Raw genomic sequence first — 112,519 nt, forward strand, 5'->3', positions numbered from 1 at the left:
CACCGAGCGGGTCTCGTCGGGGGTGAGGCCTGCTGCGGCCGCCGGACCGTCGACGATCTCGTCGGCGACCCGCACGAGGGCGTAGATCGACTGCACGTGCGGCCGCACACGCGGTCCGAGCAGACGCGAGGCGAGCCCGAAGGAGGTGGAGTAGCCGGCGATGACGACGGATGCCGCCTCCCGCGCCGTGCGGTCGTACAGGGCGATGCCGGTGAGGGTCACGGGCTCCGCTCCGCGATGCTGACCGCGAGGCTGCGGACGAGCTCCCGAGCGGGCTCGGGGAGCGGGCCCGCGCTGGCGGTCGCGTCATCCAGTGCGTCTTCGATGAGGGAGAGCAGGCGCGAGCGCGCCCCGCTCTCCTCGAGCGCCTGCTGTGCTTCGCGCACGGCGACGGGGCCCGTCCAGGCGAGGGAGAGTGCCTCCGTGACGCGCGGCCAGGAGGCCGTCTCGCGCGCGAGACCGACGAGGGGGGTGAGCTTGGCCTCCCGCAGGTCGCCGCCCTCGGTGCGGCCGGCCTGCGCGGCCGTTCCGAAGGCGCCGATGAGGTCGTCGACGAGCTGGAACGCGAGTCCGAGGAATCCGCCCGCGCGTCGGAGCGACTCGAGCTGGGCGGGCGTCGCCCCCGCCAGCAGGGCGCCCGCGCACAGGGGCGCGGTGAAGGAGTAGACGGCGGTCTTGTCGTGAGCGGCCGCGAGGAGCGAGTCCGTGTCGGCGTCGTGGGCTCCGACGGCGTTCTCCACGTCGGCCAGCTCACCGGCGGCCGACACGAGCACGGCGTCGTCGAGCAGTCCGTAGAGCCCTTCACGCACGTGCGACGACAGGTCGGCGAGGGCGATGAGCCGAGCGGCCTCGTGGAGCAGCAGGTCGCCCGCGAGGATCGCCGCGGCTTCGCCGAGCAGCGCGGCACCGGCCTCGTCGGCGCCGCGGGCGAGTCCGCGGGCGCGGAACTCGCCGGCCACGTTCGGGATGCCGCGACGCTCGATGTCGTGGTCGATCACGTCATCGTGCACGACGAACGCCGTGTGCAGCAGCTCGAACGCGGCGGCGACCGAATACAGGGCCGGTGCGTCTTCGAGATCTCCGCCGAACGCCTCGAACGCCGAGGCCACGAGCGCCGGGCGGAATCTCTTGCCGCCCTGCGCGGCCCGCGCCGTCGCGTCCGCGAGGGCGGTGAAGGCTCCGCCGAGTGACCCCGCGCGGCCGCGGATGCGCGAGAGCGCCGCTTCGATCGCGTCGTCGATCGCCACGCGGGCGACGGGGGGCGGGGCCAACGTGCTCACGACGCCCGTCTCTCCTGGGTCGCGGGGGTTCCGAAGAGGCCGAGCTGCTGGGCCTGGAGCACGAGCCACGGGCTGAACGCCCACGGTGTGGCGACGAGGGAGGTGGCGAGGGCCTCGGGGTCGACCCACTCGGCGTCGACGACCTCGAGCGGGTTGAGGACGGGAACGTCGTTCGTGCGAGCGGTGTACACCGGGCACACCTCGTACTCCACGATGCCGCTCGTGTCGATGGCGCGATAGCGGAACAGCGGCAGCGCCAGCTCGATGTCGAAGAGCTCGATCCCGAGCTCGTATTCGGCGCGGCGGCGCACGGCCGACAGGACCGGCTCGGCGGGACGGGGGTGACCGCAGAAGGAGTTGCTCCACACGCCGGGCCACGTGGTCTTGCCGAGCGCCCGACGGGTGACCAGGACGCGTCCTTCGTCATCGACGACGTGGCAGGAGAACGCGAGATGCAGAGCGGTGTCGGTGCCGTGGACGCTGCTCTTGGGGGCGGTGCCGATCTCGTTCCCGAGATCGTCGAGCAGGACCACCAGCTCTACCTCTGTCATCTGTCCTCCTCATTCGCTAGTTTATCTAGCAATCGATTCTGCACGATGATACATAGCCGGAGGAGGGGGTGTCCACGTGGTCGACCTCGCACGGGCGGCAGCGCCCGCCCGCCGGACGCCGCGGTCGTCGCACGATCACGCGGTGATCGAGGTGCTGCAGTCGATCCGCGCCCTGAGCGACGCGATGGAGCGCATGCACAGCGGCATGAAGGGCGACATGGACATGAACGCCACGGATGTCGCGGCGCTGCGGATGCTGATCGTCCGCGAGCAGCGCGGCGTCTCCGTGAGCCCCCATGACCTCGCCCGTCATCTGCGCATCTCCTCCGCGTCGACGACGAAGCTCCTCGACCGCCTCACCGAATCCGGACACGTGGAGCGCCGGCCCCATCCCAAGGATCGACGTGCTCGCGTCGTGGCGCTCACCGACGCCTCCCGCGCGCTGTTCTTCCAGCACTTCGGCGAGCGGCTGCGCACGATGCGCGAGGTGGCGAGCGGATATCAGGAGGACGAGCTCCGCGTGATCGCACGCTTCCTCGACGAGCTGAGCGGCGCCGTCGACCCGGAGTGAGCGCTCCCGCGCAGGCGGATCCATTGCGGCATCCGAGGATCGGCGGGAGGATGCCGCCATGATCTCCGGCGAACTGTGGGGAGCGCTCGGCGTGGAAGCCGCGCGTGGCGTACGCGCGGTGCTGCGCGAAGCGCTGGATGACGGCGGTCTCGCCTCGGTCGGGACGGTAACGACGACCCTTCCGTCCGCCGCGCTGCGGGGCGATGCCGATCTCGCGGTGGACGCGGCTCTCATCGACGTGCGGCCCGTCACCTGGCGCAGCGGCTCGTCTCCCGCGGACGAGCGGGTGATCGGCGTCACGTACACGTTCCTGGTGTCGATGGAACAGGCGAGCAGCGCGCCGTCCGACGATCTCGTCATCCGCGCGTTCGGTGCGATCGCGGGAAGGCTCGCCGAGCGGCCGGTCCGCCTGTACGTCTCGCCGACGCTGGGTGCCCTGGGGGCGCTCGTCTTCACGCGTGGCGATCTCGGTCTCGCAGACCAGGCCGCGGTGTTCACGGCATCCGGTCAGTCGTTCGCCCGAGCCGCCGTCTTCCATGTGCGGGTGTCGCGCGGGATCGGCGAGCCGGACATCCCCGCTCCCCGCGCGCTCCCCGGCGTCGTGGCGTGGCAGGGGGAGCGCCGGTTCGTCGTCGTCCACGGAGGCACCCCGCACCTGCGCCGCGCCGTCGCGGAGGCGATCGCGGGCAGCGCGACGATCGCGCACGTGGATCTCGGGCAGGTCGAGAGCGCGTGGATCGGGGAGACCGAGAAGGGCATCGCCGCAGCGCTGGACGCCGTATCCGCGACCGGCGCCGTCCTTCTCTTCGACGAAGCCGATGCGCTCTTCGCGCGGCGCACGGAGGTGCGCGACGCGCACGACAGGTACGCGGCGATCGTCGTCACGACGGCCGACGGGGGCCTGGCGAAGGAGCTCGCCCGCCGGGGCGCCGAGGTGGTGGATGCCGGCGATGGCGACCCAGCCCGCTGACCCGTGATAGAGTTTTCTCTTGTGACGCGGGGTGGAGCAGCTCGGTAGCTCGCTGGGCTCATAACCCAGAGGTCGCAGGTTCAAATCCTGTCCCCGCAACGAAAAGAAGAAGGCGTCCCTCACGGGGCGCCTTCTTCTCTTGCCCTGCGGACCCCGCGCGGCTTGCCCGGGAGCCCTCGGTGGGGCAAGGATGAACGCATGCCCGACCGTGCACGCGACGACCTCGACGACGGGCGTCGCGAGACCGAGGACGAGCGCGCCGACCGCAACTGGCTCGAAGTGCTTCAGGAGCTGCGCGTCCTCCAGACCGGCACCCAGATCCTCACCGGCTTCCTCCTCGCCCTCGCATTCCAGCCGGCGTTCGCCGACCTGAGCGAGGGGCAGCGGGCCTTCTACCTCGTGCTCGTGGTGCTGTCCGCGTTGAGCGCCATCATCGCGCTCGCGCCCGTCGCGCTGCACCGGGCGCTCTTCCGCGGCCGCGCGAAGCCGATCGTGGTGTCCTACGGGCATGCGGCGCTGGTGACGGCCCTCGTGGCGGTCGCAGCCTTGCTGACAGGGGTCGTCGGCTTCGTGTTCGACGTCGTGGTGGGCGCCGGGACGACGTGGGTCGCGGTCGCCGCACTCGGCGGAGTGCTCGTGGTGCTGTGGGTCGTCGTGCCTGCGTTCGTGCGCGCACGGCACTACTCGGCGGAGACCCGGCGATGACCGCCGTGGCCGTCGCGCAGTTCGCGCCATCCGCCGACGAGGAGGACAACCTCGCCGTGATCCGCCGGCTGACGGCGACGGCCGCGGAGCGCGGAGCGCGCGTGGTGGTGTTCCCCGAGTACGCGAGCTATTTCGTCGACCCCTTCGACGCATCGCTCGCCGAGCACGCGCAGGACCTGGACGGGCCCTTCGCGGCCGCCCTCACGGCGTTGGCGGCACAGCACGACGTTCACATCGTCGCGGGTCTGGTGGAGCATGCCGATGACCAGCGGCGCGTGCGGAACACGGTCATCGCCGTGAGCGCCGCGAGCATCGTCGCGCGCTACCGCAAGCTGCACCTCTACGACGCCTTCGGACAGCGGGAATCGGACTGGGTCGAGGCGGGCCGGTCGGGAGAGCCCGAGACGTTCGAGGTCGACGGTCTGCGCTTCGGCCTGATGACCTGCTACGACATTCGGTTCCCCGAGGTGGGACGCCTGCTCGCCGACGCGGGTGCCGAGGTGTTCCTCATCCCGGCGGAGTGGGTGCGCGGTCCGCTCAAGGAGCACCACTGGCGCACGCTGGTGCAGGCGCGCGCCATCGAGAACACGGTGTTCGTCGCGGCGGCCGACCATCCGCCGCCGCTCGGCATCGGGTGCTCGATGATCGTCGATCCCCAGGGCGTCGAGATCGCCGCGATCGGAACAACGACGGATGTCGCCGTGGGCCACCTCGATCCCTCGGCCGTCGAGCGGGTTCGGCGGGTCAACCCCGCGCTGGCTCTGCGCCGGTTCCGCGTCGAGGCGAAGGACTGATCCGGAGGGTCAGGTGAGGGCTGCGAGCCGGGAGGCCGCATCCTCGAGCACCTCGACGCGCTTGCACGCGGCGAACCGCACGAGGCCGGCGTAGTCGCCGCGGTGCTCGGGCGTCACGAAGGCCGTGAGCGGAATCGCCACGACCCCGGCACGCTCGGGGAGTTCGCGGCAGAAGTCATCGGCATCCGTCGCACCCAGGGCAGTGGCATCCGCGACCGTGAAGTACGAGCCGGAGGGCGTCGACACCTCGAAGCCGGCGGCCCGGAGCCCGACGCCGAGCAGATCGCGCTTGGCCTGAAGGGTGGCGGCCGCCCCCGCGAAGTACTCGTCGGGGAGGCGCAGGCCGGTGGCGATCGCCGGCTGGAACGGCGCGCCGTTGACGTACGTCAGCCACTGCTTGACCGCGACCACGGCGTCGATCAGATCGGCCGGACCGGAGACCCACCCGATCTTCCATCCCGTCGTGGAGAAGGTCTTGCCGCCCGAGGAGAGCGAGAGCGTGCGCTCGCGGGCCCCCGGAAGCGTCGCGATCGGCACGTGAGGCCGGTCGAACACCAGGTGCTCGTACACCTCGTCCGTGACGATCACGACGTCGTGCGCGTGTGCCAGGCGCACGATCTCGTTCCGTGTCTCGGCGGAGAACACCGCACCCGTCGGGTTGTGGGGATCGTTCACGACGATCAGGCGCGTGCGGTCGGTCACGGCATCCCGCAGGCGATCGAGGTCGGGCTGGAAGTCCGGCCAGCGCAGAGGCACGGTGACCAGTCGCGCGCCCGCCAGCCCGGCGACGGCGGCGTAGGCGTCGTAGAACGGCTCGAACACGACGACCTCGTCTTCCGGGCCGTCCACGAGCGCCAGGAGGGTCGCGGCCAGGGCCTCCGTCGCTCCCGCCGTCACGAGGATCTCGCGTCCGGGGTCCACCTGCAGTCCGTAGAAGCGCTCCTGGTGCTCCGATATCGCCGACAGCAGATCCGGGATGCCGCGTCCCGGCGGGTACTGGTTGACGCCGCTCGAGATGGCCTGGCGCGCCGCCTCGATCACTTCGGGCGGTCCGTCCTCGTCCGGAAAGCCCTGACCGAGGTTGATCGCGCCGGTTCGGACCGCGAGGCCCGTCATCTCCGCGAAGATGGTGGGACGCGTCGATCCGTCCGGACCGATGAGTCCTGCGCCTGCGGCGGCACGGCGCCACGCGCCGGGAATGTCTCGCATCCCGCACACGCTACTCGCATAGGGCCATCCCATCCGGAGCATAAGGAACGCACAGCAACGCGGGGCATCGTGGGTGATGCCTGGTCAGAAGGAGCACATGATGAGCGACACTCAGGGCGACCGCCCCGCCGACAACACCCCCGACGCAGCCACGACGCCGGATGCGGAGACGCAGCCGGTCGCGCCGCCTCAGCCCGCGGCGCCGACGCCGCCGGTGCCGCCCCTCGCGGCGCCCGCTCCTGCGCAGCCGGCCTCGGCGCACGCGAACGCCCCGCAGGCATCCGCCCCGCCGCAGTCGGCGCCCGGCGGATGGCAGCCGCCCCAGGGTGCCGCACCCCAGAATGCGCGCCCGGCATATCCGGCGAGCCAGCCCGCCCACCCCGGGCACGCGCCCCAGGGGTACGGTGCTCCGCGCCCTCAGGGGTACGCCGGACAGCCGTCGCAGCCGGGAGCGCAGCAGTACGCGTCGTCGTTCGGCGCTGCCGCACACAATCAGACGCAGCCCACGCTCCCCATCGGACCGGCCACGGGCGCCGCTCCGACGGTCGCCCCGGCGGAGAAGAAGAAGTCCGGCGCCGGGAAGGTCGCGGGGCTCCTCATCGCCGCCGCTCTCGTGGGCGGGGCGGCGGGCCTCGGCGGCTCCGCGGCCGGTGTGGCTCTCTTCACCCCCGCCGCATCGTCGCCGGCCGCCGGGCCCTCGACGGTCACGGTGAACAACGACGACTCGGTCAACCAGACGACGGCGATCTCGGCGAAGGTCGTGCCGAGCGTCGTGACGATCTCCGCCTCCGACGGCTCCAGCGGCGGCACCGGCTCGGGCGTCGTCCTCACCGAGGACGGCTACGTGGTGACCAACACGCACGTCGTGACGCTCGATGGGGCCACCGCCGATGCGGCGATCCGCGTCACCACCTCCGACGGCAAGGTCTACGACGCCACGATCGTCGGCACCGACCCGACCTACGATCTCGCGGTCATCAAGCTCGAGGACGCCGAAGGTCTCACCCCGATCGAGTTCGCCGATTCGTCGGAGCTCAACGTGGGCGACCAGACGGTCGCGATCGGCGCCCCGCTCGGACTGTCGAACACCGTCACGACCGGCATCGTGAGCGCCCTCAACCGCTCGATCGAGATCGCGTCCTCCGCGGTGCCCGACACCGAGTCGCAGCAGGACGGCGACACCGGTCAGCCCGAAGAGGGTGACGGCGGCGGATTCCGCTTCGACTTCGGCCAGGGTCAGAGCCAGCAGCAGCCCACGAGCTCGATCTCGATCGCGGTGATCCAGACGGACGCCGCCATCAACCCCGGGAACTCGGGCGGAGCGCTCGTCGACGCGGAGGGCAAGCTCATCGGCATCAACGTCGCGATCGCCTCGGCGGGATCCTCGTCGGGGCAGGCAGGATCGATCGGCGTCGGGTTCTCGATCCCGTCGAACGTGGTCCAGCGCATCTCGGACGAGATCATCGAGAACGGCGCAGCGACCCACGGCCTGCTCGGCGCCACGGTGCAGGCCGCGGCATCCGTCGAAGGCTCGACCATCACGGGCGCCTACATCAAGGAGATCACCCGCGGCGGGGCGGCGGATGCTGCGGGCCTCCGCGCCGGCGACATCGTGACCTCGTTCAACGGGTTCCCCATCACCGACGCCACCGACCTCACCGCTCAGGTGCGTGCCGCCGCGGCCGGCAGCGAGGCGAAGCTGACGTATGTCCGCGATGGAGAGTCGACGACGGTCGACGTCACGCTCGGCGAGCTTCCCCAGTAGTCGAAGGTCCAGGACGCCACCCCGCGATAGGCTCGCGGGGTGGCGTCCTTCTCGTTCGGCGCGGGGAATCTGAGCAAGCTCGTCCGCATCCCGCTCTATCTCGCAGGGCGTCTCGCGACCCTCGTCATTCCGAGATCGCGCGACGAATGGGTCTTCGGGTGCGCCGTGGGCGTCGCCGACGGAGCGCTCGCCCTGTGGGAGGTCGCCGCAGCCGACGGGCGCCCCGCGGTGTGGCTGGTCTCCGACGACGCGCAGGCGCGGGATGCGGCGGCACGCGGCATCCCGCACGTGCCGACCTCCTCGCTGCGCGGGTTCTGGCGCACGGCCCGTGCGCGCGTCGTCGTCGTGACGCACGGCTTCGGCGATGCCAACCGGTATGCGCAGGCGGGGGCGTTCATCGTGCAGCTCTGGCACGGCATCCCCCTCAAGCGCATCGGACTCGATTCGCCGGAGACCACCCGCGCGCCCGCGGTGCTGCGCCGGATGCCGGGGGTCTCACGCCTCCTCGGCATCCTGTACCGCCGCGCCACGAGCCGCATCTCGGTGCTGCCGGCGGCGTCCCACCTCGTGCGGGGGCGGCTCGAGTCCGCCTTCGCTCTCGGCGACGCGCGCGTCCCGGTGACCGGCGAGCCCCGCGTCGACGTGCTGTCGCGGGGGTCGGCAGCGCAGCGCCGCTCCGCGGCCCGCGCCGCGATCGCCGCGGCCGTGGGCGAGATCGGCGTGGACACCCGCCTGGTGCTCTATGCGCCGACGTGGCGCGACGGGGAGCCCGATCCCGCTGTTCCGTCGGCGACGGAGTGGGAGACGATCATCGATGTGCTCGATCAGCGCGACGCCGTTCTCCTCGTCCGCTCGCACCACCTCGGTGCGGGCGACTACGTGCCGCCGCGACGCACCGCACGGGTCCGTGCGCTCGGCAGCGCGGTCGTCGCCGACGTCACACCGCTGCTGCCCGGGCTGGACGCCCTCGTGACCGACTACTCCTCGCTCGCCTTCGATGCATCCCTCGTGCCGCTGCCCGTCGTCTTCCTCGCGCCGGATGTCGCCGAGTACGGCGCGCGTCGCGGTTTCTACGGCCGGTTCGAGGATGTCGCCGGCGACGATGCGGCGCTCTCCTGGACGGATGCCGCGGCGCAGCTGGACGCCCTCCTCGGCGACGAGACCGTCCTCCTCGAACGAGTGAACCGCGCGCGACGTCTGGATGAACGCGTGCATGCCTTCCGCGACGGGGGCAACACCGTCCGGGTGTACCGTGCGATCCTGGCAGGGCTCGGCGATCCGTCTGACGGAATCGATGCCCGTGCGAGGATGGACGCCCCGAAGTGATGAAGGAAGACGCATGATCGACGCCCGGTTCGCCGCCGAGGACGGTGCCCGCCTTCTCCTCTCCGGGGAAGGTCCGCGACCCTCTTCCGTCGAGCTCGTGGGTCCACGCGCGCGTGTCACGGCGTCGCTCACCGGCCGAGGCAAGACCTGGAAGGCCGTCCTGCCGCTGCGTGCCGCGCGCTGGGGAGGCCCGGAGCTTCCGCTTCCCACCGGAACGTACGACGTGCGCATCGTCCCGGCCGAAGGCGCCGATCCCCTCGGGAGACCCGTCGACGTGCCTCTCGCGCAGCTCGGCACCCTTCGCGCGTCGCTCGAGGACGGCACGCTGAGGATCGGACCGCCGATCGATCCGGCCTACGACTCCGGTGAGGGACAGGACGCCCTCGAGCGCCGATACGCGACCCGTCCGGGCGGACTCGAGAACGCCGTGTTCTTCGAGAGCTTCTACGGACGCAACGCGAGCTGCAACCCCCTCGCGATCGACCGGGAGCTCGCACGGCGTGCGCCCGGGATCACGCGCTACTGGAGCGTCGTCGATCTCTCGGTGCAGGTGCCCGAAGGTGCGATCCCGGTCGTCGAAGGCAGCCCCGACTGGTGGCGGGCCCGCGGATCGTCGCGCCTGCTCGTCGTCAACGACTGGCTGCGACGCCGCTTCGTGCGTCGCCGAGGCCAGGTCGTGCTGCAGACCTGGCACGGCACGCCGCTGAAGCGTCTCGCGCTGCACCGTCCCGGCTTCGATCTCCGCCGGACGGCGGCGGTCGTGAAGGAGTCGCTGCGCTGGAACATCCTCCTCGCTCAGAACCCGTACGCGGAGCGCATTCTGGGCAAGGCATACGCGTTCCTCCGCCGCCCCATCTGGGTCGAGGGGTATCCGCGCAACGACGTCCTGACGACGGGCGATGGCTCCCCGACGCGGGCCGCCCTCGGCATCCGTCCCGACGAGCGCGTGCTGCTCTACGCCCCGACGTGGCGTGACGACCGCTCCGAGATGGTCGACTTCGTCGATCCGGCCGCCCTCGCGGCCGCCACCGACTCCGTGGTCCTCGTGCGCGGGCACTCGCGCACGCTGCAGCCGGGACGGGATGCCTCCGGCCCTCGGGTCGTGGACGTCACGGGATTCCCCGACACGTCGAGGCTCCTGCTGGTGGCCGACGCGCTCATCACCGACTACTCGTCCGTCATGTTCGACTTCAGCGTCACCGGCAAGCCGATGTACTTCCTCGTGCCCGACCTCGAGCACTACCGGGGCGAGCTGCGCGGCTTCTACTTCGATCTGCCCGCGCACGCCCCGGGCCCCGTCGTGCACTCGCAGGACGAGCTCGTGCACGCCGTCACGGCGGCCGACGCGGCGGCGTACGCGGAGAAGTACGCGCAGTGGCGGGCGAAGTTCAACGCGCGCGACGACGGCAACGCCGCCGACCGCGTCGTGTCGCGCATCATCGACCAGAGGCTCATCGAGCCCTGATCACGTCGGCCTACGGCAGCGGTGTGTTGCGGTCGCCGAGCCGCGACGTGTCGACGGTGTCGTGCGCTCCGGCCGCGACCCCGGCGAGGAACCCCGCGCCCCACGACAGATGCATCGTGGGCAGCACCGCGGCCGTCCACAGCTTGTCGCGCCAGCCCGAGCCGCCGCGCAGCAGCGCCCACGCGACGATCAGCACGACGTACGCGGCGACCGGGAGGTAGACGACGGATGCCGCGACGGCCCACCCGCCGGCGAGCAGGCCGGTCGCCTGCAGCACCGCGACCACGACGCTGAGCGCGATCGTCAGCAGGAGCAGCGGGGGAGCGAAGAAGCGCACCGAGTTCCCCCGACCGAATCGACGCACGAGCTCGCCGCGCCACCGTCCGGTCGCGCGGAACTGCCGGGCCAGCCGCTGCCAGCTCTCGCGTGGCCAGTACGTGACCGACAGGGCCGGATCGAACCAGACCCGATAGCCGGCCCGACGGATGCGGTAGTTGAGCTCCCAGTCCTCACCGCGTCGGATGGACTCGTCGAACATGCCGACCTCGTCGAGCACGGCGCGGCGGAACACGCCGAGGTACGCCGACTCCGCCTCGCCCTCCTGCGTGCCGCCGTGGTAGGCGCCGCCGCCGAGGCCGACGGGGGAGTTGTAGGCGCGGGCCACGGCGCGCTGGAAGGGCGCGCGGCCGTCGGCGCGCATGACGCCCCCCACGTTCGCGGCCCGCGTGCGGGCGAGCGTCGCGATCGCATCGGCCGTGTACCCCGGCTCGAGCTCGGAGTGCGCGTCGACGCGGACGATGGTCGGATAGCGGCCGGCGCGTATCGCGAGATTGAGTCCGACGGGGATGTCGGCCGCGGGATTGTCGACCAGCACGACGCGGGGATCGCGGGCGGCGAGCTCGTGGGCGAGCTCCGTGGTGCCGTCGGTGGAGGGGCCGAGGGCGAGGATCAGCTCGCCGGGTCCGTCGAACTCCTGGGCCAGGACGGTCTCGACGGCGCGCTCCAGATAGGCCCGCTCGTTGAGCACGGGCATGACGAACGTGACGCCGGCGCCCGGGGCGACCTCGGGCGCATCTCTGCGACCGAGGGCGACGACATGCACTGCACGATCATGTCATGCGCACCCCTCGCTACGCTGAGTGGGTGGGAATCGTCTCGGATGGGCGCAAGGCCGTCGCCCTGCTGCGCAAGGCCGTCGTCAGCCGCTCGGCGGTGCGGTCTGTGAGGCGCTCGCTGGCGGCGCTGCCGGAGCCGAAGGAGCATCACTTCCGCGTCGCCGTCTACTTCGCCGACGGTGCGGTCAACATGTACCAGATGCGGCAGTGGTACAAGCCGTTGGCGGAGCTGGAGAAGCACTGGCCGGTGGTCATCCTCAGCCGTGCTGCCACGGGAGCGCAGGCACTCGTCGCCGAGTCTCCCGTGCCCGTCGCCTTCGTCCCCACGGTGCGCGACCTGGAACGCTACATCGCCCGTCAGGACATCCGCGTCGTCCTGTACGTCAATCAGAACACACGCAACTTCCAGATGTTCCGCTACGGCCGGCGATGGCATGTGTTCATCAACCACGGCGAGTCGGACAAGATGTACATGACGACGAACCAGTTCAAGGCCTACGACTACGCGTTCGTCGCCGGCGATGCCGCGCGGGAGCGTCTGTCGCGCGTGCTGTGGGACTACGACCTCGAGGCCCGCACGATCGAGATCGGCCGACCGCAGGCAGACCACTACTCCGGGGTGCTGCCCTACACGCCGGATGAGCGCACGGTCGTGCTGTATGCGCCGACGTGGGAGGGCGATCGTCCTTCCGCCCACTACGGGTCGATCGCGACCCACGGGGAGGCCCTCGTCGCCGCGCTCCTGGCGACCGGCCGGCACCGAGTGGTCTACCGGCCGCATCCGCGCTCCGGAGTCGTCGACGCCGAGTACGGCGCGGCGAACCGGCGCATCATCGCGTCGCTGGCGGCCGCGAACGCCGCCGATCCCACGGCGCAGCACGTCTTCGACGACGGCCCCGATCTCGGCTGGCAGCTCGCAGCGGCCGACGTCGCGATCGTCGACATCTCGGCCATGGTCTACGACCGCCTCGCGGCCGACAAGCCGCTGATGATCACGCGACCCGTCGACCCGGAGGCCGTCATCGACCTCCACGGCTATCTGTCGGCCTGCGAGTGGCTGGATGCCGCCGCCGCACCGTCCGTCGTCGCCGAGACCGATCGCGTGCTCGGCGACCCCGAGTCGGTCGCCCGGCTCGAGGAATGGGTGCGCCGCTACTTCGGCGACACGCGCCCGGGCGCCGCGACCGAGCGGTTCCACGGCGCGATCCGACGTCTCATGGACCAGTGGGACGAGTGGCACACCCGCACGACCGACGAGCCCGACGATGACGAGCACGACCCCGAAGAGGCCGAGCTCGACGACTGAGCGCCGAAGTCAGGCCGTCGTGCGCAGGCTGGTCGTCGAGGGCTGGCCGACGAGTCGGCCGATGGCCCGGAGCGGGATGGCGACCCACGTCGGGCGGTTGCGCGCCTCGTAGATCGCCTCGTAGACCGCCTTGTCGAGCTCGAGGGCGGCCAGCAGCGTGCGCTCCAGTGCGAGATCGACGTCGGCCACCTGCGCGTAGCCGTCGAGGAAGGCCTGCCGCGCGGCGCGCGCCCACGCCAGCATGCCCTCGGGCGACCGATCGGGCTGGTCGAGTCGGATCGACCCGGCGACGTAGTCGAAGGAGCGGAGCATGCCGGCGACATCGCGCAGCGCCAGGTCGGGGCTCCGTCGCTCCGCCATGGGCCGCAGCGGTTCCCCCTCGAAATCGAGGAGCATCCAGCCGTGTTCGGGGGAGCCCAGCACCTGCCCGAGGTGGTAGTCGCCGTGGATGCGCTGGAGGGGCGGCCACGCCGCATCCAGCGCCCGCTCGTAGACCGCTTCGATCGCTTCTCGCCGCTCGGCGATCGCGGGGACTTCGGCCTCGGCGATCGCCAGGCGTCGCAGCCATGTCGCCGACATCGCGTCGCGCACATCGGGGCCGCTGGGGACGGTGGGGAACAGCTCGGCCAGGTCGAGGTGCACGTCCGCCGTGGCTGCACCGAGGTCGCGGGCTCGCACGGTGAAGTCCTCGCCGGCTGCCGCTGCACGCAGCGCGACGCGCCAGGCGTCGTCGACGTCGGGCAGGAACTCCTGCGCGAAGGCGAGCGAGCCGGTCACCGTACCGCGCGTCGCGGTGTCGGGCCAGGTGCCCTCCACCGAGCCGATCGCGCGCGGAACGTGCGGCGATCCGTGGTTCGCGAGCGCCGTCTGCAGCTCGATGTCGGGGTTCAGTCCCGCGTGGAGCTGCCGGAACACCTTGCAGATGACCGGCACCGCGCCGTCGGCGGACTCGTAGATGATCGAGGTGTTCGACTGCTCGCCGGCGAGCACACGCGACCGGCGTCCGGCGCCGGACAGCCCGGGCGCGGTCGTCGTTCCCGTGATCACCGTGCCGGGACCGCGCCCGTCGCCGCCCTCGGTCACCAGCTGCAGCAGGGCACCGGCGTAGGCGGGGTCGTGGGGTCCGTCGATGAAGGTGGTGCCCGGCTCCGGGCTGCCGATGACATGGTCGGGCGAGGCCTCGACGGCAGCGGTCGCCCGCGCGACCACGGGAAGCTGGTAGAGCACCGGAGGAAGGGAGCCCTCGTCCGACACCAGGAAGGTGCGCACGGTGGCGCCGGGGTCGGTGGGGAGGTCCCACCAGGCGATGAGGCGAAGGCTCGGCGGCCTGCCCTTCGCGGCGTACCACCGTTGCCGCGGCATCCAGGCCGCCAGGCACGCCAGCGTGCTATCCATACATGCGAGGTTATGCCCCCCGGCACGGAGTGTCGAGGATTGTTGCAAGCGCTTGCACCGCCGTGTCGGTTCCGCGCAGGTCTACGGGCCTCGCGCGGAGCGACGCGGTCTGCCACCATTCGGTCATGGACGAGCTCGCGTCGTGGACACGGACCACCTCGACCTTCGACGGCGAGACCCGCGAGGTCTATCGCAAGGGATCGGGGACCGGGGTCATCGTCCTGCACGAGATGCCGGGTCTGAGCGCCGATGTGGTCGCCTTCGCCGAGCAGATCGTGGCACGCGGCCACACCGTCCTGCTTCCCCGACTGTTCGGCCAGCTCGACGGCTTCCCCCTCGCGACGGCGGGCGAGGATCTCCGACGCTTCTGCATCCGACGCGAGTTCGCGGTGTTCGCACGGGGGCGCACGAGCCCGATCGTGGTGTGGCTGCGCGCTCTCGCGCGCGCACTCCATGACGAACAGCCCCGCAGTCCGGGTGTCGGAGTGGTGGGCATGTGCTTCACGGGCGGGTTCGCCCTCGCGATGCTCGCCGATCACACGGTCATCGCGCCCGTGCTCGCCGAACCGTCGCTGCCGTTCCCGGTGGGCGTCCTGCCCGGCCGCGCGGCCGCACGGGGCGCGGATCTCGGGCTGAGCCCGGACGACCTGGCGGCGGCGCGGGATTCGTCGTGCGAGGTCCTCGGGCTCCGATTCCGGAAGGACTGGATGTCGGGAACCCGCTTCGCCGCCCTCGAACGCGAACTCGGCGATCGCTTCGTCGGCGTCGAGTTCGAGGGCCCCGGCCACTCCGTTCTGACCCGGGACCGGCGCGGTTCCGGTGTGCGCGACGTCCTGGACTTCCTCGATGCGAAGCTCGACGGGCGGGATCCGGCGCCGATCGAGCGGGACGCCGCGCGAGAGGCGGCCGCCGTGGCCGAGCTCTCGGCGTTCCCCGTCGTGGAGGCCGTCGTGACGCGGCAGGGGGACGAGCTCGAGGTGATCGTGGATCGTCCGCTGACCGACGACGAGTTCACGCGACTCGGCATCGTCGCGCACGACAGGCTCGGCGTCAGGCCGGACGTGCGGCTGCGGCGCTGAGGAGCCGCGCTAGAGGTCCTCGCCCGTTTCGTGCGCTTCGACGATCTCGATCGCCGGGGGGACCGGGATGACGATCGACTCGATCGCTGCTCCGGAACCGCCGAGGAGGTCCACCGAGCCGGAGTCCACCGGCGCGGCATCCACCAGCTTCTCCGCGGCGCTCTCCGGACGGTCGGGCTCGGAGGGGAGCCCTGCCCACTCGGACGGCTCCTCCGGTCGCTGCATGAACAGACCCATGCCTCGATCCTCGCACGGATGGCCGGAGCTCTCGGCGAGGATCGGATGCCTCAGTCGTCGCCGAGATCGTCGCCCGACGCGACGACGTCGGTCGTGGCCGTGCTCTTCTTCGGTCCGCGTGTGATCGCCTTGCGGCCGACGGAGCCCACGGCGGTCGCGCCCTTCGTGACGCCGCCGGCGATGGCGTCGCCCGCACGTCGGATGCCCCGGACGGCCGAGTGCTCCAGGCGTCGGGCTCCGGGTCGCGGCTCGATGTCGGCGGGGACCGTCGCGGGAGGCAGACCGAACGCGCGGCGCGAGTTGACGAGCACCCGGCGTCCGAGGATGTGGTTGCCGGCCCCGCCGACCGCGGCGCCGATGCCGAACGGCAGCGCCTTGCCGATCACCGAGGCGCTGCCCTTGGCCGCGAACTGCCGCACGAATGAACTCTTCAGCCGGTCGACGAGCGGACCCATCGCCGCGCGGGGGAGCGTCTTGGTGATGAGCTCGCCCCAGTACTTGTCGCGGCCCGGCCCTCGACCGGCGACCTGCCGTGCGAGCTGCGACACGAGGTCGACGCCCTCCTTGCCGAGCATGAGGGTCAGGACGAGAGCGCGGGCACGGTCGGGGTCGGAGACCGCGATTCCGTGCACTTCCGCGACGGACTGCGCGAAGAGCGTGGTCGCCTCGAGGAATCCGACGGTCTCCACTCCGCTGAGCGCGAGCGTCACCCCGGTGCCGATGCCGGGAACGACCGCCGTGGCGCCGACGGCCGCGCCACCGGTGGTGACGGCGGCCAGATAGCGCCGCTCCAGGTAGCCGATGATCTGCGTGGTGGACGCATTCGGATGCCGGAGGCGGATGCTGCGCAGATGCGCGAGGACGGCCGGCCGCTGGATCGCGAGGACGCGGTCGAGCGCCCGGATGGCGCGCGGATGCTCCTCCGATCCGACAGGCGGGATGCCGCTCGCCCACGGGGCGTCGTCGGGAAGGGAGTGGATGCGGTGCACCTTCTCTGCCATCAGGCCGATCCTAGGAGCGTGCGCTGGCAGAGTGCTGGAAGCCGTCCCGACGAATCGGACCGGGTGCGCAGGCGGTGCCTGAGCGGTCAGACGAAGAGGTTGGCGCGCTCGAGGTCTTCGGCGAAGTCGACCTCGACGGCGTACAGGTCGCTGATGTCGAGCGGCGCGAGAAGAACGCCGTCCTCGGCGATCGCGAGCTCGAGACCGCGCTCGAAGTAGTCCTGGTCCTCGACGCGCTGGAGCTGGCGGATGAACGCCTTCTTGTCGCTGCTCGAGATGTAGTTGATGCCGACGGCCTCGCCGATGCCGCCCTTGACGGTCTTGGAGAGCTCCTTGATGAAGCCTTCGGCGTCGACGGTGTACTTGACCTCTTCGTCGCTGACCTTGGACGTGTTGACCGTCACGAACGACTGGTCGGCCTCGATCAGGGCGATGGCGCGGCCGAGGACGCGCGGGTCGAAGACCACGTCGCCGTTCATCCACAGCACGCCGCCCTTGCCGGTGGCGTTGAGCGCGCGCAGGAGGCTCTTGGAGGTGTTCGTCTGGTCGTACACGTCGTTGTAGACGTAGGAGACCGAGGGGAAGGCCTCGACGATGGTCTCGGCCTTGTAGCCGACGACGGTCGTGATGCGAGCCGACGAGCCGAAGGCGGCACGGATGTTGTCGTGCTGCTGCTGCATGATGCTGCGGCCGTCGTTGAGCTCGGTCAGCGGCTTCGGCAGGCTGCGGCCGAGTCGCGAGCCCATGCCGGCCGCGAGGATGACAGTCTGAATGGTCAAAGTTCGCTCCTGGAGTGTGAGGTTCATGGTCGGTTCACCGACACGACACTCCTTTGTGCCTTCTCGATGGTAGCGATGGCACCTGGGAACGTGCAGAATGCCGGGGCCCCGTTGTCGTTTCGTGACAATTTCCTCATCCGCTCCTCATGCGTGACGCGGCGTCATCGATGAGGTCCATGTCAGGTTCGGTTGATACCTTGGGTCGGTGACAGCCTCTCTCCCGGTGCCACACGACGACTATTCGGAAGATCCGGACGCCGCCGTGTCCGAAGCTCTGGACGAGGACTCTCCCATCACTGACGCCCAGCCCGTTCCGCGCCCGCCGCGCACGCCCGCCGTCGCCGCCCGCAAGGCGGGTTCCGACGGCGTCACGGCCGCGAAGCCGAAGCCTCGCCGCCCCGCCGCGAAGCCCCGCGCCAAGGCTCCCGTCACCCCCGCGCCCGTGGTGGATCCGGGACCCCCGCCGCCGCTTCCGGCTGATCTCGTCGACGCGCTCGTGATTCCTCCGAAGCCGCCGCTTCCCGTTCCCCTCACCGCGGACGATGACGCGGCGGACGAGCCTGTGGTCGACGCCGCCCCCGTCGCCGACGCGGAGCCGGTGGTCGACGCGGAGCCGGTGGTCGACGCGGAGCCCGTCGTCGACGCGGAGCCTGTGGTTGACGCGGAGCCCGTCGTCGACGCGGAGCCTGTGGTTGACGCCGACCCCGTCGTCGACGCAGAGCCGGTGGTCGACGAGACGCCTGCTGAGGCGCTCATCGACGCGCCGGAGACGGACGACCCCCGGGAGGCGACGCCCGTCGACGACGCGCCGTCGCCGGATGCTGATCCCGTCGACGCGCTGCTCGAGATCATCGAGCCCGTCGCCGGCGATCTCCCTGACTCCTTCGCGACCCCGGGCGTGGAGGCCGGCGTCGCGGCGCTGTCGCTGCGCGGCATCCGCAAGTCGTTCGGGGCGACCCGTGCCGTGGACGACATCGACCTCACGGTTCCGGCCGGCACGTTCTACGGCCTGGTCGGCCCGAACGGCGCGGGCAAGACCACGACGCTCTCGATGATCGCGGGCCTGCTGCGCCCCGATCGCGGCTCGCTCGTCGTCGGCGGCGTGGACGCCACGGCTCACCCGGTCGAGGCCAAGAAGCTCATGGGTGTGCTGCCCGACCGCCTGCGCACGTTCGATCGGCTCACCGGCCGGCAGCTCCTCTACTACTACGGCGTCCTGCGAGGTCTCAAGCCCGCCGTGGTCGAGAGTCGCACAGCGGATCTGGCACGGGCCTTCGACCTGACCGACGCGCTCGGCCGTGTCGTCTCCGACTACTCCGCCGGCATGGCGAAGAAGGTCATGCTCGCCGGGGCGATGATCCATTCGCCGCGACTCCTCGTGCTCGATGAGCCGTTCGAGTCCGTCGACCCCGTCTCCAGCGCGATCATCCTCGACATCCTGTCCGCGTACGTGGCCCACGGGGGCACGGTGATCCTGTCGAGCCACGGAATGGAGCTGGTGGAGCGCGTCTGCTCGCGGGTCGCTGTGCTCGTCGCCGGCCAGGTGCTCGCCGAGGGCACGGTGGCCGAGGTGCGCGGCGAGCTGACCCTCGAGCAGCGCTTCATCGAACTCGCCGGCGGTCTCAGCGACGTGGAGGGCCTGGAGTGGCTGCACACGTTCTCCGACTGAGGATCGCCCTCCTCCTCGGAGCGTTCCGCGGCACCCCCGCGCAGATCACGCGATCCGCGGTCTCGCTCGCGGTCGTCATCGTCGCCGTCGCGGTCGCATCGTGGGCACTGCTCACGCTCCGGGATGCTCCGATCGACGTCGTCCTGACGGTGACCGTGCTCGGCGGCTCGGCCGTGACGCTCGGCTTCCTCCTCGCGCCGCTCATCGGCGGCGCCACCGATCAGCTCGATCCGCGCCGCTTCGCCGTGCTGGGTCTTCCTCCGGTACGACTCGCGGTGATCCTCGCGGTCGCCGGCCTGATCAGCGTCCCCGTTCTGGCGCTCCTCGCGATCTCGATCGTCGCCGCCGTCGTGTGGGTCGCGCACGGGGTGGCAGCCCCGGTCGCCATCCTGGGCGTCGTCCTCGGTGTGCTCACGTGCGCGCTCGTCGCGCGGGTCTGCATGGCACTGACGGCGCTGTTCCTGCGCGAGCGGCGCTCTCGGGAGCTCTCCGGACTCTTCGTGCTCGCGCTCCTGGTAGTAGTCGTGCCAGTCGGCGTCTTCCTCGCCTCACTCGAATGGCGAGGCAGCGTGCCGACGCAGCTGGAAGAGGCCGTCGACATCGTCGGGGTCACCCCGCTCGGTGCGGCATGGGGCTATCCCGGGTTCGCCGCGGCCGACGACTCCGCGACGTGGGTCGCCCTCGCGGTCGCCGTCGTGACGCTCGGAGTGCTCGCCGCCGGATGGCTGTGGCTCGTGCGCCATGCGCTGTCGACCACCGAGCGGCCGGTGACGGTGCGCGAGCGCGGCGGGCTCGGATGGTTCGCGGTCGCCCCGGGAACCGCGACCGGCGGCATCGCCGCCCGCAGCCTCGTCTACTGGCTCCGCGACGCGCGCTACCTCGTGAACATGGCGGTGATCCCCGTCGCCGCGCTGCTGACGATGGTGCCGCTGCTCATCGCGGGCGTGCCGCTGGCCTACGCGGCCCTCCTTCCCGCGCCGTTCATCGCGCTCTTCCTCGGCTGGCTGCCGCACAACGACATCGCATACGACTCGACCGCGATCTGGATGCACATCGCGAGCGGCGTGCGCGGCATCGCCGATCGCCTCGGTCGCCTCGTCCCGGTGCTTCTCATCGGCATCCCGCTGCTGGCCCTCGCGATCCCGATCTCGCTGTCGGTGCACGGGCGGTGGGCGGTGCTCCCGGCGATGATCGGCGTGTGCGCGTCCCTGTTCCTCTGCGGTCTGGGGCTCTCGAGCATCGCGTCCGCCGTCGCCCCCTACGCCGTGTCGCGTCCGGGGGAGAGCCCTTTCCAGCAGCCTCAGCGCACCGGCTCGGCGGGCGGCATCTCGCAGGGCCTCGTCATCGTCGGGTCCGTCGTGCTGAGCGGCCCCGCCCTGTGGTGGGCCTGGCTGTCACTCAGTGACGGGGTGGCGTACGCCGACATCGCGCTGTGGGCCGGCCTCGCCACGGGTCTCGTCGTCCTCGCGGTCGGCGTGGTGCTGGGCGCGGTGGCCTTCGAGCGGCGCAGCGGCCGGATCATGGAGTTCGCGGAGTCCACGTGAGGGATGCCGCGGCGACCGTCGCCCGGCCTCCGTGCCCACCAGCCGGGATACACTGACTGACCATGAGTACCCCTCTCGACAGCCCCGACCAGGGCGGCCTCGCCACCCTCGACCGCGAGCTCGAAGAACTGCTCAAGGAAGAGCACTTCGAACCCGGTGACCACGAGCGCTTCTCGCACTACGTGAAGAAGGACAAGATCCTCGAGTCGGCCATCTCGGGCAAGCCCGTCCGCGCCCTGTGCGGCAAGAAATGGACGCCGGGCCGCGACCCTGAGAAGTTCCCGGTGTGCCCGACGTGCAAGGAGATCTACGAGTCGCTCATCAAGTAGCGGCCGTGATCACGTCGCCCTGATCAGCCGATCGCGTCGATGTAGACCGTGGGGATCGCCGGATCCGATCGGCTGAGAGCGAGTCCCTGCACGGGAAGCTCCTCGCGCACCCGAGCGTGGTGGGCCCGCGCCGCGGACACCCCGGCCGGTCCTTCGTACGCGGAGTCGATCTCGCCGTTCACCACGAGCGCCGCCTGGAGCGGGCGCGCGTCCGCGTGCTCGGCGGGGGAGTCGACCGCCTCGAAGCCGTCCGACACCGCGATGACCTCGCGCGTGGCCGTTCCTCGATCCAGTGTGCGGAATGCCGCTTTGCGCCCGCCCGTCGACCCCTTGTCGGTGGACGCCTTCGCCACCGCGACCCAGGCGCCTGCGGCATCCTGCCGGGCGACGAGCTTGTAGACCATTCCCGCCGTCGGGGTGCCCGAGCCCGTGACCACCGACGTACCCACTCCGTAGGCGTCGACGGGCGACGCCGCCAGAGCCGCGATCGCGTATTCATCGAGGTCGCTCGTCACGGTGATCCGCGTGCCCGTGGCGCCGAGCTCGTCGAGCTGCGCCCGCACTTCCGCCGCGACCGTCGGCAGGTCGCCGGAATCGATGCGCACACCGCCGAGCGCGGTGCCGGCGACGCGGATCGCCGTCTCGACACCCGTGCGGATGTCGTAGGTGTCGACCAGCAGTGTCGTCTCGGTGCCCAGTGCGCGCACCTGCGCGCGGAACGCGTCCTCCTCCGTCTCGTGGAGCAGAGTCCACGAGTGCGCCGCGGTGCCCATCGTGGGGATCCCCCACGTGCGACCGGCCTCGAGGTTCGACGTCGCCCCGAACCCGACGATGTGAGCGGCGCGGGCGGCGGCGACCGCAGACCGCTCCCCGGCGCGTCGCGAGCCCATCTCGGCGAGCGGCCGGTCTCCGGCCGCGATCGCCATGCGGGCGGCGGCCGTGGCGACGGCGGAGTCGTGGTTCAGGATGCTGAGGGCGATCGTCTCCAGGATGACCCCCTCGGCGAAGGTGCTCTCGACGGTGAGGACGGGGGAGCCGGGGAAGTACAGCTCGCCTTCGCGGTAGCCGGTGATGGACCCCGTGAACCGATAGCCCGCGAGCCAGTCGAGGGTCTCGGCATCCACCACCCGCTCGTCGCGCAGGTACCGCAGCTCGTCGTCATCGAAGCGGAAGTCGCGGATCGCCTGCAGGAGCCGTCCCGTGCCCGCGACGACGCCGAAGCGACGCCCCGCCGAGAGGCGTCGGCCGAACAGCTCGAACACGCACGGACGGTCGGCCGTGCCGTCGCGCAGAGCCGCGTCGATCATCGTGAGCTCGTACCGGTCGGTCAGCAGGGCGGTGGAGGCGCTCATGCGGCAAGCGTACTGAAGCGCTGGCGTAGGCTGGATCATCGTGAATGACGCGCCGATCGGCATCTTCGACTCCGGGGTCGGCGGACTCACGGTGGCCCGTGCGATCTCGGCCCAGCTGCCGAGTGAATCGCTGATCTACATCGGCGACACCGCGCACTCGCCGTACGGCCCCAAGCCCATCGCCGACGTGCGCCGATACTCGCTCGAGGTTCTCGACACGCTCGTCGACGAGGGCGTGAAGATGCTCGTGATCGCCTGCAACACGGCCTCCGCCGCGATGCTCCGCGATGCGCGCGAGCGCTACGACGTGCCGGTGGTCGAGGTGATCGGACCCGCGGTCCGCACCGCGGTCTCGACGACCCGCAACGGGCGCGTGGGGGTCATCGGCACGGTGGGCACGATCGGATCGGGTGTCTATCAGGACATGCTCGGCGTCGACGAGCGGCTGACGGTGCTCGCGCAGGCGTGCCCGCGGTTCGTCGAGTTCGTCGAGGCAGGGGTGACCGGCTCGCGCGAGGTGCTCGAGGTCGCCGAGGAGTACCTCGCACCGCTGCGAGAGGCGGGCGTCGACACGCTCGTGCTGGGGTGCACGCACTACCCGTTCCTCGAAGGCGCCATCAGCTACGTCATGGGTCCGGATGTCTCGCTCGTCTCGAGCGACACCGAGACCGCGAAGGACGTCTACCGTCAGCTCGTCTCCCGCGATCTGCTCGCGGGTCCGGATGCCGAGCCCCGTCACGTCTACGAAGCCACCGGCGACTCCGCCGACGAGTTCCTCCGCCTCGCACATCGTCTGATGGGACGCGAGGTGAGCTCCGTGCGCCTCGTGCAGACCGGAGCCATCGACCTCCTGAAGGGAAACGCATGACCGACATCATCCGCGCAGACGGACGCACCCCGGCCCAGCTCCGTGAGATCACGATCGAGAGGGGTTGGAGCGCGCACGCCGAGGGCTCGGCGCTCGTGTCGTTCGGCGGGACGAAGGTGCTGTGCACGGCGTCGTTCACGAACGGCGTGCCCCGGTGGCTGACCGGCAAGGGCAAGGGCTGGGTGACGGCCGAGTACGCGATGCTGCCGCGAGCGACGAACTCCCGCAACGACCGCGAGTCGGTCAAGGGCCGGATCGGCGGTCGCACGCACGAGATCTCGCGTCTGATCGGTCGCGCGCTCCGCGCCGTGGTCGACACGAAGGCGCTCGGCGAGAACACGATCGTGATCGACTGCGACGTCCTGCAGGCCGACGGCGGGACGCGCACGGCCGCGATCACCGGCGCGTACGTCGCGCTGGCCGACGCGATCGAGTGGGGCCGGGCGAAGAAGTTCATCTCGCAGAAGGCGACGCCCCTCATCGACTCGGTCGCCGCGGTCTCCGTGGGGATCATCGACGGCGAGCCGATGCTCGACCTCGCGTACGTCGAGGACGTGCGCGCCGAGACCGACATGAACATCGTCGTCACCGGGCGGGGACTGTTCGTCGAGGTGCAGGGCACCGCCGAGGGCGCCCCGTTCGACAAGCGCGAACTCGACGCGCTGCTGGAGCTCGGCGTCGACGGCTGCGCCGACCTGCGCGACCTCCAGCTGGCCGCCCTCGCGGCGGAGTGACGTGGCCCTTCCACAGACTGAGGGACCGAAGCGGATCGTCCTCGCGACGCACAACGCGCACAAGGTCGAGGAGTTCGCCGCGATCGTCGCCGCCACGCGTCCCGACCTCGAGGTGATCGGATACGACGGTCCCGAGCCCGTCGAGGACGGAGTGACCTTCGCCGAGAACGCGCTCATCAAGGCGCGGGCCGCTGCGGCGCATACGGGTCTTCCCGCGTTGGCCGACGACTCCGGCATCTGCGTCGACGCGCTCGGCGGTGCGCCGGGAGCGTTCTCCGCGTACTGGGCGGGCCATGCGAAGGATGCCGGCGCCAACCTGCGACTGCTGCTGGACCAGCTCTCCGACATCCGCGATCCCCGCCGCACGGCGCAGTTCGTCTCCACGATCGCACTCGTCGTGCCCGGTCCTTCGACGAGCTCAGCGACCGAGGACGGCTCAGGCGCCGTCGAGCACGTCGTGGAGGGTGTGTGGCCCGGACGGCTCGCCCGCGAGGCATCCGGATCCGGGGGATTCGGGTACGACCCCGTCTTCATCCCCGACGGGTCGCAGCGCAGCGTCGGGGAGTGGTCCGCCGAGGAGAAGAACGCCGTGTCGCACCGTGCCCGCGCCTTCCGCGCGCTGGTACCGCTGCTCGAAGAGCTCTGAGAACGGTCCTCATTCCCGACTGCGCCGAATCACCCGGTCGCGGCGGGCGACCGGCCTAGCCTGAGGACATGCACGATCACGCCCCGACCGGCATCCGAGGAGCCAGCAATCGCCGCCTCCTCGCGGTGTCGCTCGCGATCACGACGACGGTCATGCTCGTGCAGGTCGTCGGGGCGATCCTCTCCGGGTCGCTCGCGCTCCTGGCCGATGCGGCGCACATGTTCACGGATGCCGCGGCGCTCGTCATCGCCCTCATCGCGAGCATCGTCGCCGCGCGTCCCGCGAACGACCGGCGCACGTTCGGCTATCGCCGCGCGGAGGTGTTCGGCGCGCTGCTGAACAGCGTCATCCTCATCGGACTGTCGGTGTGGATCGCCGTCGAAGCCGTGCGCCGACTGCTGTCGGATGCCGACACCGAGATCGCCGGCGGCCTCATGCTCGTCGTGGCGATCGTCGGCCTCCTCGCCAATGCCGTCGCGCTGTGGCTGCTGAGCGCCGCGCAGCGCACGAGCATCAATGTGCGCGGTGCGTACCTCGAGGTCCTCGGCGACCTGCTCGGATCCGCCGCCGTCATCGTGGCGGCCGTCATCATCCTCACCACCGGGTGGGCGCCGGCCGATGCGATCGCGTCGCTCGTGATCGCCGCGATGATCGTCCCGCGTGCGATCGGTCTGCTGCGCGAAGTGATGTCGGTGCTGAGCGAAGCCACGCCCGACGGCGTCGAGGTGCGCACGATCCGCGAGCACATCCTCGGCGCTCCCGGCGTCGCCGACGTGCACGACATCCACGTCTGGCAGCTGACGCGCGGAGCGCCGGTGTTCACGGCGCACGTCGTCGTCGACGCGGAGGTGTTCGCTGCGGGGCGGGCGGGCGAGGTCCTGCAGAGCCTGCAGGGATGCCTGGCCGACCACTTCGACGTCGAGCATTCGACCTTCCAGCTGGAGCCGGCGGGCCACGTCGAGCACGACGCGCACACCTGATCAGGATTCGCGCACGACCTCGTCGGGGGACTTGTCGGGCCGGAGACCACGCCAGCGGGAGTGTCGGAGGATGCCGCCCGGCGTGAACTCGCCGAACTCGACCTCACCGACGAGTTCGGGGCGCACCCACAGCGCATCCCGGGCATCGGCGGCGGGGACGCCGATCAGGGGGGTCTCATCGGTGCGGAGCGGCTCGAGCATCCGGAGCAGCTTCGCGAGCGTCGCGTCGCTGAACCCGGTGCCGACCCGGCCGGCGTACTGCAGACCGTCCGCCCCGGGGATGCCGAGCAGCAGAGAGCCGAACGTCGTGCTCCGGTCGCCCTTGCCCGGCCGGATGCCGGCGATCACGACCTCCTGCGTGCGCGTGATCTTCACCTTCAGCCACGCCTCGGAGCGCGCGCCGCCGCGATAGGGCGATCGGGGGTCCTTCACGACGACGCCCTCGAGCCGCAGCTCGTCGCTGGCGGCGAGGGCCGCATCGATGTCGTCGAAGACGGGCGGCACCGTGACGGCCGACGCCGTCGACGGCGACAGCTCGTCGAGGACCGACCGCCGCTCCCGCAGCGGCAGCGTCATGAGATCGCGTCCGTGCGCAGACAGCACGTCGAACAGGTAGTACCGCACGGGGATGCGGCGAGCCTCCCGGGCGATGTCGCCGGCACGCTCGAGGTTCATCCGGTTCTGCAGGAGCGGGAAGCTCGGCCGCCCGTCGGCCTCGAGCGCGACGATCTCGCCGTCGACGATCATCGGATCCTCGCCGAGGCCGATGTCGAGCCCCGTCAGCTCGGGGTAGCGGTGGGTCATCTCGTTGCCGCTGCGGGCGTAGAGGCGCAGGCGCCGCCCGTCCCACACGCCGATCGCACGGATGCCGTCCCACTTGATCTCCACCCACGGCTCCCCATCGGGATCCCAGCGGGATGCGGCGTCGCGCGCGAGCCCGGGTGTGGACGACGTCGCGAGCATCGGCTCCGGGCGCGGGAGGGCTTCGGACGGCGATGTCCCGTCATCGCTGATGAACTTCTCGCTCACACGCCGTGCGGGTGAATCGTCGAGGGCGTGTGAACGCGAACTCACATGGCGAAAACCGGTTGTCACTTCTTCCGCGCGCGCGGACTCCGTCCTGGCCGGGGGCTCCGCATCGTGCGCGCGCTGCCGTTCGCCCGGCATCGCCGGCGGCTCGACCTCTTCGCCCTGCCGGCTCGGGCGCACCGGCGTCCCCGACGGCTGCGGCTCGCCGCCGGCATCCGTCTTCATGCGGTGCAGCAGCCAGCTCGACTTCTCGCCGGCGCCCTCCGTGCGGATGAGGGCGAGCCGCACGCGTCCGAGCGGCCCGCCCGGCCGGCCCTCGAGCGTCGCGATGATCTCGTCGTCGCGCCACTTCTCGAGGTCGTAGCGGCCGTCGTCCCAGATCGTGACGGACCCGGCGCCGTACTGCCCCTCCGGGATCGTGCCCTCGAACGTGCCGTAGTCGAGCGGGTGGTCCTCCGTCATGATCGCGAGGCTGTTGCGTGTGTGCGTGTCGGGGACGCCCCGCGGAACCGCCCAGCTCACGAGCACGCCGTCGCGCTCGAGGCGGAAGTCCCAGTGGAGGCGCGAGGCGTGGTGCTCCTGGATCACGAAGCGCGGCCGTTCGCCATGCGGCGTCGCCCCGAGCGGGTTGCGGGGAACGGGCTCGGGAGTGAGGCCCGCGGTGCGCTTCGCGATGTACGTCGACAGGGGTCCGGTCTCGGCCTCGCGTCCCCCCGCGTGGTAGCCCAGGGCCGCCATCGGATCGCCCAGGCTCGACATCCGATCGAGCACCTCTTCGAACGACAGGTGCCGGATGCCCGGATCGTCGAGCTCCTCCCAGAGCCGGGGCGCAGCGACCGTGGGCTGCGCGCGACCGCGCAGCGAATACGGCGCGATCGTCGTCTTGGCACCGTTGTTCTGGCTCCAGTCGATGAGCACCTTGCCCGGACGGTCCGACTTCTTCATGCTGCTGACGACGAGATCGGGATGATCCGCCTCGATCGCCCGCGCGAGCTCGTGCGCGAGAGCAGACGCCGCCTCGGTCGTCTGCCCGGGCGGAAGCGCCGCGTACAGATGGATGCCCTTGCTTCCGCTGGTCACCGGATACGGCTGGAGCCCCATCCCGGTGAGGATCGATCGGGCCCAGCCGGCGACGACCGCGCACTCGGCCAGACCGCTTCCGGGACCCGGGTCGAGGTCGAGCACGAGGCGATCAGCGGGTCCGCGCGACCCGTCGGGGGCGAACCGCCACTGCGGCACGTGGAGCTCGAGACTGGCGACCTGGGCGAGGTAGACGAGCGTGGGGACATCGCCGACCAGCGGATAGTCCTTCGCACCGCCGGAGTGCTCGATCGGCATCCGCCTCACCCACGACGGCGCGCCGCGCTCGAGATCCTTCGCGAAGAACACGGGCTCGGGTTGCGCTTCGGTGCCGACGCCCTCGACCCAGCGCTTGCGGGTCACCGGGCGTCCGACGACATGCGGGATGAGGAGAGGGGCGATGCGGGTGTAGTAGTCGATCACCTCGCCCTTGGTCGTTCCCGTCTCGGGGTAGAGCACCTTCTCGAGGTTGGTGACGCGCAGCCGTCGACCGTCGATGCGCACGTGCTGCTCGGCAGCTCCTGGCGACGTCCCCCTCGGCATGTGCCTATCCTGCCGCGTGACACGCCGCGGGAGGTGAGGCTAGCCGTGACCGGTGTGACAGGTGTTCACTGGTGGGATGAGAGCGATCTGGAAGGGCGCGTTGACGTTCGGACTCGTCAACGTGCCGGTCAAGGTGTACTCCGCGACGGAGGATCACGACGTGTCGCTCCACCAGGTGCACAACGCCGACGGCGGACGTATCCGGTACCAGCGAAAGTGCGAAGTGTGCGGCGAGGTCGTCGCGTACGCCGACATCGACAAGGCCTACGACGACGGCGAGCAGACCGTCGTGCTGACGGCCGACGACCTCGGCTCGCTGCCCTCGGAGAAGAGCCGCGAGATCGATGTGGTGGAGTTCGTGCCGAGCGAGCAGATCGACCTCCTGACCCTCGACAAGGCCTACTACCTCGAGCCGGATTCGGCATCGCCCAAGGCGTACGTGCTGCTGCGCAAGACCCTCGAGCAGACCGAGCGCACGGCCATCGTGCGCTTCTCGCTGCGGCAGAAGACACGCCTCGCCGCGCTGCGGGTGCGCGGCGACGTCCTGGTGCTGCAGACCCTCCTGTGGGCCGACGAAGTGCGCGAGGCGGCGTTCCCCGCGCTGGATGAGAGCGTGCGGATCTCGGCGAAGGAGCTCGAGCTGTCGGCATCTCTCGTCGAGAGCTTCTCCAGCGACTTCGACGCGTCGGAGTTCACCGACGAATACCAGGTCGAGCTGCGCACGCTCATCGAGGCGAAGCTCGAGAAGGGCGACGCGCTCGACACGTCGGAGACGTTCGGCGAGCAGGACGAGGCGGAATCCGGCGGCGAGGTCATCGATCTGATGGAGGCCCTGCGGGCCAGCGTCGAGCGATCCCGTGCGGCCCGGGGTCAGGCTGCGAATGCCGACGCGCCCGCCACGAAGGCTCCGGCGAAGAAGAGCGCTGCGAAGGAAGCGTCCGCCGCCGCGCCCGCCAAGAAGAAGGCGGCGCCGAAGAAGGCCGCCAAGAAGGCGTCCTGATCTTCGGAGCCGCCTGACCTCAGGAGGCCGCCGTCGCGGTCGCCGCCGCCGCCGTCGTCGCGGGCGCGAGCGCGTCCGCGCCCTGGGTCGCGGCTTCGGCATCCGTCAGCGTGGGCTTGCGCGGCCACCAGAAGGCATCGCGGGTGATGAACGCGAGCGCGGGCACGATGACCGTGCGCACGAGGAGGGTGTCGATGAGGACGCCGACGCACACGATGATCCCGATCTGGGTGAGCGTGATGAGCGGGAGGACGCCCAGGACGGCGAACACCGCTGCCAGGAGAATGCCGGCGCTCGTGATCACCGCGCCGGTCGCCGCGAGAGCGCGGATCATGCCCTGCGTGATGCCGAGGTGCTCCGCCTCCTCCTTCGCGCGGGTCACGAGGAAGATGCTGTAGTCCACGCCGAGGGCCACGAGGAACAGGAAGCTGAACAGCAGGACGTTCGTGTCGATCGCCGGGAAGCCGAACAGCGGCGACTGGAAGATCCACCAGCTGAGACCGACGGCGGAGAAGAAGCTCGCCACCACCGCGAGGAGCAGCAGGAGCGGCGCCACGAGCGCCCGCAGCAGGATCACGAGGACGAGGAAGACGAGCACGAGGATCAGCGGGATCAGCAGCGACTGGTCGCGGGCCTGGGCGTTCTTCACGTCGAGGGCCGTGGCATCGAGTCCGCCGACGAGTCCCTCGCCCGAGCCCACGTCATCGAGGGCGGCACGCATGCGCTCGACTGTGGCGAAGGCCTCCTGCGACTCGGCGTTCGCGTTGAGGGTGACCGAGATCTGTGCGAAGTCGTCGGTCGTGTCGCCGACGACGGCCGAGTCGACGCCCTCGAGGTCAGCCAGGGCGAGGGCGGCATCCTCCGCGTCGTCGAGGGGGACGACGACGACGGCGGGGGAGGTGGTGCCGGCGGAGAAGGCCTCGGCGAGAACCTCCTGACCCTGCACGGCCTCGGGCTTCTGGATGAAGCGATCGTTCTGCGACAGGCCGGTCTGGAGGAAGAGAAGACCGCTGGCCATCGCACCCAGGACGACGAATCCGACCGTCGCCACCACGATGGGCCGCTTCGCGACTCCGCGGCCGAGCTTGCCCCAGACGCTGCGCGAGATCGCGTCGGCGGAGCCGAACCGGGGGATGTACGGCCAGAACAGGCCCCTGCCGAAGAGCACGAGGGCGGCCGGCAGGACGAACAGGGCGAAGATCATCGCCACCACGATCCCGACGGCGCAGGCGAGGCCGAGCGCGCGGTTGCCGCCGAGCTCGGCGAGGAGGAGGGTCAGGAGGGCCAGCGCGACGGTCGATCCGCTCGCGATGATGGCGGGGCCCGCGCCGCGGAGGGCGCGCTGCATCGCGGTGCGACGGCTCTCGTGCAGTCGCAGCTCGTCGCGGTAGCGGGCGATGAGCAGCAGGGCGTAGTTGGTTCCGGCGCCGAAGACGAGCACCGACAGGATGCCGGTGACGGATGCGTCGAGCTGCACGCCCACCGCCGCGGCGACCTGACGCGCCACGATGCCGGCGAGCGCGTCGGCGAGGCCGATCACGACGAGCGGGACGAGCCACAGCCACGGGCTCCGGTAGGTGATGAGCAGCAGTACGGCGACCACGATGACGGTGGTGAGCAGAAGGGTGAAGTCGGCTCCCGCGAAGACGGCGGCGATGTCGACTTCGAAGCCCTCGGCGCCGGTGAGGTACACGCGGACGCCGTCGAGGTCGGCCGAGGCGACGTCGCGGATCTCCTGCGCCCGCTCGGCCTGCGCCTCGACGTCGGACTCGGTCTCCAGCGGCACGACGACGAGGGCGACCGTGCCGTCTTCGGATACCTGTGCCGGCGGAACGAAGTCCTCGCGGGCGAAGGAGGTCAGGTCGCCGAACACCTTCGCGTCGATGGCGGCGAGGGTCTCGGCGTTGAGCTCGCCGTCCTCGGCGGCGAAGACGAGGAGGGCTGACGTGCCTTCCTCGCCCGGGAACTCCTCGAGCAGCTCATCGACCTGCACCGACTCGGCGCTGTCGGGAAGCCCGACCGAGGGGGCGGTCTCGGACTCCTCGCCCCCCGCGATGCTGAACAGGGCGACGGCGGCCAGCGCCGCCAGAACGAGCATGATCCACGACGTCTTGGCCGACGTGATGAACCGGGTAAGGCCGCCCATGTGATGATCCCACCTGTCGAGGAATGTAGTTCGATCGTCGAACTATACGATCTTCGAGAGACATTAGCGGTATCGTGGGTGTCATGCAAACCACCGGGGTAGGCTCGTCGGGTGCCGAAGCGGACTCCTTCGCCCCCACGCGTGCGCCCACCGCACTGCTGCGCGAGTTCATCGACCTCAGCGAGCAGTTCGAACGCTCGATCGGGGCCGAGCTCGACGTCAATCCGACCGACCTCCAGGCGATGGAGCACCTGCTCATGGGCGGTCCTCTCGGGCCCACCGAACTCGCCCGGAGGGTCGGCATCTCGACCGGAGCGACCACGACGGTGATCGATCGGCTCGTCGCCCTCGGGCATGTCACCCGGGAACCGCACCCGACCGATCGACGGGGAGTTCTCGTCGTTCCTCAGGCCGCCTCACGCGCGCGTGCGCTGAGCCGGCTCATGCCGATGATCATGGGTATCGATGCCGAGCTCGATACGTTCTCGCCCGAAGAGCAGGAGACGATCGCCCGCTACCTCGATCAGGTCGTCGCGCGGCTGCGGCAGCACATCGAGCAGGCCGAGGGTCCGGACGGTCCCTGACGATCCGGATGCGGCGCGGAATCCGCGCCTAGGGCGTGGCGTTCCCGCGCGGTGCGTCGTCGTGGCCGAGCTCGGGTCCGCGCTCGAAGACCTCGGGATCGAGGACGAGCTCCTGGGCCTCCTCGGCATCCGTGACGATGTCTTCGCCTGCCGCGGCCGCCTTCTTCACCTTGCGGCGTTCGCTGAGGTAGTGCCACAGCGTGACGAGGGCGGTGCCGCCCACGGCGATGAGGAGGATGACGTCGATGTACTCCGTCACGAGGTCGCGCACCCACGGGATGTAGGCGATAAGGTAGCCCACCATCGTGAGGCCGAAGCCCCAGAGCATCGCGCCGATGAAGTTGTACAGCGTGTATCGCCGCCACGGCATATGTCCGACGCCGGCGGCGACGGGCGCGAACGTGCGCACGATCGGCACGAAGCGCGCGAGGATGATCGTCAGCCCGCCGAAGCGCTCGAAGAAGGCGTTCGTGCGCTCGACGTTGTGCCGGCTGAAGATGCCGGAGTCCTTCTTCTCGAACACCGCGGGCCCCCCCTTGTGGCCGATGAAGTAGCCGACCTCACCGCCGACGAACGCCGCCAGCGCGATGAGCGAGCACACCACCCAGATGTTGACGCCGAAGATGTCGTTGGTGTGCGTCAGCAGACCCGCGATGATCAGCAGGGTGTCGCCGGGCAGCAGGAAGCCGACCAGCAGACCGGTCTCGGCGAAGACGATGAAGCACACCACGAGGAGCGCCCAGGGGCCTGCCCACTCGATGATCGCGGTCGGGTCCAGCCAGGGGATGAGAGCTGCGTGGTGCACGGATGTCCCGTCGGTCGTGTCGGTCGGCGGTCGGATGGCGCGCGGTGTCGATGATCGGCTCGTGCGCGTGCGGAAGGTGGGACTTGAACCCACACGCCCGAAGGCACAGGAACCTAAATCCTGCGTGTCTGCCGATTTCACCACTCCCGCGGGCTCGATAATTCTACTGACCCGCCTGGACGTCGGCTGAGGGGGCTGGCCCCCAGAATGCCGTGTGTCAGGCTGGGGCGCATGAGCACCCCTGACGAGACCGCCCCCGCCGACCGCCCGGACGCGCCGCCCGCCGATGTCGCTCATCCCGCACCGGAGGCCGCACCAGCGCCGCTTTCCCCCACGCCCGTGGCGGGCGACCTTGCCCCGCCGGCAGCCGGCTACGGGCCTCCGCCGGGGTATGCCGGGCCTCCGCCCGGGTACGCCGGCCCGCCGGCAGGGTACGCCGGGCCTCCGCCGGGTTACGCCGGGCCTCCGCCCGGATACGCCGGTCCGCCGGCATCCGGGTACGCCGCGGGTGCGCAGCCGCAGTACCCCGTGCCGCCGGCCTACGCAGCCCCGCCGCAGTACGGTGCTCCGCAGTACGGTGCTCCAGCTCAGTACGGTGCTCCGTACGGCTATCCCGTGAAGCCGCCCGCGGATGCGCTGGCCTGGGGGCTGGGCTTCCTCGCCTACATCCCGATCCCGTACATCGGGATCATCATCGCCGGCATCGTGATGGCGTGCGTCTACGGCTCGCAGAGCCGCAAAGGCCCGATCGCCGAGGGCAATGCGCGCAACGCCGCCAACTGGGGACTGACGGTGGCTCTCCTGACCGTCGTCTGCTTCCTCATCGGGCTCATCGCGGGGGCGGGTCTCGGAAACGACGGCGCGTGGATCGCGGGACTCATGGCGATCATCTGGATCGCCGCCTGCATCACGCACCTCGTGCTGATCATCCGGGGCCTCGTGCGCGCCGGCCGCGGCGCGATCCTGAACGTCCCGTTCGCGATCCCCTTCATCCGCGCCTGAGCCCGCCTCCGCCGAGCGGCGGGCGGCGGGGGTGTGGATAACTTCGCGGTGCGCCTCGGCGCGCTTGCGAGGATCATGCGGTGATCGCCGCAGCCACTCCCGCCGCCGTCGTCGCGGAGCGCGTACGCGAGCGTCTCCGCGCCGAGCGCACCGACCCGTCGCGCGATCCCGAGCTCGCCGCGCGGATCGTCCGGGCGGAGGTGCGCCGCCACAACGACTTCGCCCTGGCGCGCGGGCTCCACCCCGTCGACGACGAGTCATCGTGCGTGCGCGAGGTGCTCGCCGCCGTCGGCGGCTACGGCCCGCTCCAGGCCCACCTCGACGATCCGACGGTCGAGGAGCTGTGGATCAACGCGCCCGACCGTGTCTTCATCGCCCGCGCCGGGGTCTCCGAGCGGGTGCCGCTGGCTCTCACCGACACGCAGGTCCGCGACCTGGTCGAGCGGATGCTGCACGCCACCGGGCGCCGCGTGGACTTGAGCCAGCCGTTCGTCGATGCGTCGCTGCCCGATTTATGTGTATGTGGCTGATGGGTGTAACTGACGGTGTTCAGCGACAGCTAGTTCGTGGGTGGCGGTCGTTGGGCACACCGTTATCGGTAGGTGTGCTTATGGAGGAGGGGCTGCGGTTGCTGATGCGGATGGGCTGAGGTACGCACGGCTCGGGCAGCGTTCCGCGACACCTGTTGCTGTTCACTTCTCGCTCACAGCCGAAACTGCTAGTGTGAGCGCATGCCTACCACTTTGGCCCCGGTGACGCTGCGCATGTCTGCTGCCGGGACGACGTCCCGCGTCTGCGCCGCCGTTGTTGAGGTCAAGGAAATGTCGGTGGAGGAACTGCGCGGTGAGTTGAGGGCGCGCCGCAACGCGTCGTCGGCCGACCGTGAGCGTGCCCAGCGTGAGGCGATTTCGCATCGCGCCGCTGAACGAGCTACGCGTCTTCGCGCCCTCGCCAGCTAGACGTCCTCCACTCATTGACTAGATTGCGCGTCACTGAACGCTGTGTTCGTGACGACCTCAATCTCGATGCTGATGATGCGGCTCGAGACGCGCAACACCTCGCCGTCAAGCACGAGGCTATCCGCGTGTTCGTGGGGAAGCGGTCTGGTGCACCCGGCGAGGGTGAGAACGTTCTTGGGGTCAACCCGTACGGTCATGTGAAGTCCCTCCACGCAGGTCAAGGGCGCGGCGCGACGATCTACGACGAGGACGTCGACGTCTGCTGGCTTCTCGCCTACAGCGACACGCACGCCGTGGGCGAGCGCCGGGATGCGTACAAGCACTTCGAGTGGCTCGACAGTCGTGACGAGTTTCTGCCCAGCGAAGCTGACTATGCGGCGCTGGAGACCGTCACTGCCGCGTCGCTGATGGACGCACTGCGCACCAGGGGAAGCGAGATGGTTGAGGCCGCGCGCAGCCAACCCGGGCGCGAACTCACCGATTCCTTCGTGATGGACGATGGACAAGACGCGAGCATCACCATCTCCATCGAGATTGTGATCGAGTCGACCGGGTCCGCGGAGCAGGGGTGGATCGCTTTCGTGCTGCCCCACGACGCCCCACTAGACCGCGGCCAGCTTCTCGACCTCATCGCTGACCTCCTGCCGCAGCATGTCGACGTTGACACTGTCCAGGTGGCCGCCGATGTCAACGGACGCCCCGTGACCTACAGCGAGATCGCCTACACCTGGGAGCACTACGCAGGCGCCTGATCGTCGACGGCCATCGAAGCGTATCCTCGCACCATGCCCACTACAGGCGGAGCCCAATCGTCTTCCGAAGATCCCGCCGCCCTCAGCGGTGACGTGCCGCTGACGGAGAGCGAGTGCGCATTCTTGCTCGCTCACGCTGACATGCAACCGGCTGACTTGAGCAACGAGGTGTGGAACAAGGCAGCTCGCGAAGTCGCCACCGCTCTGAACGCCGCGCGACGAGAAGCGGAGGAGTTGGCCAAACGTGGTGCCTTGTCTCTCGACGAGGTTGGCCGCCGTCTCGGCGTAGGTCCGGCGCAGGTCCACGCGCTGGTCCGAGATGGCGAACTGTTGTGCGGCGTCGACCGTCACGGCGCGGCCTACTTCCCGCCGTGGCAGTTCACCGCCTCAGGGTGCACCCTGCCTGGGCTGAGCGAAGTGCTCCGCGCACTCCCAGACGACTACGACGTCCACGCGACCACGACCTTCATGAACGCACCGAATGAATCGTTCGACGGATGGACCCCACTGCAGTGGCTCACCGCAGGCCGCGACATCTCCACTGTCGTCGGCTACGTCTCCGACCTGGGATGGGTGTGATCCGGTTCGTATGGTCCGCTACCGGTGATCCCCGACGTGTTGCTCGTACCCCAGCGGTCCAGGTCGAATGGTCACACCACGTCAACCCGCCCGTCGAGGTCCGTGTCTCCTTCGAGCCGCACCTTGCGGCCCAAGTCCGGGTAGACACAACCCCGAGGCGGAGCGGGTGGCTGGCGGGTCCGAGACGAACGTCCTCGACGCGCCAGATCACGCTCCCATCCGACCGCGGCGCCTCCGGGGCCACTGGTGACGTGACAGTCTCGTCTCTCGGGTCGGATTGCGGAGACGACGCTAACCCTGGTTATGGTCACGGTTCCCGTGCCCATAACCAGGGTTAGCGGGGGCGGAGGATCAATCGGAGGTACCAAGTACGGCGCCGCGCCCGATGTGCGGGGCGTGATGACCCCCGAGATGAAGCAGGCCTCGGTGGCAGTGGCGAGCGGACTACTGATCGTTGGTATCGGGATCTGTGTGGTGGCAACGGCCGGCATCTGCGCAGGTGTCGGGTTGGCAACGGGAGCTGTCGCAGCCGCCTTCGTCGGTGCGACCGCGAACGTCGTCGCCGTACATCTGCAGCCTGGATCGAAGACCGCTGAAGACTTGTACCTGGCCCCAGTGGCCGGAGCGGCGGGTGGTGCATCGGCAATATTGGCCGGTCCCGCCCTCGCTATCGCAGCGCGTGGCGTCAGTCAAACACTTTCGAAACTTGGCTCGACCAGCATGACGGGAGGTACGGTTACCGGTTCCTCCGTCGTGCAGGTCGGAGCGGGGTCCTCAAAACTTGCGACCCCAGCCGTGCAAAGCGCGAAGCTTCAGAACATCGTCAACAATCTGTACAAAGGCACCACCAACACGACAAGAGCCGGGAACGGTACAACGATGGACGCCGTTCGAAGCGAGCTTGCGACAGGATTGCCGACAGGAGGAAAGATGCACACCATGAAGGCGGAGGAGTCCCTGAGGGGACTCGAGAATTGGCTCCTGAAGAATCCGGATGCCCTGGCCCCCGACCGACTAGTCGCCCGAAGTCTGGCCGACGAGCTCATGGGAGTTCTGGGGAAATGACAGCAAGCACTGTTTCGCTAGTCGGGGCTTTGTGCCACTCCCAGCGAGTCTTCCTGCCCCTCCTGGACGAACATATGGCCGACAACTTCGGGGAGATACTCCCGCACCTCGTTATGTCCGACATCGTTCGAGCCATGGCGGATCAAGCCGAGCTACAGGAGGCTTGGTGCCGTGAAGTGTGGGATTGGTTGGACGCCGCCTATCTGGATGGGGATGAGGCTGAGCGGGAGCTGCTGGTCGTGAGTGGCGTGGAAATGATCCCAGATCCAGGAGAGCGTGGTGCAGAAATGCGCGCGATGCTGGGCCCAAACCTTCGGCCGTTTGTTTCATGGACAGACCCGCGAGGCAAGTAGCGGATCCTCACCTACGACGACGCAGGCAGGATCGCGACCGTCGCGAACGGCACGACTACTGAGAAGTCGCTCTTTACCGCTGACGGCACCCCGCTCATGCTGTGGGGTGGTAGCGACGGGACATCCCTGTTCCTTGGGGGAGACGAGCCCCGCAGCGCGACCGGCCTCACACAGCTCGGTGCCCGCGCCTATGACGCGGGCCTTGGCAGGTTCATCAGCGTTGACCCGCTCCTTGATACCTCAGCGCCCCGGCGCGCCAACGCGTACGCCTACTCGTACAACTCGCCCGTCAGCCACTACGACCCCACCGGCCTGATCCCCGCCATACAGCACGACGGCGGCAAGCTCGGAACGTGGAAGCCGTCGGCGAAGACAACCACAGCACCCCCAGCGGCGGGCCAGCCAACCTCCAATCAACCGTCCTCGTATGGACCGGCATACGCCGCGAGCGGATACGGATCGAGTGACAACCCGTGCGGCACACTAGATCGTTCCTCGGCCGAGCAGCAGGCGATGAGCAAGGCTGCCCCTCATGGAACCTTGACCCTGGCAAGGTCGGAACGAACTTCGCTGAGGCAGCCGCCGATGCCGCCTTGGCTGCGGGCCGAACCAAAGGTGCTGCGGCGGAGTTGCGCGTAGGGGACCACATCTTCGCTGACGTGTCACCAGGCGGCGTTCCCCGCGACTTGAACCCAGCGGTGGTTGATGCTCTTGATTCAGTGCTACTCATGCAGCAAGCGCCTTGGCACGGCGCGTGCGCCGAGATGGGCTGAATCAGTCAAGCCCTGGACGCAGGCGTGGACCCCCGCGGCGGGACGATCCGTGCTGTGGCGATCGGAGCTTCTAACCCCGACCATGGTCTCCCTAAGCTCATCTGCAGCAGCTGTTCTGCTGTACTTGACAGACAGATTTGGAGTTGCGCATTGAACGACCTTGAACTCCTCAGAGCCGCGAGTGAGACCGCACGATCAACGGCTACCGACCCTTGGCGGGCGTTGATGATGACCTTGCTCCCGTATTTGCAGCGAGCTCGACTCCCCTCGCAGATCACAACTCCTTTTCGCGTCGCGAATGCTTATTGGACCTCAGGCCAGGGAAGCGAGGAGGATCTCCTTCACGCGAAATCGGCAACATGGGACTTCATTGGATCGCTCGCCCATGATCAGGCGCTGGTACGGGGAGATGGTCGTCTTGCGAGAGCGCTTCTCTGCGTTCTCGAACCAACCGGCGACGAGGAGTACATGTCCATGACCGCCGAGTGGTTCGCGGCGATGATGGACGGGTCCGAATGAAGGCGTCGGCATGACAACGAAGGACTTCGCCATCGCGGAAGTGAGATAGTCCCAACAAGGCTGAGCGGCCCTTTGCTAGATGCCGTGCTTAGAGGAGAAGTGAATTTGCGAGTAATCCCATGACGCAGGAACGGCGTCGCTCTGGCCCGATCAGTGCAACTGAGCTTCTGGCGCAGTTGGCGGCGGACGGTGACTATCAGCGAGCCCGACAGAAAGATGAAGCCGCGCGCGCCAGTGTGGCCTCGGAGCTGTCGCGGGCGGAACAGCCGATCCTGGTGGACTTGAGACAGGCCGGCATCCGCGTGGAGTCAGTCTGGGATCTCGTGAACACAGCTGAACCATATCCATCGGCTCTGCCTGTGCTCATCGATCACCTGGAACGAGGAGCGTATCCAAGCCGTGTTCTGAATAGTTTGGGGCGGGCGCTGGCAGTGCGCGACTCAGAACGCTACTGGGAACGTCTGAAGGCCGTGTATCTCTCCACCCGCGACGCCGGAGCGATGGACGGAGCTGCCGTCGCGTTGGCGGCGGCAGCGAGCGAGAATGTCCTTGATGACTTGATCAGTTTCATCGATGTCGAGGATAGGGGTGAGACCCGAATCTACTTCGTCCGTCCTATCCTCCGCGTCGGCGGTGAAGTTGGCCTCGGGTTGGTGCGAGCGCTGCAGCACGATCCGTTCTTTGCGAAGGAAGCCAGGTTAGCGCTGCGAGGCCGGCGGCTTCTGGACCGGTGAAGGTTCAAACATCAGAGGAAACCGCTGATTGCGGCAGCGTGTTCACCTCGAACGCGAAACGAACATCGACCCGCAGCGCTGCCGGGATCATCACCCGCGCCTCCGGAACCGCGGATCTCGAGTCCCTCCTGTTTGCTGTTCTCGCTCGCGACTATGACCTACAGGTGATTCGAGCGCGCGACGTCGTCCGAGACCACCAGTTGTAACGGCTCCTTGACCTGAGAGTTCTTGAACTGACTTACAGAGCGAAGGCGGAGTGACGCTGACTCGCAGGGGCCGCGAGTGCCAGTCGATGCGACTGCGTCGAATCTGGGCATCGGTGCGCCGCGAACTGGCAGAACTGATCGCGCGCCAGCCTGAGGACTTCTCTACCGCGGAAGTGGGGTGATCTCGCTCTAGGCGTGGCGCATCCCGAGGATCACCACGCGGCACCGCATGAAGCCGGGCGCGGAGCGCTTCGTGCAGATGATGAAAGAATGCGTGGCGAGAGGCTCCGACAGTAACGTTGGTTATGGTCACGGGAACTGTGACCATAACCAGAGTTAGGCCGTCGTCGCGAGAGCCCTAGCGATCTGCAGTTGCCACATTCTCGCTCAGCAACATCGTCCCAGTAGGGGTTGGAGCACCGTCCGAGAAAACCACGTACCACCCGAACTGCAATGGTCCCGAATCTGAGCCGCACGCGACCGCGGCTTCGTCTGAAGCATCCAGAACTGCCAAGCAGACGTGGTCGGGCGCGGTGCCACGAGCGATCCAAATAGTGTCGCCGCCGTGCTCTCCGATGAGTCGCGACGAACCGTCTTGGATTTCGGAGGCGGTCTCCTCGAAAACGTCGGGGAGGGCGTCGCCGCTCGCGGGCTCACGGTCAAGGTCTGCGTAGTTGGCGGCACTCGGACTGCACCCCGCGATCGTCATCATGACAACCGCTACACCAAATCCCAAAGCGACCACCCTCGCCAACATGTTGTCATTCTGGTGCACGGGCGTTCATGCAATCAAGACAAGTTGTCCTGCGCGTGCCAGGGCGGCCTTGCTTAGCGACCTCATTGCCTAGATCGTCCCAGGGAACGAAGAGCCTTGCGTCCTAGTCGGGCCAACACTACTGTGCGGGAAAGAAGGGAGTGCAGTGATGCAATCCAACTCAAAAGGTCAAAAGGCCAGCGGGTTGCGCGGCCGTGCCAAAGTGATCGCCGTCGTTCTTGCATCGGCTTTGCTTGTGATTTCGGCACCGCTGACCGCGTTAGCCGCTGAATACAACTACAAGACGGGCGCCGCAAACGTATCGCAGTGGTACTACAGCGGCCACCGCGACATGAACGGTGCACGTGTGCTCGCCGTCAACAGTTTTCAGCAGTTGGTGCTAAAGAACGGACCGACGTCAACGCTCTATGGGTGGGACAACGTGACTGTCTCACACAGTTTGACCTACACCGTCAGCCAGTGCGCGTGGAACAGCCCATTTGTTCCGAGCCCGCCCCCGACGGCGATCACCTGCAAGTACTGGCGATGAATTGTTCTTAGGAGACTCGAATGGATAGAGGCAAGTACTCCATGGCCGCGGGGGCATTGGGAATGGTGGCGCTGGTCGCAGTCGGTGTAGCCGCCGGAGTGAGTGCGTCTGCCGAGCCTCGGGTCGTCAGCTCGGAGGTCCACTCGAAGATCATCGATCCGCGCTCTCCCGATGACACACTCCCCAGCGTGGTAGACCGAGAGGTGTTCGAACACATCGACTTCGACACGTCCCATCTGCTGGCCGATAGCGCGAAAGCCACCTACTGGTCGGCAGAGTCGACGGACGGTCAGGTGTGCCTACTGGTAGTTCCTCACGTCAAGCACGCATACGCAGCGGGAACGTGTGCATCTCCAGATGAGTTGCGAGAATCTGGGCTCGTGCTCGCGGTTGAGAATCCCGATCCCGAATTGTCCTTCGCTACCATCCTCCTTCCGGACGGCGCCAGCTTTCAGGCCGTCAAGGGATATCGCGCACTCTCCTCAGTTCTCGTAGAGGCCGACTTCGCTGAGTTCATGGCGTCAGGCGATGGGATGCGGATTCAAGCCGACGATGGGCCGGAACTCGTAATCCGCGGCTTCCAGCCGGGCCTGTGACATTACGCGCATGAAGAAGAGAGAGTCCCGCGCCCGAACGCCCAGGATCGTGGGTTCCGCCGCACTTGCAGTGCTCCTGGTGCTCCTGGGCACAACTCCAGCATCGGCTGCCACGTGGTACACGTTCTACAACGGCAGCCTGGCCAACAACACCTGGACCTGGAGCGGCCACTACTCAAGTCAAGGCGGCTCAGCGCAGGAGAATAGCCCTTACGACTACTTTCCCGTGAAGCTCATGGTGAGTGGATCATCAACGATCTACTCAAGCAAAACGATCGTTACCGTGTCCTGGTCGACCCAGGTGGTTTCGATCGCGTGTGGGCACAACGTCGGCTACTCACTTCCGATGACCTGCAAGAGATACTCCTAGGGGCGAGAGTAGTCGCCTCATTCAGCAGATCGAAGGTCACGGAATCTGTGACCTTGGCGTCTTTGATGCCTCCAAGCCGGAGATGCATGACGAAGACGTTGACGGCGTAACGCCACTCGGCGTAGCTGACCTTCCCGACGTTGCGGAACTCGCGCGCACGCCGCTCCACGTATTCGAATCAGCGATACCGTTCGTGGCAAGCTTTCCTCGCGGCGCGCGAGCACGCACCGGGAACGCGGAAGACTTATGCGTCGAACCTGGGTTTGGCCGCTAGGACGCGCTCAAGGGCGTCCAAGCTGGCCTGCTTTGCGGCTTCGAGTTTCTCGTGCTCCTCGGCAAGTTTCCGCTGCCGTCCGAGGGACGGACGCCCTTTGTTGTCTATTGGAACGCGCACCGTGACCACGCGTCCAATGTTTCCCATACTTGCCCGGAAGACTCGGTCGAACCCGTACCGGCTGCGCGTCGAACGCAGCGCCTGGAGGAGATATGTCGGATCGAGCTTCGAATCAAGGATGCGAACGCGCCCGCAATGGTCGGTGGCCTCGAACTCATAGCCGGCAGCCATGAGGTTCCAGTCGAAAGTGCCGTCGATTCCCCAGATCAGCGACTGCTCATCGAGATGGGCGAGCGCCGTGCTTTCGGCAAGACCGAACGGTCGACGCACGTTGGCGCTGTACACGGGCACGCCATGGTCGAGGTTGTCCTTCATCAACCGTCGCTCGCCGATGGTGAGCTCGAAGTAGTTTGCATCCCCGAGGCTGATGTCGATGAACGGCTCTGCACACTCGATACGAAGCTCGGCTGCCATCAGGTTGGACTGTGACGAAGCAACATGCACTTTGGCCGCCTCAATGCGTCGCAGTCTCATGCCAACTCTGGCCATGGCCGTGTAGTCCAGATCGCCCGAGTCGGTCTCAGGCAACTCCATTGACACCTGAGCAGCAGCGTCTGGGTAGACCTTCGTGTACTCGCTATTGCTACCGTCGACACGTCGCCCGACTGCCGCGGCACGAAGTTGTGGCTCAACGGCGTACCGGAGATAGGTCAGGTCAGGGACCGATATCCCCTCCAGGGGCACGAGGACGCCGCGGTCGCGATTTGCCGAGAATGGGCCGTGGATCTCTTGAACGCACCCCCCGTATCCATTCATGATCCAGGTGAGGTGGTGTCCGTCGTAGTCGTACGTATCGATCGATCCGAAGACTTGACGAAGAGATGCGCTGTAGACCGGATACGTGCCCGGATTGCTTTCCACGTAGGACCGAATGAACTTGGTCTTGCCGTTCTTCAGCTCGAACAGGTCTCCCAGGAAAACGGTGCGAAATGAGGCCATCACAGTTCCTTTAGCAGAAGAGCGAGGGACTGTTGCGCTTCGTCTACTAGCGATCTGAAGCTTTCCGGATCCACCTCGATCGATTCCTCGATCACGCCGAGATCAACCTTCTCAGCTTCGGACCATCTCCGTTCGACGAGCCAGTTGCTCAGCGCGTCGAACTCGCTCCAGGCGATCATCTTGTTGCGCGGGTTGGTAGCGATGAACTTCGCCCTGTTGGTGCTGAAGTAGCTGAACTGTTCCTGCATTTCGACAAGATCGTTGTGCTCGATGGGGACTCGACGAGTGTCGCGCGATTCGCCGATCTCGGACACCATGAACGTGTAGACAGGTTCAGTCTGGTCGACCTTGACGCTGCCCTTCTTTTCGATCGCGAGGATGTAGGTCTTCTTCGGCGTCGAGTAGAACGTTCGACTGGGAAGTGCCACGACTGCCCTCACGAGGCATTCAGCCTTGATGTACGACAACATCGAATGCTGGTTCAGCAGGCCGTCCGGCACGACGACATACGCTTCACCACCCGGCTTGAGGTGATTGATGATCCACTGCAACGCCAGGGATTCCGTGCCGCGTCCGCCTGCCGCGTAGTGCTTTTCAAGCCCAAGCGCGTCGATGTTGTTCCGCAAGCTCAGCGATCCGCTGGTCACATAGGGCGGGTTTGTCAGGATGAGGTCGTACTGTTCGGTGGGGTCGATTCGCTCGAACGTGCCAAGGTTCGAGCGAATGAGCCGGAACACGTCATTGAATGCGTTGTCAGCAAACTCTTTCAGGAGTTCCTCCGAGTGAAACTCCGACAGCAGATTCGACAGGTAAACGAGCATATTGGCCTTGGCCAGAATGATGGTCCGCTCGTCGTCCTTCTCGTCAGATCCTTTGTCGTAGCCCCGGATGACGATCTTTGGGCTGACCTTTCCATCGACGGGCTGGAACTGGTCCCAGAGGTTGGCGTTGTCGTTGATGGCTTCGAGTAGGAATCCGCCGACACCGCAGAAGGGGTCGCAGATGCTCGCCCCGTCTTTGAGTGAACCCGCTTTCGACATGCGGACGATTGATTGGACGACGTTGCGAGGTGTGAAGTATTGGCCGAGCGAGCGGATGCCTGCTTGCTGTCGCAAGAAGGTCTCGTAGAGGCGGGTCTTGAAGTTCCGGTCGATGTTGCGCAGAGACCCGTTTTCATCGTCGAACGATTGAAAAGCGCGGATGACCTCGCCGAAGAGTGCTGCTTGCGCGAGGTTGGCGTCGCCCTTCTCATTGACGAAGATCGTGCCGTTGATGATGGTCGTGCCATCCTCGCGGCTGGCAGGGAACAGTTTTCGGATCTGCTTCCGACTGATTGACGCATAGTGAGTTAGTGCGTCGTCAGCGCCCTCTCTTGCCAGCAGTTCCACGATGCGCCGAAAGGAGTAATTCGGAGTGAGGACACCCGCGTCGCTCAAGAACTTGAAGACGAGGATTTCAACGACGTTGTACAGGCATTTCCCGGGGTCCTTGCCAGTGTTGACCCAGATCTTCTGCCATACGCTCTTGGCCAGAGGGCTGGGGTCAATTTCTCTTCGGGGAGCGAGTTGGTTGGATGTCTTGGTGAGGCTTTGGTCGCATGCCTCGATCACGTCGATGAGCCTTAGCTGGGCCTCCGGCGAGAGCCGCTCTGAATCGACCAGGGCGGGGTCGAAGAGGAGCCGAAGTTCCGAGCCCGCTTCATCAACGACCGGCTTCTCCGAGATCGCGTTGTACCAGTAGCTCGTCTTGCCGTCTGTGATGATCAGCAGCTTGCAGACTGCTCGGGCGATGGGGGCGTACTTCTTTACGATGGCTGGAAGGGTTCGCGCAGTGAGATCCTTGGGTTGCTTGATCTCGACGACGGCCTTGATGCCGCCCAGCGGCAGGAAGACGATCGCGTCGGGTTTACGCTGCTCTTCATCAGGTGCCAGGGTGGATCGAATGAAGCGGCTGCGCTTAAGCTGGGCCAGCGTCGTTGAGCCCAGCGACAGATACGCGAGACGTCCGAACGGCCGTGACTGTCGGGCTACGAGGTCTTCACTCACGTAAACGGGCTCACTTCTATAGGCGGCCGAACTGGCCCTTGCGAGTTTTTCACGCCCTGCCACATTCCACAAGTCGCTCGCCGTCCTAACGGTTCGGGACCGATGATGTCGTGCGCCTGGGAGCGCGAGAATCCAACTGAGCTGTGGGCGTTGGTCGGCTGCGCCTCAGCGCCCGCGGAGTTGACCCCTTAGCCGGGCGTTCTCGTCTTCGAGCTTTCGGATCGTGGCGCGGAGTTCGCGGATCGTCGCGGATCGTCCCGCGATCTCTTCGTCGTGGCGTGCGTTCGTTTCTCGGATGACGTTACGCAGTGCGACGATGATGCTTGGTTCACCGTCCTGGGATTGGGTGGCGCGCGGGTTGATGTGTTGTCTCGTGGTGGCGTGTTTGGCGATCTCGGCGCGCAGGGTGGGGTTGCGGCTGACGTAGCCGCGGGAGAGGCCCGCATGTCGGGCGACGCTGGAGTGGTTGATGGGTTGGCGGGTGCGGGCCAGTTCCTTGATCGCTTCGAGTCCTCTGCTGGCCGCGTGAGCGGACTTGCGGGCGGCGGCGTCGGAGAGGGCGCGGATGCTCGGGTCGGTGCGTCCAGCGGTCACTGAGCGTCTCCGGCGCGGCTCGTGCGGGCGCGGCCCAGCATGTCCTGGTGGGCGCCGTCCGTGATGGGACGGATGGGGAGGCGAGTGCGGCCTCCGACCCCTGCTCCACCGATGGCGGATGTCTCGGCTTCCTGTTCGAGGCGTTCGATGATGGCGTCGAGTTTGGACAGTTCCGCGAGGCGCCCTTCGACCCACACATTGCTATCGGATAGCTCGTTCCCGGTGCGGGCGAGGTAGTCACGTTTGCGTTGCTCTATGAGGTGGAGGGTGGTGGTGCGCTGCGCGCGGTGGTCTTCAAGGTTGCTGCGGTCGGTGGCGAAGTGCGAGCACCCGAGGCACGCGTTGCCCTTGTCGCAGGTTTGGGATGGTGGGAGCATGCAGACCCCGTTTGGGAGGACCCTGTCGGTGTGGTTGCCGAGCATTGTCATGTCATATATTTCGTGCGGCGCGAGGTCGATTTCGCGGGCGTCGGCGCCGTACTTCTTGTACTTCAGGAACTCCGCTTCGGCGGTCTCTGCGAGGGTCTTGGCGTACCGCATCGTCATCTCGGGCGACTGGTGTCCGAGGTAGCGCTGCACGACGTGGATGGGTACACCGCCCGCGAGCAGTTCGGTGGCACGGGTGTGGCGGAGGCGGTGGGTGGTGGCGAACTTCAGCGGGTGCCCGCCCTGGTCGGTGAGCTGCACAAGTTCATCGAGACGTCGGAGCGCGTCGTGCTGGGATGAGCGCGGCCGAGGTTCGGTGCCGCGATGGTTGAATCGGAGGGCGGGGAACAGGTAGCGCGGGTTGGCGGCGTCGGGGTAGCGGTCTCTCACCCATTGCTGTTGTGCGCGGATCAGGTGGACGACTTCGGCTTCGACGAGGATCGACGGGTCAACACCGTCGACTTTGGTCTGTTGATAGCGGAGTCGGGCGACGAACGCGTCGTCGGCCGCCGCATCGACTTCATCGGGGCCGAACAGCATGGTTAGGGGTTCGAAGTCGAGCATCAGAATCTCGGAGACGCGGCGGCCGGTGAGTGACTGGATGAACCATGCGCGCATGGCGCTTTCGTCTCCGAGGCCGGTGAACTCCTTTTCGCCGGTCCCAGGGACCGTGACGGTGACGCTCTCCGTCGTCGGGGTGCCGAGGATGGGGATGTGGCAGGCCATCAGGGACAGGTCGGCGGCGGAGATGAACTTGTCGCGGTCGATGGTGTCGGGTTGGCGGCGTCGGCCGCGCAGCGCTCTTGGGAAGAGGGTGGTGTGCGCGGCTCCGACTGTCAGCCAGCGGTCGTCGCCCGTGACCTTCGCGACGCGGACTCGCTCGTCGACCATGTGGTCGTAGAAGCTCTGCACCTTGCTCTGGATGGAACTGACCTGGTTCTGTCCGAGGGAGGTGCCGCGTCCGGTGGCGGCGGGCGACCGCAGCCAGGACAGGAAACCGGTGGCAAACTCTCGAACGTCGTCGGGGTCGCTGATCAGCGCAGGGTGGGCGATGCCTCGCTGATGGCAGTACCGACCGAAATAGCCGGCGACCTCGCGCGATGCGGTGACGACGGTCGTCCATCGGTAGGTGTCGCTGATGAGCATGTCGCGCAGCCAGATGCGGACTCCGTCGCGCAGCCAGAGCGGCTGGATGTCACCGATGTTCACGATGGCGTTGGCGCTGGGTTCGTGTTCTCGACGCGGGATGCGGTCATCCACGCGGAGGTGCCAGCGTGGTGCGTCCCACCACGGCACGTCCAGGCAGCGTCCGGAGAGGAGCATGTGGACGCTCTCGTGGATGCTGTTCAGGTTGCTGAGGTTCCCGTCGCTCGGGGCGCGCCCCTTGCGGTGTGTGAACAGGTCGAGAGCGAGACGGCTGACCATGTCCGGGTCGAAGTCGGTGAGGGACGTGACAGGGGTGCTGCTGAACTGTGCGCGCCGGGCGACGATCTCGTCGATCGAGCGCTTCCACCAGGCAAGCATCGCCGGGTCGATCTTCCGCCAACCTTCGCTCCAGCAGACCCACACCCACCAGGCCAGCTCGTCCGTGAGACGCTGTGGTCCGTGGATCGTGAAGGGGTATTCCTTGTCGGAGCGGAGGTAGTTCGTGTTGCGGACGAACACTTCAGTGAAAGGTGTCCGATCGAACCGGTATGTTGCGGCCCGCCATTCGGGGGGAACGTCGGCCCACCGCGCATCCCATCGCGTGGTCGGCAACGGGGCGGGCTGACCGCCTGCGACGGCGTGCAGGTGCGGCCCGTGGTCTGTGGTCATCGGTGGGTCTCCCAGCCTGCGGTGAAGTCCTTCCAGCCGCTGAGGGCGCGCAGTTCCGCGTCGGCAGTCACCCACCCGTACGTGTTCAGGGTGGTCTGCACGTCGGCGTGCCCGAGCCGCTGCTGGACGACGTGTGGGGGCACCCCGGACAGGAGCAGTGCGGATGCGTGTGTGTGACGGAACCAGTGTGCGGACCATTTGTCCGGTAGCGAGGGGTGGGCTTTCGAGATGCCGCGAATCTTCTGCTGCACCGACTCGGATCGCATCGGTGCGAAGTAGGGCGGTTTGGCAAGGTTGACGAACGCGAAGTGGTGGGGGAAGTCGGGGACGTATGCATCGATCCCCATGTCGGTGAGGTGCCATGCGTACGCGCTGTACAGCCGTTCCAGGCTGTCGCTGATGTAGATGAGGTTCTCGCTGCTCTTGCTGCGGACGCCGTGTGGATGGTCTTGGCGGGCAGCGAGCCGGATCGCGGGTTGGCTTCCGCGTCCCAGAATCCAATCGTGGTGGCGCAGACTGAGCGCCTGCCCGATTCGCATGCCTGTCTCGCTGAGCGTTGCGAACAGGAGCCGGTCCCGCAGGCCCGCAGGAGGGTTGGACCACTCGCCATCGGTGCCCTGCTGTGAGCAGGCGTCCAGGATTGTGTTCACCTGGTTGGGGGTGAGGACGGGGGTTCGTCGTCGTGGGCCGGAGCGGACCTTGTAGATCGTGGCACGCGTGTCCGAGCGAGGTGCGACGCCTTCCAACATCGGCTTGTAGGGACTGCGGCCTGCCCGGCGTTTGGCGGAGAAGAGCCGTTCGTACGGCGTTGTCACCCCGTTGACGTCCGCCTGCCACGTGTAGAACGCGAGCACGGCTGCCGACCGCGCCTGCACAGTTGCGGGTGCTGCCACTTTGGGTGGCGGCCCGATCCGTGGGGTGCCGGGCGTATCGCCGTAGCGAATGTAGTTGAGGAAGTCCCCGAACGCTTCACTGTGGAAGTCGTCCCACGCTTCGCCGCGCAGAGCGAGCACCTCCGCCCAGTCGGCCAAGGACCTCGCGTAGCTCTGTACCGTGTTGGGACTGAACTGATCTGTCGCGAAGACGAGGTAGTCCTCGATCCAGCCCAGCGCATCACCGAGCTCATCGACGACGGAGAAGCTGATTCTCCCGTCGCTGGTGACGACCCGGCGAAGCTGCGTCACCCTCGGGCTCGGGCAGTTCGGGGTCGAAGCGGCGTCACGTTCGTCGCGTCTGCGGGAATGGCTGCATGGAGGCGTTCAGTGATGGGTGCCTGCCCCTCGACAATGGGGCGCAGGTACCGCTCGGGGTAGAAGTGGATCATTCGGCTGAGGGTGGTCATGTCGATGTTGTCGCGGAATGCGAGTTCGAGCATTCGGGCGAGGAGGATCGGCTTCTCGACGGGACGGTCTGCCGCGCCGGGCTCACGGGTCCTCCAACTGACGTTGGTGCCGTAGGAGCGGCGGGAGGAGAGCTGCTTGAACAGGCTGCGACGGTGGAGGTCGCTGATGAGTCCGAGCTTGTGGCCGCGCATGATGAGCGCCGCAAGTGACACCCCCCACTTGAACTTCAGGGGCAGCAGAGTCTCGAGTGTTGTTCGCGCGGGCCATTCCAGACGCATCGCGTCCTGGGGCATGAGAAGCTCCGACGCGAAGTCGAACGCTTGATCCTCACGATCCGCGGGCTGCTGTTGACGGTGCAGGACAAGGTGTCCCGCCTCGTGCGCGAGCGACATGCGTGTTCGCTCCCACGAGTCGATGGGCCGCAGCATCACCAGTGCGTACTTGTGGTCGTGGCGGCGGCCAACCCAGGTGGAGACGGCGTCGTGTTTGGGGTCATCGTCGTTCGCAAACTCGGCAGAGACGATGTAGATGCCGGACTTTTCAAGTTCGCGAGCCATCTCACCGATCGGCTCGTGGGGCTTCAGGCCTCTTAGCTCCCGAAACCGGCGTGCTGCTAGCTCAGGACTGGGGTTGTCCGTCACATCGGGAAGTGACAGCGGAATCACTGTCGTGGTGCGCTCAACCAGGTCAACGATCAGCTCTCCGCTCATTCGAGCCCATCCCGCGACCTGCTCGACCTGGGCCTTCGTCATGCTCTTCTTCGCCCGGAAACAGAGCGCCGCACGATCCACTTCGACACCCGCACGTGTCTCGAAGTGCGCCTCATCGAAGCGCAGCGTCTCGCTCAGTAGTCGGAGAGTGTCGCGGTCGACGCTGACACCTTCCTCTGAGTCCTCGATCCGTGAGTACCAGGACGCGCTGCGCCCGATCGCTTCCGCGACCGACCCGCTGGTTCGGTTCTCCATCGTCCGCGCACCTTTCACGCGTTCGCCAAAGATCCGCACACGCTCGTTCGCCTTCTGCTCTGCTGTCGACACTGACGTGATCGTCATTTCAATCGTCTCCTCGCGACCGGAGACGGTCGCGGCTAGCTGTCGGTTGTTCCTTCGCGGGGGAGTTCGTCATCCTCGACACTCGATTCCGACTCGGTGTCGATCTCGTCGGGACGTTCGGTGTCGACGTCGCTGGTGAGCTGGCCCGTCGTCTGACGGAAGAACTCGCTGAGTTCGTCGGTGGTCGTCGAGCTGCCCGGTGCGACCATCGCGCCGAGGGGCACCTCGTGCTGATCGGTGGCTTCGCACCCCTTCAGGAAGAAGTCGTTGCGGTCCGTGTACGACTCGACGAGAGTCAGCGATCCGAGGCATCCGCTGCGCTCCGTGTAGAAGAGATACAGCGGGCCATGATCCTGCTCGAACAGGCCCTCCGGGCCGAGCATCTCGACTTCGACGACCGTGCGCGGTCGTTGCATGATCCGAATTTCGCCGGGGGCGCCAACAACCCTCGCGATGATGCTGAGGGACGGTCCGCCTTCGAGGCGAATGCCAAGCTCTTCGAGGGGCGTGGGCTTCCCTGCCGCCGACGAGGCGCGTCGGTTTCGGTGGGTCTCGGCCTGAAGGATGGTGCCCCGGATGCGGGTGTGGGCTTCGTATGGATCAATGAAGTCCTCCCGTTCCTTGCCCAGCCAGTACACGGCGTCCTGAATCGAATTGTCGATAAGCCCCGCGAGTGCACTGAAGCCCTCAGGAGCAAGCCTCAGCACCTTCTCGGTGCTCGTCAAATTCTGGTCCATGACACAAGTTTCATGGCGAATGTCACACGGGATGCTCCGACACGCCGCATGACATCGAAGCACGAATTTGCGTCCCGATCACTCTAGCGCCAACGATGAGAACATGTAATCAACGACACGCCGCTGTACTTTGTTCACTTGATGACCAGGCATATACATATATAGCGACGGGAGCCGACTCCACGTCGTGATCCCGGACATCACGCGGCGGCACTGGGCCGTCAACGTCCGGAAGTTCCTCCCGGCGTTCCGCGATCTCGATCGACTGGTCGACTCCGGTTCGCTCGCCGGCTCGGCGGCAGACCTCCTGCGGCGCAGTATGGGCGAGGGGCGGAGCATCCTCGTCTCCGGTGCCACCCACGCCGGAAAGACGACGCTGCTGAGCGCCCTCATCGCCGCCTGCCCGCCCGGGCACCGCATCGTGACCGTGGAGGAGACATTCGAGCTCGCCGTCGACGCGCCCGACATCGTGAGCCTGCAGGGCCGTCAGCCGTCGCTCGAGGGGACGGGGGAGGTGTCGCTGCGCCGCCTCGTCAAGGAGGCGCTGCGCATGCGGCCCGACCGGCTCGTGATCGGCGAGGTGCGCGACGCCGAGGCCCTCGACCTCCTCCTCGCTCTGAACACCGGCGTGCCCGGAGCCGCGACGATCCACGCGAACTCGGCGCGCGAAGCGCTCGGCAAGCTCGCGGCGCTCCCGCTTCTCGCCGGTCGCAACATCGACGCGGGCTTCGTGCTGCCGGCAGTCGCGGCATCCGTCGACCTCGTCGTGCACTGCGAACGCGACGCCCGCGGTCGTCGCCGCGTCGCGGAGATCGTGCGCCCCACCGGCGTGGACGATGCCGTCATCACGGCCGAGACGCTCTACCGGGCGGAGGCGGCGTGACCTTCGTATGGGGTGCCGTGCTCGCGGGAGGGCTGCTCCTGACGCTCTCGCCGTGGGTCTGGCCGCGCACGCGATCATCGCCGTCGCCGGCGGAGCAGCGTGCGGCGACGATCCTCGAGGAAGCGGGTCTCGGTCGGCTGACGGTCGCCGCGTTCGTCGCGATGTCGGCTGTCTGCGCGGCGGTCGCGGCCGCCGCCGTGTGGCTCGCGACGCAGGTCGCGGCACTCGTGCTCGTCGCGGCGTTGGCCGGAGCAGCCGCGCCGCTCTTGTGGGTGCGCGCGCGGCGCACGCGCCTCCGCCGGTCCCGTCGCGCCCTCTGGCCGGATGTCTGCGATCTGCTCATCGCCTCGGTGCGTGCCGGGATGTCGCTCCCCGACGCGGTGGCCTCGCTCGCGGACTCGGCACCCGCACCGCTGCGGGCCGCGTTCGCGGGCTTCCGCCGGGATCTGGCGGCATCCGGGCATTTCGACTCCACCGCAGAGCGGCTCAGGGCGTCGCTCGCCGATCCGGTCGCCGATCGCATCGTCGAGACGCTGCGGATGGCCCGTCAGGTCGGCGGGACGGAGCTGACTCCCGTGCTGCGGGCGCTGTCGGCATCCGTGCGCGCCGAGGCGGCGCTGCGCTCGGAGGTCGAAGCGCGACAGTCGTGGATCCGCGGAGCCGCTGTGCTCGGTGTGACCGCCCCGTGGGCGATCCTCGCCCTGCTCGCCCTTCGGCCGGAGGGAGCGCGCGCGTATGGGAGCCCCGAGGGGCTCGTCCTCATCCTCGGCGGCGCGGCTGTGTCTTTCGTGGCGTACCGGCTGATGCTGCGGCTCGGTCGTCTTCCCGAGCCGCGGCGGTGGGTCGGATGACCGATCTCTCCCTCGCGGTCGTCCTGGGTGGCGCCTTCGGCCTGGGAGTCTGCCTCCTGCTCTCCCTCGCGCCGCGGTGGGGTGCGCCGAGCCTCGCCCGCCGGATCGCGCCGTACCTCCGCGACGTCGTCGATCCGCGCGGCAGCCTCCCGGGCGTATCCGTCGACGGGTTCGACGCGGCGTCGCTCCTCAGAAGCGCGCAGGAGCGGATCTCCCGACTCCTCGGCGGCTCGGACGCGGTCGAGCGCCGCCTCCGTCAGGCGGGATGGGAGGGGGATGCCTCCGCGTTCCGCGGTCGGCAGCTCGCGTGGGCGGTGATCGGCATCGCGGTCGGCGGGGCGGTCGTCGTCGTCCTCGTGCTCACCGGCCGTGCGAGCGGAGCCGTCGCGCTGCTTCCTCCCCTGTGCGGTGTGGCCGGGGCGGTCCTGTGCGACGCGCGACTCACGCGCGCGGCGCGCGCCCGTGTCGCCCGCATCGAGGAGGAGCTGCCGACGGTGCTCGAGTTCCTCGCGCTCTGCCTGTCGGCGGGCGAGGGCATCTTCGACTCGCTGCGCCGTGTCGGCGACGTCGGCGCGGGAGAGCTGACCGGTGAGCTGCGCGGCGCTGTCCTCGCCGTCGGGATCGGCTCCCCGCTGTCCGAGTCGCTCGCGCGCGTCGCGCGCCGCCTCGACGTGCCCGCGCTCACGCGGTCGCTCGACCAGCTCGTGGCTGCCATCGATCGCGGCGCGCCGCTCGCCCACGTGCTGCACGCTCAGGCGCTCGACGCCCGCGAAGACGCGAAGCGCTCGCTCATCGAACGCGCCGGCCGCGCCGAGATCCTGATGCTTCTGCCTCTCGTCTTCCTCATTCTTCCGCTGAGCGTCCTGTTCGCGGTCTTCCCCGGCATCCTCATGCTCCGTCTCGGAATCGGCTGACCCTCGGGTCGCAAAGGAGAATCATGTTCCGTCCACTCATCGCCCGTCTGCGCGCTGCCGCGCTCGACACCCTCGACGACGAAAGAGGCGACGTCCCCGGCTGGGTGCTGGTGACACTCATGACCGCAGGCCTGGTCGTGTTGATCTGGGCGCTCGCCGGTCCGGCGCTGCAGGGACTCTTCGAGCAGGCGATCTCGCGCGTCTCGGGCTTCTGAGCAAGATCCGCCCCGTGCATCGACTGCGTCGTGCGATCGACGGGCTCGCCGCCGACGAGAGTGGTGCGAGCCCGGTCGAGTTCGTGCTCGTCGGAACTCTGCTGACTCTCCTGACGCTCGGCGTCCTGCAGTTCGGCCTCGCTGTGTACGTGCGGAACGTCGTACACGACGCCGCGGTCGAAGGCGCCTTCCACGCGGCTCTTGCCGACACCGGTGCCGCCGAGGGTGCGGAGCGCACCCGGCAGATCCTCACGCGGACCGTGGGGGCCGCCTACGCCGGAGATGTCTCCGCGCGCGAGACCCTCGCGCTCGGGCAACCGTCGGTCGAGGTCATCGTGCACGCACCGCTCCCGCTGTTCGGGCTGCTCGGAGCGTCGCGGATGCTGGAGGTGACCGCGCGTGCGCCGGTCGAATCGCTGGACTGACGCGGCGTCCTCCGATGACCGCGGTTCGGCGCCTCTCGAGTTCATCCTCGTCGGAATGCTCCTGCTCGTCCCTCTCGTGTACCTCATCGTGGCCCTCGGACTCATCCAGGAGCAGGCGCTCGGCACCGAGGCCGGGGCGCGTCACATCGCCCGCGCCGTCTCCACGGCGACGGACACCGCGGATGCTCGGCGGAGCGCCGATGTCGTGCTGGCATCGGTGGTGGAGGAGTACGGGATGGATGCCTCCACCGTCGCGATCTCACTCGACTGCCGCCCCGCAGGCTCTCCCTGCCCCGAAGCCGGAGCCACGGTGATCGTGACGGTGCGCACCACGGTCGCTCTGCCGCTCGTGCCGCCGATCCTGGGGCTCGACCGGCTCGCCACGATCCCGGTGGAGGCCACCTCGGCGCAGAAGGTGTCGCGCTTCTGGGGTGCGCCGTGAGTCGACTGCGCGCCGCGAACCGACTGCGCGCCGCGACCGGCGGCGACGAGGGCAGCGTCCTGCCCCTGACTCTCGGCTACGCGGCCCTGGCCCTGATCGCGGTCCTCGTCTGCGTGGATGGGACGAGCCTGTACTTGGGGCAGAAGCGCCTGGACGGGTTGGCGGATTCCGCGGCGCTCGCGGGTGCCGACGGCTTCACACTGAGTCTCGTCGACGGAGAGCCGGCCGCCGTGCTCACCGACGCTGCCGTCCGTGCCCAGGCGGAGGCGCTGATCGTCGAGGTCGGGGGAGACGCCGTACTCGTCGACGCGGGAACGCCCGACGGTGTGTCGTCACGAGTCACGGTGGCCCAGGAGTGGCGCCCGCCGGTCCTCACCCTGTTCGTGCCCGACGGCGTCGCGCTCGAGGCCACGGCGACGAGCCGCACGGCGCTCCGCTGACGACGCCGGCCTACGACCGGGTGTGCGGGGAGTAGCGCGGAACGAACCGGAGGAACGCGAGCGCGCCGGCGAGGCCGATCGCGCCGATGATCCCCGTCGCCAGCGACAACGAGGCCGCAGCGGTGACGGCCGAGACGAGCAGCGGCGCGACAGCGCCCCCGGCATCCGTCAGCGTGCGCCACGACCCGAGGAACGGAGCGGGATCGTCCTGCGGGGCGACGTCGGCGCCGAGAGTGAGCAGGATGCCGCTGGAGAGACCGTTGCCCACGCCGAGCACCGCGGCGAAGAGCGCGAACCACATCGTGGCCTGGTCGCCGTCGTGCGTGAACGACAGCGCGACGAAGCCTGCGCCCATCAGCAGCATCGCGGGAAGTGCGGCCCACAGTCGGCCGAAGCGGTCCATCACCTGACCGCTCGCATAGAACAGAGCGAAGTCGATCGCGCCCGAGACGCCCACCACGAGCGCGATCGAGGAGGCGTCCAGGCCGATCGACACTCCCCACAGGGGCAGCACGACCTGACGTGCCGAGCGCACGGCGGAGAGGGATGCCGCGGCCAGTCCGAGGCGGGCGAGCACGCCGCGGAACCGCCACATCGTGCGGAAGACGCCGACGCGCTCGCTCGTCGGGATCGCCCCCGTCACGGCTTCGCCGGTGTCTTCGGCGACCCGCGAGTCGCCGGCGGACTCGGCCGCCAGCTGCGTCTCGGGATCGGGTCCGAGCAGCACGAGCAGCACGGTGGCGACGAGGCACACGCCGAAGAACCAGATCGTGGCGTGCTCGTCGCCGAACAGCGCGAGGAGCGCCGCCGCCACGAACGGCCCGACGAACATGCCGAGCCGGAACGTGCCGCCCAGCAGGGAGAGCGAGCGCGCCCGGAACGCGATCGGCACTCGCGTGGTCATGAACGAGTGCCGGGCCAAGCCGAAGGCCGCCGCGCACAGTCCGATGAGGAAGACGGATGCCGCGAACACGCCCAGCAGCGGGGCGACGATCATGCCGACGATCCCGGCGAGGGCGAGGATGCCGGCGATCGCCATCGTGAGGCGCTCGCCGATGCGGGCGACTGCCCAGCCGGCGGGGATGTTGCCGCACAGCTGGCCGACGACCAGCGCGGCCGCGACGAGGGCGGAGGTGGCGACGTCCGCTCCGAGCTCGATCGCGATGATCGGGATGAGCGGGATGACGGCGCCCTCGCCGAGCGCGAAGAGCAGCGTCGGCCCGTAGATCATGGGCGCGAAGCGCCGCAGGATGCCGGAGGCGTTGTCGCTCACTCCTCCACGCTAGACCCGCATCGGAGAGCGACCCGCGACAGCACGGCCGGGCGCGGCATCCGCGATACCCTGGAGACAACATGCTCGAACTCGATCTCGCCGCCGACATCCAGGCCCTGCGCTCCACCTTCGCCGACATCAAGGCGGTGGTCGACGTCGACGCACTCACCGCCGAGATCGCACGCCTCAGCGAAGAGGCCGGCGCCCCCGACCTCTGGGATGACGTGGAGAAGGCGCAGAAGGTCACCAGCGCCCTGAGCCACCGTCAGTCCGAGCTCAAGCGCATCGCCGATCTCGAGGCGCGCCTCGACGACCTCGACGTGCTCATCGAGCTCGCCGTCGAGATGGAGGACGAGGAGTCGGCCGACGAGGCCCGCAAGGAGCTCGCCGAGCTGGAGGACGTCGTCGGACAGCTCGAGGTGCAGACGCTCCTCGACGGCGAGTACGACTCGCGCTCCGCGGTCGTCACGATCCGCTCCGGCGCGGGCGGCGACGACGCCACCGACTTCGCCGAGATGCTGCTGCGCATGTACCTGCGCTGGGCCGAGCGTCACAAGTACCCCGTCAAGGTCATGGACACCTCCTACGCGGAGGGCGCGGGCATCAAGTCGGCGACGTTCGAGATCGACGCGCCGTATGCCTACGGCACGCTGTCGGTCGAGGCCGGTACGCACCGCCTCGCCCGCATCAGCCCGTTCGGCTCAGCCGACAAGCGCCAGACGTCGTTCGCCGCGGTCGAGGTCATCCCCGTGATGGAGGAGGCCCAGGAGGTGGAGGTGCCCGAGGGCGACATCCGCGTCGACGTCTTCCGCTCGTCCGGCCCCGGAGGGCAGTCGGTCAACACGACCGACTCCGCCGTGCGCATCACGCACCTCCCGACCGGCCTCGTCGTGTCGATGCAGAACGAGAAGTCGCAGATCCAGAACCGCGCCGCCGCCATGCGCGTGCTGCAGACGCGCCTCATGCTGCTCCAGCGCGAAGAAGAGGCCGCGAAGAAGAAGGAGCTCGCCGGTGTGATCACGGCGAGCTGGGGCGACCAGATGCGCTCGTACTTCCTCTACGGGCAGCAGCTCGTGAAAGACCTGCGCACGGGCTACGAGGTCGGAAACCCCGCCTCGGTGTTCGACGGCGACCTCGACGGGCTCATCGCCGCGGGCATCCGCTGGCGCAAGCGCAAAGACGACGACTGAGCGACCGCTCGGCCCACAGGCAGGGGCCGGATGTCGAGGTGGGGCGATGTCGTACGTCGGGTCTAGCGTCGTCGCATGGCACTCGCACTCGCTGAACTCTCCTCCGACAACCTCCCGGGTGTGATCCGACTTCCGCCTGCGCCGGGGGAGAAGTCCACCGTCGCCCCCGTCGCCTGGTCGATCGCCGAGGCATACGTCACGCCGACGGCGTGGCCGCGCGCGATCCTCGACGACGACGAGGTGGTGGGGTTCGTGATGGCCAATTGGGATCCCGACAGCGAGATCGAGGCGTTCCGCGGCGGCATCTGGCGATTGAACGTCGCCGACGAGGCGCAGGGCCGCGGCATAGGGCGCTTCGCCGTCGAGCAGATCGCCGCCGAAGCGCGCCGGCGCGGGTACGACAAGATCACCGTGCTGTGGGAGCCGGGGGCCGACGGACCCGAGCAGTTCTACCTGAAGGTCGGATTCCGCATCACGGGGGAGCTGTTCGGCGAGACCGTGGGCGAGCTCGCCGTCTGAGCTCCGCACCCCGAGTCGCGCGGATGCCGCGGCGCGCGGGTGTCGCTCGGGGCAACCGCGCCGACCCTGCCTAGGCTGGCACAGCCATGATCCGGTTCGAGAACGTCACGAAGCGCTATCGCGGCACCGCGAGGCCGGCTCTCCTGGACGTCGACTTCGAGGTGCTCCGCGGCGAGTTCGTCTTCCTCGTCGGCGCGTCGGGCTCCGGCAAATCGTCGTGCCTCCGACTCGTCCTGCGAGAAGACGTCCCCAGCGATGGGCGGGTCGTCGTGCTCGGCCGCGACCTGCGCACGCTGTCCAACCGCAAAGTGCCGTACTTCCGACGTCACGTCGGTGCGGTGTTCCAGGACTTCCGGCTCCTGCCGACCAAGACGGTGTTCCAGAACGTGGCCTTCACTCTCCAGGTCACCGGATCGTCGCGCGCCTTCATCCAGCAGTCCGTTCCCGAGGTTCTCGCCCTCGTCGGACTGGCGGGCAAGGAGAAGCGCTTCCCGCACGAGCTCTCCGGCGGTGAGCAGCAGCGTGTCGCCATCGCCCGTGCACTCGTCAACCGTCCGCAGGTGCTCCTCGCCGACGAGCCGACCGGAAACCTCGACCCCGCGACATCCGTCGAGATCATGCAGCTGCTGTCGCGGATCAACGCCGGCGGCACGACCGTCGTGATGGCCACCCACGAGGCCGGCTTCGTCGACCAGATGCAGCGCCGTGTCATCGAGCTGCGCGACGGCGAGATCATCCGCGACGAGCGTCACGGCGGCTACGGCGACACGTCGGCACTGCCGAGCCTCGCGCCGGAGCCCGAACGCGGCGCCGCCGCGGTCGCCGCACTCACCGCCGTGCTCGAAGTGCACCGCGAACTCGTCGAGACCGGCACGGTCGACGAGAGCGTCGTCGACGCGGCTGATGCCGCGGCCGCCGCGGCCGCCGCACCCGTCGACGAAGACCTGGTCGTCGCCGCGGAGGCCGCCATCGAGGAATCCGCCGAAGCCCTCGCGGACGCGGAGCCGACATACGAGCCCGAGCCCGAGCCCGCGATCGCCAAGGCCCCTGTCCCGCGCACGAACCCGATCCCCGTCGTGGAGGCCGTCGAGCTCGATGTGGCCGACCTCGGTCTCGCCGACCGGCTCGGACTCCGCGGCGACGAAGACGAAGTGGGGCCGACGTCGTGAGGTTCGGACTCATCCTCGCCGAGGCGCTGTCGGGCCTGCGACGCAATGCGTCGATGGTCATCTCGGTCGTGCTCGTGACCTTCGTGTCGTTGACGTTCGTCGGCGCCGCCGTGCTGATGCAGATGCAGATCGGTCAGATGCGCGACTTCTGGGTCGATCGTGCGCAGGTCGCCGTCTACATGTGCACCTCGATCTCGACGCAGGCCACGACCTGCACTGACGGTGCGGCGACGCAGGAGCAGGTCGATGGGGTGCGTGCCGCCCTCGAAGGCGATGCCCTGGCGCCGCTCATCCGCAGCGTCACCTTCCTCGACAACGAGCAGGCGTACCAGGAGCTGCTCGATCTGGTCGGCGAAGAGGACGCGAGCGTCGTCACCCCGGATCAGGTCAACGAGACCTTCCGCATCACGCTCGTGGATCAGACGCAGTCCGAGGTGATCATCGAGGCCTTCAAGGGGATGCAGGGGGTCGAGGACGTCGCGGATCAGCTGCAGTACCTCGAGCCTCTGTTCTCCGCCCTCACCGTGGCGACCTATATCGCGGTCGGTATCGCGGCGCTGATGCTGATCGCCGCCGTGCTGCTCATCGCCACCACGATCCGGCTGTCCGCCTATGCACGCCGGCGAGAGCTCGGCATCATGCGCCTGGTCGGGGCATCCAACCGCTTCATCCAGACCCCGTTCATCCTCGAGGGTGTCTTCGCGGCGCTGCTCGGATCGATCCTCGCGAGCGGCGCGGTGATCGCCGGCGTGCAGTTCGGCGTGAACGGATACCTCCGCGGGCGCATCCCGTTCGTGACGACGTGGGTCGGCATGGGGGACGCGTGGCTCGTGGTCCCGCTTCTGGTCGGCATCGGCGCACTGCTCGCGGCGCTCTCCGCGGGGTTCGCGATCCGGCGGTGGCTGCGCGCGTGAGCTAGACTGAACGGCTGCCGTCACAACGAGGAGTCCAGTCATGCCCAAGGAACGCGGGGAGAAGGTCATCGCGACCAACCGTCGCGCCCGCCACGAGTACACGATCGAGAAGACGTACGAAGCCGGGCTCGTTCTCACGGGCACCGAGGTCAAGTCGCTCCGCATGGGACGCGCGAACCTCTCCGACGGCTACGCCTACATCGACGGCGGCGAGGCCTTCCTCGACGCCGTGCACATCCCGGAGTACTCCCAGGGCCACTGGACGAATCACGCGACGAAGCGCACGCGCAAGCTGCTGCTCCACAAGGACGAGATCATCAAGCTGTCGCACGCCGTCTCAGCCGGCGGCTACACGCTCGTGCCATTGAAGCTGTACTTCTCCGACGGTCGCGCCAAGGTGGAGATCGCCGTCGCGAAGGGCAAGCGCGAATTCGACAAGCGGCAGACGCTGCGCGAGCGCCAGGACACCCGTGAGGCGGAGCGCGCGATGCGCTCGCGCAATCGGATGGGCGAGTAGGCGCTAACGGACTGCCGGCGCCTCGGCGACGGCATCCTCCGCGCGGTCGGTGAACGCCTGCTTCGGCACGAACACCAGGAGCACGGCCGCCGTCAGGGCGGTCACACCGCAGACGATCCACACCGTCATGTAGCCGGAGAGCGATCCTGCGGTGCCGCCGGTCTGCACGGCCCCGGTCGCCCCGTGGAGGAGCGCTATGCCGAACACGCACGACGCGATGGCGCCGCCGACGGTCTTCACCGAGTTGGTGAGGCCCGTCGCGACGCCCGTCTGCGTGGGAGGGGCGGCGGATGCGGCGGCGGCCGGCAGAGCGGCGACCAGGGCGCCCGATCCGAGCCCCGCGATCATCATGTTCGTCACGAGCTGGGCGTAGGTGTCGTGGAACGGCACGAACAGGAGGAACCCGATGCCGACGAGCGTCGCGGCGCCGATGAGGGTCACGCGCGGCGTCACGCGTCGGGCGATCGGCGAGAAGCTCAGGGCCCCGACGATCATCGCGATCAGGTAGAGCCCGATGATCAGCGACGTCGCGAACCCGGTCGTGCCGAGGCCGTAGCCGTAGACCTCGGGATCGGTGCGCGCGAAGGTCGACAGCGGGGCCTGTGCGCCCAGCACGCTGACGCCGAAGAGTCCGGCGGTGAGGAAGACGGGGCCGAGGGCGGGGGAGCGGAACATCCGCACATCGATGAGCGGGTCGTCGTGGCGCAGCTCCCACAGGGTGAAGGGCACGACGAGCGCGATGCCGAGGACGACGACGAACCATGACCAGGGGTTGACCAGGCCGTTCTCGAGTCGCAGGAGGCTGAGGCCCCCCGTGAACGCGATGAGAGCGATCGAGATCAGGCTGAGCCCGACGATGTCGAGGCGCCCGCCGGTCGGGTCGGGCGACTCCTGCACGCCGAAGAGGATGACGAAGAAGCAGATGACGATCAGCGCGGCCGGCACGAGCAGCACGACGGTCAGCGGCAGGACGTCGACGAGCGCACCGCCGGCGAGCGCCCCGGTGATGGCCCCGAACTCGAGCGCCGCGACGAGGAATCCCGCCGCCCTCGCCGTGATGATCGACCGGCCCTCCATGCGGCGGGACCTCGACCAGATGAGCGCGATCTCCAGCGGCAGCCACACGACGTAGAAGCCCATGAGCGTCCACGCGATCGTGAACAGCGCGAACGAATCGGTGAACGGCAGGACGAGGGCCGCCGCAGCCGTGAGGGCCGTCGACACGAGCAGCATCCGCTTGTGCCCCACCATGTCGCCGAGCTTCGCGAAGGCCGGCACGACGAGGGCCGACAGCATGAGCTGCGTGCCCTCGAACCAGTTGACGTCGGCATCGGGGATGCCGAGGTGGCGGGCGATGTCGGTGAGCATCGGCGTGTAGTAGCCCTGAAGGACGCCGCTGGTGAACTCGACGAACGCGAGGAATCCGACGACGCCGGCGAGTGTGCCGAGGGTCACGCGCTGCGTCATGGGGGCTCCTGGAATCCGGGGGTCAGGGGAGGTCGAGCATCACTGTAGCCGGAGCAGGAGCGCGCGATGGAACAGCTCTCCCCGCTCCAGCGCGGCGATCTCGACCCGCTCGTCGACGCCGTGGATCGAGGCGCGCTGCGCGGCGCTCATCTCCAGCGGGGCGAAGCGGTAGACCGCGGGGGCGAAGCGGTGGAAGTGCCGCGAATCGGTCGCCGCCATCATCACGTAGGGGACGGTCGCGGCATCCGGGTGCGACACCGACACCGCCTCCGTGAGCAGGGCGAACTGGGCGTTGTCGGTGGGCGATTCGGGCGACGGCTCGTCGCCTTCGATCACCTCGACGTGCACGCGGGCGTCTCCGATGCGGCGCGTCACGCGGCGCACCGTGGACGCGACGGTCTGGCCCAGGGCGATCCGGAGATTGAGGGTCGCGGATGCCTGGGAGGGCAGCACGTTCGCGGCGGTGCCGCCCGACTGCATCGTCGCTGCGACGGTCGTGCGCACCAGGGCGGCGGGTTCCCCGCCCAGGACGGCGAACACGCGCGCCGTGAGCGGAGGCGCGGCGGCGAGCACGCGGTACAGGGCGCGCGGAGCGCCGGACGAGCGATCGGCGAACAGTCGCAGCATCCGCGACACCGCCTGCGGAGTGCGGGGACGGAACGTTGCGGGACTCAGGCGTCCGACCGCACGCGAGATGCGACCGACCGCCGTGAGCGTCGGGGGAGCGGACGCGTGTCCGCCGTCGCCGCGGGCCGTGAGGCGCACGGTCAGAACTCCCTTCTCGCCCACGCCCACCATCGCGGCCGGACTCTTCACGAACGGCAGCGGCGCGTCGACGACGGCGCCGCCCTCGTCGAGCACGAGCCACGGCACGATCCCGCGATCGCGCAGAGCCGACGAGGTGGCCCGCGCCGCCCCGCCGAACACCTCCTCGTCGCCGCCGAACGAGAGGTAGACGTCGCGCGACGGCATGAAGCCGGCGGAGAGGAGGTTCTCGACGGCGTCGAGGATCACGACGAGGGGGCCTTTGTCATCGAGCGCACCCCGACCGAAGACCCATCCGTCCTGGATGCGGCCCTCGAACGGCGGGTGCGTCCACGCGTCGGACTCGTCGACGGGAACGACGTCGTAGTGCGCCATCAGGACGATCGGATCGGATGCCGAGGACCCGCGCCATCGGAAGAGCAGTCCGACGTCGGTGTGACGTTCGCGCTCGAGGTGCTCGTGAACGAGCGGGTACAGCTCCGCCAGCAGATCGACGAACGCGTCGAACGGCGCGATCCCCCTCGTCTCGCGCTCGGCCGACACCGTCGGCAGCTGGATCATGCGGGAGAGCCGTTCGGCGATGCCCTCGCGCGCGACGACGGATGCCTCGGCGAGGCGGTGTCGCGGTGAGCTCATCGCGCCGTGAACCGGGCCTCGACCCCCGCCGTGACGACGATGTCCTCCGGCTGGAACTCGAGCGAGCCGCCGCCCGCGGAGTCTGCGACGGCGCCGAACATCCGGACCTTGGCGTTGTGCATGACCGGCATGGCGCCGGACTGACCGCCCTCGGTGAGAAGGCCGAGGTCGGCGATCTCGAGTGGCGTGACTGAGGCCAGACCGATTGCGCCGGCGTACGCCGTGGCGCGGTCGACGGCCACCGACACGGCCCGGGCCGCGACATCCGCCTCGGTGGCCTTGCGTGTCGCAGGACTCAGCTGCCACGAGACTCCGTCGATCTGCACGCCTTCGCGCTCGGCCACCGTGGTGAGCCACCATGAGAGGGCGCCGAAGTCGGTGAACGTCGCGGTCAGCTCGACCGAGGCGTAGTGCACGAGGGCGAGCTGCTTGCCCTTGTCGTTCCACGGGCGATTCGCCCACACCGACACGCGCTGGCTCGACCACTCGCGCACGCCGCCCTCCGTCTTGCGCGCCGCGAGGTCGTCGCGGAGCGGCTCGGTCAGGGCGACGATCCGTTCGACGACGGCTCCGCGCTCGGGGCCGTCTGCGCGGACGGTGAGCCGTGCAACGGCTTCTTCCGGGGCCACACGGGCCTCGTGCTCCCCGCGGACGGTGATGATGACTTCGCTCATGGAGCGACTCTACGCCGCGCCGCGGACGGTGATGAGGACGCGTCGCGTGAGAGTCATCCTTCGTCGAACGGAGCCTTGATGTACGCGAGATTCGCCCGCGATGCCGCCCAGCGGATGTCGGTCGGGGTGAGCAGGTACGCCTGGCCGCCGGGCTGCTCCAGGTACATTCCCGCGGGCTCCTGCGTGACGATGTAGCCGAGTTCGGTGTAGCGCTGCACGATGTCGGCGACGGCCTCCCCGGGTGCGATGGCCCACGCGAGGTCGATCAGGGTGTCGGTGGCGGCGGTGGGATCCGCGGCCCAGCGGCACACGACCGCCCCCGCAGGGGTGCCGTCGAGGAAGTCGGCGAACGGCTTCGGTCCGATCGCCTCATCCACGGTGTCGACCGAGGTCCACCCCTGCGCCTCCATCTGCGTCAGGAAGTCGTCGGTCACGGTGTTCTCGCACGTGGCGCCCGGGCCGTCGGTGGCCGAAGCCGACGGCTTGGGCGCCGCAGTCGCGGTCGGCTTCGGCGCCGTGCTCGGTGCGGCGGACGTCGACGGGGAGGCCATCGGCTCGGCGGGCGCGTTCGCGGTGGCGATGGCCGCGGAGACGCCGATCGCGACGGCGAGGAAGGCCGCGACGGCGGAGATGAGCCAGAGGCGCGAGGTCTTCACGCTCCGAACCTATCCCGGTGCGGGGACCGGTCCGGGGAGGGAATAGGCGGATGTCGCGAATGCGTTGTATCCTGATGTGCTCGGGTGCCTCGGCATCCGGGTTGGCAATTCCACAGAGTGACAGCGGCCCTTCGCACGAAGGATCACGGGGATGATCGGTTTCGACATCGCCTGCGAACCTGCGAGAAGCGGGCCGAGGATGCAGGGTTATCTCGTCAACGCTCCCTGCAAAAACATAGTTGCCGATGCAAAGCGCAACGACTTCGCCCTCGCTGCATAAGCGAGCCCGATAGTCCGTCAGACCACAGGTGAGTCCGCTGTGGATTCTGGCGTCATCTAGGACTCTTGCTGCGTGACGGCGTCTGGACGTCACGTGGGACTCTTCCCAGGCTGGGCTCGTCGACTTAGGTGTCTGTGACAAATGTCGGAGCCGAGCAGAACGTCTTCACAGACTGCGCCCGGAGAAAACGCAGAGACTCAGCGATGGACGGGGGTTCAATTCCCCCCATCTCCACCAACCGCTGTCACGAGAGAAGGCCCCGAGAGCCGCGTCATCACGCGGAACTCGGGGCCTTTCCTTGCTCTTGCGTCGATCGCGCGAAAACCGAGTCGCCCACAAATCGCCCACAAATCTCCGGCGCATATGAGTCGGAACGCGTTGCAACAAGCCGCTCGATGTTGATTTCCAGGATCGTTCATTGAGGGTGCACGGCGGGGCGAAATGGGAGGTCAGCTCGCCCAGAGGCGGTCGACATTCGCGCCCAGTCCGCCCTGGTTCATCCGCTCCGCGACGTCGGCGAGGTCGTCGTCGAACAGGTCAGCGTAGGTGTCGAGCGTCATCGCCGCGGATTTATGGCCGAGCATGCGTTGCAGAGCCTTGACATTGGCGCCTGAGGAGATCGCCAGGCTCGCGGCTGTGTGGCGCAGATCATGGGGCGTCAGCCGTTCGATGTGGGCGATGCTCAGAGCGGTCGTGAACCACGAGTTCGTCCCATGCTGCGTCTTGGCGCGGCGCAGATGTTGGCCCTCCAGGTCGGCGAAGACCAGGTCGTCCGCGCGCTTGCCGCGGCAGAGATGCTTGAGCGGATTCTCGAGGAACGCGGGGAAAGGGACAAGCCTGCGCTCCCAGTTCTTTGGCGTGCCGAGTACGATCTTGCCTTCGACTTCGACAGCGGCGCGCTGCACCTGAATTCGGTGTCTCGGGAAGATGATGTCGCTGAAATGCATCCCGATCGCCTCGCTCCAACTCAGGCCGCAGTATGCCAGGAGGAGGATGAGCGTCATGTGCGTGTCGTTATTTGTCGACTCGGCCAGCCGGACGACCTCGGCGTGCGTCAGATAGCGGCGTGGTTTCTGAGATTGCTTCGGAGGGAGATTCTGAGCGCCGCGCGCGACGTTGCGCGGGATTCTTCCGTCACGAACGGCGGTGTCGAGGATGCCGGCGAGTACGCCGAGGGCCCGATAGACGACGCTCGCCGAGCGCGGGTTGGCGCCCGCCTTCTCGCTCTAAGTGCGTTTTGTAGTCGCTGTCCCTTCCGAAAGCTCACGTATCCACTGCTCGACGTGGGATGGGCGGATATCTCCGATGCGGACGTCACCCCAGCGGGGCAGAACGTACACGCGCCACGACGTGTTGAGCGAACTGAACGACGAGGCCTTGAGCGCATGCTTCTTGTTCCGAAGCCACTCGACGCCGAGCACGCCAACGGTGATGCGCGCCTCGCCCGGATCGGTGTACGAGCCGTTCGACCGCGAGACGTCGGTGTGCGCGAGGTAGAGCTCGGCTTCCTTCTTGGTACGGAAGCCCTTCCTCTCGACCTGCTTCTGCTGGTCGTCACGCCAACGGACGCGATAGCGTCGCCCCGCCTCGATCTCGTATGCCGTGATGCTTCCCATATGCCACCTCGTGGTCAGGGTACCGCCGGGGTTCTGGTTGCTGGGCGACGCAGCGCCGGGACGGGTCGTGAGCTGTGGATGTGTGTCGACGGTTGCAGTCGCGCCGGCTAGGCAGTTTCCGGCGGCTGGGATTGAGGCGCGCCCATCAAGCTGCCTACTTGCCCGCTCGGCTCTCGTCCGACGAGCCATCCCCCGCCAAGGTCCGAGCCGCAATGAAGCAATCTGCGTTTAGGCGCCCGTTCTACGCACAAAGGCTCGAAGAATCATTACGATCCCGGCGGCGAGCACTAAGAGCAACAGAACCAGGGCAATCGACAGTCCTGCGCCAGGTGTTGTCGAGATCACCCCGCCCCCATCTCGTGGGAATTCACAGAAGAGTCCGAGTGGAAACCACGATAGCCGTCCTGTAGGAAAGCTGGCCTCCGAAATGACTGCGTCGGGAGGCGCGGCCATCGCGATGCAGCTCTCAGTGGGGCTTCGATAGATGAGGGAGACGGCTGTCGCCAGTAGCACCAGCAGGGCGATCGAGCCACATATAAGCCCAACGCCCCAGCGACCGATTGATTGCACGAGATTCCCTTCGTTGGGCTCCGATGCCCTCTCCGGACAACTCATTCTGCCTTCTTGTCGTCGGATTTGCGCTCTTTGTCCTCCAAAGAGCCGACACCACCGTGACTGGCGACGACCCTACACTCGGGGCAGATGACGAGATTGGTCATCGGAAGGTGACGTCAATGAAGACGATCAGAACTCGAGCTAAAGTTGCCCTTGTCGGTGCAAGCGTGTTGGCGCTCCTGGGTCACGCCCCGGTGGTCGCGGCAGATCTGAAGCCGCGGGCAGGAGCCACATCCGATGCCCCCGTGCAGACCCGTGTCGACTATCGATTCGAACATGCTGTGCCGCTGGAGGTCGCAATCGAGTTGGCCAATGCAAACGGAGGTGAGATCGTTGCCTACAGGTTCGAAAATGAGCAGTTCGTCGGCGAGTACAGCCCGCTCTCGGGAGTCACGCCGAAGGACTATCTCGCCGACTTGATGCAGGAACTCGGAACCTCGCCCGAGGTAGTGGGCTACACCGTCTCCGTCACCGCCGATTCAGGGCGCGCTCTGGGCGCAGAGTCGGCCATACCGCTCTCGGTTCGAGGCGAGCCGGAGTTCTCGGCGCCCGTAGTTCGTCAGAGCTTCTTCGACCAGCAGCGCGCATGGGCGTCGAGCGCCGCGAGAGAACTGGACTCGGGTTCGGCGCGGATGGCAGGCGATTGGAAGCCTGACATGGTTAGCGCCAATATCGTCAAACAACCGTCGGGTGGTCGCATCGACTTCGATATGGCGGCTCTGTGGGATTCACCGAGCACGCCCGGGTACATTCCTAGCGACTACGGGCTCGAGATCAGCGTGGATCTATATAACAACTGGAGTTCGACAGACCTGCGTCCGTTTTGCACCAACCCTTCCCCACGTGACCAGTTCTTTGCGAAGAACTACGGCTGGAACTGGCACGCCGTTGACGAGCAATTCGGCTGGCTGGCGGCCGCTGTGCCGTACGCGGATTACAACGATCTTTCAGACCCATGTAACCGCAACTCCATGGCCATCGGTCTTCGCACTCCACAGGCGATACCCCTCGCCTATTACAACGCGCCATACGACTGGGCGGTGTTCTTTTACATCGATGCTCCTCCGGGCAATCAGACAATCAATCGAATCAGCGGTGACGTTAGCATCGTGACGGAGGCCTGGTGTGTCTCTTATCCGAACTACTCGAACACTGACTGCATGGGCGTCGCCCAGCCCGGACCGGGGGCACCCGATCTTCATCGAGGCTTCCTCGACGTGGATCGTCACTGGACAGCACCGAACAAGTGTTGGTCCTCACTCGAGAAGGGTAACGACCCGCCAATCCTGATGGACCCGACAGTGCCTGGTTCGGGTTGTCCGTGGGGATAGACCGCCCAGCGGTCCGACCAGCTCCTCACGTAGAGCTCCCGACCTAGAGGCTCGCTCTGAGTCGGGAGCTTTACGTCCGCTTCAGAAGGACCACGACGTCGTCCCAACTGACAGCAATGCACGCAGGCACCACTCGGTGAAGCGACTGCGTCGCCAGCAAGAATCAGCATCCCGCTACACCTTGCTGCAAGTCGCAAAAATGCCTGGATAATAGGCAGAAAGCGCCCTACTCTGGCGCCATGCGCGGAGGTCTGGAGCGGTGGAAGCGGGGCGCCGATTCGCGCGGCGTTCGGCAGGCCATCTCCTACGCGCTCAACGGCTCCTGCGATGCCCACCTCCACCCCGCAAGCGGAATAGACGCACTCGAACGATACGGCGCAGCGTCCGATTCGACCGTCCACAGATTCATCGTCGCGAGCGGCAGGATCGGCCACGACGAACTCACCGCCGGCGCGCTGCGGGTGTGGCTCACCGGACACGACCCGGTAACGGGGGAGGAGCGCGGCCAGTCGCGGCTGAGCCCGGATGCCGACCTTCTGCTCGATGGCACCATCAACCATCCGAAGTCGTACAGCATCGCGGCACTGCTGCATCCCGAACTTGCTGCCGAGTTCGAGGCTTTGCAGGATCGACTCCGTGATCGCCTCCTGCTCACCTGGCAGAGCGAGCTCAACGCGCGACGCGGGCATGGTGGGCTCGTCCGCGAGGACGTTACACGCATCGAGGTCGTCGAGCTGCAGCACCGCCGATCCCGGGCGCTCGACCCGCACATCCACCGGCACCTGTGGCTGAACATCAAAGTGCTTGGCGCGGACGGCAAGTGGTCTAACCTCGACTCGCGCGTCGCGATGAAGCTGCACACCGTGGTGAATGCCGAGGGAGAGCTTGCAGCACGCACCGACTCCGCGTGGATCGCCGCGCTGGCGGGCCACGGCTACACAGTCGGCCTCGATGGGGAGATCGCCGAACCAGCCGCCACCGTGCGCCCGCTGTCGCGACGGTCCGCGCAGATCGAGGCCAACCGTGCCCGCCTTGTCGTGGAGTGGGCTGCCGCTCACGACGGTGCTGCGTCCAGCGCTGAGGTGCTGAATCAGATCGACCGGCGCGCGTGGGCTGTCTCCCGGCCGAACAAGCCCGAAGGCCTCGAGGAGGACTCGTGGAACGCCGCAGTGTGCGACGAGATCGCGGCGATCGATCGGGGCCTTCTTCGCGAGCGGACCGCGGTCGGACTGGATCCCGTCGACCCCAAGACGCTCGATCGAGACCTGCTCGCCGCGATGGCGATCGTCGACGCCGACGGGCGCTCCGTCACCTCCGGTGGGCGCTTCAGTGCGTTCGACCTGCGCGCGGGCGCCATCCGCGCGCTGTCTCGGAGTGGGATCGTCTCGGCGCGCGCTGAACTCGACGATCTCGTCGAAGACATCGCGGCGCGAGCACGGCGCGAGTCGTTCGACCTCGGCTGGGGTGCCGATGCCCCCGGTCACGTCAAGATCTTCATGGCAACCGACACGATGCGGTCGAAGATCCTCCTGCCGCATCGGCTCGACCGGATCGCAACGCCCGGACGTTCGCTGCTCGCGGCCGAACTTCGTCAGCAGGCCGGTAAGGGGTGCGATGAACTCGATGCGGCGCAGGTGGTCGCGGCATCCGCCATCGCCGGTTCGGATGGCCTTGTCACCGTCACAGGGCCCGCTGGTGCGGGCAAGACAACAATGCTGCGGGTCGCTCAGCGTGCCCTGGCCGCGCAGCGCCGGCGCATGCTCGTCGTCGCACCGACGCGCAGGGCAGCCTCGGTCGCAGCGCGCGAGATCGGCGTCACCGCGACCAGCATCCACGCCGTCCTTGCCGACCACGGATTCCGCTGGGGGACGGACGCCGCGGGCGGTACGACGTGGCAGCGGCTGGCGATCGGCGATATGGACGCCGACACGGGAGCGATCTACGACGGCCCGACGCAGTTCGTGCTGCGCACACGAGACCGCGTTGTGGTCGACGAGGCCGGCATGGTCGACCTGCAGGTCGCGAACGCCCTCGCGGAACTCGCCCACGATCGCCGCGTCGGGCTCGCGATGGTCGGCGACCCGCACCAGGCGCTGCCCGTCGGACACGTCGGTGCGATGGCCACCGCGGTCCGACACGCGGGCGCCGCGGTCGAACTCGACACGGTGCACCGCTTCCACGATGCCGAGTACGCGGCCCTCACGCTCAAGCTGCGTCACCCTGGCGACCTGAAGCACGCCGCGATGATCGCGAGCGAACTCGCTGACCGTGGGCATCTGGCGCGAGTCGATCATGTCGATGCGGCTCGTCGACACATGGTCGACGCGTATTTCGCTTGGCACTCGCGAGGCAAGCGGGTGGCTCTCGTCACCGCCACGAACATCGACGCGGGCACTCTCAACGACGAGATCCAGCAACTCCGTGTTGACCGCGGCGAACTGGATCCCACGACTCTCGCGTGGGGCATGGGGGAGCAGCGCATTCTCGTCGGCGACACCGTGCAGACGCGCCGCAACGATCGGCGCACGGGCGTCGAAAATCGCGCACTGTGGGTCGTCAACAAGATCGCCGGCGAATCGCTCCTGCTCCGATCCATCAACGACAGCGGGGTGGTGCGCAAGGTCACGCGTGACTACGCGCTCGAGCATGTGCAGCTGGCCTACGCGTCGACCGTCTACGGCATCCAGGGTGAAACGGTGGATGCCTCGATCGTCGGCCCCGACGTGGATGCCGCCGGCCTCTACGTCGGTCTCACCCGTGGGCGCGTGCACAACGAGGTGGTCGCTGTTGCTCCCACCGATCGGGCGGCGCGGGCGAAGGTCGCGACCTGGATGCTGCGCGGCACGACCGAGTTGACGATGCAGGATGCCGCCCGTAACGCTGCGGCGGAGCTACGACGTGCGGCGCAGACCAGGGACGCAACGAGGCCGCCATGCGTGGGCCTTACGTCTCACCGAGCGCGGGCAACGGGTTGTCCCTCTGAGGCGATACGTCCTGGACTCGTCGCCCCGACGCCCGGAGCATAGCGGCCATCGATGGCTCCGTTCCCCTGCGCTCAGCTCTTGCAGACTCCGCTCTCCGCTGCGCTCCGAGCTCCGCTTAGCACCGCTCGCTTCGGGGCACTGCGCCGACGCCGACCGCTGGGTGGCTGGATGTCGGAGCACTAGACGGATGTGGCGACGCGTTGCGCGGATGTGTCGCAGGCGAGAGCAGTATGCGAATAGTGCAGGTTACTCGAGCGGGGGAGCGCGAAGGCATTGACTATCGCTTTGATGGATATTAATATCCATAATATGAGAACAGCGGCGCCGCTCCTCGCTCCGATTTTCCGATCGGATGGTCAGGCGCGCCTCCTGTCGGTCGTCATGCTTGAGGGTGACGAGATCAGTCTGGCCGATCTCGCTACCCGCTCGGGGGTGGCGTACCCGACGGCGCATCGCGAGGTCGCGCGTCTGATCGCTGCCGGCATCCTCGTCGAGCGTCTGGTGGGACGGACCCGGATGCTGCGCGCGAACGCGGCGAGCCCGCTCGTGCCACCGCTGCGCGAGATCCTGCTGATCGCCACAGGACCGGTCGCCCTATTGACTGAGGAACTCGCGCAGATCGCCGGCATTCATGCTTCCTTCCTCTATGGATCGTTCGCCGCGCGAATGCGCGGTGTCGACGGCGATTCGCCGAACGATATCGACGTCATGGTGATCGGGACACCCGATCCGGAGCTGGTGTACGACGCCTGCGACCGTGTGGAGGAGAGCGTGCACCGGCCGGTCAATGCGACGATCCTCACACCTGACGAACTCGAGGCCGATTCGGCGTTCATGACGCAGGTGCGGGCCAGCCCGGTCGTGCCGATCGTGGGTGAGTTGCCGTGGGAGTGACTCCTCTCAGCGCTACCCAGCGACAGGCCGTGGATATGCTCGTCAGCGCGCGCCGCATTGAGGCGGTCAGGCCGGACGCGGTGCGGGCACTCGCGTTCCTCGACGTCGCGGCTGACCGCCTCAGCCAGCTTCCGTTGTTGACAAGCGTGGGGGTGAAGTACGACATCGCCTACGACGCGGCGCACGATGTTGGAGAGGCTCTGCTGGCCGCGTATGGCTGCCGGACGCGGAACGGTCCTGGCCAGCATGAGGCGGTGGGGAGATTCCTGCGGGCCTTGCTCGACTCGCCGCCGGGGGATAGGGCGGCGAGAAGGTTCGACCGGCTTCGCCGCGCGCGCAATCAAAGCCACTACGACGCGACGCCGGTGGGAGCGGCGGAGGCTGCGCTGGCAGAGCGCACTGCAGAGGAATTGCAGACCGCCGTTGTCGCGCGGGGAGTAGGGAGCTGAGTCTCAGGGGTGGTCAGGGCTCGACGCCGAAGATCCGCAGCAGGGCGGATCTCGGAATCATCCTCCTCGGTCCGAGCTGGACGGTCGGAATCGTCCCACTGTCGATGCCGAGCGACGTACCCTGGGGGGAAGGCCGCAATCCGGCCTGCTGACATGTTCGTTCAACTACCCGTCCGGCCGGCTGAATCGATGTCGAGGAAAGTCTCCGTAGAATCGCCCACAAATCGCCCGCGTTTGCTCTGAGTGTGGGCGATTTTCTATGCAGGTGCCTGTCGGCTCATGCTCCCGCCACCCGCATGATTCCGCGGATTTTGCGGGTCGATGTCGCGGGATCGTACGCTTCCAGCGTCATTCAATTCCCCCCATCTCCACGAACCGCTGTCACCAGGACCTGGCCCCGAGAGCCGCGGAAATACGCGGTTCTCGGGGCCTTTCCTGTGCGGCCCGCGCTTCGATAAGTCTGCAACATGTAGAGTTATTGGCGTTCCGAACGGGTGAGGAGTGGTCATGGCGTTGTGGCGATCGCGCAGGGCGTCGAAAGGTCCGTCGTCCGCGAGCCGTGACGGGCTGCAGCGCGTGCGCGTCGTCGAGAAGATCCCGGTGTCGGACAAGGCGGTCCTTCTCCGCCTCGCTGCGGCCGATGAGGGCCAGCGTCTGGTCCATTACCCGGCGGGTGCCCACCTCGACGTCCACGTCAAGCCGGGCGTCGTCCGGCAGTACTCGCTCGTCGGCCGCCCCGGCGCCGACGACCACTACCTCGTGTGCGTCCAGAGGGAGCCGGACGGACGAGGAGGCTCGATCGCGGTCCACGACGAGATCGCCGGTGGAGAGCTCCTGGACGTGTCGCACCCGCGCAGCACCTTCGACCTCGTCCCGTCGGCGCGACGCGCGGTCCTGATCGGCGGCGGCATCGGTCTGACGCCCCTGATGTCCATGGCCGAGCATCTGCACGCCGAGTCGATCGACTTCGAGTTCCACGTGTACGCCAAGAACCCGTCCGCACTGCCGCTGGGGGAGCGGCTCGAGGCGCGACCGTGGACCGACCGCATCCGCCGTCACTTCAGCGACGACGGCGACTCCTTCCGCGATGGCTCGCCTCAGGCCCTCGTCGTCCCCGACCCGGATGGTGCCGTGTACATCTGCGGCCCGCGGGGCTTCATCGACCTTGCGCGCGATCGCGCGCTCGCGGCGGGATGGCCGGCCGATCGGGTCGTCGTCGAGCAGTTCTCTCCCGCGTCGCGCGCGACCGCGCAGCGCCCGCTGGACGTGGTGGTCGCCTCGTCGAAGGAGAGGATCGCCGTCGGCGCCGAGGAGTCGATCGCCGACGCCCTCGAGCGCCACGGGTACGAGACCTACCGATCCTGCGGCCAGGGATTCTGCGGCTCGTGCGTGGTTCGCGTCGTCGCGGGCGTACCCGATCACCGCGACGACTTCCAGACCCCGCAGCAGCACGCCGCGAACACCCACATCAACGTGTGCGTCTCGCGCGCGCTGACTCCCGTCCTGGAACTGGATGTCTGAGGTCACGCGTTCATGACCAGGAGCATGAGAGCCATCCCGGCCGCCATGGCCGCGTAGCAGAGGTCGTGCAGGCGACGGCGGCGGCCGAACAGGGCGACGAGCCACCACACGGCCGCCGCGGCGCTCAGCGCCACGAAGAGCAGGTTGACCACGTCGGCCCAGGCAGGCGTCGCGGTGGCCATCATCTCCGAGCCGCCGCCGTGATGATGCCCGGAGGAGCCGTCGTGGCCCATCTCCATCCCTGCCATGAGCAGCGGCATCGCCGCGAGCATCCAGATCATCGCAGCGTTCAAGCCCACATGGGCGGCGAGCGACACCCGCTCCCGCGTCGCCGTCTTCGCGAGCAGTCCGGGCACGAGTGCGAGCGCGAAGATCGCGAACACGATGACCTGGGCCCAGGTGGCGGCGTCGATGACCGAGGTCCAGATCATCACGATCATCGCAGCGCTCATCACGAGGTGATTGACGTCAATGAGGGTGTGCTGGGTCAGGGTGCCGTCGGACGAGCGCGCGTGCGGGCGATGGGCGATGAGGTCGATCGCGCACCAGATCCCGGTCGCAGCGAACAGGGCGGTGAGGATCAGATCCCAGGGCGATGTCAGCACACCACGATCCTACTACTACAATGCGTAGAGATAGTTCCCTGGACCCCGAAGGAGCCGACGTGACCACGACCGACATCGAGGAGACCGCGCAACCGCCCAGCGAGCCGTCCGCCCCTGCGGCAGCCTCCCGTCCCGGCAGGCGGATCAACTGGTTCGGCGCCTTCTGGCGCTGGCACTTCTACGGCGCCGTCATCGTGATTCCGGTGCTGTTCGCGCTGTCGGTGTCGGGGATGACCTACATGTTCCGCGCGCAGATCGATGCATGGCAGCATCCCGGCGTCCTGACCGTCTCGGTGCCCGCCGAGGCCGAGCGGCTGCCGCTCTCCGCGCAGGAGGAGGCGGTGCGTGACGCGTTCCCCGAACGGGGCATCCTCTCCGTCACAGACAACGAGGGCGATCGCGCGACGGTCTTCGTGACCGCGGGCGAGGAGGGCACGCGCAACGTCTACGTGGACCCTTACACGGCGACGGTGACCGGCGATCTCCACATCGACGACCTGATCTCGACGTGGGCCGAGCGCGTGCACGGTGATCTGCTGCTCGGGGACGGCGAAGTGGGCGACCGCATCGTCGAGCTCGGAGCGAGCTGGGCGATCGTGCTCACGATCACCGGCTTCATCCTCTTCTTCCTGGGCCGCAAGCCCCGCAAGGCCGCGACGGAGAAGAAGGCGAAAGGTGCGCGACTGCGCAGCTGGCACGCACTCGTGGGACTCCCGGTGGGCCTCGGCATCCTGATGCTCGTCGTCTCGGGACTGCCCTGGACGGGTGTCTGGGGCTCCCTCGCGTCCGATGTGGCCTCGACCACGGGGGACTCGCTGTGGGGCGCCGATCCGGGTGCGGAGTCGACCGTCAAGGAGCAGATCGAGGCGAGCAACGGCTCGTCGAGCCCGGCGGGCTGGGAGGTCGCCGACCTTCCGACGGCGACGAGCACCGGAAGCGGTGCCATGATCTCGATCGACGAGGCCGCCGAGGCGGGGCGCGCGGCGGGCGCTCCGGAGCCGTACTTCGTGACCTATCCGGAGGGCGAGACCGGCGTGTACAGCGTCTTCGGGTACCAGTGGGCCAACAACGGCAACCCGGCGGAGTCGGACGTCACCCTCCAGAAGACCGTGCACGTCGATCAGTACTCGGGTGAGGCACTCGCGGTCTACAGCTACGACGACCTGTCGCTGCTGTCCCAGACCGTCGCCAACGGCATCGCGATCCACGAGGGACGCCGTTTCGGTCCCGTCAACACGATCCTCACCACGCTGTTCTGCCTCGCCGTGATCTTCATGTGCGTCTCGGCGCCGATGATGTGGTGGAACCGCCGAGGCAACGCCTCGGGAATCGCCGCCCCGCGCGCGCGACTTCCGATCTTCGCGAACTGGATCCTGCTGATCGCCGTGGTCGCACTCGGGATCTTCCTGCCCCTGTTCGGACTCTCGCTCATCGTGATCCTCGCTCTCGATCAGCTGGTGATCCGACGGATCCCGGCGGCGAAGAAGTTCTTCGGATCCGTCTGACCCGGCGCGCGAAGGCCGGTGCCGCAGGGTGCCGGCCTTCGCCGTGTCAGGAGGTGAGCGCAGGAGAGGCGGCGGTGAGCGTGCGGGCCGGGGCCCAGGTGCGCTCCGCCAGACGCTCGGCGCGGATCTCCATCGACACATCCCCGGTGCGTGCGGCCACGACGACGAGCGCGTTCGCGAGGTGCACGGCACCGGCCCGGCGCGCCGCGGCGTCGTCGGCGATGAGCTCGACGAGCAGGGTGGTGGCCCGCAGCAGCTTCTTCGCGGAGCGCAGCGAAGGAAGGCAGGCGCAGTTCAGCTCCGCCAGGCGGAGGGCGATGTAGTGGTTTCCGCGCAGATGGGCGCGCTCGTGTTCGACGACGGCTCGCAGCTGCGCCGGTGTCAGAACCTCCCGCATCGCCGTCGACACGACGACGGCCCGTTCCTCTCCCGGGATCGAGCACGCGAAGACGTCATCGCTGCGGCACGTCCGCAGCGACGTGCGTCGGTCGAGCGGTTCGGCGCTGTGCGGGAGGGTGAGGATGTCGCCGTATGTGCGGCGGCCCGCGCCCACGAGGGCATCGGACCCTGCGCCCACGACGAGGAGCGCTGCGCCGAGGGCGCCGAGCGCCCCCCACCCGACGACCGTCTGGATGACCGCGGATGCTCCGTCGGATGCGTCACCGGCGGAGAGGGTGGCGAGGACGGCGGTGGCGATGGATGCCGCTGCGGCGAGTGCGCCGGTGCCGAGCGCCGCGTGCCAGGCGGCGAGCGCCAGCCGGGGGTGGCGAACCTGCCAGTGCCCCATCGTGAGGAGGCGGGGTCCGGCCCACCAGGCCAGGGCGGCGACTCCCAGGCACACGCCGATCGCGATCACGACGAGCGGCGCTTCTTCGTGAGGGCGGCGCGGAGCATCTCGACGTCGTCGGGATCGAGATCGCCCGCGAACTGGAGAAGGGCTGCCTGGCGGTCGTCGGTTTTCTCGAGGGCACGGTGCATCGAGTCGCTCGCGTTCTCGGCGGCAGAGAGACGCGCTGCGAAGCGCACCTTCCGAGGCGACTCCGCGTGTCGGAGCACCTCGCCCTTCTCGATCAGACGGTCGAGGGCGGTGAGGATCGTCGTGTAGGCCGGAGTGGGCTCGGTGAACGCCTCCTGGATGTCGGCGGCGCCGACGGGCACGCCACGCGCACGCAGGATCGTGAGCACCTCGCCCTCCAGCTCCCCACGACCACGACTCCGTGTTCCGCTCATCGATGACCTCCTGTCGGCGATTCTACTCGCTGTGGAGTTCCTCGCCCCGACGACCGAACAGGATTCCACGGGATGTAGAATTAAGAGTCGTCGCCACCGGAGCGACCGGAGCGGAGGACGCGCATGCAGGAAAGCCGATTCCTGATCGAGGGAATGACGTGCGGCCACTGTGAGCGCGCCGTATCCGAGGCCCTCACGGCGGTGAAGGATGTCGTGGCGGCCAGCGTGAGCGCCGATGACGGCGTCGCCGTCGTGAGTCACGGCGATGGGTTCGACCCTGCAGCAGCCGGCGCCGCCATCACGGCGGCGGGTTACTCCCTGCGCGTGTGACCAGCGCTCCCTCGGAGCTCGTGGCCTACACCGACCGCCGACTCCACCGCTCACCGCTCGCCATCGCACTCGTCGCCGGCGTCGCAGGTGTCGTGGCGATCGCCGGACCGGTGGTGTTCGCCGCGCTGCTGGGCGACACCGGGTACGCGATGATCTCGCGGGGATACCCCGGCGCGGTGACCGCTCTGCTCGCGACATCCCTCCGTGCGATCGCCGACGCGGCGTCGTGGTTCACCCTCGGCGCTCTCGTGGTGGCGATGGGAGTGCTCGCTCCACCGCGGAAGCGTGCCCTCGACGACGTGGCCGGCCTCGAACTGCGCGTGCTGCGCATCTCCCTCCTCGTGTGGATGGTGGCCGCCGCAGCGCTCGTCGCGGTCGATGCGGCAGACGCGAACGGCCTGGGCGTGGACCGCCTGACGGAGCCGGGAGCGCTCGGGTTCCTCGTCGAGGCGGCGTATCTTCCGAAGGCGTGGATCTTCGTCTTCTTCGCGACAGCCGCGGCGTCGCTGATCTCCCTGTTCGCCCGCCGCTGGGCGTCTTTCCTGCCGGTCGGTCTGCTCTCGGTTCTGGCCATGCTCGCTCCGGTCGTCGTGCATCAGGTGCAGGTCGGGGCGGACCATGACTTCGGCTCGGATGCCGCGACCCTCCAGACCCCTGCGGCGGCGGTGCTCTTCGGAACCGTGATCGTGCTCGCCCTGCGCGTCGCGACCGGACGACTCCTGCGGCCGCAGGCGGTGATCCGGGCCGGCGGGGTGATGGCGGGGTCGTGGGCGGTCGTGGCGGTCACCGACATCCTGCTCGGGGTGTTCAAGCTCGCGGGTCCGACCGCGGGCAATCCGACGGTCGTTCTCGTGTCGGCGCGCGGGCTCGTCATCCTCGCGGTCGGCGCCGTCATCGCGGCGTTCTGGCTGCAGCGCGCGCGCTGGAGCGATCGGCTCATCGTGTCCATCCTCGGCACTCTCACGGTGCTCGGGTCGGTGTACTTCGCGCTCACCGTGGCGATGACCCGCGTGCCGCCTCCGCAGTACTTCGTGGCGACGAACATCTCCCAGATCTTCTTCGGCTACGACATCACCGATATCCCTCCCACGCTCGCGACGCTGGTGACCCAGTGGCGTCCCAACATCCTCTTCGCGGTGATCTCCGCCATCGGCGTCGGGGTCTACCTGGCCGCCGTGGTGCGGCTTCGCCGGCGAGGAGACGTGTGGCCTCTGGGGCGCACGGTCGCCTGGGTCCTCGGATGGGTCGTCGTGGTCGTGTCGACCAGCTCCGCGCTCGGCCAGTACGCCGGTGCGCAGTTCGGCACCCACATGATCGTCCACATGAGTCTCAACATGCTCGCGCCGGTGCTGCTCGTCCTGGGCGGCGTGGTGACCCTCCTGCTGCGTGCCACGACACCGCATCCTCGCGGGGCCGCCGCTGGGCCGCACGAGTGGATCACCGCAGCTCTCCACTGGCCCGGCATGAGGATCATCTACAGTCCCGTCCTCGTCTTCATCCTGTACATCGGCTCGTACTACGCCCTCTACCTCTCGCCGCTGTTCGAGACGATCATGCGGTACCACTGGGCCCATCAGGCCATGAACGTGCACTTCCTCATCGTCGGCTACCTCTTCTACGGCCTCGTGATCGGCGTGGATCGTCCGCCCCGCCCGCTCCCGCCGATCGGCAAGCTCGGGTTCGTGCTCGCAGCGATGCCGTTCCATGCCTTCTTCGGCATCGTCCTGATGACGGCGAGCGTGCCGATCGCCGAGAACTTCTACCGCACCCTGGACTTCCCATGGATGGGCGACCTCATGGCGCAGCAGTACTTGGGCGGAGGTGTCGCCTGGGCGGGCGGCGAACTCCCGCTGCTCATCGTCGTGACCGCGCTCGGCATCCAATGGGCTCGCCAGGACCAGCGTGAGGCCAAGCGCAAAGACCGCCATCTCGACTCCGGCGTGGACGACGAGTTCGACGCCTACAACCGGATGCTCGAGGGGCTCGCCGAGAGATCCGCCCGCGCCCACGGCCCGGTGCTCACACCCGCCCCCACGAAGGACACGCCATGAGCACGACCGCCACCCGACAGACGGCGACGCCCCCGATCGAACTCAACATCTCGGGCATGAGCTGCGCGGCGTGCGCCGGGCGGGTCGAGCGGGCGCTGAACCGCATCGAGGGAGTCGATGCGGTCGTCAACTACGCCACCGAGCGTGCCGTCGTGAGCGGACTCGAGCCCGCGCGCGAGTCCGAAGCCGTCGATGCGGTCACCCGGGCGGGGTACGGTGCGGAAGTCCGCGTGGATGCCGCGGACGAGTGGACCCGCCGCAGCAACGAGACCCGCATCACGGGCCTGCGGCGGCGCCTCGTCCTCGCCGCGCTGCTCACGATCCCGCTGATGGATCTGACCCTGATCCTCGCCCTCGTGCCGGGGCTGCGCTTCCCGCACTGGGAGCTGGTGTGCATCGCGCTCGCCCTTCCCATCGTGACGTGGTGCGCCTGGCCGTTCCACCGCGCGACACTCCGCAATCTCCGCCACGGTGCGGTCAGCATGGACACGCTCGTCTCCCTGGGGATCGCCGCATCCTTCGGCTGGGCGCTGGTGACCGTGCTGCTGGGATCGGATGCCGCCGGCTACTGGATCGGCTACGGCCCCACCCCTCCCGGAGCGAACGCGATCTACCTCGATGTCGCCGCGGGGATGACCACATTCCAGCTCGCGGGGCGCTACTTCGAGGCCCGCTCGCGGCGCAAGGCGGGAGACGTGCTCGACGCGCTCGCGGCGCTGGCGCCGGCGAACGCGCGGATCCGTCGCGACGGAGACGAGATCGTGATCCCGATCGGCGACGTGCGCGTCGGCGACGTCGCCGTCGTACTTCCGGGCGAGACCCTTCCGGTCGACGGAGAGGTCGTCGAGGGCTGGGCGGCGGTGGACACGAGCGCGATGACAGGGGAGCCGGTGCCCCGTGAGGCCGGCCCCGGGAAACAGGTCATGGCCGGCACGATCAGTACGAACGGGCGGCTCGTCGTCGACGTGACGGCGGTCGGCACGCGCACGCAGCTCGCACAGCTGGCGACTCTCGCGGAGCGCGCGCAGGAGTCCAAGGCGCGCATCCAGTCCCTCGTCGACAGGATCGTGCAGTGGTTCGTGCCGAGCATCATCCTGCTCTCGATCGCGGTCACCGCCGGATGGATGCTGACCGGCGCCGAGCCTGCGCGCGCGATCTCGATCGGCGTCGCCGTGCTCATCATCGCCTGCCCGTGCGCCCTCGGGCTCGCCACCCCGACCGCGCTCATGGTGGGTGTCGGACGAGGTGCGCAGCTCGGCATCCTCATCAAGGGTCAGGGGGCGCTCGAGGCATCCGGACGCATCGACACCGTGGTGCTCGACAAGACGGGCACGCTGACCGAAGGCGTCATGCGGGTGGTCGAGCAGTCCGTCCACGAGACGATCGCGCCGCACGACGCGCTGCGCTGGGCGGCCGCGCTCGAGTCGGGCTCGACGCATCCCGTCGCCCTGGCCGTCGTGGAGCACGCGAAGGCGTCGATCGCCGACATCCCCGCCGTCGAGGGCTTCCGCGTGCGACCCGGACTGGGGGTGGAGGGTCAGGTCGCCGGTTCCTCCGTCGCGATCGGCGGACCCCGCCTCGTGGCGGAGATCTCGGCGACGATCGCCCCTGCCCTCACCGCCGCGATCGAGCGCGCACGCGAGTCAGGCGCCTCGCCGATCGTGCTGGTGCGAGACCGGCGCGCGGTGGCCGTCCTGGCTGTCGAGGACCGGGTGCGGGCGAGCGCTCCGGGCGCCGTCGCGACGCTGGCGGCACTGGGCATGCGCACCGTCCTCCTCACCGGCGACGATGATGCGGCGGCGCGACGCGTCGCGAGTGCGGTGGGCATCGACGACATCCGCTCGCAGGTCACTCCGATCGAGAAGGCGCAGGTGATCGCCGACCTCCGCGCCGCCGGGCACCGTGTGGCGATGGTCGGCGACGGCATCAACGATGCGGCGGCGCTGGCCGGGGCCGATCTGGGGATGGCGATCGTCAGCGGTACCGACGTCGCGCTCAAGTCGGCCGACATCATCCTGGTCCGCGACGACCTCACCGTGGTGCCGGACGCGATCGGCCTGTCGCGGCGAACGCTGCGCACCATCAGGGGCAACCTGCTGTGGGCATTCGGCTACAACATCGCGGCGATCCCGCTCGCCGCGGCTGGACTGCTCAATCCTCTGATCGCCGCTGCGGCGATGTCGCTGTCGTCGGTGTTCGTCGTGTGGAACAGTCTCCGGCTGCGCAGCTACTCGCCGAAGCGGCTGGACGATGATCGCTACATGTCGTAGAGTAAAATCAGACAACTGAAGAGGCAGCGGCGGGCTGGGTCGTCACCCTGGGCCCGCCGTTGTCGCACCACGGAGGGCATCGATGAGGTCGACGACGACCACGAGGTATCTCCTGTCCTGCGCCGCCATCGGCGCGGCAGGGGCCGTGCTGCTTATCCCCGCCAACAATCTCGCCATCGCACTCGGCACCGCGCTGCCGTTCCTCTACGCGGCGATGGTGGGAGTCTGGCTGCTTCCGTCCGCCCTCGCGATGGCCCTCATCCGCCGCCCCGGGGCCGGGGTGCAGCACGGCGAAGAACGTCAGTCCCGCGGCAGCGTCCACGCATCCGTCCGCGATGAACTCCTGGACGGTTCGCCGACCCACGTACGACCAGGTCTGCGGTTCGATCTGCGTCGGGCGCGACACCGGCGCAGGAGCACCGGGCCTCGTCGCGTCGGCGGGTGACCGACAAGAGTGGGTGGAGGGCGTCGGCCGTGCGTCCCGCCGTCGCCTGGACGAACACCTCGACGTCGTGTTCCCGGGCCGCGCGATCGAGGGCCGCCACGTCGACCGACACGACGAAGCCGGTCGTCTTGGTGAAGATCGGCTGCGCGTGAGAAGACACCGCGCTCACGTCTGTTCGCGCCGAGCGTCGGAGCCCCGGCATACGCGCACAGCGACTCCGTCGCCGCCTCCTCGACGCGATCGATGACGTCGGCCATGCGGCCGAAGTCCGCCAGGTGGGCGATCCAGCGCATCAATGTGACGACGACGATCGCGATGACGGTGAGCGTGCCGAAGAAGAGGATCGTGCGGCCCTGCTCGGTGTGGTACCCCGTGGAGAGGGCGATAATCCCCACCATCGAGAAGACGAAGGCTCCGATGAAGACCGACAGCGAGCTCTGGGAGGTCGGGTCGGCGATCGGCGGCCAGAGCGAACACCGCCGCGATCACCACGTAGAACGTGGCACGGACCCAGACCTTCTTGGTGAGTCGTCGGAGTGCCGCCCCCGCGGCCGTGCGGGAAGGAGACGCCATCCGTCCACTCTATGCGGCGGGTCGCCCCGGACCCGCTGACACCGGCGGAGTCTCGGACGCGGCCGCGGACGGCCGCCAGAGAGCGACGTCGGCGAAGAGTTCGGCGAGCGTCTCACGCTGCTGCGCGATCCCGTCCATCACCGCCCGGACCGCGTGAAGGCCTTCCGCGGTGGCTTCGAGGACGACGGCGCGCCGGTCTTCGGGCAGAGCGTCGCGGCGCCGGTCGACGAAGCCCTTCGCGCACAGCTGATCGACGATGTAGGCCACGCCCGCACGGGACACCCCCAGCGACGGCGCGAGGTCGTTCGGGCGCACCAGGCCCTGAGTGGCGATCTGCACCAGTGCGGCGCGCTGGCGTGCGGCGAGCCGGCCCTCGGTCGCCGTATCCGGCATGACGCGCACGAGGGCCACACCGGCCTCGCAGACACGACGGAGCAGTTCGATCGGGTCTGCTGAGGCGGCGGGACCGCGCGGGGCGTGCGCGGGAAGCATCCCCAGACTGATCTCACGCGCGATGTCGGTGCTCCGACCGAAGAACGCGGTCATCGTGGTGCGCAGGGCCTGTGCCCGCTGCTCTCCGCGGGCGGTGAGGATCACCTCGACCGCTCGTCCGTCCGCCTGCGACGCCCGCGTGGTCACCAGTCCCTCCGCGCGCAGGCGCGACAGCATCCGCGAGACGGCGCGCCGATCCAGACCGCTGAGTTCGGAGAGCCGCCGGGTCGTCACGGGTCGATCGACCACGATGGCCGCGATCGCGAGGATGTCTTCGATCTCGGCCCATTTCGTGCCGAACGCCTCATCGAAGGCATGCGTCATCTCATCGTTGAACCGCCCCAGCAGTTCCATGGCCCGATTCGGCGCCGTCGCGTCCATGCTCGTCCCCGCTCCCCGACACCATTCAAGCAGGCACGAAGGGAGGGGCACGTCCTCGCTGGTCGCCGACTGCTCCGCTAGCGTCGTCGGCATGAGCATCCATCTCGTGGGCGGCGGGCGCGACGAGGCGCGCTGCGCGGCTGTGCTCGCGCCGTTCGTGACGGAGGCGAGGGATGCCGCGGCATCCGCCGGCCTCGTCATCGCTCTCCTGCTCGTGCTCGAGCCGGACGACGACGAGACGATCGCGCGCTTCACGTCGGTGCTCGCCGCCGCCGGGGCGTCCGCCGACGAGATCAGGGTCGTGGCGATCGTCGAGGGCGATCGCTTCGCCCTCGACGCGGTGGAGGGCGCCCACGGCATCTTCGTCGGCGGCGGACTCACGCCCGCCTACCACGATGCGTTCGACGGCATCGGAGATGCCGTGAGGCAGCGCGTCGCGGCGGGAGCTGCCTATGCGGGCTTCTCCGCGGGCGCCGCCATCGCGGCGACGGCGGCGCTCGTCGGCGGCCATCGTCTCGGTGACATCGAGGTCGCGCCGGAGGAGACGGGCGAGGAGCTCGACGGCCTCGAGGTGCGGCCCGGTCTCGGGCTCGTCGAGTTCACCGTCGATGTGCATGCGGCGCAGTGGGGCACGATCGCCCGCCTCCTCTCCGCCGTGGAGGCCGGACTCACCGCGCGCGGTGCCGCGATCGACGAGCACACCGCGCTCGTGGTGGACGGCGCGGGGGAGAGTGTCCGCGGCGGCGGCCGCGTCTGGTGGGTGGAGTCCCAGGCATCCGGAGTCTCCGTCACGACCCGCGCCGCGAGCTGATCCGGCGCGGTCAGTCCGCCCAGACCCGATCGATCGGGATGTCGCGCTGCAGGATGCGCTGCGCGGCGCGATGACCGGAGAGCATCGCCGCCGGCACCGTGGCGGGGTCGTCGGTCCACGTGGCCTCGCCGGCGAGATGGAGCACCCCGCCGACCGGCGTGGAGAGGTCGTCGTGGTCGTCGGTGGTCGACCCCACGGTCATGTACGCGTACGATCCGTGCGCGAACGGATCTCCCTGCCAGTCGGTGATGCTCACGCTCGTCGGACGCTCCACACGGTCGCCGTAGAGGCGGGTCAGCTGCGCGAGCACCGAGTCGACCACCTCCGCCTCGCTCCAGTCGCGGATCTCGACGGCCGTGGGTCCGGCGGCGAACGTCAGGAGCGTCGGCTCCCCGTGGAGGGCGGTGAGGTCGTACCAGGAGTGCCAGCGACGACCTTCCGGCCCCTGCTGGCGGATGGCGTACACGCCGTCGTCCCAGAAGGTCCGTGGAAAGCGCAGGAACACCTTCTCGAAGGCGTTCATCGCAAGGCGGCCCAGAGCTCCCGCGACCGGTTCGGGGAGGGCGGGCTCGATCGAGAAGTCGTCCGCCTGCAGCACCCCGACCGGCACCGTGACGACGGCGGTGTCCGCCCGCAGCTCGCCGCGATCGGCGGTGATGACGACGCCGTCCGCAGACCACCGCACGCGCGACACGACGTGATCGAGCCGGATGTCGAGACCGTCCGCGAGGTGCGCGGGGAGCCGGTCGTAGCCGTCGGGGAAGACGACCTCATCGCCGTCGATCGAGTCGTCGTCGAGGCCATGGGCCGCCATGTCTTCGATCCATGCCCCGTACTGCTCCTCCGAGCGGTGCTCGAGGTACTCGCGGACGCGCTGCGTGCGATCCTCGTCCCACGGCTGCCGGGCGAGCGCCTCCTCGGTCACGTCGCGGTACGACGCATCCGGAGCGGAGGCGGCCACGACGTCTGCAAGGGTGGCGTCGAGCGTGCGGATGTCGTCGGCGAACGCGTGTGCCTCGGCATCCGACAGCCTCTCACCGTCCGGTCCGTAGTACGCGATGGGCCGGCTGTCGGGCTGATAGCCGCCGACCGTGAACTCGACCGTCCGCATGCCGAATGCCGCGGCCGCCGCGGCCACCGGGCTGTCGAGGATGCCGTGGATCCACGAGGCTCCGAGATCGGTGACGTGTCCGTCGGAGCGGTCGGTCCAGACCCGGCCGCCGACGCGGTCGCGGGCCTCCAGCACGACCACCCGGCGACCGGCATCGGTCAGCAGACGGGCCGCGGTGAGGCCGGCGACCCCCGCCCCGACCACGATCGTGTCGACGTGCTCCATGGTGACCTCCCCGGTGAGTGCGCACGCGCGCGATCCGACGCTATCGCTCGCAGCCCCGGTGGGGGAGTCACCGCACGGCGGGCGGTGCCGCGTCAGGCGACCTGGACTTCCTTCCAGAACGCGACGTATCCGGAGAAGTCGGTGCCGACGCGCTCGATGGCCGTGGGGTAGGGCTCGGGATAGGTCCACGCGCGGTCGGCCAGCGTCTCGCCGTCGACGACGGTGGAGTAGTACTGGCAGGCGCCCTTCCACGGACACGTGTAGGGCGTGGGGCTCGTCTCCAGGAGCGAGAAGTCGACGCTCGCCGGGGGGAAGTACCAGTTGCCCTCGATCCGGACGAGGTCGGACTCCTCCGCCTCGGCGATGACCGTTCCGTTGAGTGTTGCGCGCATGTCGTCTCCCTGGTCGCGTCGCCGGATGCCGTCATCCGGCGATGTCTTCAGCGTAGGCGCGATCCGCGCGCCGGGCTCCGGTCAGACGAAGCGGACCCAGTTCGCGCCGCGACCGGTCTCGGCCCGCTGCAGGAGCTCGAGACGGTCGCCCTCGACGGCGTAGAGCGAGACCGTCGTGGACTTCTCGCCCGCCGCGACGAGGTGCGCGCCGTCGGGGCTCACGGCGAACCCGCGCGGCTGCTGCTCCGTCGTCGTGAACCGCTCCGCGGCGGCGACCGTGCCGTCGTCGTTCACGCCGAGCATGCCGAGGGTGCTCTCGGTGCGCTCCGACGCCCAGAGCGAGCGGCCGCCGGCGCCGAGATGCAGATCCGCGCCCCAGATGTAGTGGTGCTCGAGCGGGTCGGCTCCGAAGACGCTGTGGCCGAGTCCTTTCGAGACGTCGTACGCCGTGGCGGTGCTGCGCAGCTCGAGCACGCCCGTCTCCCCGTCGCGAGCGAAGTCGAGCACCTCGCCGGAGAACTCCGTCAGCACGTAGACGGCGTCCTGCGCCGGGCTGAGGACGAGATGACGCGGCCCGCTGCCGGCGGGGGCCGAGACTGTCGCGGGTTCGAGCGGCACGAGTCGAAGGTCGTCTGCGATCTCGTACTGCGCGACGAGATCGGCGCCCAGCGAGACGAAGTAGGCGAACCTGCCGTCGCTGCTCGGCAGCACCGAGTGCAGGTTCGGGAGTTCCACGCGCGAGATCGGCTCTCCCACGACGCCGTCCGCCACGGGCGCGATGATGCCGTAGCCGCCGCCGTACGACGCACCGAGGAGGGCGGTGCCGTCGCGTGTCAGGGCGAGGTAGTTCATGCCGCCGTCGGGGAGGTCGAGCCGCGTGCGCGGCTCCAGTGCTCCCGTGGTGCGTTCGAGCTGCAGTGTGAGGATGCCGGCCGGCTGGCCGTCGCCGGCACCCTTCACGGCGGCGAACACGAGATCGCTCGCGGGATCGTGCACGAAGGTCGAGCATCCGGTCACTCCCTCGGTCACCGCGATGCGATCGAGAGCGCCGTCGGAGAAGCGGAACGTGCTGATCGAGCCGTCGCCGGCGTTCGCGACGAGGACGAGAGAGGTATCGGTCACTCTTCGATCGTAGGGCGGCGAGGGTGCGCCGACCCGTGCGTCGCGCAACCCCCATACGAACTGAACGCGTTCAGAAATACGGCTAGGCTTGAACCATGGCTCAGCAGACGCGCCCGATCGCAGTCATCGCGGGAGCGAGCGGCTTCGTGGGCGGCGCGGTCACGAAGGCACTCGCAGACGACGGCTACGAAGTCCGCCGCATCGGGCGGCGCGAGAAGATCGGCTGGAACGACGCCGGTGCTCTCGCCGCGGCGGTCGACGGAGCGGAGGTCATCATCAATTTCGCCGGCGCATCGGTGAACTGCCGGTACACCGATGCGAACCGCGACGAGATCCTGCGATCGCGCGTCGACACGACGTCTGCTCTCCGCCGCGCGATCGAATCCGCGGCCCACCCGCCAGGACTCTGGCTGAACTCCTCGACCGCGACGATCTACCGCCACTCCATGGATCGACCGAACACCGAGGCCGACGGCCGGATCGGCGAGGGCTTCTCGGTCGACGTCGCCTCGTCGTGGGAGCGCGAGCTGTTCGCCGGCGAGCTCCCGCACACGCGGCGGGTGGCCATGCGGATGGCGATCGTCCTCGGCGACGGACCGGCCACCGCCCTGCTCGTCCGGCTCGCCCGGACCGGCCTCGGCGGTCCGCAGATCGACGGCTGGTGTCCGCCGCACCGGCGCTACCGCAGCATCGGCGCACCTGCGACCGGCGGCCCGCGGGCTCCGTGGCATCGCACGCACGGGCGTCAGCGGTTCAGCTGGGTGCACATCGACGACGTCGTGGGCGCGATCCGGTTCCTCCTCGAGCACCCCGGCCTGTCCGGCCCCGTCAACATCGCGAGCCCGCATCCGAGCGACAACCGCACCCTCATGCGCACGCTCCGCGGCGTCGTCGGCATGCCGATCGGGCTCCCGGCGTGGCGATTGATGCTGGAGCCGGCGATGTGGGTTCTCCGCACCGAGCCGGAGCTCGTCCTGAAGAGCCGCTGGGTGCTGCCCGGCGTGCTGACCGATGCCGGGTACACGTTCCGGCATCCGGAGCTGGAACCGGCCCTGCGGGACGTCGCAGCCGGGCGGAACCGAGCGCGCCGGCGACACTGACACGTCGCTCGCCCGGCCCGCGTGGAGCGTGCGCCCCCGTGCCCGCGCGCCACGGGGGAGGATGGAGTCCGTGACGTCAGAGCCGCGCGAGCCCCTCCGGACGTCGGCGTTCCGCCGCTACTTCTCCGCGGTCGCGACCAGCGCCTTCGGCACGACCCTGACGGTCGTCGCGCTTCCGGTGCTCGTGCTCGAGGTCCTGGGCGGAGACGCCGTCGCGCTCGGCATCGTCAACGCCGCCCAGCTCGTGCCCTACGCGCTTCTCGGACTCGTCGCCGGTGTGTACGTCGACCGCTGGCGACGTCAGCGCGTGCTCGTGTGGGCCTCGCTCGGTCGTGCCCTGACGATCGCGCTCGTACCGGTGCTGTGGTGGCTCGGGATGCTGCAGCTGTGGGTCCTCGTCGTCCTGCTGGTGCTCTTCGGCGGCTGTGCGGTGTTCGGGTTCGCCGCGACGCAGTCGCTGCTGCCCCAGATCGTGGAGCGTCGCGCGCTGCTGGCGGCGAATGCGCGCCTCGATCAGGCGGAGACCGCCGCCCAGACGGTGGGCCCGGTGTTCGGCGGCTGGTTCGTGGGATGGCTCGGCGCTCCGATCGCACTCGTGATCGACGCGGTGACGTACGTGATCGATGCGGTGCTGATCGCCGGAGCGCGCCTCACCGAGTCGGCGTCGCCGCCCGCGGAGAAGCGCTCCCTGCGGCGCGACGTGGGCGACGGGCTGCGATGGACCTACCGGCATCGGGTCCTGGGCCCTCTCGCCGCGTCGACGCACGTGTGGTTCTTCGCGAACGCGGCCGGCTTCACGACCCTCGCCGTGCTGGTGCTGCAGGTCATGGATGCCTCGCCGCTCGTCTACGGGCTGCTCCTGGCGGTCGGGGGAGTCGCGGCTCTCCTGGGGACTCTTCTCGTGGGCCGGATGACCGCCCGTCTCGGCTCGGGCAGGACCATCGCGTGTGGTCGGCTGGCCTACCCGCTCGCCTGGTCGGCGATCGCGATCGCCTCGATCGGAGGGGCATCGGATGCCTCGTTCGTCACGGTCTTCGCCGCGTTCGCCCTGCAGGGGTTCGCCGGGGGCATCGAGAACGCGAACGAGATGAGCCTCCGGCAGACGATGACGCCCGATCCGCTGCTGGGACGGGTCAACGGCACGATGCGGTCGGCCAACCGCACGGTGGCCGCCGTGGGTGCGATCGTCGGGGGCGTGACGGCGAGTGCGTTCGGGGTGCTTCCTGCACTCGTCGGCGTCGCGGTCGTCTTCGCCGCGGCGTTCGCGATCGCCGCGGCGTCTCCCGTGCGAACGGCGCGGCTCGCCGAGGAGTGAACGCCGATCAGGCCTTCGGCCACTCCAGCAGCAGGAGGCTCTGCTTCGTGTCGGCGAAGGTCACCCAGCCGTCTCCGAACTGATACGTGGCTCCGTACCCGTCGGCGTCGGTCTGCAGTGCCGTGTCAGGGCTCTCGGTGACGTAGACGACGCCGCCGTCCTCCTCTTCGATCCATCCGCCGGCGACGAGCTCGCTGCGCACCGACGACGCGTCCGCTGCGGTGATCGGCGCCCAGCCGAACATCTGCAGGTGGTCGCTCGCGGTCGTGAAGTCTCCCCAGCGGCACAGGACGCCCTCGGCGATCTCCAGCGATCCGACGCGGAAGACCTCCTCCTGGACGGTCCACCCGACGGCCGTGAAGTCGGCGACCATCGTGTCGGAGATCAGCTCCTCGCACGTGGGCGTGGCCGCGGGCTCCGTGGTGGGCTCGGCCGTGACTTCGGGCTCGGGCGCCGACGTCGCCGTCGGCGCCGCCGAGATCTGCGTGGGCTCGGGCTCCGGCGTCGACGAACAGGCGGTGCTGAGCACCGCGGTGGCGGCGAGCACGAGCGTGACCGCGCCCAGGCGCAGGGAAGGACGAATCATCGAGAAGACTCCGGGGGGACGGGGTGGGGGGAGTGGAGGAGATCGAGGAAGCTCTGGTGGAGGATGCCGTTGGTGGCCAGCGACGAGCGGTCGGCGATCGTGTCGTCGCCGTCGAACGACGTGAAGGTGCCGCCGGCCTCGGTGATGATCGGCACTAGGGCGGCGATGTCGTACTCTTTGACGCCGAACTCGGCGACGAACTCGAGACGGCCCTCCGCGAGCAGCATGTACGGCCAGGTGTCGCCGTAGCCGCGGTCGCGCCAGACGGCCCGGCTGAGACGGAGCAGCTCGTCGGTGCGGCCCACCTCGTCCCACTGCCGGATGCTCTGGAAGCTCGCGCTGGACTCCGCGATGTCGGAGACGGTCGACACGGCCAGACGACGCTCGCCGCCGTCGGGGGTGTTCGTCCAGGCTCCGAGGCCGGATCCCGCCCACCAGCGCCGCCCGAGGGCGGGCTGGCTCGCGACGCCGACGCGCGGCACGCCGTCGATCGACAGGGCGATCAGCACCGTCCACATCGGGATGCCCTTGAGGTAGTTCGCGGTGCCGTCGATCGGATCGATGATCCACTGGCGGCTCGAGTCGCCGGTGATGCCGAACTCCTCGCCGAAGACGCCGTCCTCCGGCCTCTCGGACTCGAGGATCGCCCGGATCGCCTTCTCCGTGGCCAGATCGGCCTCCGTCACGTGGCTCGCGTCGGCCTTGAGGCTGACCTCGAGGTCGGCGGCATCGAAGCGCGACATGGATGCCGCGTCGGCCGCATCAGCCAGCCGCAGCGCGAGGGCGAGATCGGCGCTCAGGTCGCCGTCGAAGGGCGCGCGAAAGGATCGGACACGATCGGGGGAGGTCACCCCACCAGGATACGGGGCGGTCGCGGCCTCGATTTCCGTGCGGCGCGATCGTGATGCTAATGTTGACCCTCGGTTCGGCAGTTCTCGAACAGCCTGATCGAAACGCACCTCTAGCTCAATCGGCAGAGCAACTGACTCTTAATCAGTGGGTTCTGGGTTCAAGTCCCAGGGGGTGCACGGACCAGAAGGCCCGACATCCGCAGAACGACGCGGATGTCGGGCCTTTCCCATATAGCCTGGTCGGTATGCGGCGGCGTGATTTCCCCTCACCTCGTCCACAAAACGGCCACGTAACCTGCGATGGCACACGTCTCAAGGGTTCGCGATGGTGCTGCTACGGGATGCTCCCGCTTGTCGCCGGAGTTATGTGGACACTGCGCATAAGTACCGCATGACCACGATTGCTCCCGAGACGGCCCGGCCGTCCTCCATGCCCGAACTGCTCACCCAGGCGCAGGTGGCCGACATCCTCGCCGTCAGCCCTCGTGCCCTCGAGGACTGGCGGGTGACAGGCGACGGGCCGCCGTACCTCAAGCTGTCGCACAAGGTGCTGCGCTACGACGCGGCCGCGCTCACGCGCTGGCTGCGCACGCGGAGGGCCGCCTGATGGCTAGGCCACAACTCGCGCCGGGCACGATGGGCAAGGTGAGTCTCCGCGAGCGTGCCGGCCGCTGGCAGGCGCGGGCCAATGCTCGCACGCACGGCGGGGCGCTCATCCCTCTCACGGCTACGGGAGAGACGGAGCGCAAGGCTCGTGACGCCATCGAGCGGGCATTCGCCGCGGCCGTCGTCATGGGTGCCGGGGCGCTCAGCCCTACCTCAACGGTGGGTGACGCCATCGACGCCTGGCTCGCCACGCAACAAGCACGGGCCGCTGGCGGCTCGCTGCGTCGGCAGTCGTACGAGACGTACGCCGCTAAGGCCAGGGGCGCCCGTGATGCGGTCGGGGCCGTCCCGCTGCACCTCGCGCGGCCGCGGCTCATCGAGCCCATCATCGAGAACCTCGTCGTAGGCCGGGGCGTCCCCTACGCGCGCGGCGTGCAGTTCGTGCTGCGGCGGTCGTTCGCCCTCGCCGTCCAACGCGAGGCCATCGAGCACAACCCGCTCTCGGAGTCGATGTCGCTGTCGGCGCCCGAGCAGACGCTCGCGCACCTCACCCCGGCGCAGTGGCAGTCGATGATGGCGAGCATCGAGACCTGGGGTCGGCGCCCGGCGGTGCGTGCAGACTGGCGTCGGCTCGTCGCGCTGTGCTCGGTCATCGTCGGCTCGTCTCTCCGTATCGGGGAGGTCGGTGCGCTGCGTCCGTGCGACTTGAGCCTCGGGGGCTCTCCGCCCGCCATGGTCGTTACACGTACCGTCGTCGAGGTCGGCGGCCGGCTCATCATCCAGGACGTCCCTAAGCGCCGCGGACAGGAGCGACATATCCCCCTGCCCGGCCCTACGGCCGACGCGCTGCGGGCGGTGGCTGCTCGTGCTGCTGGCCCCGCCGCGCTGCTTTTCGGTACGTCCACCGGTGAGCCCGATGGCAACCCCGACCGACTGCTAAGGACATGGCGGTCGAGCCCCGAGGGCCAGGCCTGGATGCAGAGCGTGGGCATTGCGACTCGCGACGTCACGTTCAAGTTGCTGCGTCGTTCGGCTGCCTCGCATGTCCGCGGCAGCGCCGGCCTCGAGGCCGCCCAGGCGCTGCTCGGTCACGCTGACGCGGCGACGACGGAGAGGCACTACGCCGGTCTGCCCGTCGTGGACGCGGCGACGGCCCGACTGCTCGAGGGGATTTGGGGATGAGCGACGCAGGCACGCCCTGGCACGGCCAGACGGTCGCTCCCCAACCGCGAGAGGGCTCACAAGCCTCGGCCCGACTACCAGGCCGTCGACGACTGCACGCACGCCCCCTCATCTGCCACCGTGACGTAGGCATGCCTCGACCGCGGGTCGTCTGTCTGCGAGAAGGCGACGATGAATGTGCCGGTGCAGAGGTCCTCCACCCCGCCCTCGATGACCTCCGCCCCGGCCGCGATGGTCATGACGGACGCACCGCCACAGAGCCCGCGCGGGGTCGAGTCAGTGGAGCTGTTCAGGTAGTCCTGTACGACGCTCACGGCCTGCTCTGCCGGCGTTCCCGGGCTGGAAGCGGTTTTGGAGTGTGAGGGCGGCGAGCCCGAGGCCGCAGAGGGCGATGAGAGGCTTCTTCATGAGGTGCTCCGTTCGATGTGCGATGCCGCCGCGACGAGTGCCGCTGCGAGTGCCCAGGCCTGACCGACTGACAGACTTATGCGGTCGTCGGCGCAGGTGACCGCCACGACCTCGCCCGGCCCGAGAGTCACGGTGAGCTCGGCGAGCGCGAAGAGCGGAGTGAGCGTGAGCATGACCGCCCTATGCGCGGCCGTCGCCGTCACACCTGCGACACGACGGAGAGCACGATGCCCATGTCCTCGGTTGGCGGGTCGTCCGTCGTGTCCGGCCTGAACAGTACGAGCGCGATGCCGACACCGAGACGGCTGCGGTCGCGATGGTCGGGGTCCACCCAGAAGTGTGGACGGACGCGGGCGCCGGTGCTCTCGGTGAGGATGCCCCGCCGCTCCACCGTGCCATCGGGCCGCGTGACGGCAGGTCCCAGAGGTCGATGGCCCAGGTGCCCGTGGTGGTCGTGATGGCCAGGATGCGGTGCGGCGCATCCATGACGGAGCTATGCGCAGTCGACTATCCACAGCCCGCGACAGCACTCTGTCCGTCCCGCGTACGCTCTCCGGATGGATGACCTGAGCGACGCCACCCCGAACTGCGAGAGCTGCTTGCACCGTCTCGAGCCGGCGCGCGGCTGGTGGGTGTGCACGGGCTGCGGTTCCGTGCGGCTGTAGCCTGTGGCCGTGCCCCATAACCCTCACGTCATCGCTGCTGAAATCGAACGCGCGGAGCAGGTGCTTGCCGGGCTGGTAGGCGAGACCATTGAGTCCATCACCATCAACTCGCTGGACGCGTCCGAAGCGCCGTTCCTCGGTCAAATCGTCTCGAAGCTTTCCCCGATGATTGGGAACTTGTTGGAGGCGAGAATCGTCAAGGCCCTCAGTGATGGCGCCGCTCACGGCTACTCATGGATGCGTCAGGACCCGGGGTTCCCTGACGCCGTGCTGGTTGGTCCAGACGGTATGCCTACCGGGGACGGTTACGAGGTCAAGGCATGGTACGTGCACTCGACCGAACTCACCGGTCGATTCCGTGAGTCTGTGAACCTACTGCTCAGCCGCAACGTTCGCGTTGTGGTCATCGCATGGTCGATGTCGCACATCGTTTACGGCACCCCTCAGATTCTGGGAACCTTCACCGACTCGGGAATCTCGTTCGCGGAGGCTCGGGACCGTCATTACTGGCAACCCCCGCAGTACCTCACTGTCGAGCCGAGAGACACGTCTGCGCGCACGCGAAATCTGCAACAGTCCAACGTCGCCGGCTATCGGCTCCAGGAGACCGACCCGAGCCGCATTGCCTCGGCTAATCGTGATACCCGCGCGGGAAACTGGGGGATGGCATACCCCTATGAGGCAGCTACGCAAGACTGGGCCGCTCAGATGATGGGTGCGTATAGCTATCGCCTCGACACGAACTTCGCGAAGATTGACCGCATCGAGCATGAGGCGCTCGAGGAGTTCAAGTCGACCGTCTTGGCGCTGCAGCACGGCGACCGTTCCGTCGCCGCATGGACACGGCTAGTTCGTGACCTGAACACCGCCGAGGGCAGCATCACTCACCGGCGAGCCGCTGACGTTATCCAGGCCATCTACGACGAGCTCTGAACCCCAGAGGCCGGGCGCGACGGTTGACAGGCGTTCCTCGGCCAGGTCGGCGAAGTGCTCGACCTGCTCCGCCACGTAGGCCTGCCGGCCAAGCTCGATGGCGGCAACCGACCCTGTGGCTAGTCCACCGAACGGCTCCCATACGACATCGCCGGGCGAGGTCGATGCCCCGATGATTCGCCGGGATAGGTCCAGCGGCTTCTGGTTCAGGTGGGTAGAGCTCGACGCCGATGGATTGTAGGTTCGCGGGGCGCTACGGATTCCCGAGCCCTTGAAGCGTTCACCGGAGCGAAGTGCAGGTCGGTCCCACACGTTCGTTACCCCGTGCTCGTGATTCCAAACGGAACGAAGCGAGGCCCACTCCGTCGCGGTGACAGGCCGCTTGCCGTCCAGCGAGAAGTACGGAGCACCGTCTGGGTTTCCGTTCTCGTTCGCATAGGCGACGAACTTCTCCATCACTTCTGCCGGCGGGAAGTACCAGAGCCAGCCCTGGTCCAGATACTTGCGCGTCGCTGCGTTCTTGACGCCGGCGGCCTCGTTCGCCTTGTAGACGGGCAGACCCGTGCGCTTCCATTCTCGGAGGAGCCACTCCTTCATGTGCACTACATCGTCGCCACCCGGCGTGAGCGGGAGCGCAGGAGTGCGGGTGTAGAAGGCGCACACCTCAGTGACGACCGGGAAACGACGAATAGTTCGGCCGTTGACATTGCCCGCAACGTGGCCGATTCCCTTGTTCCAGGTGTTGAGGAACTCGAACGACCAGCCGTTGGCGATGAGTACCGGGTGGACGTTTGCCCACCCGACTTCCGTATTCCAGAACCAGAGCGTCGTGGCAAGCGAGGCACCACGGCTCCAGGCCTCAATGTGCGGGCGGTACCAGTCGCCGAGCCCCTCCGGAGTGCGGGGGTCTCCCGGGAAGCCACCGACTCCGTACGCGCCATCCGAGTAGATTGCTGCGGGTGTGGGCCACTGCGCGTAGGCGTCCATCACATCGCCCCGGTAGATGTGGGCGTCTCCGATTGTCTGCACCCGTCGAGGTTAGCCGCATCCTCAGACAGTTCGTGGCGGCGCGCGAAACGCCAAAAGACCCCCAACCGGTGAGGTGGGGGTCTTTGTGCGGTCAGTCAGAGCCGCGGACGTTCGAGCTCCACCTGCGAAGTCCCGGAGTTGGGTCTTGACGAGGAGCTTGTTGTGCAGGTTCTTGCCCTCAGATGTGGGGGCGGGGCCTGGGTAGGTCATGGTGGTCTTCCTTCTCCGGCTAGGCCGGTCCTGGTCAATTCGCCGAGGCGGCAAGGACCGTCGGCGGTGGTCGCGGTGTCTGAACGACAAGCAGTCCGCCGTGGCCATTTCCTTTCGCGCGGTTCCCCTCACCATCACTCCGCCTTCGGGCCCTGACACATCAGCTGCGGCGGAAGCGCCTGCTGCAGCCGAGGGAACCCGCGACGCGCCCACAGCCGTCGGCTCGACCGGGAGCAGTGACGACTGGGATGTGACGATCTCTTCGAGTCCTCGACCTCGCGGGGGTGCCACACTCCCGCAGCGTCTTCGACGACACGTGGCAGCAGGGCGATGACCGGCTGTACTCGTTCCAGTTCTACGTCGACCGCATCACCCGCCTCGTCATCCTTGACGACCAACATCCGGTGGACTGCGCCCCGACCCAAGTGCTGACGGACTTCTTTAGATGGGCGGCCGAACCCCCGACCGGACGGTATCGCCTACCCGTCTCGAGTACACGGCGGCACCAACGTGGTGCTCTTCTTTGAAGACGCGATGTGGTTCGAGGAGTCTGATGCCGAGTCGCCATCAGACTCACTCACCCGCAATCTCCGATTGGAAGAGCGCGGGACAGATGGGCCGCTGTTCGTGATTGACCCATCGAGTGTGCGCCGGTATCGAGTAGTCGAAAACTGTCCATCGAACTCCCAATGTTCGAGACCCGCACGGGTGCTCGTCCAATTGCCGGTCGCGCCCACCTCGTGACCTCAGTGCCCTTCGTGAAGTCAGCCCGTGGCATCACGCCGTTAGGGACGTCGCGTGTCGTCGGTTTCGAGACGAGCTCGCGCATAGGTGGGTTGTGACATCTTCGACCGACACCCACTCAATGCTGGCTGGGTCGCGAAGTCACGCCGCATCTCCGCGCTCTCACTCCTGCCGTGGATTGACGCGATGAGCGGGGAGGTCCGCCAGTGGCGCCGCGGACCTCCCTTGTCGCGACCTGGCCCGTCTCCTAGAACGGCAGCAGCATTTGGTCGCAGTTGCGACAAGCCCACATCACTAGGCCGGGCTCCTCGAGAATTTCGTCGGTACGGAGACGAACAGTGCATGGCATGGCGGGTTGTCCGCAGTCCGGACATATCCGCACTGAGCCTTGAAAAATCGCTCCGCGCCGCTTCAGACGCTGGCGTTCGAGGTCGTCCATGACCGTGCATCGTACGCCTCGAAGCACGGGTTGAGCCCGGGACAGCACATCGGATTGGTGCCCCTGGACGGATTCGAACCGCCGACCCTCTCCTTAGGACGGAGTGGCTCTTCCACTGAGCTACAGAGGCGAGTACGGCAATCCTACAAGCCCAAAGAGGAAGCCCCGGGAGTTACCCGGGGCTCTTGCAGCTCCGTCCTGCCAGCAGCGCCGCACCGCGCGCGGTGCCCTCGCCTTCCGCTAGCTTCCGTTGACCTATGAGGGCGTTAGGGGGGTTGGAAGGGCCTCGTTTGCGTCGGGCTCCGGCTACGCATCCAGGGCATCTGAACTGGTCCACGAGGAATTCACAAGCGAAGACGAGGATGGCACTCGCCGGGTACGTCGGGTGCGCCCCGCGGAGTGTTACCAGGCGGCGATGTACTCGAGTTGAGTTCGGAGAAGCTTCCACGGTTGGTTGAGGTTAAGCGTTCGGGCAATAATCCGGTTGCCCTGGAGGACGATGTCGAGGTCGGGTTGTTCGACCGCGTCGGTTCGCGCGTACAGCAGCATCCCGCTCACCTCTCCGTCTCCAGCGACGTCGGCGTTCTTGACGTAGGCGAGCAGCTGATAGAGGTTCGCCGAGTGGATGCTCGTCTTTCCCCACGCCCCCGTCTGCATTGACTGACTGTAGTACTTGGCGTCGATGATGAGCTTGCGGTGTCCATCGCGGAGCGTGACGTCTGTGCGCATCGCCGGGAGCTGCTCGGCGCCGAGCGAGTTCTCCTGGTCGTAGTCCCAGGCGATGCCGGACGCGGCCGGAGAAAGCTCGGGATGGTGCACGCGAAAGTATTGGCGAAGGAAGCGTTCATAGAGGCTACTCATCGCGTCGTCCGATACCCACGAAGTGAGTTTCGCGGCGCCCGAGTCATGAGTTGGCAGGAGACCTTTGACGACTAGCTCGCACACTCCGAGAAGCAGGCGATAATCCGCGTTCGCGCGGTGATAGTGCAGTGTGTTCCAGCGAACCGAGCTCGGCGATACCAACGTGACCGCATCCATGTACGGGAGAAGTCGACGGAGCGCATCTTTGCGCTGTGAGGCAATCTCGCCGCGACGAAGGAGAAGGACGATAACGGACTTCAGAGCCTGGTTGTGTGGCGTGTCCGGCTCATACTCATCGAACTCGCAGGCAAGTCGTCCCTTGGTCATCGAACGGGTCGCGATAGTCCTCGTGATGTCGATGCGGCCACGCACCGTTGCCAGTGCGTCACTCCGCTCCAGATAGTCGCGGTGCAGACCACGTTTCACCTGCTTTCCAACGCCGCGCACAAGTATCTCTGCAAGTAGGTCCTGAAGGTGGTCGAAGCGTTCGGCTGCGATTCGGTCGGTGCCATCGCTGTGCATCCCTCGAAACGCGTACGCCAGCATGACGTACACGTTGCGGATGGCGATGGACCGGTCGGTCATGCGATGGCGGCTCGTAGTCTTCCCGACCACTCTTCGGCTCTGCCGGGCTCGTCGAACCAATACTCGTCGAGTAATGGAATGAGCTCCTCCTCCACGACGGAGAACAACCAGCCGTCGTCATCAGTTCCGATGGACCGGGAGAGATAGCTGTGTCCGATGGCGAACCCCTGACCAAGGGCTGGGTCGTCGGCTATCACCGTGTTGAGGTCGGCGACGACTGCCACGAGGGCGTCCAGCGTTGGGCTGTCAACCTCCTGCTGCCACCGCGAGAACCCGGCGGAATCGAAGCCAGGGCTCATCTCGAAGAAGCCGAAACGTCGGCGAAGTGCGTAGTCGAGGACGGCGAGGCTGCGGTCGGCGGTGTTCATCATGCCGATGATGTGGACATTTGGGGGGACGGAGAACGTCTCGTTCTTGTACAGGAGGCGAAGCTCCTGACCGCGCTTGTCCGCTTCGATTAGCATCAACAGTTCGCCGAAAATCTTGGAAATGTTGCCGCGATTGATTTCGTCCACGATGAAGAAGTACGGCCGGTCCGGGTCGTCCGCGCGGGCCGTGTCACAGAATCGGTAGAACGGTCCCTCGGTTAGCACGAAGCCACCTGACTCGGTCGGCCGGTAGCCCATCATGAAGTCCTCATACGAGTAACTCTGGTGAAACTGGACCATCATGACGCGGCTCGGGTCTTTCGCTCCCATCATCGAATAGGCCAGTCGCTTGGCGGCGTACGTCTTCCCCACCCCCGGAGGTCCGGCGAGGATGACGTTCTTCTTCCGCGAGAGCAAGGCGCTCAGTCGCTCGTACCGTTCCGCGGAAATGTAGACCTCGCTGAGGAACGCCCCCTTGTCGTAGCCAGGGACGGGCGTCGACGGTATGGGGACGTCGGGCTCCGCATCGTCGGTGAAGAGCGCTTCGAGCCTGCCGACATAGTCGTGAAAGGTTGTGATGTCAGTGAGCGTCTTGGTAGCTGCGTCTCCCGGGTGCTCCCAAACCCCGACATCAGTCCAGTTCACCGAGCGGACGTGTCGAAACGAAGCTCGGTCCGGCTCAAAGCGGGCCGTTGAGGTCACTTCGCCGCGGCCGACAATCTCACGTCGTCCGCGTTTGGCGTACACGATGTCACCGACCGCCATTTCGTTCTGAAACTGCCATAGGGCAAGCACGCCATTCTTCATCGACCCGCCCGTCCCCTCGGGGTCGAGCACTTGCCGAATCGACTCACGGCTTGGGTAGGTAGACAGGTCGTGTAGCGAATCCCAGCCAATCGCCATGATGTCGTTCACCGAGAACTCCGCCCATTCCGACGCCTGCGCGCCAGGGGAGTACAGCCAGTAATGGCGTGGTCGCGGCTCGCCCAGCGCGGCAGCCTTTGACGAGTCCGTTGCGGGGCCGACGGTCGATGAATCCCAGAGCTCCGCCACATCGGGTCTCCAGAAGTGGAACGGTTCGCCAATCTCTGGAGCCAGCTCGGCGCGAATCGCCAGGAGGTCGCGGTCAATCGACACCGGGTCGCCACCGGAGGGTCCGCCAATACGCACTGCGAGCGCATCGCGAATCTTCGACTTCATTCCTGCAGAGGAGATTGGCTCGAACTCGTCCGGTCGAATGAGGAACTGCATAGCGTTGCGGATGTCGGACCGGTCTTTTCCGGAGGCAAGCATGACCTTCTGCAACTCCCACGGGTCGGTCCGCGCTGCCGTGCGCTCACCCTCAGGAAGACTGCTCCAGTGGCGCACGAAAGTGGCCGCCCAAATGATGTGTCGCCATAGCGCGCCGTTGTACCAGGACCCCGGCTCGAAGCCGGCTGTGCCTGCGGGACGAGCAAGCCAGTTCGACATCGAGTCGGGGATGGTCGTCGCCGTCTCTAGGTGCGACAAGACTCTCTCAACGTGCGCTCTGCGCGTTTCGGGCAGCGCTGAACGCAGAGGGTGCTCGCGGAGGAACACGAGCTCCGCTGCGAGGAGCACCACAGCGCGGGGTGCGCCCTGAAGCTGTAGGTCGAGTTTGTCCCACTGGCCCTGGTCGTCGCCGACGAGGGGGTTGTCGCCGATTCTGGCGCGGAGCTCCTCCGCTGCCTCAGCCGTCCAAATCGTCGTGCTTGGGTCCAGAATCGACCGCCCGTCGCCCAGCATGTGGCCAATGAGCTCCCCAGCCTCACGCGCCAGCTCAACATCGGGGGCTGGCCTCGACGCAGCGATTACGGCCTGAACACCTTCGTCGAACTGCTGCGTAGTCATGCAACTCATCTTGCCGGGACTTCGCCGACTTCACTCGCGTAGTCGCACTGGACATCTCAGGAACTGACAGATGCGCTGGCTGGGCTGAGCCGATAGCACACGGGAGATTCACCCCGCACGCCGTTCGGTCTGAGCTCACCCATTTGTGTGCCGACTGCAATGGCAGCAAGACGTCCCGTGTCCTCCCCCTACCAACCGCCGGCATGCTGGCACGTCAGGACTTCGTCGACGTCGACGCACATGGCTCGATGAGCTTGCCACAGGCACTGTGCCTCGGCGGCTGTCGGGACTCGATGAAGATAAGCTCGTCTGCCGGCGTCCCCGTCGCGCGCACCATGAACCGCTTCGAAAGTTGGAGCGGAGTGAGGTTCGGGTCCACTGACCGACCCGCTTCAAGAACCTCCTCGGCCAGCTCGAGCGCCGCGAAGCGAAACGCCACCTACATTGCCCCTCGGACAAGCTCAGCTGGCTGTCGCACCGCGACCTCTCCATAGGTGCTCTGAAACTGCGCGGTCGCGGTCCCCTTCTCGTCATCGGTCCCGCCCGACTGGACGGTGACAGACCCGACCGTTCTCATCACGAAGAAGTTGCCGACCTTGTCAGCCGTGAACCGGCGGCCGACGGCAGTGTGGACGAGCGATTCGTCGCCAGCGCGCATTTCCCTTGCGGCGCGGCGACCGACATCTACCGTCAGGTCTGCGAGCACATCGAGAGCGAGACGCGGGGAAGTGGTGAGTTGGGCTGCAACGGCGCGCAGATCTTCGAGACTCTGCTTGGCAGCCTTCTCAGGCACTTGGTTCGGCACGAGCTTGCCGCGCAGTGTCCCATTTGGTTGCGGCCACAAGGCGGTCCGCAAGTGCGTCAACCTCGGCAATGGATTGGTCTCGTCCACATCGCTCCTCGGCCGCGAGCCTCGCGCGACGACGTCACCCAGCTACTCAGTCCCACCCACGTGGCACGCCGCTCGATACCATTCGCCTGAGGAGAGAGAGGGCGACTCATGGCGGAGCTCAGCGTGCGTGACCGGTACCTTCTGCAGCGTCGCGCCCTTACCGACGAGGAGCGCGATGAGTACGACGCTCTAGAAGATACTGTCGGAACGGCCTGGCTTCCGGTCGAAAAGCGAGCCGTCGCCATCGGGTCCTCCTTGGCGGGCGCCATGTTCGCGGTGAGCGCGGGATTCTTCATCGCAACGTGGGGACGAGTCGAAGGAGCGGCAGGGGGATGGCTCATCGCCCTGACCGTCGCATCGGGTGTTGCGCTGTTCGGCGGTCTGATTGCGGCGCTCGTGCTCGGCCGACGAGTGCGGAACCCGGCGCGTGCGAGACTCGCCGAGCTTCGCGATATCGGCAAGGGGCGGCTCTCTGGTCGGCCGGCAATCAGACGCGATACGAGTTCTTTCGAGCGCTCCCGGTTCCCCGTCACGAAGGTGTACGACCCAAGCCGCTACTACGCCGCGGGTGGTCGAGCAACAGCGCGTGGGGTGGCCGAGACCGGAATCGGTGACGTGGACACTTACCGCAACAACGTCATCGAGCGCGAGTGAGCTGCCGAACGATAGACCTGAGGCCGGTCACGCCTCGTCGTCTGCCGGAGGCCACTCAGGCGAGTCAATGAACTCGATGTTCAGGTCGTACACGATGACGGTCTCCATATCGTCCACAAATCGCTCCGTCGTGCCGAGGTCGTGCTCGCTCTGCGGCGGTCGGTGCATGTGATCGTTCAGACGCTCACGGATATGTGGGTCGTCGCCAGCGCGAAGGCTGGCGTAGATGGCCGGCTTGTACACGCCCTGACGCGCGAGCTTCCGACGTTCAGTGAGCGCATCTCGCAGGGCGACGTTCTCCATTGCCTTCGCGTCTGCGTCCAGTCGGGCTTTGACTGTCTCCTGGGCCTCGCGTTCCGTCTGCTGCTTCGTGAGCGCAATCTGAGCGTCGAGTAGTTCCTCTCCCCTCGCGGTCTTCCGTTCGAGAGCCTCGACCTCACGAATACGTACATCGGCCTCGACACGGTTCAGTTCGGTTCGAGAGATCATTTCTCCCACCGCTGCGACCTCCTTGACGGCCCGCGCTATCTGATAGACGGCCCACGAGGCGGCGCCAACGACGACGACGACCGTGAGCGGACTTCCGTAGCGTGCGCCGATGATTCGCATGTCGCTGGCGGCGGCGAGCTGGCGAGTCGGCATTAGCCAACCGCCGCCTTCGCACACTCCGCTGATGGCGCTCATGATCTCCGCGTACTCAGCGACTGAAAGGTCGTCTGGGAGCTTCCGGGAGAACCGAACGTACGGCGGCGGGGGAGAGGAGCTCGTCATCGACACGTCCTGACGTTATCGCACGCTGAGAACGCAGTTGCCGGCATCCGGTCTCGTCACGTGCCCCGTCGCAGAATGATGGCGAACCATCCGGTTCTCCTGCGAGGCGTCACCTGCGGCTGGGTGCGTTCAGGCGTCGTGTCCACCACCGCCGCATCGCTCACCTGACGAAGCCGGTCGCGGCGGGCCTCCAGCACATCCACTCGCCTCGAGGTCGCAACCTGACCGAGCCAACCCCACCTCCGCGGCGGGATGACAAGCGGAAGTAGGGTGCTGGCGACGAGCACGAGATACCAGACCAGTGAGACGAGCCCCATAACCTTCGTGGGCTCACTTAGCTGCGCAACCGGGTTTATCACCTCGACGAGCACAACGCCCATGCCGACGATGAAGGCAATCACGTGAACGCCCAGAAGGACCTCTCGTCACGGAAGCCTGAAAGCTCAAGCACGAAACGGCACCCAACGGTCAGGCCAACAAACGCCGTGAGGACGACTGCGCCGAACGCCGCCGTCATTGCCCACAGCGCCGGCATGTAGTCAAGCGAGCCCCAGGCGCCGAGATGAGCGAGCAGCACCGGCGTGAGTACAGCCAGAACGGTTGCACCGAACCACCCGAACAAGACGAGCGCCGCGACACCGTTGGCATCTCGGACTCGCAGCCGGCCAGTCGCACGGGTCAGTAGCGACTCGGCACGCTCAAGACTCGCTTGAAGCTGCTTCTCTCGAAGGTCAGCGGAAAGGGGCAACACCTCGGTCAGCACGACGGTGACTGCGATGACGACCACGCCGAGCCCGACGCCGGCGACGAGACTGTCCAGCACCGCGTCGTCCGAGTCGTGCGGCGCGAGAAGAGCGACGGCACACAGCACTGCCCATGTACTACCGAGGAGACCGCAGTGGAGCGCGGTGCCCACAACGAAGCCAGGCGCAAACCGGCTCGCCTTTACGACCGCGAGGGCAAGCAGCGCTGTAATCAACGTCGGCAAAACTGGGTCGACTGTGTGGGAGAAGGGGAGCGCCGCCACGAAGAGGTCTGAGACGGAGATGCTCGGCGGTTCGAAAACAAGCAGCGCCCAGTTCGCGACCGTCAGGATCGCAAGAGCGCCCAGAACACCTGAGACCGCTACCTTCACCGACCGCACGATGACGCGTCGCAACACGTCGAACTCGAGGATGGAGCGCGCTTACCCCTTATCCATCGATTTGGTCATCGTGTTTACGCGTGCGGGAGCTACAAACGGGCGAGCAGCTCGGACTTCTTCGTCGCAAATTCGTCGTCGGTCAGGATGCCGGCGTCCCGAAGCGATGCGAGCTTGTGCAGCTGCTCGACGACGTCCAGTTGCGGTGCCGGAGCAACCTCGGGAGCAGCCGTCAGCTCCGGTGCTGGGCTAGCTGCAGCGGCCGACTTCGACGGGAAGCGGTCCTTGACGATCCCGGAGACTAGGTCGAATGCTTTGTCAGTGATTGTCGGCTTGTCCTCGACCACGGGCACGACTTCAACAGGGACCGGCTCCGAATACACGCGCTGAGCATCGAGCACCATCGCGAAATGCTTGAACATTGAGTCGGGAAGCTTGAAGAGCGACTGCTTGCCGTCGGCCCAGTCAACGCGGACAGTGTGCGACGGCCCCATCGCGTCGACGGTCGCCCCAAACGCGGCGGATGCGGCCTTGCCGAACTGGCCCGGAAGAACTGCGCCGACCACAGCCTGACCGACGGCGCCGAGGGGGTTGCCCTTGCTGTCGGTTGGCAGCTCTTCCCACTCGGCGATGTTCTCCGGCAGCAGGCGCCGCATCTTCAAACCCGCCTGAACGACGAGCGTGCTACCGACCGGCGTCGAGATCGTCGCGCCCCTGTAATCCCCGCCGACAACGCGGCCATATCCCACCACGAGAGCACTCTAGTAGATCGCGTCTACACGGCTCGCGACACGACGCCGACCCGCGAATCTCTCGCTGTCAGAGCTCTCGTGCCCGACGCTGCCCGGCAACCGTTGCCTGCGCGTGCGCGGTGCCGCTGATAGTCCACGTCACCCGTCCGATGAGTCCGTCGTACTCGAGAACGGTCACGAGCGCGTGCACGGTCTCTCTGTCTTCGTCGAACCCGCGAGTCTGGTTGGTATTCACGAGGAGCGCGAGCAGCTGGTCGAGCAGCGCGTTCACATCGACCCCACGAGCCTTCAGCAAAGCGAGCCAGGTCTGAGCGCGGAAACGCATGATGGTCGACCCGCCGAAGCTCCTCGACACCTCCACAAGACCCTGCTCGGCAAGCGACGCGATGGCCTCCTCGACGAGCGCCGTGGAGAGGTCCAGATCGGAAAGTCTCTCCAGCAGCTGAGTTGCGCCGAAACCGCCAGCGCCACGCTCCAGGATCAGGTCGGCGGCGGCGTTCAGCACGGCGTCATCCACCGGGTTCGGGAGCATCTTCGGCGCGCGACGAGAGTAAGCCGGAGGCGACCCGAGCGGGGGAGCGAGGTCGGAACCGAAGAGCGTCCCGACGATGTCCTGCACGGCGCCTTCGAGACCGAGCTTCGAAACAGACACCCAGCGAAGATGCTGCAATGCGGGCGGCACCTCCACGTCGTCAATGAGTACAGGGATGAGACGCGTCCCTCGATTGATGCGACGGACAACGCCCGCATCGAGCTCTTCGCGTACCCACGGCTTCCCCGCGCTTGTCTCGGACAGGACCACGATGAACACGTCGGCGCCCTCGATGCCGTGAGCGAAGACCTTGTCCACCAGTGAGTCCCCGGCGCGGATCTCCCACTCGTCTACCCACGCATCGACACCTGCAAGACGAAGCTTCGTTGCGAACTCGACGACGAAGGAGTCCTTGTCCTCGCTGGCGTGGCTGATGAAGGCTTTGGGCTGTGGGACGTCCGGCATGCGCTCAGGGTAGCGGCGAGCGCCGACAGCGCGACGAACTACTCGGTCGCCGTGCACTCCGCCGCATAAGCAGCCTCGAAATCTGCGAGGTCGGACTCGAGCTGGGGACCGCCGGCTTGCAAATAGACCGACCACATCTCGGTCGCGCCGGGCGGCACGTACGCACCGCCTTCGCGAGCGATGTCTCGCCATGAGCCGCCTTCTCCCTCGGTCAGAGCCTCTCGCCAGCCACCACCTTCGCCCTGAATCGGCACCCAGGCCGCAGGCCGCGCTCCCGCTGCGCCGCCGCCTGCTGCCCAGACCTGGTCCAGGAGTGTGGAATGCGAGGTCTGCATGCCAGCGAGGTCCGTCTGGGCCTGCGCGCACATCGCGGCATGCTCCTCCTCCGCCACCCGCTCGGCCTCTGCACGCGCACCACCGACAACGAGGTTGACCGTCACGAAGGCCACGACGACCGTGATGCCGACGGGCAGCCATATCCATCGCCGCCACGAAGCCCAACTCTTGCACAGTGCGCCCATCCAAATGCCTGCCACGAGTGCAACGAGGCCGCCAGTAGACCACTCGAGAGCGACGGGCAGCCCCAAGCTCGCGACGGCAATCATCTGAGTCACCGTGGAGGCTGCAGCGACGACGAGAAAGGTCGCACCGCCGAAGCCCAACGGGTTTCGCTTCGCTGTTGGCTTGGTGGGTGAATCGGCGGTCACGCGAAAACCCTAGTGGCGGCACGGGCTCGACCTCGCCACCATTCGCCAGACGTTGCCACAATTCGCTCTCCGAGCTGGGCGCTTCATTCGACGGGGCGAGCTCCGTGATCTACGACACTTATCGGGGTGGTCGCACGCGCCGCATCGCACCGCGCATAGAGTTTGCATGACTGCAAAAGCATCCATGACGAACCGGCCGTCCGACCCGCCGGCTCTGCTCGACCAGCACCAGGTCGCACACCTCCTCGGAGTCAGCTCTCGAACGCTCGAAGACTGGCGCATGATGAGCCAGGGACCGAGCTTCCTCAAGCTCGGATACCGCACCGTTCGATACGAGCTCTCCGCCATCGAAACGTTCATCAAGGGAGCTCGCCGTGGCACGGCCGCAGCTTGAACCGGGGACGCACGGCAAGGTCTCGCTGCGACTCCGCGGGAGCACCTGGCAGGCCCGAGCGAGCGGGCGGACCCTTGGCGGCGAGCCACTCGACCTGACGGGCAAGGGTGCGACCCCAGAGGAAGCGACGGAGGCCCTCGACAGGGCGTTTCGAGAGCTCACGTTCTTCGCTGACGCGCAGCTGACAGAGAACTCCACCATCGCCATGGCCATCGACGCTTGGCTCGTCAACAGGCAAGCGGCGGTGTCGGCAGGAATGCTCAAGCCGCAGAGCTACGAGAAGTACGTGTCGAGCTCTCGCTCGGTCAAGAAGGCGCTGGGGGCCCTGCCTCTGCACGAGGCGCGCGCACGCGTCATCCTGCCCTACCTGGAGCAACTCGTTATCAAGCGCGGTGCCGCGCGCGGTCGCGCGTTCCGTATGGTCCTTCGTGGTGCTTTCGATACCGCCATATCCCGAGAGGCGATGAGCCACGACCCGCTCGTGAAGGCGCCCGCTTATCGCAGCGCCACTCGAGTTCAGCCGAGTCTCACGAAGGAGCAGTTCGGCGCGATGCGCAAAAGCATCCAGAGCTGGGGTGAGCACCCGCGCCGTCGGAGCGACTGGCGCAAGCTCCTCGGCATCCTCGATGTCTCGATGGGTACGTCTCTCCGCATCGGTGAAGTGCTTGCCATCCGGCCCGTCGACATCTTCCTCGAAGACGGTCAGCCCATGGTCGATGTCAACGGCACCATCGTCGAGGTCGAAGGTCGACTCACGCGTCAGCCCATCCCCAAGCACGCGGACCAGGAGCGGGTTATCCCCCTTCCGACCCCGGTTGCGCTGACGCTAGGTGAGCTGGCGTCTCGCGTCGGGCCTCGAGGACTTCTCTTCGGCACCCGAAGCGGCGAGCCCGACGGAAACCCGAATCGGCTCATCAAGGCCTGGCGAAAGTCCGTCGAGGGCCAGGAGTGGATGCGGGAAGTGGAGCTGAACGCCCACCAGGTGACGTTCAAGCTCATGCGCCGCAGTGCGGCGACTCAGACGCGAAAGCGAATGGGAACCGAAGCAGCAAGCACCCTGCTGGGACACAAGTACACCTCGACCACCGAAGGTCACTACAGCACCCGACCGCGAGTCGATGTTGAGACCGCACGCGTGCTCGAGGAGATGTGGGAGACAAGCGCTTAGCAACGTTATGGGGTGCTCCGCGATGAGTGTGGAGCACCCATCATCGTGGTGCAGTCTACGAAGGTAGACGGCGGGTGCTCCCCTCGTCCTGACCGTGCAGCAACGGGTGCCTTGACCGTGTCTGGCGTTCACGCGACCGACCCTGCCGCGCGAGAACGGCCCTGGCAGTGGATCGTTTCGGGAAGAATGGCCGACTATCGCGCAGCGCGCCGTGATTCTGCGATGCGAGATGCAGGCTAGAAATGGGGTTGACTCGCGACATTCACCCCCCAGCTCACCCGGAGTACCTGTGCGACTCACACGCCTCACCATCACCGGTCATGCCCTTCTCTCTGACTTGGACTTCGAGATACGAAACCACCTAGTCATCGTGGGCGCGAACGACGTCGGAAAGACCTCCATTCTTCGGCTGCTCAACCTCCTCCTCGGCGCGTCCGTCCAGCAGCTCTATCAGAGCCTCACGGCGTCGGACATAAGGGAAGGGGCGGACGCGCTGACCGTCAGCGCGCGATTAGAGGGGATAGAGCAAGACGAGAGTGCGCTGTTCCCCTTCGCTATTTCGCTGCACGAGGATGAGGACTTTCTCGCTATTCAGTTGGAGGCACGTGTTGCAGATGACGACGGCGAGAGCGTGACAATTGAGCGGTTCTTCCCCGACTCGGGCAGTCGACGAGGACCTTCGCGCGAGCAGCTCCAAACCATCGGTTGGCGTTACCTCCCGGCGAATCGAACTAGCGGCGCTGACTACATGGAAGGCCGGTTCAGCCCGCTCAGGTCGATGCTTCAGACCGCGGCCGCGGAAGAGGAGCTTGGCGACTTGGGCGGGCTGCTCGAGCAGTTCAACGAAACGTTGGCGGCAAGCCCGGCTCTCACGGCGCTTCGCGCTGACATCGCTGCCCATCTTTCGCGTGCCGTGCCGCGGACCTACACAGATGACTCACTGGTCCTACGCACCAAGGCAGACCCTCGCGAAGAGCCGCTGCAAGACGTCTCAGTGTTCCTGCGGGAAGGTGATGCACTGAAAGGACTGGCGGAGCAGAGCGACGGCATGCGCCAACTAATGGCGCTCACGTTCTTCGACTTGGCCCAATCGACTGCGAACATCGTCGCCGTGGATGAGCCGGAGATTCACCTCCATGCGTCCAGCCAGCGAACCGTAGCATCGCTTTTCGTCGAGTCACCCCGTCAGAGACTTGTCGTGACCCACTCGCCGTACATCGTCCAACGCTTCGAGCCAAAGCACGTACTCGTCGTTGACCCCGACCGGCGAGTCCACCAACTCGGCGCTTCCAGTTTTACCGAGGTTGAGAAAGAGCAGGCGCAGTGGTGGTCACCCCAGCTACTTGAAGGATTGACTGCTCGCCGAGTCTTGTTCGTCGAGGGCCTCGCAGACCGCATCATCCTCGAAGCGGCGGCAAAGGCGGTCGACCTGAACCTCGACCGGCTAGGTGTCACGGTGTTCGCGCTCGATGGTGCAGACAAGTTCAAGCATGTTCTGAAGGTCGTCGGCCCGAAGGGATTCGGGCTTGCCCTGGCAGGACTCTGCGACGAGGACCGCGAACAGTCATGGGCAACGACTCTGAAGCTCAAGCCCGCGACGCTTGGCGAGGCCGGATTCTTCATCGCGAAGAAGGATCTCGAGCACGAGTACTGTCGCGCCCTCGGCGCTGGCGCCGTGGTGGAGGCGCTGATCTCAGGAGGCGCTGTCCGGGAGCAGGGGATCCTGCAATCAACGGGGGCGAGCAGTACCGACGAGCTAACGGATGATGCCGTGGCGACCTTCCTGACAACCAGCGACACACGCAAGGTCCCAGCCGCAAGAGCGGTGGTTCCATTCCTCACCGAGGCCGTCGTAGGGGCGAGTCCGGCGCTCTCCGGCCTTCTGAACTATCTTCGAGGGACGACCTGATGACCATCGTGGCCCCGGTCGGCGCCCAGGTGCGCGCGGTCGAGAGCGATGCAGAACTCCTGATGGTCCTCGCTCCACCCGGATGCGGCAAGACGGAAGTGCTAGCCATGCGCGCCGCACACCTCCTCAGGTCCGGCGCAGTCGAGGACGGGCGAAAAGTACTTGCTCTGACCTTCACCAACCGCGCGCGCGACAATCTTCGACACCGACTTGTACGTCAACTTGGCGAGCAGCGCATGCGAAGTAGAGTCACCGTCGCCAACTTTCATGAGATTAGCGCGCGCCTACTCGACGCGCACCATCGGCTCGTTGGCTTGGAACCGGGCTATCAGTTCCCGCGCCCAGCCTGGACACGCTCGACCATGATGGCCATCACCTCGAACAGGGATCGGGCAAGTCGAGCGTTCGAGGTTCTCAGCCTCCTAAAGCGCGAGCCCTACACCGATGCCGAGATCGAGGAAGGTCTCGAGTCAGAGGGCGAGAGCGTCGCACTGGCCTTCGAACGTAAGCGCAAGGAGGAGCGATTCCTCGACTACGGCGACTTGCCACGCTATGCACAGCTTATTCTTCGCAATTCACGCGCTGCCGCGCTCTTTCAGTCGCATTTCCGGGCAGTGCTTGTGGATGAATTCCAGGACCTCAGCCTGCAGCAGTATGAAATCGCACAGGCATTGTGCGCACGTAAGGCGACGTTCGTTGGAGACCCGTACCAGGGAATCTTCACCTGGGCGGGCGCTCAGCCGACGGAGGTTCATGCGGACCTCAGGTCCCGCGCCGACGAAGTCGT

At 67.8% G+C, this 112,519-nt stretch carries 111 protein-coding genes, 4 tRNA genes, 1 other RNA gene and 2 pseudogenes (2 of these 118 cut by a window edge); 65 read left to right on the top strand and 53 right to left on the bottom strand.

Annotated features, from left to right (window positions below; all coding sequences use genetic code 11):
• The 3 genes in view from B0B14_RS04675 to idi are tightly spaced (each overlapping or abutting the next) and all read right to left on the bottom strand, a layout consistent with a single transcriptional unit that may run on beyond the window.
• Positions 1–222, bottom strand: partial view of a phytoene/squalene synthase family protein gene (locus tag B0B14_RS04675; RefSeq protein WP_076680323.1) — the start only. 654 nt of this gene lie to the left of the window's left edge; 222 of the gene's 876 nt are visible here — the first part of the coding sequence; it begins with the start codon at positions 220–222; the stop codon falls past the left edge of the window.
• A complete protein-coding gene (locus B0B14_RS04680; RefSeq protein WP_143733620.1) occupies positions 219–1,280 on the bottom strand; it encodes a polyprenyl synthetase family protein in 1,062 nt (353 codons plus the stop codon). The genes B0B14_RS04675 and B0B14_RS04680 overlap by 4 nt, the downstream gene beginning before the upstream one ends.
• Complete coding sequence (idi, locus tag B0B14_RS04685) at positions 1,277–1,831, bottom strand: isopentenyl-diphosphate Delta-isomerase (RefSeq protein ID WP_076680324.1); 555 nt, start codon at positions 1,829–1,831, stop codon at positions 1,277–1,279. The genes B0B14_RS04680 and idi overlap by 4 nt, the downstream gene beginning before the upstream one ends.
• A gap of 76 nt (positions 1,832–1,907) precedes the next feature.
• Between idi and B0B14_RS04690 the strand changes: the two genes are divergently transcribed.
• The 5 genes from B0B14_RS04690 (at position 1,908) to B0B14_RS04710 (ending at position 4,871) form a co-directional block, all read left to right on the top strand.
• Complete coding sequence (locus tag B0B14_RS04690; RefSeq protein ID WP_256714258.1) at positions 1,908–2,402, top strand: MarR family winged helix-turn-helix transcriptional regulator; 495 nt, start codon at positions 1,908–1,910, stop codon at positions 2,400–2,402.
• Between the two features lie 58 nt (positions 2,403–2,460).
• Positions 2,461–3,372 carry an AAA family ATPase gene (locus B0B14_RS04695; protein WP_076680325.1) on the top strand — a complete coding sequence of 304 codons (912 nt, stop codon included), beginning with the start codon at positions 2,461–2,463 and terminating at the stop codon, positions 3,370–3,372.
• A 25-nt stretch (positions 3,373–3,397) separates the two neighbouring features.
• Positions 3,398–3,471, top strand: a tRNA-Met gene (locus B0B14_RS04700).
• Positions 3,472–3,570: 99 nt separating this feature from the next.
• Positions 3,571–4,077: a DUF6328 family protein gene (locus B0B14_RS04705; RefSeq protein WP_076680326.1), complete on the top strand. Its 507-nt coding sequence runs from the start codon at positions 3,571–3,573 to the stop codon at positions 4,075–4,077.
• A complete protein-coding gene (locus tag B0B14_RS04710) occupies positions 4,074–4,871 on the top strand; it encodes a carbon-nitrogen hydrolase family protein (protein ID WP_076680327.1) in 798 nt (265 codons plus the stop codon). Before B0B14_RS04705 ends, B0B14_RS04710 begins: the two co-directional genes overlap by 4 nt.
• A gap of 9 nt (positions 4,872–4,880) precedes the next feature.
• Here B0B14_RS04710 and B0B14_RS04715 read toward each other — a convergent pair whose 3' ends face one another.
• Positions 4,881–6,080, bottom strand: coding sequence for an aminotransferase class I/II-fold pyridoxal phosphate-dependent enzyme (locus tag B0B14_RS04715; RefSeq protein WP_076680328.1), 1,200 nt, complete (start codon positions 6,078–6,080; stop codon positions 4,881–4,883).
• A 100-nt stretch (positions 6,081–6,180) separates the two neighbouring features.
• Here B0B14_RS04715 and B0B14_RS04720 point away from each other — a divergent pair, with 100 nt between their 5' ends.
• The 3 genes from B0B14_RS04720 to B0B14_RS04730 are packed head-to-tail and all read left to right on the top strand — an operon-like array spanning position 6,181 to position 10,636.
• Complete coding sequence (locus B0B14_RS04720) at positions 6,181–7,845, top strand: S1C family serine protease (protein ID WP_076681276.1); 1,665 nt, start codon at positions 6,181–6,183, stop codon at positions 7,843–7,845.
• Positions 7,846–7,884: 39 nt separating this feature from the next.
• Positions 7,885–9,171, top strand: a complete 1,287-nt coding sequence (locus B0B14_RS04725) for a CDP-glycerol glycerophosphotransferase family protein (protein WP_076680329.1) — start codon at positions 7,885–7,887, stop codon at positions 9,169–9,171.
• A 13-nt stretch (positions 9,172–9,184) separates the two neighbouring features.
• The gene (locus tag B0B14_RS04730; protein ID WP_076680330.1) at positions 9,185–10,636 is read left to right on the top strand and encodes a CDP-glycerol glycerophosphotransferase family protein; all 1,452 of its coding nucleotides are present in this window, start codon (positions 9,185–9,187) and stop codon (positions 10,634–10,636) included.
• A gap of 10 nt (positions 10,637–10,646) precedes the next feature.
• On the opposite strand, the gene B0B14_RS04735 is transcribed toward B0B14_RS04730, so the two are convergent.
• Entirely contained in the window at positions 10,647–11,669 is a 1,023-nt protein-coding gene (locus B0B14_RS04735; RefSeq protein ID WP_076681277.1) for a glycosyltransferase family 2 protein, read from the bottom strand.
• A gap of 110 nt (positions 11,670–11,779) precedes the next feature.
• On the opposite strand from B0B14_RS04735, the gene B0B14_RS04740 reads away from it, so the two are divergent.
• Positions 11,780–13,057: a CDP-glycerol glycerophosphotransferase family protein gene (locus B0B14_RS04740; RefSeq protein ID WP_076681278.1), complete on the top strand. Its 1,278-nt coding sequence runs from the start codon at positions 11,780–11,782 to the stop codon at positions 13,055–13,057.
• A gap of 9 nt (positions 13,058–13,066) precedes the next feature.
• On the opposite strand, the gene B0B14_RS04745 is transcribed toward B0B14_RS04740, so the two are convergent.
• The gene (locus B0B14_RS04745) at positions 13,067–14,452 is read right to left on the bottom strand and encodes a maltokinase N-terminal cap-like domain-containing protein (RefSeq protein WP_076680331.1); all 1,386 of its coding nucleotides are present in this window, start codon (positions 14,450–14,452) and stop codon (positions 13,067–13,069) included.
• A 125-nt stretch (positions 14,453–14,577) separates the two neighbouring features.
• On the opposite strand from B0B14_RS04745, the gene B0B14_RS04750 reads away from it, so the two are divergent.
• On the top strand, positions 14,578–15,531 hold the full coding sequence (locus B0B14_RS04750) for a dienelactone hydrolase family protein (protein ID WP_076680332.1): 954 nt from the start codon (positions 14,578–14,580) through the stop codon (positions 15,529–15,531).
• 9 nt (positions 15,532–15,540) lie between these two features.
• Here the strand turns inward: B0B14_RS04750 and B0B14_RS04755 are convergent, their stop codons facing one another.
• From B0B14_RS04755 to B0B14_RS04765, 3 genes are all read right to left on the bottom strand, one after another.
• Complete coding sequence (locus tag B0B14_RS04755) at positions 15,541–15,768, bottom strand: hypothetical protein (RefSeq protein WP_076680333.1); 228 nt, start codon at positions 15,766–15,768, stop codon at positions 15,541–15,543.
• A gap of 50 nt (positions 15,769–15,818) precedes the next feature.
• A complete protein-coding gene (locus B0B14_RS04760; RefSeq protein ID WP_076680334.1) occupies positions 15,819–16,769 on the bottom strand; it encodes a hypothetical protein in 951 nt (316 codons plus the stop codon).
• An 86-nt stretch (positions 16,770–16,855) separates the two neighbouring features.
• Positions 16,856–17,548, bottom strand: a complete 693-nt coding sequence (locus B0B14_RS04765) for a phosphocholine cytidylyltransferase family protein (protein WP_076680335.1) — start codon at positions 17,546–17,548, stop codon at positions 16,856–16,858.
• Between the two features lie 262 nt (positions 17,549–17,810).
• Here B0B14_RS04765 and B0B14_RS16890 point away from each other — a divergent pair, with 262 nt between their 5' ends.
• From B0B14_RS16890 to B0B14_RS04780, 3 genes are all read left to right on the top strand, one after another.
• Positions 17,811–19,217, top strand: coding sequence for an ABC transporter ATP-binding protein (locus B0B14_RS16890; RefSeq protein WP_306169497.1), 1,407 nt, complete (start codon positions 17,811–17,813; stop codon positions 19,215–19,217).
• Entirely contained in the window at positions 19,193–20,761 is a 1,569-nt protein-coding gene (locus B0B14_RS04775; protein ID WP_076680336.1) for a hypothetical protein, read from the top strand. Before B0B14_RS16890 ends, B0B14_RS04775 begins: the two co-directional genes overlap by 25 nt.
• A 62-nt stretch (positions 20,762–20,823) precedes the next feature.
• A complete protein-coding gene (locus B0B14_RS04780) occupies positions 20,824–21,090 on the top strand; it encodes a DUF3039 domain-containing protein (protein ID WP_076680337.1) in 267 nt (88 codons plus the stop codon).
• Between the two features lie 23 nt (positions 21,091–21,113).
• Here B0B14_RS04780 and B0B14_RS04785 read toward each other — a convergent pair whose 3' ends face one another.
• Entirely contained in the window at positions 21,114–22,442 is a 1,329-nt protein-coding gene (locus tag B0B14_RS04785) for a nicotinate phosphoribosyltransferase (RefSeq protein ID WP_076680338.1), read from the bottom strand.
• A 40-nt stretch (positions 22,443–22,482) separates the two neighbouring features.
• On the opposite strand from B0B14_RS04785, the gene murI reads away from it, so the two are divergent.
• The 4 genes from murI (at position 22,483) to B0B14_RS04805 (ending at position 25,670) form a co-directional block, all read left to right on the top strand.
• The gene (gene murI, locus B0B14_RS04790; protein WP_076680339.1) at positions 22,483–23,310 is read left to right on the top strand and encodes a glutamate racemase; all 828 of its coding nucleotides are present in this window, start codon (positions 22,483–22,485) and stop codon (positions 23,308–23,310) included.
• Complete coding sequence (rph, locus tag B0B14_RS04795) at positions 23,307–24,044, top strand: ribonuclease PH (protein WP_076680340.1); 738 nt, start codon at positions 23,307–23,309, stop codon at positions 24,042–24,044. The genes murI and rph overlap by 4 nt, the downstream gene beginning before the upstream one ends.
• A 1-nt stretch (position 24,045) precedes the next feature.
• Positions 24,046–24,690 (top strand): RdgB/HAM1 family non-canonical purine NTP pyrophosphatase, encoded by a 645-nt coding sequence (gene rdgB, locus B0B14_RS04800; RefSeq protein ID WP_076680341.1) that lies wholly within the window; start codon positions 24,046–24,048, stop codon positions 24,688–24,690.
• Positions 24,691–24,758: 68 nt separating this feature from the next.
• On the top strand, positions 24,759–25,670 hold the full coding sequence (locus B0B14_RS04805; RefSeq protein ID WP_076680342.1) for a cation diffusion facilitator family transporter: 912 nt from the start codon (positions 24,759–24,761) through the stop codon (positions 25,668–25,670).
• Here the strand turns inward: B0B14_RS04805 and B0B14_RS04810 are convergent, their stop codons facing one another.
• Entirely contained in the window at positions 25,671–28,322 is a 2,652-nt protein-coding gene (locus B0B14_RS04810; RefSeq protein WP_083710333.1) for an ATP-dependent DNA ligase, read from the bottom strand.
• Between the two features lie 76 nt (positions 28,323–28,398).
• Here B0B14_RS04810 and B0B14_RS04815 point away from each other — a divergent pair, with 76 nt between their 5' ends.
• Complete coding sequence (locus tag B0B14_RS04815; protein ID WP_076680344.1) at positions 28,399–29,322, top strand: non-homologous end joining protein Ku; 924 nt, start codon at positions 28,399–28,401, stop codon at positions 29,320–29,322.
• A 19-nt stretch (positions 29,323–29,341) separates the two neighbouring features.
• On the opposite strand, the gene B0B14_RS04820 is transcribed toward B0B14_RS04815, so the two are convergent.
• On the bottom strand, positions 29,342–31,468 hold the full coding sequence (locus B0B14_RS04820; protein ID WP_076680345.1) for an MMPL family transporter: 2,127 nt from the start codon (positions 31,466–31,468) through the stop codon (positions 29,342–29,344).
• A gap of 83 nt (positions 31,469–31,551) precedes the next feature.
• On the opposite strand from B0B14_RS04820, the gene B0B14_RS04825 reads away from it, so the two are divergent.
• On the top strand, positions 31,552–32,052 hold the full coding sequence (locus tag B0B14_RS04825) for a MarR family winged helix-turn-helix transcriptional regulator (protein ID WP_083710334.1): 501 nt from the start codon (positions 31,552–31,554) through the stop codon (positions 32,050–32,052).
• 28 nt (positions 32,053–32,080) lie between these two features.
• Here B0B14_RS04825 and B0B14_RS04830 read toward each other — a convergent pair whose 3' ends face one another.
• Together B0B14_RS04830 and B0B14_RS04835 are read right to left on the bottom strand one after the other, a co-directional pair.
• Complete coding sequence (locus B0B14_RS04830) at positions 32,081–32,857, bottom strand: DedA family protein (protein ID WP_076681281.1); 777 nt, start codon at positions 32,855–32,857, stop codon at positions 32,081–32,083.
• 68 nt (positions 32,858–32,925) lie between these two features.
• Positions 32,926–33,007 (bottom strand) — tRNA-Leu (locus tag B0B14_RS04835).
• Positions 33,008–33,088: 81 nt separating this feature from the next.
• Here B0B14_RS04835 and B0B14_RS16895 point away from each other — a divergent pair.
• From B0B14_RS16895 to B0B14_RS16295, 11 genes are all read left to right on the top strand, one after another.
• Positions 33,089–33,859 carry a magnetosome magnetite crystal formation protein family gene (locus B0B14_RS16895; protein ID WP_083710336.1) on the top strand — a complete coding sequence of 257 codons (771 nt, stop codon included), beginning with the start codon at positions 33,089–33,091 and terminating at the stop codon, positions 33,857–33,859.
• A gap of 80 nt (positions 33,860–33,939) precedes the next feature.
• Positions 33,940–34,389: a hypothetical protein gene (locus tag B0B14_RS04845; protein WP_256714259.1), complete on the top strand. Its 450-nt coding sequence runs from the start codon at positions 33,940–33,942 to the stop codon at positions 34,387–34,389.
• 201 nt (positions 34,390–34,590) lie between these two features.
• Positions 34,591–34,818: a hypothetical protein gene (locus tag B0B14_RS16275; protein ID WP_143733621.1), complete on the top strand. Its 228-nt coding sequence runs from the start codon at positions 34,591–34,593 to the stop codon at positions 34,816–34,818.
• A gap of 23 nt (positions 34,819–34,841) precedes the next feature.
• Positions 34,842–35,570 (top strand): hypothetical protein, encoded by a 729-nt coding sequence (locus B0B14_RS04855; protein ID WP_143733622.1) that lies wholly within the window; start codon positions 34,842–34,844, stop codon positions 35,568–35,570.
• A 33-nt stretch (positions 35,571–35,603) separates the two neighbouring features.
• Positions 35,604–36,149 (top strand): hypothetical protein, encoded by a 546-nt coding sequence (locus B0B14_RS16280; RefSeq protein ID WP_143733623.1) that lies wholly within the window; start codon positions 35,604–35,606, stop codon positions 36,147–36,149.
• 396 nt (positions 36,150–36,545) lie between these two features.
• Entirely contained in the window at positions 36,546–37,214 is a 669-nt protein-coding gene (locus B0B14_RS16285) for a hypothetical protein (protein WP_143733624.1), read from the top strand.
• 449 nt (positions 37,215–37,663) lie between these two features.
• Positions 37,664–38,206: an RHS repeat-associated core domain-containing protein gene (locus B0B14_RS16920; protein WP_076680351.1), complete on the top strand. Its 543-nt coding sequence runs from the start codon at positions 37,664–37,666 to the stop codon at positions 38,204–38,206.
• A gap of 772 nt (positions 38,207–38,978) precedes the next feature.
• Entirely contained in the window at positions 38,979–39,593 is a 615-nt protein-coding gene (locus tag B0B14_RS04875; protein ID WP_076680352.1) for a hypothetical protein, read from the top strand.
• Between the two features lie 1,129 nt (positions 39,594–40,722).
• Positions 40,723–41,103, top strand: a complete 381-nt coding sequence (locus B0B14_RS16290) for a hypothetical protein (RefSeq protein WP_143733625.1) — start codon at positions 40,723–40,725, stop codon at positions 41,101–41,103.
• Between the two features lie 20 nt (positions 41,104–41,123).
• Positions 41,124–41,699, top strand: coding sequence for a hypothetical protein (locus B0B14_RS04885; protein WP_076680354.1), 576 nt, complete (start codon positions 41,124–41,126; stop codon positions 41,697–41,699).
• A 10-nt stretch (positions 41,700–41,709) separates the two neighbouring features.
• Positions 41,710–42,069, top strand: coding sequence for a hypothetical protein (locus B0B14_RS16295; RefSeq protein WP_143733626.1), 360 nt, complete (start codon positions 41,710–41,712; stop codon positions 42,067–42,069).
• 244 nt (positions 42,070–42,313) lie between these two features.
• Here B0B14_RS16295 and B0B14_RS04890 read toward each other — a convergent pair whose 3' ends face one another.
• The 7 genes from B0B14_RS04890 to B0B14_RS16300 form a co-directional block, all read right to left on the bottom strand.
• Positions 42,314–43,402, bottom strand: a complete 1,089-nt coding sequence (locus B0B14_RS04890) for a restriction endonuclease subunit S (protein ID WP_076680355.1) — start codon at positions 43,400–43,402, stop codon at positions 42,314–42,316.
• Positions 43,402–45,447, bottom strand: coding sequence for an HsdM family class I SAM-dependent methyltransferase (locus B0B14_RS04895; RefSeq protein WP_218642061.1), 2,046 nt, complete (start codon positions 45,445–45,447; stop codon positions 43,402–43,404). The genes B0B14_RS04890 and B0B14_RS04895 overlap by 1 nt, the downstream gene beginning before the upstream one ends.
• A 165-nt stretch (positions 45,448–45,612) precedes the next feature.
• Entirely contained in the window at positions 45,613–46,041 is a 429-nt protein-coding gene (locus B0B14_RS04900) for a DUF6262 family protein (RefSeq protein WP_076680356.1), read from the bottom strand.
• Entirely contained in the window at positions 46,038–48,281 is a 2,244-nt protein-coding gene (locus B0B14_RS04905) for a tyrosine-type recombinase/integrase (RefSeq protein ID WP_076680357.1), read from the bottom strand. The genes B0B14_RS04900 and B0B14_RS04905 overlap by 4 nt, the downstream gene beginning before the upstream one ends.
• Positions 48,278–49,465, bottom strand: coding sequence for a tyrosine-type recombinase/integrase (locus tag B0B14_RS04910; protein WP_076680358.1), 1,188 nt, complete (start codon positions 49,463–49,465; stop codon positions 48,278–48,280). The genes B0B14_RS04905 and B0B14_RS04910 overlap by 4 nt, the downstream gene beginning before the upstream one ends.
• Positions 49,462–50,676, bottom strand: a complete 1,215-nt coding sequence (locus B0B14_RS04915) for an ImmA/IrrE family metallo-endopeptidase (RefSeq protein ID WP_076680359.1) — start codon at positions 50,674–50,676, stop codon at positions 49,462–49,464. Before B0B14_RS04915 ends, B0B14_RS04910 begins: the two co-directional genes overlap by 4 nt.
• 35 nt (positions 50,677–50,711) lie before the next feature.
• Positions 50,712–51,413 (bottom strand): hypothetical protein, encoded by a 702-nt coding sequence (locus B0B14_RS16300; protein WP_143733627.1) that lies wholly within the window; start codon positions 51,411–51,413, stop codon positions 50,712–50,714.
• 157 nt (positions 51,414–51,570) lie between these two features.
• Here B0B14_RS16300 and B0B14_RS04925 point away from each other — a divergent pair, with 157 nt between their 5' ends.
• The 7 genes from B0B14_RS04925 to B0B14_RS04955 are packed head-to-tail and all read left to right on the top strand — an operon-like array spanning position 51,571 to position 55,583.
• Positions 51,571–52,296: a TadA family conjugal transfer-associated ATPase gene (locus tag B0B14_RS04925; protein ID WP_076680361.1), complete on the top strand. Its 726-nt coding sequence runs from the start codon at positions 51,571–51,573 to the stop codon at positions 52,294–52,296.
• Positions 52,293–53,147 carry a type II secretion system F family protein gene (locus tag B0B14_RS04930; RefSeq protein WP_076680362.1) on the top strand — a complete coding sequence of 285 codons (855 nt, stop codon included), beginning with the start codon at positions 52,293–52,295 and terminating at the stop codon, positions 53,145–53,147. Before B0B14_RS04925 ends, B0B14_RS04930 begins: the two co-directional genes overlap by 4 nt.
• The gene (locus B0B14_RS04935) at positions 53,144–54,061 is read left to right on the top strand and encodes a type II secretion system F family protein (protein ID WP_076680363.1); all 918 of its coding nucleotides are present in this window, start codon (positions 53,144–53,146) and stop codon (positions 54,059–54,061) included. The genes B0B14_RS04930 and B0B14_RS04935 overlap by 4 nt, the downstream gene beginning before the upstream one ends.
• 23 nt (positions 54,062–54,084) lie before the next feature.
• Positions 54,085–54,276 carry a hypothetical protein gene (locus tag B0B14_RS04940; protein ID WP_076680364.1) on the top strand — a complete coding sequence of 64 codons (192 nt, stop codon included), beginning with the start codon at positions 54,085–54,087 and terminating at the stop codon, positions 54,274–54,276.
• 14 nt (positions 54,277–54,290) lie between these two features.
• On the top strand, positions 54,291–54,701 hold the full coding sequence (locus B0B14_RS04945; RefSeq protein WP_256714261.1) for a TadE/TadG family type IV pilus assembly protein: 411 nt from the start codon (positions 54,291–54,293) through the stop codon (positions 54,699–54,701).
• A 55-nt stretch (positions 54,702–54,756) separates the two neighbouring features.
• Positions 54,757–55,143, top strand: coding sequence for a TadE family protein (locus B0B14_RS04950; protein WP_256714262.1), 387 nt, complete (start codon positions 54,757–54,759; stop codon positions 55,141–55,143).
• Positions 55,140–55,583 carry a pilus assembly protein TadG-related protein gene (locus B0B14_RS04955; RefSeq protein WP_306169498.1) on the top strand — a complete coding sequence of 148 codons (444 nt, stop codon included), beginning with the start codon at positions 55,140–55,142 and terminating at the stop codon, positions 55,581–55,583. Before B0B14_RS04950 ends, B0B14_RS04955 begins: the two co-directional genes overlap by 4 nt.
• Before the next feature lie 10 nt (positions 55,584–55,593).
• Here the strand turns inward: B0B14_RS04955 and B0B14_RS04960 are convergent, their stop codons facing one another.
• The gene (locus B0B14_RS04960; protein ID WP_076681286.1) at positions 55,594–56,814 is read right to left on the bottom strand and encodes an MFS transporter; all 1,221 of its coding nucleotides are present in this window, start codon (positions 56,812–56,814) and stop codon (positions 55,594–55,596) included.
• A gap of 122 nt (positions 56,815–56,936) precedes the next feature.
• Here B0B14_RS04960 and prfB point away from each other — a divergent pair, with 122 nt between their 5' ends.
• The 5 genes from prfB to smpB all read left to right on the top strand — a co-directional run bounded on the left by prfB (position 56,937) and on the right by smpB (position 61,165).
• On the top strand, positions 56,937–58,046 hold the full coding sequence (gene prfB, locus B0B14_RS04965; protein WP_076680366.1) for a peptide chain release factor 2: 1,110 nt from the start codon (positions 56,937–56,939) through the stop codon (positions 58,044–58,046).
• Between the two features lie 75 nt (positions 58,047–58,121).
• Positions 58,122–58,565, top strand: coding sequence for a GNAT family N-acetyltransferase (locus B0B14_RS04970; protein WP_076680367.1), 444 nt, complete (start codon positions 58,122–58,124; stop codon positions 58,563–58,565).
• 86 nt (positions 58,566–58,651) lie between these two features.
• On the top strand, positions 58,652–59,734 hold the full coding sequence (gene ftsE / locus B0B14_RS04975; RefSeq protein ID WP_076680368.1) for a cell division ATP-binding protein FtsE: 1,083 nt from the start codon (positions 58,652–58,654) through the stop codon (positions 59,732–59,734).
• Positions 59,731–60,648, top strand: a complete 918-nt coding sequence (gene ftsX, locus B0B14_RS04980; RefSeq protein ID WP_076680369.1) for a permease-like cell division protein FtsX — start codon at positions 59,731–59,733, stop codon at positions 60,646–60,648. The genes ftsE and ftsX overlap by 4 nt, the downstream gene beginning before the upstream one ends.
• A 40-nt stretch (positions 60,649–60,688) precedes the next feature.
• Positions 60,689–61,165 (top strand): SsrA-binding protein SmpB, encoded by a 477-nt coding sequence (gene smpB / locus B0B14_RS04985; protein ID WP_076680370.1) that lies wholly within the window; start codon positions 60,689–60,691, stop codon positions 61,163–61,165.
• Positions 61,166–61,168: 3 nt separating this feature from the next.
• Here the strand turns inward: smpB and B0B14_RS04990 are convergent, their stop codons facing one another.
• Genes B0B14_RS04990 through B0B14_RS05005 form a run of 4 tightly spaced genes read right to left on the bottom strand, consistent with a single transcriptional unit; the run spans position 61,169 to position 65,363 of the window.
• Positions 61,169–62,632, bottom strand: a complete 1,464-nt coding sequence (locus B0B14_RS04990; protein ID WP_076680371.1) for an MFS transporter — start codon at positions 62,630–62,632, stop codon at positions 61,169–61,171.
• Positions 62,633–62,671: 39 nt separating this feature from the next.
• Complete coding sequence (locus B0B14_RS04995; RefSeq protein WP_076680372.1) at positions 62,672–64,033, bottom strand: M20/M25/M40 family metallo-hydrolase; 1,362 nt, start codon at positions 64,031–64,033, stop codon at positions 62,672–62,674.
• Positions 64,030–64,707, bottom strand: coding sequence for an SIMPL domain-containing protein (locus B0B14_RS05000; RefSeq protein WP_076680373.1), 678 nt, complete (start codon positions 64,705–64,707; stop codon positions 64,030–64,032). The genes B0B14_RS04995 and B0B14_RS05000 overlap by 4 nt, the downstream gene beginning before the upstream one ends.
• A 53-nt stretch (positions 64,708–64,760) precedes the next feature.
• Positions 64,761–65,363 carry an RAD23 family protein gene (locus B0B14_RS05005; protein WP_076680374.1) on the bottom strand — a complete coding sequence of 201 codons (603 nt, stop codon included), beginning with the start codon at positions 65,361–65,363 and terminating at the stop codon, positions 64,761–64,763.
• A gap of 147 nt (positions 65,364–65,510) precedes the next feature.
• Here B0B14_RS05005 and ssrA point away from each other — a divergent pair.
• Positions 65,511–65,880, top strand: a transfer-messenger RNA (tmRNA) gene (gene ssrA / locus B0B14_RS05010).
• A 212-nt stretch (positions 65,881–66,092) separates the two neighbouring features.
• Here ssrA and B0B14_RS16730 read toward each other — a convergent pair.
• Both B0B14_RS16730 and B0B14_RS16735 read right to left on the bottom strand, forming a co-directional pair.
• A complete protein-coding gene (locus tag B0B14_RS16730) occupies positions 66,093–66,800 on the bottom strand; it encodes a tyrosine-type recombinase/integrase (RefSeq protein ID WP_306169504.1) in 708 nt (235 codons plus the stop codon).
• 69 nt (positions 66,801–66,869) lie between these two features.
• Positions 66,870–67,259 (bottom strand): tyrosine-type recombinase/integrase, encoded by a 390-nt coding sequence (locus B0B14_RS16735; protein WP_256714264.1) that lies wholly within the window; start codon positions 67,257–67,259, stop codon positions 66,870–66,872.
• A gap of 860 nt (positions 67,260–68,119) precedes the next feature.
• On the opposite strand from B0B14_RS16735, the gene B0B14_RS16305 reads away from it, so the two are divergent.
• The 5 genes from B0B14_RS16305 (at position 68,120) to B0B14_RS05035 (ending at position 75,053) form a co-directional block, all read left to right on the top strand.
• Entirely contained in the window at positions 68,120–69,205 is a 1,086-nt protein-coding gene (locus B0B14_RS16305; protein WP_143733628.1) for a hypothetical protein, read from the top strand.
• A 239-nt stretch (positions 69,206–69,444) separates the two neighbouring features.
• Positions 69,445–72,231 carry an AAA family ATPase gene (locus B0B14_RS05020; protein ID WP_083710337.1) on the top strand — a complete coding sequence of 929 codons (2,787 nt, stop codon included), beginning with the start codon at positions 69,445–69,447 and terminating at the stop codon, positions 72,229–72,231.
• 267 nt (positions 72,232–72,498) lie between these two features.
• Positions 72,499–73,083: a helix-turn-helix domain-containing protein gene (locus tag B0B14_RS05025; protein WP_076680375.1), complete on the top strand. Its 585-nt coding sequence runs from the start codon at positions 72,499–72,501 to the stop codon at positions 73,081–73,083.
• 29 nt (positions 73,084–73,112) lie between these two features.
• Positions 73,113–73,532, top strand: coding sequence for a hypothetical protein (locus tag B0B14_RS05030; protein ID WP_143733629.1), 420 nt, complete (start codon positions 73,113–73,115; stop codon positions 73,530–73,532).
• A gap of 507 nt (positions 73,533–74,039) precedes the next feature.
• Positions 74,040–75,053, top strand: a complete 1,014-nt coding sequence (locus B0B14_RS05035) for a PDR/VanB family oxidoreductase (RefSeq protein WP_083710339.1) — start codon at positions 74,040–74,042, stop codon at positions 75,051–75,053.
• Positions 75,054–75,055: 2 nt separating this feature from the next.
• Here the strand turns inward: B0B14_RS05035 and B0B14_RS05040 are convergent, their stop codons facing one another.
• Positions 75,056–75,658, bottom strand: a complete 603-nt coding sequence (locus B0B14_RS05040; RefSeq protein ID WP_076680377.1) for a DUF5134 domain-containing protein — start codon at positions 75,656–75,658, stop codon at positions 75,056–75,058.
• Positions 75,659–75,717: 59 nt separating this feature from the next.
• Between B0B14_RS05040 and B0B14_RS05045 the strand changes: the two genes are divergently transcribed.
• Positions 75,718–77,163: a PepSY-associated TM helix domain-containing protein gene (locus B0B14_RS05045; protein ID WP_179085266.1), complete on the top strand. Its 1,446-nt coding sequence runs from the start codon at positions 75,718–75,720 to the stop codon at positions 77,161–77,163.
• A gap of 46 nt (positions 77,164–77,209) precedes the next feature.
• Here the strand turns inward: B0B14_RS05045 and B0B14_RS05050 are convergent, their stop codons facing one another.
• Together B0B14_RS05050 and B0B14_RS05055 are read right to left on the bottom strand one after the other, a co-directional pair.
• Positions 77,210–78,019: a M48 family metalloprotease gene (locus tag B0B14_RS05050; RefSeq protein WP_076680378.1), complete on the bottom strand. Its 810-nt coding sequence runs from the start codon at positions 78,017–78,019 to the stop codon at positions 77,210–77,212.
• Positions 78,016–78,393 (bottom strand): BlaI/MecI/CopY family transcriptional regulator, encoded by a 378-nt coding sequence (locus tag B0B14_RS05055; protein WP_076680379.1) that lies wholly within the window; start codon positions 78,391–78,393, stop codon positions 78,016–78,018. The genes B0B14_RS05050 and B0B14_RS05055 overlap by 4 nt, the downstream gene beginning before the upstream one ends.
• A 123-nt stretch (positions 78,394–78,516) precedes the next feature.
• Between B0B14_RS05055 and B0B14_RS05060 the strand changes: the two genes are divergently transcribed.
• The 4 genes from B0B14_RS05060 (at position 78,517) to B0B14_RS05075 (ending at position 83,489) form a co-directional block, all read left to right on the top strand.
• Entirely contained in the window at positions 78,517–78,723 is a 207-nt protein-coding gene (locus tag B0B14_RS05060) for a heavy-metal-associated domain-containing protein (RefSeq protein WP_076680380.1), read from the top strand.
• A complete protein-coding gene (locus B0B14_RS05065) occupies positions 78,720–80,774 on the top strand; it encodes a cytochrome c oxidase assembly protein (protein ID WP_076680381.1) in 2,055 nt (684 codons plus the stop codon). Before B0B14_RS05060 ends, B0B14_RS05065 begins: the two co-directional genes overlap by 4 nt.
• On the top strand, positions 80,771–83,044 hold the full coding sequence (locus B0B14_RS05070; protein WP_076680382.1) for a heavy metal translocating P-type ATPase: 2,274 nt from the start codon (positions 80,771–80,773) through the stop codon (positions 83,042–83,044). Before B0B14_RS05065 ends, B0B14_RS05070 begins: the two co-directional genes overlap by 4 nt.
• Positions 83,045–83,126: 82 nt before the next feature.
• Positions 83,127–83,489 carry an ECF transporter S component gene (locus tag B0B14_RS05075; RefSeq protein WP_076680383.1) on the top strand — a complete coding sequence of 121 codons (363 nt, stop codon included), beginning with the start codon at positions 83,127–83,129 and terminating at the stop codon, positions 83,487–83,489.
• A gap of 43 nt (positions 83,490–83,532) precedes the next feature.
• Here B0B14_RS05075 and B0B14_RS16925 read toward each other — a convergent pair.
• From B0B14_RS16925 to B0B14_RS16475, 3 genes and pseudogenes are all read right to left on the bottom strand, one after another.
• Positions 83,533–83,691, bottom strand: a pseudogene (locus B0B14_RS16925) (hypothetical protein); the annotation flags it as partial.
• Positions 83,687–83,947 (bottom strand): annotated as a pseudogene (locus B0B14_RS16930) (DUF2254 family protein); the annotation flags it as partial. The pseudogenes B0B14_RS16930 and B0B14_RS16925, both read right to left, overlap by 5 nt.
• A 124-nt stretch (positions 83,948–84,071) precedes the next feature.
• The gene (locus B0B14_RS16475) at positions 84,072–84,908 is read right to left on the bottom strand and encodes a MarR family winged helix-turn-helix transcriptional regulator (protein ID WP_179085267.1); all 837 of its coding nucleotides are present in this window, start codon (positions 84,906–84,908) and stop codon (positions 84,072–84,074) included.
• Between the two features lie 118 nt (positions 84,909–85,026).
• Between B0B14_RS16475 and B0B14_RS05090 the strand changes: the two genes are divergently transcribed.
• Positions 85,027–85,746, top strand: coding sequence for a Type 1 glutamine amidotransferase-like domain-containing protein (locus B0B14_RS05090; protein WP_076680386.1), 720 nt, complete (start codon positions 85,027–85,029; stop codon positions 85,744–85,746).
• Between the two features lie 10 nt (positions 85,747–85,756).
• Here the strand turns inward: B0B14_RS05090 and B0B14_RS05095 are convergent, their stop codons facing one another.
• From B0B14_RS05095 to B0B14_RS05105, 3 genes are all read right to left on the bottom strand, one after another.
• Positions 85,757–87,082, bottom strand: coding sequence for a flavin monoamine oxidase family protein (locus B0B14_RS05095; RefSeq protein ID WP_076680387.1), 1,326 nt, complete (start codon positions 87,080–87,082; stop codon positions 85,757–85,759).
• Positions 87,083–87,174: 92 nt separating this feature from the next.
• Positions 87,175–87,474: a DUF427 domain-containing protein gene (locus B0B14_RS05100; RefSeq protein ID WP_076680388.1), complete on the bottom strand. Its 300-nt coding sequence runs from the start codon at positions 87,472–87,474 to the stop codon at positions 87,175–87,177.
• A gap of 81 nt (positions 87,475–87,555) precedes the next feature.
• The gene (locus B0B14_RS05105) at positions 87,556–88,596 is read right to left on the bottom strand and encodes a lactonase family protein (RefSeq protein ID WP_076680389.1); all 1,041 of its coding nucleotides are present in this window, start codon (positions 88,594–88,596) and stop codon (positions 87,556–87,558) included.
• A gap of 95 nt (positions 88,597–88,691) precedes the next feature.
• Between B0B14_RS05105 and B0B14_RS05110 the strand changes: the two genes are divergently transcribed.
• Both B0B14_RS05110 and B0B14_RS05115 read left to right on the top strand, forming a co-directional pair.
• Positions 88,692–89,696, top strand: coding sequence for an epimerase (locus B0B14_RS05110; protein WP_076680390.1), 1,005 nt, complete (start codon positions 88,692–88,694; stop codon positions 89,694–89,696).
• Between the two features lie 70 nt (positions 89,697–89,766).
• Entirely contained in the window at positions 89,767–91,011 is a 1,245-nt protein-coding gene (locus B0B14_RS05115) for an MFS transporter (protein WP_256714266.1), read from the top strand.
• A gap of 7 nt (positions 91,012–91,018) precedes the next feature.
• On the opposite strand, the gene B0B14_RS05120 is transcribed toward B0B14_RS05115, so the two are convergent.
• Both B0B14_RS05120 and B0B14_RS05125 read right to left on the bottom strand, forming a co-directional pair.
• Positions 91,019–91,597 carry a hypothetical protein gene (locus B0B14_RS05120; RefSeq protein ID WP_076680392.1) on the bottom strand — a complete coding sequence of 193 codons (579 nt, stop codon included), beginning with the start codon at positions 91,595–91,597 and terminating at the stop codon, positions 91,019–91,021.
• Positions 91,594–92,448, bottom strand: coding sequence for an inositol monophosphatase family protein (locus B0B14_RS05125; RefSeq protein ID WP_076680393.1), 855 nt, complete (start codon positions 92,446–92,448; stop codon positions 91,594–91,596). Before B0B14_RS05125 ends, B0B14_RS05120 begins: the two co-directional genes overlap by 4 nt.
• A 104-nt stretch (positions 92,449–92,552) precedes the next feature.
• Between B0B14_RS05125 and B0B14_RS05130 the strand changes: the two genes are divergently transcribed.
• The 3 genes from B0B14_RS05130 to B0B14_RS05140 all read left to right on the top strand — a co-directional run bounded on the left by B0B14_RS05130 (position 92,553) and on the right by B0B14_RS05140 (position 94,236).
• Positions 92,553–92,625, top strand: a tRNA-Lys gene (locus B0B14_RS05130).
• 214 nt (positions 92,626–92,839) lie between these two features.
• Positions 92,840–93,055, top strand: coding sequence for a helix-turn-helix transcriptional regulator (locus B0B14_RS05135; protein ID WP_076680394.1), 216 nt, complete (start codon positions 92,840–92,842; stop codon positions 93,053–93,055).
• The gene (locus B0B14_RS05140) at positions 93,055–94,236 is read left to right on the top strand and encodes a site-specific integrase (protein ID WP_076680395.1); all 1,182 of its coding nucleotides are present in this window, start codon (positions 93,055–93,057) and stop codon (positions 94,234–94,236) included. The genes B0B14_RS05135 and B0B14_RS05140 overlap by 1 nt, the downstream gene beginning before the upstream one ends.
• 74 nt (positions 94,237–94,310) lie before the next feature.
• On the opposite strand, the gene B0B14_RS05145 is transcribed toward B0B14_RS05140, so the two are convergent.
• From B0B14_RS05145 to B0B14_RS05150, 3 genes are all read right to left on the bottom strand, one after another.
• A complete protein-coding gene (locus tag B0B14_RS05145; protein ID WP_076680396.1) occupies positions 94,311–94,550 on the bottom strand; it encodes a hypothetical protein in 240 nt (79 codons plus the stop codon).
• A gap of 90 nt (positions 94,551–94,640) precedes the next feature.
• A complete protein-coding gene (locus B0B14_RS16480) occupies positions 94,641–94,817 on the bottom strand; it encodes a hypothetical protein (RefSeq protein WP_179085268.1) in 177 nt (58 codons plus the stop codon).
• Positions 94,818–94,843: 26 nt separating this feature from the next.
• Positions 94,844–95,035, bottom strand: coding sequence for a hypothetical protein (locus B0B14_RS05150; protein WP_076680397.1), 192 nt, complete (start codon positions 95,033–95,035; stop codon positions 94,844–94,846).
• 283 nt (positions 95,036–95,318) lie between these two features.
• Between B0B14_RS05150 and B0B14_RS05155 the strand changes: the two genes are divergently transcribed.
• Complete coding sequence (locus tag B0B14_RS05155) at positions 95,319–96,242, top strand: hypothetical protein (protein ID WP_143733631.1); 924 nt, start codon at positions 95,319–95,321, stop codon at positions 96,240–96,242.
• On the opposite strand, the gene B0B14_RS05160 is transcribed toward B0B14_RS05155, so the two are convergent.
• The 5 genes from B0B14_RS05160 to B0B14_RS16320 all read right to left on the bottom strand — a co-directional run bounded on the left by B0B14_RS05160 (position 96,156) and on the right by B0B14_RS16320 (position 103,239).
• A complete protein-coding gene (locus B0B14_RS05160) occupies positions 96,156–97,271 on the bottom strand; it encodes a DNA methyltransferase (protein ID WP_076680399.1) in 1,116 nt (371 codons plus the stop codon). The two genes, B0B14_RS05155 and B0B14_RS05160, sit on opposite strands and share 87 nt — an antisense overlap.
• A 1,448-nt stretch (positions 97,272–98,719) precedes the next feature.
• Positions 98,720–98,794 (bottom strand) — tRNA-Arg (locus B0B14_RS05170).
• A 272-nt stretch (positions 98,795–99,066) separates the two neighbouring features.
• Complete coding sequence (gene mcrC, locus B0B14_RS05175; protein ID WP_076680401.1) at positions 99,067–100,110, bottom strand: 5-methylcytosine-specific restriction endonuclease system specificity protein McrC; 1,044 nt, start codon at positions 100,108–100,110, stop codon at positions 99,067–99,069.
• Positions 100,107–102,347: an McrB family protein gene (locus B0B14_RS16155; protein WP_256714267.1), complete on the bottom strand. Its 2,241-nt coding sequence runs from the start codon at positions 102,345–102,347 to the stop codon at positions 100,107–100,109. Before B0B14_RS16155 ends, mcrC begins: the two co-directional genes overlap by 4 nt.
• Positions 102,348–102,786: 439 nt before the next feature.
• The gene (locus B0B14_RS16320; RefSeq protein WP_143733632.1) at positions 102,787–103,239 is read right to left on the bottom strand and encodes a hypothetical protein; all 453 of its coding nucleotides are present in this window, start codon (positions 103,237–103,239) and stop codon (positions 102,787–102,789) included.
• A gap of 108 nt (positions 103,240–103,347) precedes the next feature.
• On the opposite strand from B0B14_RS16320, the gene B0B14_RS05195 reads away from it, so the two are divergent.
• On the top strand, positions 103,348–103,893 hold the full coding sequence (locus B0B14_RS05195) for a hypothetical protein (protein ID WP_076680404.1): 546 nt from the start codon (positions 103,348–103,350) through the stop codon (positions 103,891–103,893).
• Between the two features lie 27 nt (positions 103,894–103,920).
• Here B0B14_RS05195 and B0B14_RS05200 read toward each other — a convergent pair whose 3' ends face one another.
• The 6 genes from B0B14_RS05200 to B0B14_RS16330 form a co-directional block, all read right to left on the bottom strand.
• Positions 103,921–104,670, bottom strand: a complete 750-nt coding sequence (locus tag B0B14_RS05200; RefSeq protein ID WP_143733633.1) for a hypothetical protein — start codon at positions 104,668–104,670, stop codon at positions 103,921–103,923.
• Positions 104,671–104,720: 50 nt separating this feature from the next.
• Complete coding sequence (locus B0B14_RS05205; RefSeq protein ID WP_076680406.1) at positions 104,721–105,065, bottom strand: hypothetical protein; 345 nt, start codon at positions 105,063–105,065, stop codon at positions 104,721–104,723.
• Complete coding sequence (locus B0B14_RS05210) at positions 105,062–105,823, bottom strand: hypothetical protein (protein ID WP_143733634.1); 762 nt, start codon at positions 105,821–105,823, stop codon at positions 105,062–105,064. Before B0B14_RS05210 ends, B0B14_RS05205 begins: the two co-directional genes overlap by 4 nt.
• Positions 105,824–105,897: 74 nt before the next feature.
• Positions 105,898–106,557: an SHOCT domain-containing protein gene (locus tag B0B14_RS05215; RefSeq protein WP_076680408.1), complete on the bottom strand. Its 660-nt coding sequence runs from the start codon at positions 106,555–106,557 to the stop codon at positions 105,898–105,900.
• A 67-nt stretch (positions 106,558–106,624) separates the two neighbouring features.
• The gene (locus B0B14_RS16325) at positions 106,625–107,554 is read right to left on the bottom strand and encodes a toll/interleukin-1 receptor domain-containing protein (RefSeq protein ID WP_076680409.1); all 930 of its coding nucleotides are present in this window, start codon (positions 107,552–107,554) and stop codon (positions 106,625–106,627) included.
• A 38-nt stretch (positions 107,555–107,592) separates the two neighbouring features.
• Positions 107,593–108,261: a hypothetical protein gene (locus B0B14_RS16330; RefSeq protein WP_143733635.1), complete on the bottom strand. Its 669-nt coding sequence runs from the start codon at positions 108,259–108,261 to the stop codon at positions 107,593–107,595.
• A 166-nt stretch (positions 108,262–108,427) separates the two neighbouring features.
• Between B0B14_RS16330 and B0B14_RS05230 the strand changes: the two genes are divergently transcribed.
• The 4 genes from B0B14_RS05230 to B0B14_RS05245 form a co-directional block, all read left to right on the top strand.
• The gene (locus B0B14_RS05230) at positions 108,428–108,655 is read left to right on the top strand and encodes a helix-turn-helix transcriptional regulator (protein WP_256714268.1); all 228 of its coding nucleotides are present in this window, start codon (positions 108,428–108,430) and stop codon (positions 108,653–108,655) included.
• A complete protein-coding gene (locus tag B0B14_RS05235) occupies positions 108,636–109,823 on the top strand; it encodes a tyrosine-type recombinase/integrase (protein WP_076680412.1) in 1,188 nt (395 codons plus the stop codon). Before B0B14_RS05230 ends, B0B14_RS05235 begins: the two co-directional genes overlap by 20 nt.
• Before the next feature lie 289 nt (positions 109,824–110,112).
• Positions 110,113–111,732 (top strand): ATP-dependent nuclease, encoded by a 1,620-nt coding sequence (locus tag B0B14_RS05240; protein ID WP_076680413.1) that lies wholly within the window; start codon positions 110,113–110,115, stop codon positions 111,730–111,732.
• Positions 111,732–112,519: the 5' end (the start) of a UvrD-helicase domain-containing protein gene (locus B0B14_RS05245; protein WP_076680414.1), read on the top strand. 871 nt of this gene lie beyond the right edge of the window; 788 of the gene's 1,659 nt are visible here — the first part of the coding sequence; its start codon is at positions 111,732–111,734; its stop codon lies off the right edge, out of view. Before B0B14_RS05240 ends, B0B14_RS05245 begins: the two co-directional genes overlap by 1 nt.

This window comes from Microbacterium sp. RU33B, assembly GCF_900155915.1.
GTDB lineage: Bacteria > Actinomycetota > Actinomycetes > Actinomycetales > Microbacteriaceae > Microbacterium.

Excerpts from the sequence above, each read along its gene's own strand:
- idi (WP_076680324.1), bottom strand. The coding sequence starts at position 1,831 with ATGACAGAGGTAGAGCTGGTGGTCCTGCTCGACGATCTCGGGAACGAG.
- B0B14_RS04695 (WP_076680325.1), top strand. The coding sequence starts at position 2,461 with ATGATCTCCGGCGAACTGTGGGGAGCGCTCGGCGTGGAAGCCGCGCGT.
- B0B14_RS04705 (WP_076680326.1), top strand. The coding sequence starts at position 3,571 with ATGCCCGACCGTGCACGCGACGACCTCGACGACGGGCGTCGCGAGACC.
- B0B14_RS04710 (WP_076680327.1), top strand. The coding sequence starts at position 4,074 with ATGACCGCCGTGGCCGTCGCGCAGTTCGCGCCATCCGCCGACGAGGAG.
- B0B14_RS04715 (WP_076680328.1), bottom strand. The coding sequence starts at position 6,080 with ATGCGAGACATTCCCGGCGCGTGGCGCCGTGCCGCCGCAGGCGCAGGA.
- B0B14_RS04720 (WP_076681276.1), top strand. The coding sequence starts at position 6,181 with ATGAGCGACACTCAGGGCGACCGCCCCGCCGACAACACCCCCGACGCA.
- B0B14_RS04730 (WP_076680330.1), top strand. The coding sequence starts at position 9,185 with ATGATCGACGCCCGGTTCGCCGCCGAGGACGGTGCCCGCCTTCTCCTC.
- B0B14_RS04735 (WP_076681277.1), bottom strand. The coding sequence starts at position 11,669 with ATGCCCGTGCTCAACGAGCGGGCCTATCTGGAGCGCGCCGTCGAGACC.
- B0B14_RS04745 (WP_076680331.1), bottom strand. The coding sequence starts at position 14,452 with ATGGATAGCACGCTGGCGTGCCTGGCGGCCTGGATGCCGCGGCAACGG.
- B0B14_RS04750 (WP_076680332.1), top strand. The coding sequence starts at position 14,578 with ATGGACGAGCTCGCGTCGTGGACACGGACCACCTCGACCTTCGACGGC.
- B0B14_RS04755 (WP_076680333.1), bottom strand. The coding sequence starts at position 15,768 with ATGGGTCTGTTCATGCAGCGACCGGAGGAGCCGTCCGAGTGGGCAGGG.
- B0B14_RS04760 (WP_076680334.1), bottom strand. The coding sequence starts at position 16,769 with ATGGCAGAGAAGGTGCACCGCATCCACTCCCTTCCCGACGACGCCCCG.
- B0B14_RS04780 (WP_076680337.1), top strand. The coding sequence starts at position 20,824 with ATGAGTACCCCTCTCGACAGCCCCGACCAGGGCGGCCTCGCCACCCTC.
- B0B14_RS04785 (WP_076680338.1), bottom strand. The coding sequence starts at position 22,442 with ATGAGCGCCTCCACCGCCCTGCTGACCGACCGGTACGAGCTCACGATG.
- rph (WP_076680340.1), top strand. The coding sequence starts at position 23,307 with ATGACCGACATCATCCGCGCAGACGGACGCACCCCGGCCCAGCTCCGT.
- B0B14_RS04805 (WP_076680342.1), top strand. The coding sequence starts at position 24,759 with ATGCACGATCACGCCCCGACCGGCATCCGAGGAGCCAGCAATCGCCGC.
- B0B14_RS04810 (WP_083710333.1), bottom strand. The coding sequence starts at position 28,322 with ATGCCGAGGGGGACGTCGCCAGGAGCTGCCGAGCAGCACGTGCGCATC.
- B0B14_RS04815 (WP_076680344.1), top strand. The coding sequence starts at position 28,399 with ATGAGAGCGATCTGGAAGGGCGCGTTGACGTTCGGACTCGTCAACGTG.
- B0B14_RS04820 (WP_076680345.1), bottom strand. The coding sequence starts at position 31,468 with ATGGGCGGCCTTACCCGGTTCATCACGTCGGCCAAGACGTCGTGGATC.
- B0B14_RS04825 (WP_083710334.1), top strand. The coding sequence starts at position 31,552 with ATGCAAACCACCGGGGTAGGCTCGTCGGGTGCCGAAGCGGACTCCTTC.
- B0B14_RS16895 (WP_083710336.1), top strand. The coding sequence starts at position 33,089 with ATGAGCACCCCTGACGAGACCGCCCCCGCCGACCGCCCGGACGCGCCG.
- B0B14_RS16275 (WP_143733621.1), top strand. The coding sequence starts at position 34,591 with ATGCCTACCACTTTGGCCCCGGTGACGCTGCGCATGTCTGCTGCCGGG.
- B0B14_RS16280 (WP_143733623.1), top strand. The coding sequence starts at position 35,604 with ATGCCCACTACAGGCGGAGCCCAATCGTCTTCCGAAGATCCCGCCGCC.
- B0B14_RS16920 (WP_076680351.1), top strand. The coding sequence starts at position 37,664 with ATGCTGTGGGGTGGTAGCGACGGGACATCCCTGTTCCTTGGGGGAGAC.
- B0B14_RS04875 (WP_076680352.1), top strand. The coding sequence starts at position 38,979 with ATGACGCAGGAACGGCGTCGCTCTGGCCCGATCAGTGCAACTGAGCTT.
- B0B14_RS16290 (WP_143733625.1), top strand. The coding sequence starts at position 40,723 with ATGCAATCCAACTCAAAAGGTCAAAAGGCCAGCGGGTTGCGCGGCCGT.
- B0B14_RS04885 (WP_076680354.1), top strand. The coding sequence starts at position 41,124 with ATGGATAGAGGCAAGTACTCCATGGCCGCGGGGGCATTGGGAATGGTG.
- B0B14_RS16295 (WP_143733626.1), top strand. The coding sequence starts at position 41,710 with ATGAAGAAGAGAGAGTCCCGCGCCCGAACGCCCAGGATCGTGGGTTCC.
- B0B14_RS04890 (WP_076680355.1), bottom strand. The coding sequence starts at position 43,402 with ATGGCCTCATTTCGCACCGTTTTCCTGGGAGACCTGTTCGAGCTGAAG.
- B0B14_RS04905 (WP_076680357.1), bottom strand. The coding sequence starts at position 48,281 with ATGACCACAGACCACGGGCCGCACCTGCACGCCGTCGCAGGCGGTCAG.
- B0B14_RS04915 (WP_076680359.1), bottom strand. The coding sequence starts at position 50,676 with ATGACGATCACGTCAGTGTCGACAGCAGAGCAGAAGGCGAACGAGCGT.
- B0B14_RS16300 (WP_143733627.1), bottom strand. The coding sequence starts at position 51,413 with ATGGACCAGAATTTGACGAGCACCGAGAAGGTGCTGAGGCTTGCTCCT.
- B0B14_RS04935 (WP_076680363.1), top strand. The coding sequence starts at position 53,144 with ATGACCGATCTCTCCCTCGCGGTCGTCCTGGGTGGCGCCTTCGGCCTG.
- B0B14_RS04940 (WP_076680364.1), top strand. The coding sequence starts at position 54,085 with ATGTTCCGTCCACTCATCGCCCGTCTGCGCGCTGCCGCGCTCGACACC.
- B0B14_RS04950 (WP_256714262.1), top strand. The coding sequence starts at position 54,757 with ATGCTCCTGCTCGTCCCTCTCGTGTACCTCATCGTGGCCCTCGGACTC.
- B0B14_RS04960 (WP_076681286.1), bottom strand. The coding sequence starts at position 56,814 with ATGATCTACGGGCCGACGCTGCTCTTCGCGCTCGGCGAGGGCGCCGTC.
- prfB (WP_076680366.1), top strand. The coding sequence starts at position 56,937 with ATGCTCGAACTCGATCTCGCCGCCGACATCCAGGCCCTGCGCTCCACC.
- B0B14_RS04970 (WP_076680367.1), top strand. The coding sequence starts at position 58,122 with ATGGCACTCGCACTCGCTGAACTCTCCTCCGACAACCTCCCGGGTGTG.
- ftsE (WP_076680368.1), top strand. The coding sequence starts at position 58,652 with ATGATCCGGTTCGAGAACGTCACGAAGCGCTATCGCGGCACCGCGAGG.
- smpB (WP_076680370.1), top strand. The coding sequence starts at position 60,689 with ATGCCCAAGGAACGCGGGGAGAAGGTCATCGCGACCAACCGTCGCGCC.
- B0B14_RS04990 (WP_076680371.1), bottom strand. The coding sequence starts at position 62,632 with ATGACGCAGCGCGTGACCCTCGGCACACTCGCCGGCGTCGTCGGATTC.
- B0B14_RS04995 (WP_076680372.1), bottom strand. The coding sequence starts at position 64,033 with ATGAGCTCACCGCGACACCGCCTCGCCGAGGCATCCGTCGTCGCGCGC.
- B0B14_RS05000 (WP_076680373.1), bottom strand. The coding sequence starts at position 64,707 with ATGAGCGAAGTCATCATCACCGTCCGCGGGGAGCACGAGGCCCGTGTG.
- B0B14_RS16735 (WP_256714264.1), bottom strand. The coding sequence starts at position 67,259 with ATGGGAAGCATCACGGCATACGAGATCGAGGCGGGGCGACGCTATCGC.
- B0B14_RS05020 (WP_083710337.1), top strand. The coding sequence starts at position 69,445 with ATGCGCGGAGGTCTGGAGCGGTGGAAGCGGGGCGCCGATTCGCGCGGC.
- B0B14_RS05025 (WP_076680375.1), top strand. The coding sequence starts at position 72,499 with ATGAGAACAGCGGCGCCGCTCCTCGCTCCGATTTTCCGATCGGATGGT.
- B0B14_RS05035 (WP_083710339.1), top strand. The coding sequence starts at position 74,040 with ATGGCGTTGTGGCGATCGCGCAGGGCGTCGAAAGGTCCGTCGTCCGCG.
- B0B14_RS05055 (WP_076680379.1), bottom strand. The coding sequence starts at position 78,393 with ATGAGCGGAACACGGAGTCGTGGTCGTGGGGAGCTGGAGGGCGAGGTG.
- B0B14_RS05060 (WP_076680380.1), top strand. The coding sequence starts at position 78,517 with ATGCAGGAAAGCCGATTCCTGATCGAGGGAATGACGTGCGGCCACTGT.
- B0B14_RS05070 (WP_076680382.1), top strand. The coding sequence starts at position 80,771 with ATGAGCACGACCGCCACCCGACAGACGGCGACGCCCCCGATCGAACTC.
- B0B14_RS05075 (WP_076680383.1), top strand. The coding sequence starts at position 83,127 with ATGAGGTCGACGACGACCACGAGGTATCTCCTGTCCTGCGCCGCCATC.
- B0B14_RS16475 (WP_179085267.1), bottom strand. The coding sequence starts at position 84,908 with ATGGAACTGCTGGGGCGGTTCAACGATGAGATGACGCATGCCTTCGAT.
- B0B14_RS05090 (WP_076680386.1), top strand. The coding sequence starts at position 85,027 with ATGAGCATCCATCTCGTGGGCGGCGGGCGCGACGAGGCGCGCTGCGCG.
- B0B14_RS05095 (WP_076680387.1), bottom strand. The coding sequence starts at position 87,082 with ATGGAGCACGTCGACACGATCGTGGTCGGGGCGGGGGTCGCCGGCCTC.
- B0B14_RS05100 (WP_076680388.1), bottom strand. The coding sequence starts at position 87,474 with ATGCGCGCAACACTCAACGGAACGGTCATCGCCGAGGCGGAGGAGTCC.
- B0B14_RS05110 (WP_076680390.1), top strand. The coding sequence starts at position 88,692 with ATGGCTCAGCAGACGCGCCCGATCGCAGTCATCGCGGGAGCGAGCGGC.
- B0B14_RS05120 (WP_076680392.1), bottom strand. The coding sequence starts at position 91,597 with ATGATTCGTCCTTCCCTGCGCCTGGGCGCGGTCACGCTCGTGCTCGCC.
- B0B14_RS05135 (WP_076680394.1), top strand. The coding sequence starts at position 92,840 with ATGACCACGATTGCTCCCGAGACGGCCCGGCCGTCCTCCATGCCCGAA.
- B0B14_RS05140 (WP_076680395.1), top strand. The coding sequence starts at position 93,055 with ATGGCTAGGCCACAACTCGCGCCGGGCACGATGGGCAAGGTGAGTCTC.
- B0B14_RS16480 (WP_179085268.1), bottom strand. The coding sequence starts at position 94,817 with ATGCTCACGCTCACTCCGCTCTTCGCGCTCGCCGAGCTCACCGTGACT.
- mcrC (WP_076680401.1), bottom strand. The coding sequence starts at position 100,110 with ATGACCGACCGGTCCATCGCCATCCGCAACGTGTACGTCATGCTGGCG.
- B0B14_RS16155 (WP_256714267.1), bottom strand. The coding sequence starts at position 102,347 with ATGACTACGCAGCAGTTCGACGAAGGTGTTCAGGCCGTAATCGCTGCG.
- B0B14_RS05195 (WP_076680404.1), top strand. The coding sequence starts at position 103,348 with ATGGCGGAGCTCAGCGTGCGTGACCGGTACCTTCTGCAGCGTCGCGCC.
- B0B14_RS16325 (WP_076680409.1), bottom strand. The coding sequence starts at position 107,554 with ATGCCGGACGTCCCACAGCCCAAAGCCTTCATCAGCCACGCCAGCGAG.
- B0B14_RS05230 (WP_256714268.1), top strand. The coding sequence starts at position 108,428 with ATGACTGCAAAAGCATCCATGACGAACCGGCCGTCCGACCCGCCGGCT.